The sequence below is a fragment of the Pseudomonas sp. H1_G08 genome (assembly GCF_054681355.1).
Map to the genome: position 1 here is coordinate 5,319,767 of NZ_CP162822.1, position 115,343 is coordinate 5,435,109.

The 115,343-nt window shown below is 60.4% G+C and carries 86 protein-coding genes, 2 tRNA genes and 1 riboswitch (1 of these 89 cut by a window edge); of the genes, 63 read left to right on the forward strand and 25 right to left on the reverse strand.

The genetic code is table 11. The features are described 5' to 3' along the window. Together aceF and aceE are read right to left on the reverse strand one after the other, a co-directional pair. Positions 1 to 1,117, reverse strand: partial view of a dihydrolipoyllysine-residue acetyltransferase gene (aceF, locus tag AB4N85_RS24130; protein ID WP_460066174.1) — the 5' portion only. It extends 842 nt beyond the left edge of the window; the window shows 1,117 of its 1,959 coding nt (coding positions 1–1,117); it begins with the start codon at positions 1,115 to 1,117; its stop codon lies beyond the left edge, outside the window. An 11-nt stretch (positions 1,118 to 1,128) separates the two neighbouring features. Continuing rightward, entirely contained in the window at positions 1,129 to 3,774 is a 2,646-nt protein-coding gene (aceE, locus tag AB4N85_RS24135; protein WP_024011316.1) for a pyruvate dehydrogenase (acetyl-transferring), homodimeric type, read from the reverse strand. Between the two features lie 262 nt (positions 3,775 to 4,036). Here aceE and AB4N85_RS24140 point away from each other — a divergent pair, with 262 nt between their 5' ends. The 17 genes from AB4N85_RS24140 to AB4N85_RS24220 all read left to right on the forward strand — a co-directional run bounded on the left by AB4N85_RS24140 (position 4,037) and on the right by AB4N85_RS24220 (position 23,245). Beyond that, positions 4,037 to 4,162 carry a hypothetical protein gene (locus AB4N85_RS24140; protein ID WP_256584330.1) on the forward strand — a complete coding sequence of 42 codons (126 nt, stop codon included), beginning with the start codon at positions 4,037 to 4,039 and terminating at the stop codon, positions 4,160 to 4,162. Then, complete coding sequence (glnE, locus tag AB4N85_RS24145) at positions 4,159 to 7,098, forward strand: bifunctional [glutamate--ammonia ligase]-adenylyl-L-tyrosine phosphorylase/[glutamate--ammonia-ligase] adenylyltransferase (RefSeq protein ID WP_095180994.1); 2,940 nt, start codon at positions 4,159 to 4,161, stop codon at positions 7,096 to 7,098. Before AB4N85_RS24140 ends, glnE begins: the two co-directional genes overlap by 4 nt. Positions 7,099 to 7,424: 326 nt before the next feature. After that, complete coding sequence (gene waaF / locus AB4N85_RS24150) at positions 7,425 to 8,459, forward strand: lipopolysaccharide heptosyltransferase II (RefSeq protein WP_095180992.1); 1,035 nt, start codon at positions 7,425 to 7,427, stop codon at positions 8,457 to 8,459. A gap of 1 nt (position 8,460) precedes the next feature. Continuing rightward, the gene (rfaC, locus tag AB4N85_RS24155) at positions 8,461 to 9,522 is read left to right on the forward strand and encodes a lipopolysaccharide heptosyltransferase RfaC (RefSeq protein WP_252868683.1); all 1,062 of its coding nucleotides are present in this window, start codon (positions 8,461 to 8,463) and stop codon (positions 9,520 to 9,522) included. After that, complete coding sequence (locus AB4N85_RS24160) at positions 9,522 to 10,643, forward strand: glycosyltransferase family 4 protein (RefSeq protein WP_041477621.1); 1,122 nt, start codon at positions 9,522 to 9,524, stop codon at positions 10,641 to 10,643. The genes rfaC and AB4N85_RS24160 overlap by 1 nt, the downstream gene beginning before the upstream one ends. Further along, entirely contained in the window at positions 10,643 to 11,449 is an 807-nt protein-coding gene (gene rfaP / locus AB4N85_RS24165; protein ID WP_056787471.1) for a lipopolysaccharide core heptose(I) kinase RfaP, read from the forward strand. The genes AB4N85_RS24160 and rfaP overlap by 1 nt, the downstream gene beginning before the upstream one ends. Next, entirely contained in the window at positions 11,449 to 12,183 is a 735-nt protein-coding gene (locus AB4N85_RS24170; RefSeq protein WP_041477623.1) for a lipopolysaccharide kinase InaA family protein, read from the forward strand. The genes rfaP and AB4N85_RS24170 overlap by 1 nt, the downstream gene beginning before the upstream one ends. Beyond that, positions 12,180 to 12,932 (forward strand): lipopolysaccharide kinase InaA family protein, encoded by a 753-nt coding sequence (locus tag AB4N85_RS24175; protein ID WP_150741687.1) that lies wholly within the window; start codon positions 12,180 to 12,182, stop codon positions 12,930 to 12,932. The genes AB4N85_RS24170 and AB4N85_RS24175 overlap by 4 nt, the downstream gene beginning before the upstream one ends. Further along, complete coding sequence (locus AB4N85_RS24180; protein ID WP_252868684.1) at positions 12,932 to 14,383, forward strand: lipopolysaccharide kinase InaA family protein; 1,452 nt, start codon at positions 12,932 to 12,934, stop codon at positions 14,381 to 14,383. The genes AB4N85_RS24175 and AB4N85_RS24180 overlap by 1 nt, the downstream gene beginning before the upstream one ends. A 180-nt stretch (positions 14,384 to 14,563) precedes the next feature. Continuing rightward, the gene (locus AB4N85_RS24185) at positions 14,564 to 14,893 is read left to right on the forward strand and encodes a YceK/YidQ family lipoprotein (protein WP_370695111.1); all 330 of its coding nucleotides are present in this window, start codon (positions 14,564 to 14,566) and stop codon (positions 14,891 to 14,893) included. Between the two features lie 172 nt (positions 14,894 to 15,065). Further along, positions 15,066 to 16,823 (forward strand): carbamoyltransferase family protein, encoded by a 1,758-nt coding sequence (locus AB4N85_RS24190; RefSeq protein WP_024011327.1) that lies wholly within the window; start codon positions 15,066 to 15,068, stop codon positions 16,821 to 16,823. After that, entirely contained in the window at positions 16,807 to 17,937 is a 1,131-nt protein-coding gene (locus AB4N85_RS24195) for a glycosyltransferase (protein ID WP_252868685.1), read from the forward strand. The genes AB4N85_RS24190 and AB4N85_RS24195 overlap by 17 nt, the downstream gene beginning before the upstream one ends. Further along, positions 17,937 to 18,833, forward strand: a complete 897-nt coding sequence (locus AB4N85_RS24200) for an antimicrobial resistance protein Mig-14 (protein ID WP_252868686.1) — start codon at positions 17,937 to 17,939, stop codon at positions 18,831 to 18,833. The genes AB4N85_RS24195 and AB4N85_RS24200 overlap by 1 nt, the downstream gene beginning before the upstream one ends. Before the next feature lie 8 nt (positions 18,834 to 18,841). Next, positions 18,842 to 20,242, forward strand: coding sequence for a PIG-L deacetylase family protein (locus tag AB4N85_RS24205; RefSeq protein WP_252869527.1), 1,401 nt, complete (start codon positions 18,842 to 18,844; stop codon positions 20,240 to 20,242). A gap of 81 nt (positions 20,243 to 20,323) precedes the next feature. Next, the gene (locus AB4N85_RS24210) at positions 20,324 to 21,280 is read left to right on the forward strand and encodes a glycosyltransferase (protein WP_110644878.1); all 957 of its coding nucleotides are present in this window, start codon (positions 20,324 to 20,326) and stop codon (positions 21,278 to 21,280) included. Between the two features lie 54 nt (positions 21,281 to 21,334). After that, the gene (locus AB4N85_RS24215; protein ID WP_056787489.1) at positions 21,335 to 22,096 is read left to right on the forward strand and encodes a hypothetical protein; all 762 of its coding nucleotides are present in this window, start codon (positions 21,335 to 21,337) and stop codon (positions 22,094 to 22,096) included. A gap of 54 nt (positions 22,097 to 22,150) precedes the next feature. Further along, on the forward strand, positions 22,151 to 23,245 hold the full coding sequence (locus AB4N85_RS24220) for a glycosyltransferase (protein ID WP_252868687.1): 1,095 nt from the start codon (positions 22,151 to 22,153) through the stop codon (positions 23,243 to 23,245). Here AB4N85_RS24220 and AB4N85_RS24225 read toward each other — a convergent pair. After that, positions 23,240 to 23,806, reverse strand: coding sequence for a lipopolysaccharide kinase InaA family protein (locus AB4N85_RS24225; protein ID WP_224787295.1), 567 nt, complete (start codon positions 23,804 to 23,806; stop codon positions 23,240 to 23,242). The two genes, AB4N85_RS24220 and AB4N85_RS24225, sit on opposite strands and share 6 nt — an antisense overlap. Before the next feature lie 150 nt (positions 23,807 to 23,956). Here AB4N85_RS24225 and AB4N85_RS24230 point away from each other — a divergent pair, with 150 nt between their 5' ends. From AB4N85_RS24230 to hldE, 3 genes are all read left to right on the forward strand, one after another. Then, positions 23,957 to 25,129, forward strand: coding sequence for an O-antigen ligase family protein (locus AB4N85_RS24230; protein ID WP_056787494.1), 1,173 nt, complete (start codon positions 23,957 to 23,959; stop codon positions 25,127 to 25,129). A 15-nt stretch (positions 25,130 to 25,144) separates the two neighbouring features. Continuing rightward, positions 25,145 to 26,950, forward strand: a complete 1,806-nt coding sequence (msbA, locus tag AB4N85_RS24235; protein WP_016771984.1) for a lipid A export permease/ATP-binding protein MsbA — start codon at positions 25,145 to 25,147, stop codon at positions 26,948 to 26,950. A gap of 99 nt (positions 26,951 to 27,049) precedes the next feature. Continuing rightward, on the forward strand, positions 27,050 to 28,471 hold the full coding sequence (gene hldE, locus AB4N85_RS24240) for a bifunctional D-glycero-beta-D-manno-heptose-7-phosphate kinase/D-glycero-beta-D-manno-heptose 1-phosphate adenylyltransferase HldE (protein WP_041477636.1): 1,422 nt from the start codon (positions 27,050 to 27,052) through the stop codon (positions 28,469 to 28,471). Between the two features lie 84 nt (positions 28,472 to 28,555). Here hldE and AB4N85_RS24245 read toward each other — a convergent pair whose 3' ends face one another. From AB4N85_RS24245 to AB4N85_RS24260, 4 genes are all read right to left on the reverse strand, one after another. Further along, positions 28,556 to 29,524 carry a hypothetical protein gene (locus tag AB4N85_RS24245; RefSeq protein WP_041477637.1) on the reverse strand — a complete coding sequence of 323 codons (969 nt, stop codon included), beginning with the start codon at positions 29,522 to 29,524 and terminating at the stop codon, positions 28,556 to 28,558. A 32-nt stretch (positions 29,525 to 29,556) separates the two neighbouring features. Continuing rightward, positions 29,557 to 30,369, reverse strand: a complete 813-nt coding sequence (locus tag AB4N85_RS24250; RefSeq protein WP_095180984.1) for an aldo/keto reductase — start codon at positions 30,367 to 30,369, stop codon at positions 29,557 to 29,559. Further along, positions 30,366 to 31,541, reverse strand: coding sequence for an NAD(P)/FAD-dependent oxidoreductase (locus AB4N85_RS24255; protein WP_056787503.1), 1,176 nt, complete (start codon positions 31,539 to 31,541; stop codon positions 30,366 to 30,368). The genes AB4N85_RS24250 and AB4N85_RS24255 overlap by 4 nt, the downstream gene beginning before the upstream one ends. Positions 31,542 to 31,743: 202 nt before the next feature. Next, complete coding sequence (locus tag AB4N85_RS24260; RefSeq protein WP_150638310.1) at positions 31,744 to 32,076, reverse strand: DMT family transporter; 333 nt, start codon at positions 32,074 to 32,076, stop codon at positions 31,744 to 31,746. A 108-nt stretch (positions 32,077 to 32,184) separates the two neighbouring features. Here AB4N85_RS24260 and AB4N85_RS24265 point away from each other — a divergent pair, with 108 nt between their 5' ends. Together AB4N85_RS24265 and waaA are read left to right on the forward strand one after the other, a co-directional pair. Next, complete coding sequence (locus tag AB4N85_RS24265; protein ID WP_150638308.1) at positions 32,185 to 33,081, forward strand: LysR family transcriptional regulator; 897 nt, start codon at positions 32,185 to 32,187, stop codon at positions 33,079 to 33,081. Positions 33,082 to 33,092: 11 nt separating this feature from the next. Next, positions 33,093 to 34,367 carry a lipid IV(A) 3-deoxy-D-manno-octulosonic acid transferase gene (waaA, locus tag AB4N85_RS24270; protein WP_252868690.1) on the forward strand — a complete coding sequence of 425 codons (1,275 nt, stop codon included), beginning with the start codon at positions 33,093 to 33,095 and terminating at the stop codon, positions 34,365 to 34,367. A gap of 91 nt (positions 34,368 to 34,458) precedes the next feature. Here waaA and AB4N85_RS24275 read toward each other — a convergent pair whose 3' ends face one another. Then, positions 34,459 to 35,892, reverse strand: a complete 1,434-nt coding sequence (locus AB4N85_RS24275) for a TolC family outer membrane protein (RefSeq protein ID WP_041477642.1) — start codon at positions 35,890 to 35,892, stop codon at positions 34,459 to 34,461. Between the two features lie 204 nt (positions 35,893 to 36,096). Beyond that, a riboswitch (TPP riboswitch) is annotated at positions 36,097 to 36,202 on the forward strand. Positions 36,203 to 36,347: 145 nt separating this feature from the next. Here AB4N85_RS24275 and thiC point away from each other — a divergent pair. Both thiC and cytX read left to right on the forward strand, forming a co-directional pair. After that, positions 36,348 to 38,237: a phosphomethylpyrimidine synthase ThiC gene (thiC, locus tag AB4N85_RS24280; RefSeq protein WP_252868691.1), complete on the forward strand. Its 1,890-nt coding sequence runs from the start codon at positions 36,348 to 36,350 to the stop codon at positions 38,235 to 38,237. Between the two features lie 69 nt (positions 38,238 to 38,306). Beyond that, positions 38,307 to 39,599 carry a putative hydroxymethylpyrimidine transporter CytX gene (gene cytX, locus AB4N85_RS24285; RefSeq protein WP_056787515.1) on the forward strand — a complete coding sequence of 431 codons (1,293 nt, stop codon included), beginning with the start codon at positions 38,307 to 38,309 and terminating at the stop codon, positions 39,597 to 39,599. Here the strand turns inward: cytX and AB4N85_RS24290 are convergent. Beyond that, positions 39,568 to 40,314 (reverse strand): RsiV family protein, encoded by a 747-nt coding sequence (locus AB4N85_RS24290; RefSeq protein ID WP_016771974.1) that lies wholly within the window; start codon positions 40,312 to 40,314, stop codon positions 39,568 to 39,570. The genes cytX and AB4N85_RS24290 overlap by 32 nt on opposite strands. Before the next feature lie 227 nt (positions 40,315 to 40,541). Here AB4N85_RS24290 and AB4N85_RS24295 point away from each other — a divergent pair, with 227 nt between their 5' ends. The 9 genes from AB4N85_RS24295 to AB4N85_RS24335 all read left to right on the forward strand — a co-directional run bounded on the left by AB4N85_RS24295 (position 40,542) and on the right by AB4N85_RS24335 (position 50,041). Next, entirely contained in the window at positions 40,542 to 41,159 is a 618-nt protein-coding gene (locus AB4N85_RS24295) for an NUDIX domain-containing protein (protein ID WP_024011344.1), read from the forward strand. Continuing rightward, positions 41,150 to 41,602 carry a DUF1249 domain-containing protein gene (locus AB4N85_RS24300; protein WP_016771972.1) on the forward strand — a complete coding sequence of 151 codons (453 nt, stop codon included), beginning with the start codon at positions 41,150 to 41,152 and terminating at the stop codon, positions 41,600 to 41,602. Before AB4N85_RS24295 ends, AB4N85_RS24300 begins: the two co-directional genes overlap by 10 nt. A gap of 97 nt (positions 41,603 to 41,699) precedes the next feature. After that, positions 41,700 to 42,515 carry a 3',5'-cyclic-AMP phosphodiesterase gene (gene cpdA / locus AB4N85_RS24305; protein WP_252868692.1) on the forward strand — a complete coding sequence of 272 codons (816 nt, stop codon included), beginning with the start codon at positions 41,700 to 41,702 and terminating at the stop codon, positions 42,513 to 42,515. A 290-nt stretch (positions 42,516 to 42,805) separates the two neighbouring features. Further along, complete coding sequence (locus tag AB4N85_RS24310; RefSeq protein ID WP_095180976.1) at positions 42,806 to 43,414, forward strand: YqiA/YcfP family alpha/beta fold hydrolase; 609 nt, start codon at positions 42,806 to 42,808, stop codon at positions 43,412 to 43,414. A 41-nt stretch (positions 43,415 to 43,455) separates the two neighbouring features. Then, positions 43,456 to 45,363 (forward strand): DNA topoisomerase IV subunit B, encoded by a 1,908-nt coding sequence (gene parE / locus AB4N85_RS24315; RefSeq protein ID WP_095180975.1) that lies wholly within the window; start codon positions 43,456 to 43,458, stop codon positions 45,361 to 45,363. Beyond that, positions 45,363 to 46,352 (forward strand): esterase-like activity of phytase family protein, encoded by a 990-nt coding sequence (locus tag AB4N85_RS24320; protein WP_252868693.1) that lies wholly within the window; start codon positions 45,363 to 45,365, stop codon positions 46,350 to 46,352. The genes parE and AB4N85_RS24320 overlap by 1 nt, the downstream gene beginning before the upstream one ends. Next, positions 46,349 to 46,873 (forward strand): retropepsin-like aspartic protease family protein, encoded by a 525-nt coding sequence (locus tag AB4N85_RS24325; RefSeq protein WP_041477648.1) that lies wholly within the window; start codon positions 46,349 to 46,351, stop codon positions 46,871 to 46,873. Before AB4N85_RS24320 ends, AB4N85_RS24325 begins: the two co-directional genes overlap by 4 nt. A gap of 7 nt (positions 46,874 to 46,880) precedes the next feature. Continuing rightward, positions 46,881 to 49,145, forward strand: coding sequence for a DNA topoisomerase IV subunit A (gene parC / locus AB4N85_RS24330; protein ID WP_024011349.1), 2,265 nt, complete (start codon positions 46,881 to 46,883; stop codon positions 49,143 to 49,145). 185 nt (positions 49,146 to 49,330) lie between these two features. Beyond that, the gene (locus tag AB4N85_RS24335) at positions 49,331 to 50,041 is read left to right on the forward strand and encodes a PqiC family protein (RefSeq protein WP_024011350.1); all 711 of its coding nucleotides are present in this window, start codon (positions 49,331 to 49,333) and stop codon (positions 50,039 to 50,041) included. Between the two features lie 231 nt (positions 50,042 to 50,272). On the opposite strand, the gene AB4N85_RS24340 is transcribed toward AB4N85_RS24335, so the two are convergent. Further along, positions 50,273 to 51,790 (reverse strand): AhpA/YtjB family protein, encoded by a 1,518-nt coding sequence (locus AB4N85_RS24340; RefSeq protein ID WP_252868694.1) that lies wholly within the window; start codon positions 51,788 to 51,790, stop codon positions 50,273 to 50,275. A gap of 134 nt (positions 51,791 to 51,924) precedes the next feature. On the opposite strand from AB4N85_RS24340, the gene serB reads away from it, so the two are divergent. Continuing rightward, complete coding sequence (gene serB, locus AB4N85_RS24345) at positions 51,925 to 53,139, forward strand: phosphoserine phosphatase SerB (protein WP_041477650.1); 1,215 nt, start codon at positions 51,925 to 51,927, stop codon at positions 53,137 to 53,139. Positions 53,140 to 53,242: 103 nt separating this feature from the next. On the opposite strand, the gene AB4N85_RS24350 is transcribed toward serB, so the two are convergent. The 4 genes from AB4N85_RS24350 to AB4N85_RS24365 form a co-directional block, all read right to left on the reverse strand. Beyond that, positions 53,243 to 54,991 carry a molecular chaperone gene (locus AB4N85_RS24350; protein ID WP_252868695.1) on the reverse strand — a complete coding sequence of 583 codons (1,749 nt, stop codon included), beginning with the start codon at positions 54,989 to 54,991 and terminating at the stop codon, positions 53,243 to 53,245. 66 nt (positions 54,992 to 55,057) lie between these two features. Next, positions 55,058 to 55,918, reverse strand: coding sequence for an archaetidylserine decarboxylase (gene asd / locus AB4N85_RS24355; protein WP_024011354.1), 861 nt, complete (start codon positions 55,916 to 55,918; stop codon positions 55,058 to 55,060). Between the two features lie 18 nt (positions 55,919 to 55,936). Then, positions 55,937 to 56,752, reverse strand: coding sequence for a thiosulfate sulfurtransferase (rhdA, locus tag AB4N85_RS24360; protein WP_076565369.1), 816 nt, complete (start codon positions 56,750 to 56,752; stop codon positions 55,937 to 55,939). Between the two features lie 42 nt (positions 56,753 to 56,794). Then, positions 56,795 to 58,333: an HDOD domain-containing protein gene (locus tag AB4N85_RS24365; RefSeq protein ID WP_252868696.1), complete on the reverse strand. Its 1,539-nt coding sequence runs from the start codon at positions 58,331 to 58,333 to the stop codon at positions 56,795 to 56,797. Between the two features lie 166 nt (positions 58,334 to 58,499). On the opposite strand from AB4N85_RS24365, the gene motA reads away from it, so the two are divergent. Then, positions 58,500 to 59,351: a flagellar motor stator protein MotA gene (motA, locus tag AB4N85_RS24370; RefSeq protein ID WP_024011357.1), complete on the forward strand. Its 852-nt coding sequence runs from the start codon at positions 58,500 to 58,502 to the stop codon at positions 59,349 to 59,351. 3 nt (positions 59,352 to 59,354) lie between these two features. Beyond that, the gene (motB, locus tag AB4N85_RS24375; RefSeq protein ID WP_041480740.1) at positions 59,355 to 60,401 is read left to right on the forward strand and encodes a flagellar motor protein MotB; all 1,047 of its coding nucleotides are present in this window, start codon (positions 59,355 to 59,357) and stop codon (positions 60,399 to 60,401) included. Between the two features lie 59 nt (positions 60,402 to 60,460). Here motB and AB4N85_RS24380 read toward each other — a convergent pair whose 3' ends face one another. The 3 genes from AB4N85_RS24380 to rsgA all read right to left on the reverse strand — a co-directional run bounded on the left by AB4N85_RS24380 (position 60,461) and on the right by rsgA (position 63,250). After that, positions 60,461 to 60,946, reverse strand: a complete 486-nt coding sequence (locus AB4N85_RS24380; protein WP_122748035.1) for a toll/interleukin-1 receptor domain-containing protein — start codon at positions 60,944 to 60,946, stop codon at positions 60,461 to 60,463. Further along, positions 60,946 to 61,905, reverse strand: coding sequence for a caspase family protein (locus tag AB4N85_RS24385; protein WP_252868697.1), 960 nt, complete (start codon positions 61,903 to 61,905; stop codon positions 60,946 to 60,948). Before AB4N85_RS24385 ends, AB4N85_RS24380 begins: the two co-directional genes overlap by 1 nt. 313 nt (positions 61,906 to 62,218) lie before the next feature. After that, entirely contained in the window at positions 62,219 to 63,250 is a 1,032-nt protein-coding gene (rsgA, locus tag AB4N85_RS24390; RefSeq protein ID WP_024011360.1) for a small ribosomal subunit biogenesis GTPase RsgA, read from the reverse strand. Positions 63,251 to 63,357: 107 nt separating this feature from the next. Here rsgA and orn point away from each other — a divergent pair, with 107 nt between their 5' ends. The 6 genes from orn (at position 63,358) to AB4N85_RS24420 (ending at position 74,725) form a co-directional block, all read left to right on the forward strand. Then, complete coding sequence (gene orn / locus AB4N85_RS24395; RefSeq protein WP_016771957.1) at positions 63,358 to 63,900, forward strand: oligoribonuclease; 543 nt, start codon at positions 63,358 to 63,360, stop codon at positions 63,898 to 63,900. Positions 63,901 to 64,051: 151 nt separating this feature from the next. Then, the gene (locus tag AB4N85_RS24400) at positions 64,052 to 64,666 is read left to right on the forward strand and encodes a trimeric intracellular cation channel family protein (protein WP_177342722.1); all 615 of its coding nucleotides are present in this window, start codon (positions 64,052 to 64,054) and stop codon (positions 64,664 to 64,666) included. A gap of 177 nt (positions 64,667 to 64,843) precedes the next feature. Further along, entirely contained in the window at positions 64,844 to 65,869 is a 1,026-nt protein-coding gene (locus AB4N85_RS24405; protein ID WP_056787539.1) for a hypothetical protein, read from the forward strand. A 184-nt stretch (positions 65,870 to 66,053) separates the two neighbouring features. Next, complete coding sequence (locus tag AB4N85_RS24410; RefSeq protein WP_460066203.1) at positions 66,054 to 68,573, forward strand: leucine-rich repeat domain-containing protein; 2,520 nt, start codon at positions 66,054 to 66,056, stop codon at positions 68,571 to 68,573. 341 nt (positions 68,574 to 68,914) lie between these two features. Then, entirely contained in the window at positions 68,915 to 69,901 is a 987-nt protein-coding gene (locus tag AB4N85_RS24415) for a hypothetical protein (protein ID WP_460066205.1), read from the forward strand. A gap of 81 nt (positions 69,902 to 69,982) precedes the next feature. After that, complete coding sequence (locus AB4N85_RS24420) at positions 69,983 to 74,725, forward strand: RHS repeat domain-containing protein (RefSeq protein ID WP_460066207.1); 4,743 nt, start codon at positions 69,983 to 69,985, stop codon at positions 74,723 to 74,725. A 55-nt stretch (positions 74,726 to 74,780) separates the two neighbouring features. On the opposite strand, the gene queG is transcribed toward AB4N85_RS24420, so the two are convergent. Then, positions 74,781 to 75,881, reverse strand: a complete 1,101-nt coding sequence (queG, locus tag AB4N85_RS24425; RefSeq protein ID WP_095180962.1) for a tRNA epoxyqueuosine(34) reductase QueG — start codon at positions 75,879 to 75,881, stop codon at positions 74,781 to 74,783. Positions 75,882 to 75,944: 63 nt separating this feature from the next. Between queG and AB4N85_RS24430 the strand changes: the two genes are divergently transcribed. The 9 genes from AB4N85_RS24430 (at position 75,945) to hflC (ending at position 86,016) form a co-directional block, all read left to right on the forward strand. Further along, entirely contained in the window at positions 75,945 to 77,444 is a 1,500-nt protein-coding gene (locus AB4N85_RS24430; protein WP_460066211.1) for an NAD(P)H-hydrate dehydratase, read from the forward strand. Next, positions 77,432 to 77,902: a tRNA (adenosine(37)-N6)-threonylcarbamoyltransferase complex ATPase subunit type 1 TsaE gene (gene tsaE / locus AB4N85_RS24435; protein ID WP_016771950.1), complete on the forward strand. Its 471-nt coding sequence runs from the start codon at positions 77,432 to 77,434 to the stop codon at positions 77,900 to 77,902. The genes AB4N85_RS24430 and tsaE overlap by 13 nt, the downstream gene beginning before the upstream one ends. Before the next feature lie 51 nt (positions 77,903 to 77,953). After that, positions 77,954 to 79,333 carry an N-acetylmuramoyl-L-alanine amidase gene (locus AB4N85_RS24440; RefSeq protein ID WP_370593506.1) on the forward strand — a complete coding sequence of 460 codons (1,380 nt, stop codon included), beginning with the start codon at positions 77,954 to 77,956 and terminating at the stop codon, positions 79,331 to 79,333. Then, entirely contained in the window at positions 79,330 to 81,237 is a 1,908-nt protein-coding gene (mutL, locus tag AB4N85_RS24445) for a DNA mismatch repair endonuclease MutL (protein ID WP_024011367.1), read from the forward strand. Before AB4N85_RS24440 ends, mutL begins: the two co-directional genes overlap by 4 nt. Further along, a complete protein-coding gene (gene miaA / locus AB4N85_RS24450) occupies positions 81,237 to 82,208 on the forward strand; it encodes a tRNA (adenosine(37)-N6)-dimethylallyltransferase MiaA (RefSeq protein ID WP_460066214.1) in 972 nt (323 codons plus the stop codon). Before mutL ends, miaA begins: the two co-directional genes overlap by 1 nt. A 95-nt stretch (positions 82,209 to 82,303) precedes the next feature. Beyond that, positions 82,304 to 82,570 (forward strand): RNA chaperone Hfq, encoded by a 267-nt coding sequence (hfq, locus tag AB4N85_RS24455; protein ID WP_016771947.1) that lies wholly within the window; start codon positions 82,304 to 82,306, stop codon positions 82,568 to 82,570. A 12-nt stretch (positions 82,571 to 82,582) separates the two neighbouring features. After that, positions 82,583 to 83,884 (forward strand): ribosome rescue GTPase HflX, encoded by a 1,302-nt coding sequence (gene hflX / locus AB4N85_RS24460; protein WP_041480728.1) that lies wholly within the window; start codon positions 82,583 to 82,585, stop codon positions 83,882 to 83,884. A 96-nt stretch (positions 83,885 to 83,980) separates the two neighbouring features. Then, on the forward strand, positions 83,981 to 85,147 hold the full coding sequence (gene hflK, locus AB4N85_RS24465; RefSeq protein ID WP_024011368.1) for an FtsH protease activity modulator HflK: 1,167 nt from the start codon (positions 83,981 to 83,983) through the stop codon (positions 85,145 to 85,147). Next, positions 85,147 to 86,016, forward strand: a complete 870-nt coding sequence (gene hflC / locus AB4N85_RS24470) for a protease modulator HflC (RefSeq protein ID WP_016771945.1) — start codon at positions 85,147 to 85,149, stop codon at positions 86,014 to 86,016. Before hflK ends, hflC begins: the two co-directional genes overlap by 1 nt. Positions 86,017 to 86,033: 17 nt before the next feature. On the opposite strand, the gene AB4N85_RS24475 is transcribed toward hflC, so the two are convergent. Further along, the gene (locus AB4N85_RS24475; protein WP_143497950.1) at positions 86,034 to 86,240 is read right to left on the reverse strand and encodes a hypothetical protein; all 207 of its coding nucleotides are present in this window, start codon (positions 86,238 to 86,240) and stop codon (positions 86,034 to 86,036) included. Between the two features lie 88 nt (positions 86,241 to 86,328). On the opposite strand from AB4N85_RS24475, the gene AB4N85_RS24480 reads away from it, so the two are divergent. The 3 genes from AB4N85_RS24480 to AB4N85_RS24490 all read left to right on the forward strand — a co-directional run bounded on the left by AB4N85_RS24480 (position 86,329) and on the right by AB4N85_RS24490 (position 90,934). Beyond that, complete coding sequence (locus tag AB4N85_RS24480) at positions 86,329 to 87,516, forward strand: ATP phosphoribosyltransferase regulatory subunit (RefSeq protein WP_041480727.1); 1,188 nt, start codon at positions 86,329 to 86,331, stop codon at positions 87,514 to 87,516. A gap of 54 nt (positions 87,517 to 87,570) precedes the next feature. Beyond that, positions 87,571 to 88,860, forward strand: a complete 1,290-nt coding sequence (locus AB4N85_RS24485; protein ID WP_016771943.1) for an adenylosuccinate synthase — start codon at positions 87,571 to 87,573, stop codon at positions 88,858 to 88,860. A 139-nt stretch (positions 88,861 to 88,999) separates the two neighbouring features. Continuing rightward, the gene (locus AB4N85_RS24490; RefSeq protein ID WP_041480726.1) at positions 89,000 to 90,934 is read left to right on the forward strand and encodes a methyl-accepting chemotaxis protein; all 1,935 of its coding nucleotides are present in this window, start codon (positions 89,000 to 89,002) and stop codon (positions 90,932 to 90,934) included. A gap of 90 nt (positions 90,935 to 91,024) precedes the next feature. Here AB4N85_RS24490 and AB4N85_RS24495 read toward each other — a convergent pair whose 3' ends face one another. From AB4N85_RS24495 to AB4N85_RS24510, 4 genes are all read right to left on the reverse strand, one after another. Then, positions 91,025 to 92,590: an ABC transporter permease gene (locus tag AB4N85_RS24495; protein ID WP_252868706.1), complete on the reverse strand. Its 1,566-nt coding sequence runs from the start codon at positions 92,588 to 92,590 to the stop codon at positions 91,025 to 91,027. Then, positions 92,590 to 93,600 carry an extracellular solute-binding protein gene (locus AB4N85_RS24500; protein WP_016771941.1) on the reverse strand — a complete coding sequence of 337 codons (1,011 nt, stop codon included), beginning with the start codon at positions 93,598 to 93,600 and terminating at the stop codon, positions 92,590 to 92,592. The genes AB4N85_RS24495 and AB4N85_RS24500 overlap by 1 nt, the downstream gene beginning before the upstream one ends. 185 nt (positions 93,601 to 93,785) lie before the next feature. Then, positions 93,786 to 93,872: transfer RNA gene (locus tag AB4N85_RS24505), tRNA-Leu, on the reverse strand. A 180-nt stretch (positions 93,873 to 94,052) separates the two neighbouring features. Continuing rightward, a tRNA-Leu gene (locus tag AB4N85_RS24510) sits at positions 94,053 to 94,139 on the reverse strand. A 225-nt stretch (positions 94,140 to 94,364) separates the two neighbouring features. Between AB4N85_RS24510 and rnr the strand changes: the two genes are divergently transcribed. The 7 genes from rnr to dnaB all read left to right on the forward strand — a co-directional run bounded on the left by rnr (position 94,365) and on the right by dnaB (position 101,650). Then, positions 94,365 to 96,995 carry a ribonuclease R gene (gene rnr, locus AB4N85_RS24515; RefSeq protein ID WP_460066221.1) on the forward strand — a complete coding sequence of 877 codons (2,631 nt, stop codon included), beginning with the start codon at positions 94,365 to 94,367 and terminating at the stop codon, positions 96,993 to 96,995. Further along, positions 96,992 to 97,759: a 23S rRNA (guanosine(2251)-2'-O)-methyltransferase RlmB gene (rlmB, locus tag AB4N85_RS24520; RefSeq protein WP_252868707.1), complete on the forward strand. Its 768-nt coding sequence runs from the start codon at positions 96,992 to 96,994 to the stop codon at positions 97,757 to 97,759. The genes rnr and rlmB overlap by 4 nt, the downstream gene beginning before the upstream one ends. Before the next feature lie 296 nt (positions 97,760 to 98,055). Beyond that, the gene (gene rpsF / locus AB4N85_RS24525) at positions 98,056 to 98,478 is read left to right on the forward strand and encodes a 30S ribosomal protein S6 (protein WP_016771938.1); all 423 of its coding nucleotides are present in this window, start codon (positions 98,056 to 98,058) and stop codon (positions 98,476 to 98,478) included. Between the two features lie 29 nt (positions 98,479 to 98,507). Next, positions 98,508 to 98,738 carry a 30S ribosomal protein S18 gene (gene rpsR, locus AB4N85_RS24530; protein ID WP_002551829.1) on the forward strand — a complete coding sequence of 77 codons (231 nt, stop codon included), beginning with the start codon at positions 98,508 to 98,510 and terminating at the stop codon, positions 98,736 to 98,738. A 36-nt stretch (positions 98,739 to 98,774) separates the two neighbouring features. Beyond that, entirely contained in the window at positions 98,775 to 99,668 is an 894-nt protein-coding gene (locus AB4N85_RS24535) for a hypothetical protein (RefSeq protein WP_252868708.1), read from the forward strand. 18 nt (positions 99,669 to 99,686) lie between these two features. After that, the gene (gene rplI / locus AB4N85_RS24540) at positions 99,687 to 100,133 is read left to right on the forward strand and encodes a 50S ribosomal protein L9 (protein ID WP_003221136.1); all 447 of its coding nucleotides are present in this window, start codon (positions 99,687 to 99,689) and stop codon (positions 100,131 to 100,133) included. 119 nt (positions 100,134 to 100,252) lie between these two features. After that, positions 100,253 to 101,650, forward strand: a complete 1,398-nt coding sequence (gene dnaB, locus AB4N85_RS24545; protein ID WP_016771936.1) for a replicative DNA helicase — start codon at positions 100,253 to 100,255, stop codon at positions 101,648 to 101,650. A gap of 39 nt (positions 101,651 to 101,689) precedes the next feature. On the opposite strand, the gene AB4N85_RS24550 is transcribed toward dnaB, so the two are convergent. After that, positions 101,690 to 106,330 (reverse strand): NEL-type E3 ubiquitin ligase domain-containing protein, encoded by a 4,641-nt coding sequence (locus AB4N85_RS24550; protein ID WP_252868709.1) that lies wholly within the window; start codon positions 106,328 to 106,330, stop codon positions 101,690 to 101,692. A 3-nt stretch (positions 106,331 to 106,333) separates the two neighbouring features. Beyond that, positions 106,334 to 109,039: a hypothetical protein gene (locus AB4N85_RS24555; protein WP_252868710.1), complete on the reverse strand. Its 2,706-nt coding sequence runs from the start codon at positions 109,037 to 109,039 to the stop codon at positions 106,334 to 106,336. A gap of 229 nt (positions 109,040 to 109,268) precedes the next feature. Here AB4N85_RS24555 and AB4N85_RS24560 point away from each other — a divergent pair, with 229 nt between their 5' ends. Next, on the forward strand, positions 109,269 to 111,572 hold the full coding sequence (locus AB4N85_RS24560; RefSeq protein ID WP_016771932.1) for a YgiQ family radical SAM protein: 2,304 nt from the start codon (positions 109,269 to 109,271) through the stop codon (positions 111,570 to 111,572). A 456-nt stretch (positions 111,573 to 112,028) separates the two neighbouring features. Beyond that, positions 112,029 to 115,304: a transglutaminase family protein gene (locus AB4N85_RS24565; RefSeq protein WP_252868711.1), complete on the forward strand. Its 3,276-nt coding sequence runs from the start codon at positions 112,029 to 112,031 to the stop codon at positions 115,302 to 115,304. Positions 115,305 to 115,343: the final 39 nt, after the last annotated feature.

Consider the following 115,343-nt stretch of genomic DNA (forward strand, 5'->3'; position numbering starts at 1 on the left):
CGCTGGCGCCAACAGCGCTCAGCTCGACGCCGAACTCACGGGCCAGTTGACGCACGGCAGGGCCGGCGTGAACTTTCGCGCCCGGCTTGGCCGGTGCGGCGGCTGGAGCGGCGGCAGCAGGTGCAGCGGCAGCCGGAGCAGCAGCGGCAGGTGCCGGAGCGCTCGGAGCTGCGGCAGCTGGAGCCGGGGCAGCAGCAGGGGCCGCGCCTTTGACTTTCAGCTTGAGGATCAGGTCGCCGGTACCGACTTCGTCATCCAGCTTGATGGAAACGCTTTCCACCACGCCAGCGGCAGGCGATGGGATTTCCATGCTTGCCTTGTCGGATTCCAGGGTGATCAGCGACTGGTCGGCTTCAACGGTATCGCCCGCCTTGACCAACACTTCGATGATCTTGGCTTTGCCAGCCGAGCCGATGTCCGGAACGTGGATGTCCTGAACGCTGTCGGCAACCGGTGCTGCTGGCGCGGCTGCCGAAGCAGGCGCAGCGGCAGCGGCCGGTGCAGCAGCCTGGGCCGGAGCGGCAGCCGCAGGGGCCGCAGCACCCGCCACTTCCAGATCCAGAATCAGGTCGCCAGTGCCGACTTCGTCGTTGAGCTTGACGCTGATGGCCTTGACCACGCCAGCGGCAGGCGACGGGATTTCCATGCTGGCCTTGTCGGATTCCAAGGTGATCAACGACTGATCAGCTTCGACGCTGTCGCCGACCTTGACCTGAATCTCGATGATCTGTGCCTTGCCCGACGAACCGATGTCCGGCACGTGCACTTGCTGTACCGAAGCGGCAGCAGGAGCAGCGGCAGGCGCGGCAGCAGCAGGTGTCGCAGCCGGTTTCTCTTCGGCTTTGGCAGGAGCAGCGGCAGGAGCAGGGGCCGCTTCAGCGGCGCCCTCGACTTCCAGCTCAAGCAGTTCGTCGCCTTCTTTCAGACGGTCGCCCAGCTTCACTTTCAGGCTCTTGATGACGCCGGCTTTCGGGGCCGGCACTTCCATGCTGGCCTTGTCCGATTCCAGGGTCAGGATGCTCTGGTCGGCTTCGATGCGGTCGCCGACCTTCACAAACAGTTCAATTACTTCACCTTCACCGCTGCCGATGTCAGGTACGCGAATGAGTTCGCTCACAAAATGTCTCCTCAGCAGTCCAGTGGGTTGCGTTTTTCCGGGTCGATGCCGAACTTGGCGATGGCTTCGGCCACAACCTTAGGTTCGATATCACCACGGTCAGCCAGTGCTTCCAGGGCTGCCAACACCACGAAATGACGGTCGACTTCGAAGAAATGACGCAGTTTCTTGCGGCTGTCGCTGCGGCCGAAACCGTCGGTGCCCAGGACTTTGAATTCCTTGGACGGTACCCACTGACGGATCTGCTCGGCGAACAGCTTCATGTAGTCGGTAGAAGCAATGACCGGACCTTTACGGCCGTTCAGGCACTCTTCGACGTAGCTCAGCTTAGGCTTCTGGCCAGGCTTGAGACGGTTGCTGCGCTCTACGGCGAGGCCGTCGCGACGCAGTTCGTTGAAGCTGGTAACGCTCCAGACGTCAGCGCCGATGTTGAACTCTTCACGCAAGATCTTCGCCGCTTCACGCACTTCACGCAGGATGGTGCCGGAGCCCATCAGCTGAACGTGGTGCGCCGCATCGCGAGTGTCTTCCTCGAGCAGGTACATGCCTTTCTTGATGCCTTCTTCGGCACCGGCCGGCATGGCTGGCTGCTGGTACGACTCGTTCATCACGGTGATGTAGTAGAAGATGTCCTGTTGCTCTTCGGTCATCTTCTTCATGCCGTCCTGAATGATCACCGCCAGCTCGTAGCCGTAGGTCGGATCGTAGGTGCGGCAGTTCGGGATGGTCGCGGCCAGCAGGTGGCTGTGACCGTCTTCGTGCTGCAGACCTTCACCGTTCAGGGTGGTACGCCCGGCGGTGCCGCCGATCAGGAAACCACGGGTACGGCTGTCGCCAGCGGCCCAGGCCAGGTCGCCGATACGCTGGAAGCCGAACATCGAGTAGAAGATGTAGAACGGCAGCATTGGCTGGTTGTGGCTGGAGTACGAAGTACCGGCAGCGATGAACGAGCTCATGGCGCCTGCTTCGTTGATGCCTTCTTCAAGGATCTGACCTTTCTGGTCTTCCTTGTAGAACATCACCTGGTCTTTATCGACTGGCTCGTAGAGCTGGCCGACGGAGGAGTAGATACCCAGCTGACGGAACATGCCTTCCATACCGAAGGTACGGGCTTCGTCCGGGATGATCGGGACGATGCGCGGGCCGATTTCCTTGTCCTTGACCAGTTGCGCGAGGATCCGCACGAAAGCCATGGTGGTGGAAATTTCACGGTCGCCCGAGCCATCGAGGATGGCTTTCAGAGTGTCCAGATCCGGAGTCGGTACGCTGAAGCTCTGCGCGCGGCGCTGTGGCACGAAACCGCCCAGTGCGGCACGGCGCTCGGCGAGGTAGCGGGCTTCGGCGCTGTTTGGCTCTGGTTTGAAGAACGGCAGGTTCTCCAGCTCCTCGTCCTTGACCGGGATGTCGAAGCGGTCGCGGAACAGCTTCAGGCTGTCGACGTCGACTTTCTTGGTGTTGTGCGCAGTGTTTTTCGCTTCGCCGGCACCGGTGCCATAACCCTTGATGGTCTTGGCGAGGATGACGGTCGGTTGTTCCTTGTGGTTGACCGCTTCGTGGTACGCCGCGTAGACCTTGTACGGGTCGTGGCCGCCACGGTTGAGTTTCCAGATCTCGTCGTCGGACAGATCGGCAACCATCGCCTTGAGTTCAGGCGTGTTGAAGAAATGCTCGCGAACGAACGCGCCGTCTTTGGCTTTGTAGTTCTGGTACTCGCCGTCGATGACTTCGTCCATGCGACGTTGCAGGATACCGTCGACGTCTTTGGCCAGCAGCGGGTCCCAGAAACGGCCCCAGATGACTTTGGTCACGTTCCACTGCGCACCACGGAACACGCCTTCGAGTTCCTGGATGATCTTGCCGTTGCCGCGAACCGGGCCGTCGAGGCGCTGCAGGTTGCAGTTGATGACGAAGATCAGGTTGTCCAGCTTCTCGCGGCCGGCCAGGGAGATCGCGCCCAGGGATTCCGGCTCGTCGCACTCGCCGTCGCCCAGGAAGCACCAGACTTTCTGTTTGCCCGGCTGGATGAAACCGCGGTGCTCCAGGTACTTCATGAAGCGCGCCTGGTAGATCGCCTGGATCGGACCCAGACCCATCGATACGGTCGGGAACTGCCAGAAGTCAGGCATCAGCCAAGGGTGCGGATAGGACGACAGGCCTTGACCATCGACTTCCTGACGGAAGTTGTTCATCTGGTCTTCGGTGATGCGGCCTTCCATGAATGCGCGGGCGTAAACGCCTGGCGAGGTGTGGCCCTGGAAGTAGATCAGGTCGCCGCCATGTTCGTCGGTCGGGGCCTGGAAGAAATAGTTGAAGCCGATGTCATACAGGGTCGCACTGGAAGCGAAGCTGGAGATGTGACCACCCAGGTCCGAATCTCGCAGGTTCGTGCGCATTACCATGGCCATCGCGTTCCAGCGTACCAGCGAGCGAATGCGGCGTTCCATGAACAGGTCGCCAGGCATGCGTGCTTCGTGGGTAACGGGGATCGTGTTGCGGTAAGGCGTGGTGATCGCGTAAGGGAGCTGCGAGCCGCTGCGGGTCGCGAGTTCGCCCATACGGGTCATCAGATAGTGAGCACGGTCTTCGCCTTCTTTGTCGAGAACCGATTCCAGGGCGTCCAGCCATTCCTGGGTTTCGACGGGATCGAGGTCTTGCATGGCTTGCTCCAGGGCGGAAAGGCTTCCAGAATCGGTTGCCTGAGTTTGCGACTGGCCTTGTGGGCAGACGATTTAAAATTCTTGGATTGCCGACAGGTTGTTCCGGCGGCGTGTAGTTTTACTACAAATCTTCCGGCATTTCAGCCTTTCGAATGTATAGACGAGTAGTAAAACTACAGATGAAAGGCTTGTGGCCTCCGACTGCGTTGTGAGAATAATCGTTAAGGCGGGTCGATTTCCATCCGAATAAGGTGAAAGTTTGATGCTGGATGCCAAAGAAGAAGAAATTTCAGCTATTTCTAACTTTTGTTCGACAGTCCTTCACGTAGCGGGTTTTCATCATTCACTACAAGCGGCCCTTATTACGCCGATCAAGGATAGACCATGACCCTGCCCGTGCTTGCCGAACTGCCCGCCATTCTCCTGCCGTTGGTCAGCCGATCCGAGCAGTCGTTCCGTACGTCCGTCGCCGCCCTTGAAGACGATCACGGCCTGTCGAACTGGACGTCGGAGCGCTGGGCGCAATTCGCCCGCGTCAGCGCCGCCAGCGAATTTGTCATTGAACAGAGCATTCGTGACCCTTTGATGTTGCTGTCGCTGGTGGCGTCCGGCGAACTTGATCGGGCGTTCGCGCCCGGCGAACTGTGCGCACAGATCGCCGCCGCCGTGAACTGCGCGCAGAGCGAAGACGAAGTCGGCCGCGCCTTGCGCCGTCAGCGTGCACGGCATCAGGTGCGGATCATCTGGCGCGACCTGACCCGTCAGGCCGATCTGGTGCAGACCTGCCGTGACCTCTCGGACATGGCCGACGCCACCATCGATCAGGCTTATCAATGGCTGTACAGCCGCCATTGCGAGCAATTCGGCACACCCACCGGCCGGCGCAGCGGTGAGCCGCAGCAGATGGTCATCCTCGGCATGGGCAAACTCGGCGCGGTCGAGCTGAATCTGTCTTCCGATATCGACCTGATCTTCGCCTACCCCGAAGGCGGCGAAACCGTCGGCGTGAAACGCTCGCTGGATAATCAGGAATTCTTCATCCGCCTCGGCCAGCGTCTGATCAAGGCCCTCGATCCGATGACCGTCGACGGCTTCGTGTTTCGCGTCGACATGCGCCTGCGCCCCTACGGATCGTCCGGCGCGCTGGTGCTCAGCTTCAATGCGCTGGAGCAGTATTACCAGGATCAGGGCCGCGACTGGGAACGCTACGCGATGATCAAGGCGCGGGTGGTGGCTGGCGATCAGGTTGCCGGCGCGCAGTTGCTCGACATGCTGCGGCCGTTCGTCTACCGCCGTTACCTGGATTTTTCGGCGATCGAAGCGCTGCGCACCATGAAGCAGCTGATCCAGCAGGAAGTGCGGCGCAAAGGCATGGCCGACAACATCAAGCTCGGCTCCGGCGGCATTCGTGAAGTCGAGTTCATCGCTCAGGCCTTTCAGTTGATCCACGGGGGCCGCGATCTGAGCCTGCAACAGCGTCCTCTATTAAAGGTGTTGAGCACGCTGGAAGGGCAGGGCTATCTGCCGCCGGCGGTGGTCAGTGAACTGCGCGAGGGTTACGAGTTTCTGCGTTACACCGAACATGCCATTCAAGCGATTGCCGACCGTCAGACGCAGATGCTGCCGGACAGCGCGCAGGATCAGGCGCGGATCGCCTTCATGCTGGGTTTCGCCGATTGGCCGGCGTTCCACCAACAGCTGATGTACTGGCGCGGGCGCGTAGCCTGGCATTTCGCCCAGGTGATCGCCGATCCCGACGAAGAAGAGGGCGGCGAAAGCGAAGTGGTGGTCGGTGGCGAATGGCTGCCGCTGTGGGAGGAAGAACAGGACGAAGAGGCCGCGTGCCGACAGTTGCAGGAGGGAGGTTTCGTCGATGCCGGCAAAGCCCTGAAAGCGCTGGCCGGTTTGCGTGGCAGTCCGCAATTGCGCGCGATGCAGCGGCTGGGGCGCGAGCGTCTCGATGCTTTTATTCCGCGACTGCTCGCGCAAGCGGTGGAGCATGAAAATCCCGATCTGGTACTCGAGCGCGTGCTGCCGCTGGTGGAGGCGGTGGCGCGGCGTTCGGCGTATCTGGTTTTGCTCACGGAAAACCCCGGCGCGCTGCGCCGCCTGCTGACTTTGTGTGCGGCGAGCCCGTGGATTGCCGAGCAGATCACGCGCTTCCCGCTGCTGCTCGACGAATTGCTCAACGAGGGTCGGCTGTTCAAGCCGCCGCTGGCGCCGGAACTGGCGGCCGAGTTGCGCGAACGCCTGACGCGAATTCCCGAGGACGACCTCGAGCAGCAAATGGAAGCCCTGCGCCATTTCAAACTGGCGCACCGCTTGCGCGTCGCCGCCTCGGAAATTGCAGGCAGCCTGCCGCTGATGAAAGTCAGCGATTACCTGACCTGGCTGGCCGAGGCGATTCTCGAACAGGTGCTGGCCCTGGCCTGGCGGCAGACCGTGGCCAAGTACGGCACGCCGCTGCGCACCGACGGCACGCTGTGCGATCCCGGCTTCATCATTGTCGGTTATGGCAAAGTCGGCGGTATTGAATTGGGGCATGGTTCCGATCTGGATCTGGTGTTCATCCATGACGGCGATCCGCAGGCGGAAACCGACGGGCCGAAATCCATCGACGGCGCGCAGTTCTTCACGCGCCTGGGGCAGCGGATCATTCATCTGCTCACGGCGCAGACCAACTCAGGTCAGCTGTATGAAGTGGATATGCGCCTGCGGCCGTCCGGTGCTTCCGGGCTGTTGGTGAGCTCACTCGGCGCATTCGCCCGCTATCAGGAAAACGAAGCCTGGACGTGGGAGCATCAGGCCTTGGTGCGCGCGCGGGTGCTGGTGGGCAGTCAGGATGTCGGCCAGGCCTTCGAGAAAGTCCGTGCGCAAGTATTGGGCAAACCACGGGATCTGGCCAAACTGCAACAGGAAGTCAGCGAGATGCGCGCCAAGATGCGCGACAACCTTGGTACCCGCAGCACCGCAGCCGGCACGGCGGCGAATGCGTTCGACGCGGGCGTGCCGTTTGACCTCAAGCAGGACGCCGGAGGTATCGTCGATATTGAATTTATGGTGCAATACGCGGCCCTGGCGTGGTCGCACAGCCATCCGCCGCTGCTGCGCTGGACCGATAACATCCGCATTCTGGAAGAGCTGGAACACGAAGGGCTGATGCCCGCAGAAGATGCCAGTCTGTTGCGCGAGGCCTACAAAGCCTACCGCTCCGCCGCCCACCGGCAGGCCTTGCAGAAGGACGCCGGGGTAATACCGGGCGACCAGTTTGCCGACGAACGCCGGCAGGTTTTGCGGATATGGAAAGAGATGGGGCTAAGCTGAAAGCGGTTTATGCAGCACCCAATACCCTGTGGGAGCGAGCTTGCTCGCGAAGGCGGAGTGTCAGACGACACCGATGTCGGATGTGATGGCCCCTTCGCGAGCAAGCTCGCTCCCACAGTGATCTGCGCTGAAATGCAGATGTTGAAACAGATGCAAAACCCTGTGGGAGCTGGCTTGCCAGCGATAGCGGAGTATCAGACGACAATAATGTTGAATGTGAAGACCCCATCGCGGGCAAGCCCGCTCCCACAGTAGATCTACAGTGTTTGTAGAATTCTCGAGGCGGGGAGGCGTAAATGCCTCCCCGGTTCGTTTTTGGAAACCACATGAATATTCTGATCGTTGGGCCCAGTTGGGTCGGTGACATGGTGATGGCGCAGACACTGTTTCAGTGTCTCAAGCAGCGCCACCCGCAATGCGCAATCGACGTGCTGGCGCCCGAATGGAGCCGGCCGATCCTTGAGCGCATGCCCGAAGTGCGCAAGGCCTTGAGCTTCCCGCTCGGCCACGGCGCGCTGGAACTGGCGACGCGCCGACGCATCGGCAAGTCCCTGCGCGGTCAGTACGATCAGGCGATCCTGCTGCCCAATTCGCTGAAATCGGCACTGGTACCATTTTTCGCCGGCATTCCGAAACGCACCGGTTGGCGCGGTGAATTCCGCTATGGCCTGCTCAACGACGTGCGTACCCTCGACAAAGAACGCTATCCGCTGATGATCGAGCGCTTCATGGCCTTGGCCTATGAAGCCAACGCCGAGCTGCCGAAGCCGTACCCGCGCCCGAGTCTGCAAATCGACCCGGTGACCCGCGAGGCGGCACTGGTCAAGTTCGGCCTGAGCCTTGATCGCCCGGTCCTGGCCCTGTGCCCCGGCGCCGAGTTTGGCGAATCCAAGCGCTGGCCGTCCGAGCATTACGCCAAGGTCGCCGAAGCGCGCATCCGCGAAGGCTGGCAGGTGTGGCTGTTCGGCTCGAAAAACGATCACGCGGTCGGCGAAGATATCCGCGCACGTTTGATCCCGGGCCTGCGCGAAGAATCGGTCAACCTCAGCGGCGGCACCTCGCTGGCCGAGGCCATTGACCTGCTGTCCTGCGCCGATTCCGTTGTGTCCAATGACTCCGGCCTGATGCACGTAGCTGCGGCATTGAATCGTCCGCTGGTCGCGGTATACGGCTCGACCTCGCCAGGTTTCACCCCGCCGCTGGCTGAGCAGGTCGAGATCGTGCGCCTGGGCATCGAATGCAGCCCGTGCTTTGATCGCACTTGCCGGTTCGGCCATTACAACTGCCTGCGTCAGCTGATGCCGGAAGCGGTCAACGATGCCTTGCAGAAGTTGCAGGGCTCCGTGGTCGAGGTTCATTAACTTGCGGGTATTGTTGATCAAGACCTCATCGCTGGGCGACGTGATTCACGCGTTGCCGGCGCTGACCGATGCTGCACGCGCGATCCCGGGGATCAAGTTCGACTGGGTGGTGGAAGAGGGCTTCGCCGAGATTCCGAGCTGGCACCCGGCGGTCGATAAAGTGATTCCGGTGGCGATCCGCCGCTGGCGCAAGAATCTTTGGAAAACCACCACCAGCGGCGAGTGGAAACGCTTCAAGCAAAGCGTGCGCGCCAATAAATACGATCTGGTGATCGATGCCCAAGGCCTGCTGAAAAGTGCCTGGCTGACCCGCTACGTCAAAGCCCCGGTGGCCGGCCTCGATAAAACCTCGGCCCGCGAGCCGATGGCTGCGCGCTTCTACGATCGCAAGCTCGCCGTCGCCCGTGGTCAGCACGCCGTCGAACGCGTGCGCCAGTTGTTCGCCATTGCCTTGGGTTACGACCTGCCCAAAGGCCTCGGCGATTACGGCCTCAACGTTGAACGACTGGTCGAGTTGCCGCGCAAGAACGCCTACGTGGTGTTCCTCCACGGCACCACTTGGGACACCAAGCACTGGCCGGAAATCTACTGGCGCGAGCTGACCGAGCGGGTCGGCTACCTCGGCGTTGGCGTGAAGCTGCCGTGGGGCAACCCGCAGGAAAAGGCCCGCGCCGAACGCATCGCTGCCGGCTTCAAACACGCCGAAGTGCTGCCGAAACTCAATCTGGCCGGCGTCGGCAAAGTCCTCGCCGGCGCGCAAGCCTGCGTGGCGGTGGACACCGGGCTCGGCCATCTGGCCGCTGCGCTGGATGTACCGACGATTTCGTTGTTCGGCCCGACCAACCCGGGCCTCACCGGCGCCTACGGCAAGCTGCAGATTCATCTGGCCAGCGACTTCCCGTGCGCGCCCTGCATGCAGAAAAAATGTACCTATCAACCGACCGCGCAGGATGCCCGTCAGTTTGACCTGAAACGCGAGCAGCCTTTGTGCTTCACGCGTGTGAACCCCGAGCGTGTCGCCAGCCGACTGAGCACGTTGTTAATGGCTGAGGAGCTGCGCTGATGCAATTGGCATTTGTCCTGTACAAATATTTCCCGTTCGGTGGCTTGCAGCGCGACTTCATGCGCATCGCTCTCGAATGCCAGAAACGCGGCCATCAGATTCGCGTCTACACGCTGATCTGGGAAGGCGACGTGCCGCCCGGTTTCGAAGTGCTGGTGGCGCCGGTCAAGGCATTCTTCAACCATCGTCGCAATGAAAAGCTCAGCGCGTGGATGGCAGCGGATCTGGCCAAGCGTCCGGTCGATCGCTTGATCGGCTTCAACAAGATGCCGGGCCTGGACGTCTACTACGCCGCCGACGGCTGCTTCGAAGACAAGGCGCAAAATCTGCGCAACTCGCTTTATCGCCGCTGGGGTCGCTATCGCCACTTCGCCGAGTACGAGCGCGCGGTGTTCGCCAAAGACGCGAAGACCGAAGTGCTGATGATTTCCGAAGTGCAGCAGCCGCTGTTCATCAAGTATTACGACACGCCGCTCGAGCGCTTCCACCTGCTGCCGCCGGGCATTGCCCAGGATCGTCGGCGGCCGGCGGATGCCGATGAGATTCGCGCCGGTTTCCGCGCTGAATTCAATCTCAAGGACGACGAGTTGCTGCTGGTGCAGATCGGCTCCGGCTTCAAGACCAAGGGGGTCGATCGCAGCCTCAAGGCGCTGGCCGCCCTGCCGGCCGAATTGCGCAAACGCACCCGGCTGTTTGTAATCGGCCAGGATGACCCCAAATTGTTCCAGATGCAGAGTGCGACGCTGGGCCTGGGCGACAATGTGACCTTCCTCAAAGGCCGCAGCGATATCCCGCGTTTCCTGCTCGGTGCCGACCTGTTGATTCACCCGGCCTACAACGAAAACACCGGCACCGTGCTGCTTGAAGCGCTGGTGGCCGGGTTGCCTGTACTGGTCAGTGCGGTCTGCGGTTACGCCCATTACATCGCCGAAGCCGATGCCGGGCGAGTGCTGGACGAGCCGTTCGAGCAGGCGCAACTGACCCGATACCTGACCGAGATGTTGAGCGACGACGCTGCACGGGCGGCCTGGAGCCGCAACGGTCTGGCCTTCGCCGAGACGGCCGACCTCTACAGCATGCCGCAGCACGCGGCGGATGTGATTCTGGCGGAGCACGCTTAATGAAGTTGATGCTGGCTGAACCGTTCAAAAGCCTTTGGGCCGGACGCGACCCGTTCGCCGAAGTCGAAGGCTTGCAGGGCGAGGTGTACCGCGAGCTGGAAGCGCGCCGGACATTGCGCACGGAAGTCGACGGCAACGGGTTTTTTGTGAAAATCCACCGTGGCATCGGCTGGGGCGAGATCTTCAAGAACCTGCTGACCGCCAAGCTGCCGGTGCTCGGCGCGGGTCAGGAGTGGAAAGCCATTCAGCGTCTGCAGGAAGCCGGCGTGCCGACCATGACTGCCGTCGCCTACGGCGAGAAGGGCAGCAACCCGGCGGATCAGCATTCGTTCATCGTCACCGAAGAACTCGCGCCGACCATCAGCCTCGAAGACTTCAGCATTGACTGGGTCAAGCAGCCGCCGGAGCCAACACTCAAGCGCGCGCTGATTGCCGAAGTCGCGCGGATGACCGGAATGATGCACCGCGCCGGGGTCAATCACCGTGACTGCTACATTTGCCATTTTCTGCTGCACACCGACAAACCGGTCACACCGCAGGATTTCAAACTCTCGGTGATTGACCTGCATCGAGCCCAGACCCGCGCAAAGATCACTCAGCGCTGGCGCAACAAGGATCTGGCGGCGCTGTACTTCTCGGCGCTGGACATCGGCCTGACCCGCCGCGACAAACTGCGTTTCCTCAAAGGCTATTTCCAGCAACCGCTGCGGCAGATTCTGGCAGAAGAAGCGCCATTGCTGAGCTGGCTGCAAGGCAAGGCCGACAAGCTCTACGAGCGTAAACAGCGTTACGGGGATGCGCTCTGATGGCGGGTTGGACACTTGAGCCGCAGTACGGCGAACTCGCCGAAGATTTCGGCAGCCTCGAAGCCGTATTTGCCTTGCAGGGCGAACGCCTGACCCGCGATCCGCTGTCGGAGGTGGTTCGGGTGCAGCGCGACGGCGTCAATTATTACGTCAAACGCTACGTCGGCGCCGGTAAGGGCCTGCGCCGTTACCTCGGCAAGCCGCGTGTAAAAATGGAATGGCAGAACCTCAAGCGCTTCGCCAAGTGGGGTATCCCCACGGCCGAGGTGGTGGCCTGGGGGCTGGAGCGGCGGGGCGCGGCCTATGATCGGGGTGCGATGATCACCCGTGAGCTGCCCAATACCGAAGACCTTTCGGCACTGGCCGAGCGCAAGGATCCCAGGCTCAAGGATCGCGCCTGGGTCGACGGTGTCAGCCAGCAATTGGCCGGTTACACCCGGACCATGCACGACCATCGGTTTACGCATAACGATTTGAAATGGCGCAATCTGCTGATCGACGATCAGGCGCGCATCTTCCTCATCGACTGCCCCAACGGCGAATTCTGGCGCGGCTTCTGGCTCAAGTACCGGATCACCAAGGACCTCGCCTGTCTCGACAAACTGGCCAAATATCACCTGTCCAACACCCAGCGTCTGCGCTTCTACAAGCAGTATCGCCAGTGTGATCGGCTCGATGTCGCCGACAAGAAGCGGATTCGCCACGTGGTGAGATTTTTTGAGGGGCGCGAATGACTGATTTTCTTGCCGAACAGGACCGCGCACTGCTGGAGCGCCACGGTCTCGGCAATTTCGATGCACTGTGGGCCAAACAGCTTGAAGCTGTGGATGAGCCCAACACTGCCGGTGGCGGCTGGAGCAGCGTGTTCCGTCTCGATCTTGAGGGCCAGGGCTATTACCTCAAGCGCCAGAGCAATTATCTGACCCGAACTTTGCAGGCGCCGTTTGGCGAGCCAAGCTTTGCCCGCGAATTTCGCAACATCAGCCGTTATCGCAAGCTGGGCATACCGGCGTTGCAGGCGGCGTTTTTCGGTGAGCGCAAGGTCGCTGGGGAAGTACGCGCCATTCTGCTTACGCGCGCCCTGGATGGCTGGAGCGACCTGGATTCGTTGCTGACGCGCTGGGCGCAGCTCAGTGCCGCTCAGCATTCGGCGATTCTCAAGGCTTGCGGGCTGCTGGCGCGGCGGCTGCACGGCGCGCGTCAGGTGCATGGCTGTTTCTATCCCAAACATATTTTCCTGCGCGCCACCGGCGACGGCTATGAGGCGCAGCTGATCGATCTGGAGAAAACCCGGCCGTTGCTGTTCGGCATGCGTGATCGGGTCAAGGATCTGGAACCGTTGCAACGGCGAGCGCCGCAATGGAGCGAGGCAGACTTGCGCCAGTTGCTCGCGGCTTATCTCGATCAGCCGACTGACAGCTCGCTGCTCGACAGCTGGCTGAGCCGACTGACAGCGCGGCGCAGCCACAAGGAGACCCGCTGATGCAATTGTCCGAGCTGGCCCGGGCCGGGCGTACCCCCTCACTGCCGCTGACCGTGACCCTGGCGGACGCCGCCGGTGTTGCGGATTTGCAGTTGCTGAGCCTGCTGCGGGTGTTGCCCGGGCAGCGCTATGTTGGCGCCGGCGTCTGGCGCGGTCGGCCGGTATTGGCCAAGTTGCTGGTCGGCAGCAAGGCCGCCCGGCATTTTCAGCGGGAGCTGGACGGTGTGCGCCTGCTCGCTGCGCAAGGTCTGACCACGCCGCTGCTGTTGGCCGATGGACTGAAAGACGGTGAGGGTGGCTGGCTGCTGTTCGAATTCCTCGAGGGCGCCGAGAGCCTCGGTGATGCCTGGGCCGAGGTCGAGTCTCTGCCGGCACTGGCCGATGAGCAGACCGCCGTTCTGGCCGAAGCGCTTGACGCTATCGGTCGGATGCATGGCAAAGGACTCTGGCAGGAGGATCTGCACCTGGACAATCTGCTGCGTCACGGCGGTCAGTTGTACCTGATCGATGGCGCCGGAGTTCGTGCGGAAGCTGCGGGCCAGCCACTGTCCCGACAAAAAGTGCTGGAAAATCTCGGGGTGTTTTTCGCTCAGCTTCCGAAGTCACTCGAGCCGTTCACCGAAGAGTTGCTGGTCTATTACCTGTTGAGCAACAGCGAACATGCTTTGCCGCTGGAGGCGTTGCAGAAACAGATCGACAAGGTGCGCAGTTGGCGGCTCAGGGATTATCTGAACAAGGTCGGCCGTGAATGCACGCTGTTCGCCGTGCAGCGCGGTGCATTTGTCCTGCGCGCCGTTCGCCGTGAAGAAGCAGCGGCCATGCTGCCGGTGCTTGATCAGGCCGACGCCTTGCTTGATCGGGGGCATCTGTACAAGACCGGCGGCGCGGCCAGCGTCGGCAGAGTCGAGGTGGCCGGGCGAGCTCTGGTTATCAAACGCTACAACATCAAGAATTTCGCCCATTGGCTCAAGCGCTTCTGGCGCCCGAGCCGGGCCTGGCATTCGTGGCGTGAAGGCAATCGCCTGGCGTTCCTGGGCATCGCCACGCCGAAACCGCTGGCGGTACTGGAAAAGCGTTTTTTGTGGCTGCGCCGCAGTGCCTATCTGGTCACCGAGTTCCTGCCCGGGCCGGACATCATCGAGCGCTTTGCGCCGTACGTGGAAAATGGCCAGGCACCGGAAGCCGAGTTGCTGGCGCTTGATCAATTGTTTGCCCGATTGATCGCCGAGCGCATCAGTCATGGCGACTTCAAAGGCCACAACCTATTCTGGCAGGCGGATCGCTGGGCGCTGATCGACCTCGACTCCATGTGTCAGCACTCATCGGTCGGCAGTTTTGCCCCAGCTTACGCCCGCGATCGCGCGCGGTTCATGCGCAACTGGCCTGAAAGCAGCGCGTTGTACCAGGTCATTGATCAGCGGTTGCCGAAAGAAGTCTCCAGCGCAGGGTGATTCCTTCTCACGAGCAGACTCGTTCTTGCAATGGACCTGGTCCACTGCGAAACGGAGTCTGTGGGCAGTAGCGGACAAAATACAGCGATCTGTCCTACAACTTCTCCAGAAGCCATGAACTGTGCCCTGCTCGGGCTCGATGCTAATTTGCCTGACGATCTCGGAGGGCGAATCTTGAGCATGAAAAAAATTCTGACGCTGGGCGTAATGTCTGCAGTTCTCTCAGGCTGTGGCAGTGTCTCGACCGTTTTGCAGGGCGACGCCGATGCTGCCCGTGACCTGCGCAAAAAGAAGACCTACTGCCAATCGATTCCGCGCATCTACAGTGGTCTGGCCTTCGATTTTTGCACGCTGAATGCGCCGCCTGATCCTACGGGCATGCTGGCGCCCTTTGTGTTGCTTGATCTTCCGCTGTCCGCCGTGTTCGATACGCTTTCGTTGCCTTACACGGTCTATCGGCAGATTACCGATTCAAATCTGAGTATTTACTGGCGCAGAGACGGCTATTGAGTCGTTGGACTCGTTGAATCGGATCAATCGCGCAGGTGGCAATTCGTACAAGGTAATTCCCGTCATGTTTACGCTATAATCCCGCCCTTTAGCTGCCACTCGCCCTGTGCGAGGGCACATCAATTTTCAAGGCGCATCGCGCCTGCATGCAGACTAAAGAGGCTAGACCCCTGTGGCATTGACGATTCTTGGCCTGTCCGGCGCCCTTAGCCATGATCCTTCCGCAGCCTTGTACATCGACGGCAAGCTGGTCGCGGCGGCTGAGGAAGAGCGCTTCGTACGCGATAAACATGCAAAGAACCGCATGCCCTACGAATCGGCGAAATTCTGCCTCGAGCAGGCCGGCATCAAACCTTCCGACGTTGACGTGGTGGCGATTCCATTCGCCCCGATCAGCCTGTTCGGCAAGGCCCGCTGGCACTACGCCAAGCGCTACTGGTATGCCCCTGATCGCGCACTCGATGCCATCCTGATGGGCAACCGTCGCTACAAGCGCTATCGCAACAAGATCGTCTGGTGCCTCGAGCAACTGGGCTTCGATCCGAAGAAAATCAAGATCGAGCCGGTCGAGCATCACCTGGCTCACGCCTCCAGTGCTTATCACTGCTCCGGTTTCAAGGAAAAAACCGCAATCCTCGGCATCGACGGTAAAGGCGAATACGCCACGACCTTCTTCGGTTACGGCGAAAACGGCAAGATCCACAAGATCAAGGAATTCTTCGACCCGGATTCCCTCGGTGGTTTGTACGGTGCGATCACCGAATTCCTCGGTTTCGAGATGCTCGACGGCGAGTTCAAGGTCATGGGCATGGCGCCATACGGCGATGCCAGCAAGTACGATTTCTCACGTCTGGCCTCGTTCGAAAATGGCGAGCTGGTGATCAACACCGACTACGCCAACGTGATCGGCCTGCGTCGCTATAAAGAGAAGGGCAAGGGTTTCTACTTCTCGCCGAAGCTGATCGAGTGGCTGGGTCCGAAGCGCGAAGGCGACATCGCCGACGAGCCGTACATCCACTACGCCGCGAGCATGCAAGCGCTGTTCGAGAAGCTCGCGTTGCAGATGATCGACCACTATCTGGGCGACGTGCTCAAGGAAACCGGCAAACTGGCTTTCGCTGGTGGCTGTGCGTTGAACGTCAAGCTGAACCAGAAAATCATCGCTCGCGACGACATCAAAGAGCTGTTCGTACAGCCTGCGTCCGGCGATGCCGGCACCGCAGTCGGCGCTGCCGCTTACGTGTCGCACGCCCGTGGCGTACCGGTCGAGAAGATGGAACACGTCTACCTCGGCCCGTCGTACAGCAACGAGGACGTGATTGCTGCGTGTGCCCGTCACGAGAACAAGCCGACCTGGCGCAAGCTCGACAACATGCCGGAGCAGATCGCCCAGATCATGGTCGATGGCAACCCGGTCGCCTGGTTCCAGGGCCGTATGGAATTCGGTCCGCGCGCGTTGGGTGGTCGTTCGATCATCGGTTGCCCGAGCGTGGCCGGTGTCGCCGACCGCATCAACCATCAGATCAAGTTCCGCGAGCGCTGGAGGCCTTTCTGCCCGTCGATGCTCGACACCGTCGCTCCACAGATGATCAAGATCGATCACCCGGCGCCGTTCATGACCTTCACCTTCGAAGTCGCCGAAGAATGGAAAACCCGCGTGCCGGAAGTCGTCCATGAGGACGGTACTTCCCGTGCCCAGGTACTCAAGCGCGAATACAACCCGCGCTACTACGACATGATGAAGGCGCTGGAAAACCTCACCGGTAACGGCGTGTCGCTGAACACTTCGCTCAACCGTCGTGGCGAACCGATGATCTGCTCGCCGACCGACGCGCTGAACATGTTTTTCGGCTCGGATCTGCAGTACCTGATCATGGAAGACATTCTGGTGGTCAAAGAGGGCGCCAACGCTTATGACTCGCTCGGCTGAACGCCATGTGCTGCAGTTCTGTCACGGCTATGACGGGCCGTTCCTGGACTGCGCGCGGCAGTACGCCAGCCTGTTTGCCGGCACCGGCTATCGGGTGACCACGGTGTTTCTGACCGGGGCCGCCGATAGCGAGGTGGCCGCAGCGTGTGCTTCCGATGAAGTGTTGTTCATGGAGTACAGCTCCAAGGCCATTCGTGGCCTGAAACTGGGGGCTATCGGCGATCTGCGCAAGATCGTCGCCTCACGCAATTTCAGTCTTTGCATCGCCCATCGCTTCAAGCCGATCTATATCGCCTTGCTCGGCACATCGCTGCCGGTCATTGGTGTGCACCACGCGTTCGGCGATTACCAGCGTGGGACGCGCAAGTTGTTCGCGCATATTTTCCGCCAGCGCCTGAGCCTTCTCGGCGTGTCGGATGCAGTGCGTGACGACATGCGGCGCTGCCTGCCGAAATGGCCGGCAAGCCGAATCCAGACGTTGTACAACCGCATCGATGTGCCTGCACTGCAAGCCCGTCAGGTACCTTCCGAAGAAGCGCGGCAGATCCTCGGGCTGTCGCCGGATGCCTGGATTGTCGGTAACGTCGGCCGCCTGCACCCGGACAAGGATCAGGCCACGTTGCTGCGCGGGTTTGCCCAGGCGCTGCCAGGCCTGCCGGACCACAGTCAGTTGGTCATTCTCGGCAGTGGTCGCCTGGAGCAGGATCTCAAGGGGCTGGCCCGTGAGCTGGGCATTGCCGACCGAGTGCTGTTTCTCGGTCAGGTGCCTGATGCGCGCAATTATTTCCGCGCCTTCGATGTGTTCGCCTTGAGCTCCGATCATGAACCGTTCGGCATGGTCTTGCTGGAGGCCATGGCCGCCGGCTTACCGTTGCTGGCCACCGCATGCGGCGGGGCGAAGGAAGTGGTCGAGGGGGTGGGCATTCTGTTTCCACTCGGCGATGCCGAACATCTGGCTCAAGGGCTGCAACACCTGGCCGCGATGGATGAGTCGCAGCGTCGTCAATGTGCACAGATGATGCTTGAGCGACTGCATGAGCGTTTCTCCGACCGTGCGGTGCGCGAGACCTTCTGGCGCCTGCCGCCAGTTACCGATCTGGCAACGAGGGGCTGATGCTCAACCGATTTCAAGGCTGGCGCGAACGTGGCTGGTCGCCCGTTGACGCCTCGACCTACGCCACTGCCTGGCAACGTTATGGCGGCAGTGTCGCGACACATCCGCTGGTCATCGAGCGCCTGGCCGACTTGGCCGGGATCCCGGTGCGTTATCTGGCCTGGCAGCAGCAGGGCGAGGTTGAAGCCGCCATCGCTACCTGGGGACGCGACCTGGCGTTGTCCAAGGACGTGCTCAAACGCAACGGCAAGAAAGGCCTGTTCGACCTCGGCAATGCCGAGCTGATCCTGCCAGCCGCCGTCGATGCCCAGGCATCGCTGCGACATCGGGCGCGCTATCTGTCGGCACTCAACGAAGGCCGTTTCAGTGGCCTGAAGTTGCAGGCTGAGCAACTGGCCATGGCCCGCACGCCGGAAGAGTTGTCGAAAAAGTTTCGCTATAACCAGCGTCGAGAGCTGCGTCTGCTGGAAGAAGCGGGCGGTGTGGTGCGAGCGGTCAGCGAGTTTTCCAGCGTTGAGCTGGCCGCGATGTACTGCGATCTGTTTCAGCGCCGCTGGGGCTTTCCGGCGACCGGCGCGGCGCGCATGGCCGAGGTCATCGAGTTGCTGCGCGAGTTGCTGATCGGCTCGGTCATTTTCCTCAACGATGCGCCGATTGCGATTCAATTGGTCTACCGCGTTGAGGCGGCAGAATGGATCAGTGTCGAATACGTGAATGGCGGCGTGGATCCCGAAACCCGCGAGTTCAGCCCCGGCAGCGTGCTGAGTTTTCTCAATACGCAAAGCGCCTGGGAACACGCACGGGCACTCGGCAAGCCGCTGCGTTTTTCATTCGGGCGCGCTGACCGTGAATACAAGGACCGCTGGTGCAACCCTGTGCCGGTGTTCACCGTATGAGCCAGACCATGAGCCGCAAACAGCAATTGCTCAAGCGCCATCGACGCAACAAGCGCGTGGCTATGTTGGTCGCGCTGGCCGCAATCATCGCGCTAAGCGTGCTGGTCGCCTGGTGGCTGGCGCCGGTGTTGCTGATCGGCGGCTGGATCGCCCATGAAGCGTGGTTTGCCGATCATCTGTTCTACGCGCCCGGCGACGATTACCAATACAGCTTCCCGCCCTATACGCCGCAGCCGAAGGTTCATCTGCACGGCGAGCAGTTGCGTCTGGATGAAGGTGTGATGCTGGCCGATGACGCTACGCTGATCCTGGCGGTGCGGGTCAAAAGCACCTGGCTGGGGCGCTTTCTCGATCCTTGTATCGCGTTGTCGGGCGGCGCCAATCCTGACGTGCAAACCTTTGAGCGCGGTGTCGGCGGCCTGCGCTATCTGAACCTCAGCGGTCAGGCGCAAGCATTGTCCGAAGGAGTATTGCGTCTGCGCGGCCGTTTCTGTCGAGTGTCGGGCGAGCCGGTGCTGTGGTCGCTGGAACACGCCGATTACCGTCGTCAGCGGGTCATGGTCATTGCCCCTCACGCGGATGATGCGGAACTGGCGGCGTTCGGCTTGTACAGTCAGGCCGATGAAGCCTGGATCGTTACCCTGACTGCTGGTGAAATCGAGGCCGAACACTATCAGCAGATGGGCATGAGCAAGGTCGACGCCGCGCGGCTGAAGGGACGTTTGCGCGCCTGGGACAGCCTCACCGTGCCGCAATGGGCCGGAGTCGCCCAGCAGCGCTGCTTGCAGTTGGGATATTTCTGCCTGCAACTGGCCGCGATGCGTGACAACCCGAATCAACCGGTGGGCTCGCGCGAAGCGGACTTGAGCGATACCCGCCTGTTCCGTCAATTCAATCCATTTGTGCTCCCGGGGGACGCCGATGGCGCGCCGACCTGGAACAATCTGCTGGCCGATCTGCGCGAAACGATGCTGCGCGCTCGTCCGGACGTCATCGTGCTGCCGCATCCGGCGCTCGACCCGCATCCTGACCACATCTGCGCGCAGCAGGCTGTGCTTGAAGTGTTGAAAGGTCTGGACTGGCAGCCGACGCTGCTCGGTTATGCCAACCACCTGCACGATAACGACCGGTGGCCGATGGGTAATAGTGGTGAAGGCGTGGCTCTGCCGCCAGCCTTTGATGCTGGCGTGCCGGTGCAGCCTGTATGCCTGGCGTTGTCCGCAGAGCAGCAGCGTGACAAAGCCATGGCCCTGGGCATGATGCATGACTTGCAGCCGCCTGCGCCGTTCAAGCGTCGCTTGCGTCGCAGCCTGCAGCGATTGCTGGCTGGGCGCTCCGGTTCGCTTTATGGCGAAAACGAATTTTTCCGCAAGGCGGTTCGGCGACATGAACTGTTCTGGCGTTTGTAGCGACACAGGCGCCCGCGCAAGACTTTCTTGCGGGCGGGCATGTTCAGGTTTGCTCGGGTTGCTGTTGCGGCAAGGAAGACAATGAAAGTTCTATTTCTGGTGCAGAAAGATCAACGGGCCATTCTCGATCGGTTGTACGAGGGTGTCGCCGCCCATTGTGAGTGCGATCTGCGCTGGTTGAGCGGTGACGAGCAGCGCAATCTGCGTCGATACTTTCGCCGCGAAGTCGACGTTTCCCGCTATGACCGCATCGTGTTTTTCCTGCGCTTCAAGCAGGAGATCCGTCAGGTCGGATTTATTCGCACCATCCCCAATCTGGTGATTCTGGAGCACGACGCCTATCAGAATTACATTCCCTGCAAGTACACCGGCAAGTTCAGTGCGCACTATCGGCGTTTGCCGTGGGCACGCGTGATCAGTTCCGGTTTCGTGGTGGCCGAGCGCCTGCGCTCGGAGGGCTTCGACGCCGTGTTCGTGCCCAAGGGCTACGATCAGACGCAATTGCAGGACCAGAGGCGCGAGAGGGATATCGAACTTGCCTTCGTCGGCAGTACCAACAGTGTGGCCTACAGCGGCCGCAAGGCACTGCTGGATGAATTGGGCCAGGTCGAGCCGCTGCTGGTGACGCGGACCAAGTCCGGGGCTGAATACCTGGAAACGCTCAACCGTATCCGCTTTTTTGTCAGCGCGGACGTGGGCATGGGCGAGTTCATGATCAAGAACTTCGAAGCCATGGCTTGCGGCTGCGTCCTGCTGGCCTATGATCAAGGCGCCGCCGAAGCTGCGGCGCTGGGTTTGCAGGACATGCACAACGTGGTGTTCTATCAGACGATCGCGCAGTTGCAGGAAAAGCTGGCCACGCTGCGCGAGGATCCGCAACTGGCGCAACGCATCGCTGACAACGGTCGCGAACTGGCGGTGGAGCAGTTCAGCTTCGCGCGGATCGGTCAGCGCATCGTTGAAGAACTTGAGCCGCCGTTGCGTGAGCGGGCGCCGCTGAGTCTGCTGGAAAAAATCCGCCTGAAAGTGGGCATTTGACAAGTGTCATATAGCCAGTGATATTGCTGGCGACTTCTGATTAACGAGATTTCGGTGCAATTTTCCAAAGAAAGCCAGATTACATTGGTGGTTACCAGCTGCGGTCGACTCGATCTGCTCAAGGCCACTCTCGATAGCTTCGACCGGTACAACACGGCACCCATTCGTGAAGTGTTCATCACCGAAGATGCCGGCGACGAAGGCGTTGCCGGGATTCTGCCTGCCCACTGGAAAGAGCATTGCACGGTTTTCGTCAATCGTCCGAAGCTGGGCCAGTTGGCTTCGATCGACCTGGCCTACGGACACGTCAGCACCCCCTACATTTTTCATTGCGAAGATGACTGGGAGTTCTATCGTCCGGGGTTCGTCGAAGACTCGATGACCATTCTGCAAGCGCGGCCGGAAATTCTGCAGATCTGGTTGCGCAGCTATAATCACGATCTGCGTGTTCACAGCCCATACATCCACTTGGGCGCGCGCGAGATTGTCGATGGCGTCGCCTGTTATCCGCTGATTTCCGACAAGCCGGAGTGGCAAGGGTTCTCGCTGAACCCGGGGTTGCGCCGACTCGAGGATTATCGGTTGTGCGCGCCTTTCGCCGGACACGGTGGCGAGAAGGCCTTGTCACAGCGCTACTCGCAACTGAACAGGGAGGCCTTGATACTCGAGGCAGACGCGGTCATGCACACCGGTTTTGGTCTGCATGTGCAAACGGATGTCGAGCGTGAACGCAAAGCGCGCCGCAATCGCCGCGAGCAGATTAAATTTGCCTTGTTTCTGTTGCTGGGAGTCTGCATTGGCTGGTTCATCAACTGAGTTCGAGTACCGCGCAGCTTGTCCCCGCAAATCCGTGCAACGGCTTTCTGCCCTATGAATATTCTCAATATCATGTGGGCCGGTGGCGCTCCGTTCGCATCAATCCATAAAGTGCATCAGCAGATACTCTCTCAGGCTGCGCCGTCGGCGGTGGTCAAAACCTGGCTGCTCCAGGGGCAGGGAGCCGAGTGCGGCGTGGATGTCGGTGAGGTCCGGGAGTGGCAGTTATCGTCAGCCCGCCTGAAGGGCCGGCATTTCTGGCGTTTGGCCAAACCCGTGATGCGGGCGAGGTTTCGCCAGGCGCTCGTGGACAGTGACGCTCGATTGCTGCTGCTGGACGGCATGGGTGTCGCACGCACGTTATTACCGGTCCTCAAGAAACTGCCGCATATCCGCGCGGTAGTGATTTTCCACGGTTCGGCGCGATTGAATGCCGGCGACCAGGCTCTATTCCAGGCAATCCCTGCGTCCCGGCTGAAACTGGTTGCCGTTTCCAGCACTCTCGCCGATTCACTGGCCCGCGATCTGCAGATGCCTGTCACCCCGTTGCGAAGTGCGTTCGATCCGGAAGCGTTTCGTGCTGACCTGTTCACCCGCGAGCAAGCCCGGACACGGTTGGGGTTGCCGCAAGGCGATACGCCGGTATTGGGCGCGGTAGGGCGGCTGGTCTCCGAGAAGGGGTTCGGTTATTTGCTGGATGCCTTTGCCGCAGCACTCGACAGCCGCCCGGACTTGCGCCTGGTCATTATCGGCGAAGGCTCCAAACGCGCGGCGCTGGAGCAGCGCATCGACGCGCTTGGCTTGCACGACAAGGTCTTGCTGACCGGGCATCTGAACGAAGCAGCGCAGCTTTATCGTGCGTTCGACTGGGTTGCGATCCCTTCGCTGGAAGAGGGCCTCGGTCTGGTCATGCAGGAAGCGGTGATGGCCGGCGTACCGGTGTTGTGCAGCGGTCTGGAGGTGTTCAGCGAACAACTGGGCAGCGCCGGCTGGTATGCCCCGGTCAATGACACAAAGGCCTGGTCCGAGACCATCGACCGCGCCTTCGGTGCCTCATCTCAAGCGATCAATGCCGAGCAGTACCGGATGCTTTCACCGGACGAGGCCTGGGCGAACTTCAGCCAGGCTGCCCGCGCATTGTTTTCATGACGACAAGACCGCGCGCTCAAGTGCCTGCATCGGAAAGCTGTCGTTCAGCTTTTCGCGCGCAATATAGCGTGCGAAGTGTTGCAGGTTGCGTTTGATCAAGCGCTTTGGCAACGGTCCGCGGGTGAAGCGCATGTCGGCGACATCGATCAGGCCCATGCGGTTGTCTGGTGTGACGACGATGTTGCCAAGATGCAGGGAGCGGAAATAGATGCCCGAGCGGTGCAGGCTGCGTATCAGCTCGGCCAGATCCGGCAATGCCTGAGTCCAGTTGAAACCTTGTTTTGCGGCGATCTGGCGCAGCGTTTGCCCTGGCAGAGGCTCATACAGCACGGCGGTCATGCCTGGTTTCTCAAGGCGAAAGAACTGGAGGATCTGCAGCGTCGGTACGCCGAGTTTGTGCAGCTCGACGGCGTTGTCGATGAATCGCTTCGAGTAGGGGCGAAACAAGGCGGATGAAAAAAACCTTTTGCGACGAAACAGTTTGAGAATTTTCCCATCCTGCAGCAGGTAGACTTTCGGCCCATAGCTGTCCGCTTCCAGAACTTTGGCGGCGTCGATCATTTGGTCTAGAGCGGCTTGTGAGAGCCGGGAGCATCGCATCGTAGGAAGCCTTGTCGAAAGTGCGGGGTGTAGTAGCGGGCAATGATGCCGAAAAGTTTCGATTTTAACCATGCCGCGTCGCATGGGCGAACCCTTGTCAGGAGCAGATTGATGCAGGAAACACGCTGGGCGCAACTATGGATGGCGATGGGGCTCTTGTGGTTTTTACTGGCTATTGCCGTAGCGCCCACCAACAAGGTCTACCAGCAGGGGCTGGTGGCTCTCGTCTGGTTGCCGGCGCTAGTGCTGGGCTGGGCTGCGCGGCACCGCGTCAGAGAAGTGCTCCATGAACAACGCTGGATCTACCTGCCATTGCTCGGATTGCTGGTCTGGTCGCTGATCAGTCTGGCATGGACAAACGCACCGGAAACGGGGCGCGAGGCCAAGCGTCTGTTGTATATCGTGGTGTTCCTGCTGTTTTTTCCGGTGTTCGCCAGCGGACGCCCCGAGCGGTTGATTCGCCTGATGCAGTGGGGCGGGCTGGGATTGGCAGTAACTGCGCTGGTGGCCATCGTCAGGTTTTACGTCATCGAAGGTAACGCCTGGTCTGCCCGGGTGGAAGGGCTGGGTGAGCTGGCGCATCCGATCCTCGGCGGCTATGTCATCGGCCTGGCGGCGGTGTGGCTGGCCCTGTGGGCGCCGCGTGGCGTGATGTGGCAAGGGGTCTGGACACTGGCGTTGGCGGTGCTGGGTATCTTTGTACTGATGAGTCAGAGTCGAGGCGCGGCGCTGGCGTTGTTTCTGACCATCCTGGCCATGCCGATCTGGTGCCGTGACCGCCACAGCCGAATCGTCGCAGCCGTGGCCCTGGTGGTGGCGATTGTGGCGCTGTGGCTGTTCGAACCGTTGGTGCTGGCGCGCGGAGTTTCCTTTCGTCCGCAGATTCTGATGGCCTCTCTGGATATGATTGCCCAACATCCCTGGGGTGGGTTGGGCCTGGGTGGGGACTACCGGGTTTTCTGGTCGGGCATGACTTTCGATCACGCCCACAATCTGTTCACCCATGTTGCGATCGTACTGGGTCTGCCGGGACTGCTGTTGTGGTCTGCCGTCTGGTTCGCCGTTATTTTCCAAGCGTGGAAAGTTCGAGAAACGCTGTATGCCCGGGGGATCATCGGTATCTGGCTGTTCTCGACACTGGCGATGCAATTCGACGCTGCCAGCCTCACCGGCACCCCGCGCGCCGAGTGGTTCATCAGCTGGCTGCCGTTGGGGCTTGCCAGCGTTTTGGTATGGGCGCGGGCCAATGGCGGCGCTTGTGATAAAATTTCGCGTTCTTCTTAACCAGTGAGCTCTACGATGACTGACGCACCGCCCAAAGCGGAACAGGAATCCAGCCTGAAAATCTACTTTCGGCTGTTGGGGTACGTAAAACCCTATATCGGTCTTTTCCTGCTGAGTATCGTGGGCTTCGTGATCTTTGCTTCCACGCAACCAATGCTGGCCGGGATTCTCAAGTATTTTGTCGATGGCCTGAGCAACCCGGAAGCGGTGCTCTTCCCCAACGTTCCCTATCTGCGAGACGTGCAATTGCTGATGGCTGTGCCGTTGCTGATCATCCTGATCGCAGCGTGGCAAGGCCTCGGCTCGTTTCTCGGCAACTATTACCTGGCGAGGGTTTCGTTGGGGCTGGTGCATGACCTGCGTATCGAACTGTTCAACAAGCTGTTGGTACTGCCCAATCGCTATTTCGATACCCACAACTCGGGTCATCTGATCTCGCGCATCACCTTCAACGTGACCATGGTCACCGGCGCCGCCACGGATGCCATCAAAGTGGTGATCCGCGAAGGCCTGACCGTGGTTTTCCTGTTCGCCTATCTGCTCTGGATGAACTGGAAACTGACTCTGGTGATGCTGGCGATCCTGCCTGTGATCGCGTTCATGGTCGGCAACACCAGCAAGAAATTCCGCAAGCAGAGCAAGAAGATCCAAGTGGCCATGGGCGACGTCACCCATGTGGCTTCCGAAACCATTCAAGGCTATCGCGTCGTGCGCAGTTTTGGTGGCGAAGCTTATGAGCAGCAGCGTTTTGCGGCGGCCAGCCAGAGCAACACCGACAAACAGTTGCGCATGACCAAGACTGGCGCGGTGTATACGCCGATGCTGCAGCTGGTGATCTACACCGCCATGGCCGTGCTGATGTTCCTCGTACTGTTCCTGCGCGGTGATGCAACGGCCGGTGATCTGGTTGCCTACATCACGGCTGCCGGTTTGCTGCCCAAACCGATCCGGCAATTGTCTGAAGTCAGCTCGACCATCCAGAAAGGCGTGGCCGGCGCCGAAAGCATTTTCGAGCAACTCGATGTTGAACCGGAAATCGACACAGGTACGATCGAGCGTGATCGGGTCAGTGGCCATCTGGCGGTGAACAACCTCAGCTTCACTTACCCGGGCACTGAACGGGAAGTGCTGAAAAACATCAGCTTCACCGCTTCGCCAGGTCAGATGATCGCCTTGGTTGGGCGTTCCGGCAGCGGCAAATCGACGCTGGCCAGTCTCATTCCGCGCTTCTATCACCACGAGACCGGCGAAATCCTGCTCGATGATGTCGAAATCGAGGACTATCGTCTGCGCAATCTGCGTCGCCATGTAGCGCAAGTGACCCAGCACGTGACGCTGTTCAACGACACCATCGCCAACAACATCGCTTACGGCGATCTGGCAGGCGCGCCTCGCGAAGATATCGAGAAAGCCGCCAGGGATGCATTTGCCATGGACTTCATCGCGCAGATGCCTCAAGGCCTGGATACCCAGGTCGGCGAGAACGGTGTGCTGTTGTCTGGCGGACAGCGTCAGCGCCTGGCGATTGCCCGGGCCTTGCTGAAAAACGCCCCGCTGCTGATCCTCGACGAAGCGACGTCGGCCCTTGATACCGAGTCCGAGCGGCACATTCAGGCGGCACTCGACCATGTCATGAAAGGCCGCACCACGCTGGTGATTGCCCACCGTTTGTCGACCATCGAGAAGGCCGATCTGATCCTCGTCATGGATCAGGGCGAGATCGTCGAACGCGGCACTCATGCCCAACTGCTTGCTCATAATGGCTACTACGCGCGTCTGCATGCGATGGGGCTGGATGCCCCGGCTGAAGACATTGCCTGATCTGCAGATGAGGGTGGGCCAGCCTCACCCTCGTGTATTCCCGGCGCGCGCGATCCTGTTAATATCGCGCCCCTGTTCATTTTGTATGTGGGTTGCTCCATGAAATTGTCGATGCCGCGATTCGATCAAGCCCCTGTCTTGGTGGTCGGCGATGTCATGCTCGACCGTTACTGGCATGGCGGAACCTCACGGATTTCTCCTGAAGCGCCGGTGCCGGTGGTCAAGGTCGAGCAGATCGAGGATCGCCCGGGCGGTGCCGCCAACGTTGCGCTCAACATTGCCGCGCTGGGTGCGCCGGCATCGCTGGTGGGCGTGACCGGCGATGACGAAGCCGCCGACAGCCTGAGCAACAGTCTCAAGGGCGCGGGCGTGCGCGCCTTGTTTCAGCGCATCGCGCACCAGCCGACTATCGTCAAGCTGAGGGTTATGAGCCGGCACCAGCAGTTGCTGCGTATCGATTTCGAAGAAGTGTTCGCCACCGATGCTCTGGCACTGGCCGCGCAGGTTGACGGGTTGCTTGAAGGCATCAAGGTGCTGGTGTTGTCGGATTACGGTAAAGGCGCGCTGAAAAATCACCAGGCCCTGATCCAGGCCGCCCGTGCCAAAGGTATACCGGTATTGGCTGATCCGAAGGGCAAGGACTTTTCGATCTACCGCGGTGCCAGCCTGATCACACCGAATCTCAGCGAGTTCGAAACCATCGTCGGTGGTTGCGCCGATGAGCACGAACTGGTGAGCAAGGGCGCCGTCCTGATGCAGGAGCTCGACCTCGGCGCGCTGCTGGTGACCCGTGGTGAACACGGCATGACCTTGCTGCGTCCGGATCATCCGGCGTTGCATCTGCCGGCCCGCGCCCGCGAAGTGTTCGACGTGACCGGTGCCGGCGATACGGTGATTTCGACCCTGGCCGCGGCCATTGCCGCAGGCGAAGAACTGCCGCACGCCGTGGCGCTGGCCAATCTGGCAGCAGGCATCGTCGTCGGCAAGTTGGGTACCGCAGCGATCAGCGCCCCGGAACTGCGCCGCGCCATTCAGCGCGAAGAAGGTTCGGAGCGAGGCGTGCTGGGTCTTGAGCAACTGCTGCTGGCGGTTGACGATGCCCGTGCGCACAACGAGCGGATTGTCTTCACCAATGGCTGCTTCGATATCCTGCATGCCGGCCACGTGACCTATCTGGAACAGGCCCGCGCTCAGGGCGACCGCCTGATCGTGGCGGTCAACGATGACGCCTCGGTCAGCCGCCTGAAAGGCCCGGGCCGGCCGATCAACAGTGTGGATCGCCGCATGGCGGTACTCGCCGGTCTTGGCGCGGTGGACTGGGTGATCAGCTTCTCTGAAGGCACACCGGAAAACCTGCTGCGCGAGGTCAAGCCGGACGTGCTGGTCAAGGGCGGCGATTACGGAATTGATCAGGTGGTCGGCGCGGATATCGTCACCGCCTACGGCGGCACCGTGAAAGTCCTGGGGCTGGTGGAAAACAGCTCGACGACAGCGATCGTGGAAAAGATCCGCGGCCAATAAGATCAAAAGATCGCAGCCTGCGGCAGCTCCTACAGGGGAATACATTCCAATGCAGGAGTCGTCGAAGGCTGCGATTTTTTGCTTTCAGGAATTCACTTTCTTGCGCGGTACGATTTTCTTCAGCAGCTGCCTGGCCTTGCCGCGCAGGCGTGCCAGTCCAGTAGCCTTCTCGGGTGGCGTCAGACCCTGTTGGCGCAACCAGTCCTTCCAGCGAATCCGCTCATCACGCACCAGCCAGCCATCCTGTCGCGCGAAGCTTTCGGCCAGATACAGACCGCGGGTACTCGCCGGATACAGTTGATCCTTTTTCAGGGTGTACAACTCGGGCAGCGGCTGGCCGTCGTGCAATGGCATTAAGTACAGGTCTGGCCGTTTGCGATCGAGTCGCGCCACCAGTTGATCGCCTTCCAGACGCTCGTCGACATGAAACAGGCTCAAGGACTTCGCCTCCTTGGGCACGTCCAGGCGCAAGTCATAGATCAATTGCAGGGACGCCGTCGGCAGATGCACGTACGCCCTTGGTCGCTCCAGCAATTGCAGGTTGGCGCAGCGCACCGGACGCGCCGAACCGGACAACGGCGTCAGGCGAAACGGCAACGCCTCACGGTAATGCAGCGCAGCGGAGTAGGGCGCCGGCAACCAAGTCTCGTTGAAGCGCCCGCCGAGCCAGCCTTCCGGGGTTTCCAGCAGACACTCTTCGGCAATCTCCTGAATCGCCGTGTGCAGCGGAATATTCAGCTCATGAGCAGGCACATAGCCGGAAATCAGTTTCAGCACCACGTCGCCGCGATCCTGCCGACGCTGGCGCACCAGCACCCAGTAATCGCGATTCTGCCAATGCAGGGTCAGGCGCACGGACACGCCGAGGTTGGCCAGTTCCAGGGCGAAGCGCTCGCTGTCGGCGACGCTGACCGGTTTACGCCGTTGCAGGGTCTGGGCGAAGTTCAGCGGCATGCCGACGCTCTGATAGCTCAGGCCTTCGGGTGTGGCTTCGACGAACAGCGGCAGTGTCTTGAAGTTGCTCGGGTTCTTGCGGATGAGCGTGCGCGGCATATCGGCTCCTGGCTTAAGGCCGCGGGGCGGCGTCAGTGACTACGCAGGACCTGGGCAACGGTCGCTACGTTATGGGCGAGGTGCAGCGGATTGATCGTGCCGACAATAGCACTGGCAACGCCGGGATGAGTGAACAGCAACTCGAAGCTGGCGCGCACCGGATCGACTCCCGGACTCAGACAGACATGACCGCTGGCCAGGGCTTTTTTCACCAGAATGGCTTTGCCGTGGGCAGCAGCATAGTCAATGACCGCCTTTTCGTTTTGTTCGTTCAGATTGTAGGTGACCATCGCGCAGTCGCCTTGCTCCAGCGCTTTCAAGCCGCCTTCGACGGTTTTGCCGGAAAACCCGAAGCCGCGAATCTTGCCCTCGGCCTTCAGCGCCGCGAGGGTGGCGTAGACCTCTTCGTGCTCAAGGATGGCCATGTCGTTGCCGTCCGAGTGCACGAGGACCAGATCGATAAAATCCGTTTCCAGACGTTGCAGGCTGCGCTCGACCGACATTCGCGTGTGCGCGGCGCTGAAATCGTGACGCGACAGGCCATCGGCAAACTCTTCACCGACCTTGCTGACGATCACCCAGTCCTGACGCTGACCGCGCAGCAGCGGGCCGAGGCGTTCTTCGCTGCGCCCATAGGCCGGTGCGGTGTCGATCAGGTTGATGCCCAGATCGCGCGCCTGGCGCAGCAGCATGCGCGCTTCGTCATCGCCGGGAATCTGAAAGCCGTTGGGGTATTTCACCCCTTGATCGCGGCCGAGTTTGACCGTGCCCAGGCCCAGCGGCGAAACCGTCAGGCCGGTGCTACCCAGTGGGCGATGAAGTTCGTGCAGAGTGGCGATGCTCATGGCAGCAGTTGCTCCCACGCGGGTACACCTAGCGGTGGTTTCGGCAGCGGCGGCAGCGGATCAGTCGCCTGCGGCTGGATGCCGTCGCGTTGCAGCGAGGCGATAACGCGGTCGGCGAAGTCCGGCGCCAGTGCCAGTTTGGTCGGCCAGCCGACGAGCAAGCGACCTTCCTCGGCGAGGAATGCGTTGTCCGGACGGGTCAGGCCGGTTTGCAGCGGCTCCGCGCGGTCGACGCGCAGGGTGGCCCATTGCGTGGTGCTGAGGTCGATCCACGGCAGCAATTGGGCGATTTCCTTTTGCGCGGTGGCGATCTGTTCGGCTGGTTCGCGGGCCACGCCTTCGCTTTCGGCGATGTCGCCGCCCATGTACCAGACCCACTGGCCATCAGCCGCCGGATGCGTGGTCACGGTGATGCGCGGCTTGGTGCCGCCGCCCAGGCAGTGCGCGTACAGCGGTTTCAAGCCGGGGCCTTTGGCGAGGATCATGTGCAGGGGGCGGCGCTGCATGGCCGGACGGCTCAGGCCCAGGGCTTCAAGCAGTTCGGCCGTGCCGGCGCCGGCGCTGAGGACGATGCGCTGGGCGCGGATCTCACGGCCGTCGACTTTCAGGCCGACCAGCACGCCGGCTTCCAGCAGCGGCTCGATGACCTGCCCGGCGAGCAGACCGTCACCGGCCAGCTCGGCGAGGCGCTGGATCAGGCTCGGGACATCCACTACCAGTTCGGCGAGGCGATAGACCTTGCCCTTGAAACGCTTGTCTTGCAGGGCCAGCGGCAGTTCATCGCCCTTGACCTGATCGACCCGGCCACGCACGGCTTTGCTGGCGAAGAAACTGGTCAGATTGCCGGCCAAAGTGCCTGGCGACCACAGGTAATGGGCTTCGGACAGCAGGCGCACGCCGGACAGATCCAGCTCACCATTGCCGGCCAGCGCCTCGCGCCAGCGGCGCGGCATGTCGGCGATGGCTTCCGAGGCCCCGGTCAGCGCGCCGTGCAGCGCGTACTTGGCACCGCCGTGGATGATGCCCTGGGACTTCACGCTCTGCCCGCCACCGAGGCTGGCGCTTTCCACCAGCACGGTCGAAAAACCCTGACCGCGCAGGCGCGCATTCAGCCAGAGGCCGGCGACACCAGCGCCGACAATCAGAACGTCGGTGGAAATAACGGATGGCATGCAGCGACCTCAGTGCTCAAGACGAGGGCGCAGTATACAGACTCGGGAAAGGGGCGGATTTGTCGATGATCAACATGCCGAACATATGGGCCAATGTGGGAGCGAGCCTGCTCGCGAAGAGGGAATGCCAGTCGACATATGTGTTGACTGATGTACCGCATTCGCGAGCAGGCTCGCTCCCACAGGGGATTGTGTCTGGCAGTTAATGGCCGGCGGTTTTCGAGAACAATTGAATCACCACCACGCCCAGCACGATCAACGCCATCCCCAGCATCGCCGGGATATCCAGCTTCTGCCCATAGATAAACAGTGCCGCCACGCTGACCATCACAATGCCCATACCGGCCCAGACCGCGTAGGCCACGCCGACCGGAACGGTGCGCACTACCAGCGTCAGCATCCAGAATGCAATCCCGTAGCCGACAATCACCAGAATCAGCGGTAGAGGAGTGCTGAAGCCCTTGACCGCTTTCATCGAAACGGTGGCGATCACTTCGGCGCAGATGGCGATGGCCAGATAGACGTAGGCGTTCATGGTTTCGATCCTCAAATAAATCTTTGCTTGCTGAGGCGACATTTTAGGGATTGCTCAGATGGGGTAAAGTCATTACCTATCTGTTCTATAGATGGGTTGGTAGCAAGCATGCAATGGAATCTCGAGCAGCTGCGGGTATTTGTCGACGTCGCCGAACAGCGATCGTTCTCCGCCGTGGCACGTCGACAACGCAAGGCGCAATCGGCGATCAGCAGTGCTGTCGCGATGCTCGAAGAGGATTTGCGCGTGAGCCTGTTCGAGCGCAGCAGTGGCCGTCAGCCCAGTCTCACCGAGGCGGGCGAGGCATTGCTGGAAGAGGCGCGGGAAGTGTTGCGCCAGTGCGAGCGCCTCAACGGCCGCGCGATGGCCATGCTGCGCGGCCAGGAGGCGCAGTTGCGGGTGGCTCAGGACGAGGCGATGCCCTATCAGGCGCTGGTGGAAAGTTTCGGCGAACTGGCCGAGCAGTTTCCCAGCCTGGAAGTGCAACTGACCAGCGCCGCCCAAGGCGAAGTCGCGCGCAAACTGGTCGAACGCCGGGCCGATCTTGGCTTGTTGTTCTATCACGATGAAATCCCCGAAGCCCTTGAGCGCCGCGTGCTGGGTCGAGTGGAAATGGTCACGGTCTGTGGCGTCAATCATCCGCTGGCGCAGCATTCCTATGTGACCTGCCAGCAACTGGCGCAGCACCGGCAATTGCTGATGTCGACGCAGACCAGCGTCTATCCCGGCAACGAGCCGGCCAGCCCACAGGTGTGGCGCGCCGACAGCTTTTACGTAATGTCCGAATGGCTGGTGCGCGATCTCGGCTGGGCTTGGTTGCCGCGCCACGTTGTGCAGTACTCGGCGTATCAAGGCCAGATGATTGAGCTCGACAGCGAATGGACGCCGCCAGCGCTGGTGGTGGAACTGGTCTGGCGCCGCGACGAACCGCTCGGCCCGGCCGCGCGCTGGCTGGCGGAACGTTTTGCCGTGCACTTGCGGGCGATCGGCGACAAAAGCCGATAAACTCCGCCGCCATGAATAGAACTCTCTACACCGCGCTGTTTTACCTGGGGCTGCCATTGGTGGCGATTCGGCTGTGGCTGCGTGCGCGCAAGGCGCCGGCGTATGCCAAACGGATTGGCGAACGTTTCACTTATAGCATGCCCACCCTGCAGCCCGGTGGCATCTGGGTACATGCGGTGTCGGTCGGCGAAAGCATTGCCGCCGCGCCGATGATCCGCGCGCTGCTGGAACGCTATCCGACGCTGCCGATCACCGTGACCTGCATGACCCCGACCGGTTCGGAGCGGATTCAGGCACTGTTTTCCAACGAGCCGCACATTCAACACTGCTATCTGCCGTATGACTTGCCTTGTGCGGCGGCGCGTTTTCTTGATCGCGTACAGCCCAGGCTTGCAGTGATCATGGAGACCGAGCTGTGGCCTAACCATATTCATCAATGTGCCAAGCGCGGGATTCCGGTGGCGTTGGCCAATGGGCGGTTGTCGCAGCGTTCCGCCAAAGGCTATGGCCGCTTCAGCAAACTCACTGCGCCGATGCTCGCCGAGATGAGTTTGCTGGCCGTGCAGACCGCAGCCGAGGCCCAGCGCTTCCGCGATCTTGGCGCACGTCCGGAAACTGTCGAGGTCACCGGTTCGATCAAGTTCGACCTGACCATCGACCCGCAACTGTTGCGGCGTGCAGCCGAACTGCGCAGCCGGTGGCAGGCGCAGGATCGCCCGGTATGGATCGCTGCGAGCACCCACGAAGGCGAAGACGAAGTGGTGCTCGACGCCCATCGTCGTTTGCTGGGCAGTCATCCCGATGCGTTGCTGATTCTGGTGCCGCGTCATCCCGAGCGTTTCAATTCGGTGTTCGACTTGTGCCAGCGCGAAGGTTTCGCCACGGTACGTCGCTCGACCGGGGCCAATGTCGATGCGCAGACGCGCGTGCTGCTCGGCGACACCATGGGTGAGTTGCTGTTTCTCTATGCCCTGGCCGACAGCGCTTTTGTCGGCGGCAGTCTGGTGCCGAATGGCGGGCACAACCTGCTCGAACCCGCCGCGCTGGCGAAACCGGTACTCAGCGGCCCGCACCTGTTCAACTTCCTCGACATCGCCGCGCAACTGCGCGAAGCCGGGGCGTTGGCCGAAGTGGATGATGCCGAAGGGCTCGCAGTCGAGGTGCAGCGCTTGTTCGAACTGCCGCGTGATGCGCAGCGCATGGCCGAGGCTGGGCTGGCGGTGATGCGCCGTAATCAGGGCGCGTTGCAGCGGCTGCTGGATAGCTTGGGCAGATTGATCAAGTAAGCAAAAAGATCGCAGCCTTCGGCAGCTCCTAGAGTTGGAATGCATTTCCCTGTAGGAGCTGCCGAAGGCTGCGATCTTTTGTTTTTAACGCTTAAGGCCGGGCCTTGAGCTGCGCTTCCGCCGCCGACGCCAGATCCGGCGGCAGGAAGTCCTTGTCCGGGTTGTAATCGGCTTTCAGATAGCGCCGCAGATCTTCCAGATCACCCGGGTTCAGCGTCCCCGCCGCCTGCTTCAGGCGCAGGTTGTCGAGGATGTAGTCGTAGCGGGTGTTGTTGTAGTTGCGCACCGAGGTGTACAGCTGGCGCTGCGCGTCGAGCACGTCGACGATGTTGCGCGTGCCGACCTGATAACCGATTTCCGTGGCTTCCACCGCACTCTGGTTGGAGATGATCGACTGGCGGCGCGCCTGCACCTGCTCGACGTCGGTGTTCACCGCGCGGTGCAGATTGCGGGTGTTTTCAACTACTTGCCGGCGCAGCGATTCGCGCTGCTGTTCGCTCTGATCCAGTTGCGCATAGGACTGACGCACTTGCGAACTGGTCAGCCCGCCGCTGTAGATCGGGATGTTCAGTTGCAGGCCCAGCGTGCTCTGCTCGACGTTGCCGCCATAAGGTGCGCCGAACGAGTTGGGGTTGGCGAAGCCGAGGGCGTCGTTGTCGCCTTTCTCGTATTTGGCCACGGCGTCGAGGGTCGGCAAGTGGCCGGCCTTGCGCTGCCTGAGCGTCTGCTCGGCGGAGCTGACCGCGTAGTTGCTGGCGAGCAGATTGAGGTTCTGCCGCGCCGCCGTGTCGACCCAGGATTTCGCATCGTTGGGCGAAGGCGGCAGAATCGGCAGCGTGTGGACGATGCCCTGAATCGAGTTGTACTGACGGTTGGTCAGGGTGATCAGCGCCTGGAACGCATCATCGACCTGACGCTGGGCGACGATGCGGTTGGCTCGCGCGGTGTCGTAACTGGCTTGCGATTGCAGCACGTCGGTCTTGTCCGAAAGGCCGACATCGAAGCGCTCGTTGGACTGATCGAGCTGACGTTTGAACGCCGCTTCTTCAGCCTTGGTCGAGGCCAGATTGTCCTGGCTGCGCAGCACGTTGAAGTAGCTTTCGGCGCTCTGCAGGATCAGGTTCTGCTCGGTGGCCGAGAGCTGCAGCGCGGCCTGTTCGTTGACGTCTTTGGCTGCTTGATACTGGAACCAGCGATCGGCGCGGAACAGCGGCTGCGCGAGTGTCGCCTGATAGGAATGCGCGCTGCGGTTGGCGATGGCCGAAGGCTGGTCGATCGAGGTGCGCACGTCGGCGACTTCGGCGCCACCGGACAGGTTTGGCAGCAGACCGGCGCGGGCCTGCGGCACCACTTCTTTCTGCGCGCCATACTGGGCGCGGGCCGCCGCGAGGTCGGCGTTATTGTCGACCGCTTCCTGATAGACGCTGACCAGATCGGTTTTGGTCGACAAGGGTGCTTCCGCTGCCCAGGCCATTGTGTTGGACGCACAGGACACGGCAACAGCCAATGAAAGTTTGCGCAGCATTAGGCGATCCCTAGCATGAATATTATGGAAGTAATCCGGGCGCCAAAGGTAAGGCGCAGCCCGCACAGCGTCAAGGCTGGGCAAGCCAAGCGAGTGTAGTTGCGCATTGCTCCGGCAACAATCGGCCAGCCTGGGTATTTACGCCATTCATCATGGCGTTCGCTGCGGTGTTGGCGTTCCTTGATGGTTGTGTCTAGACTGGCCGGGTTCTTGTCGGGGTGCCTTGCTATGAGGCTGAGATCGAATAATTTCGGATCCCGTTGAACCTGATCAGGTTAGCGCCTGCGTAGGGAACAAGATTTCTCGTCACCCGGCGAGTCCTCTTGTGCTTCGTCCGGGATATTGTTCGACAATCGAACGCTCGTGACGAATGCACAGCACCGGTCCTGGTGCGTCCGTGCCTTTCAGGTTCTGCTCCGACAATCCACTGCTGGATGCTGTCTGGAGAGCCCGTGATGACAACAAAAGAAAAAAACGCGATCAACCTGAGTGACTCGGCCAAGGTCGACGAGCAATCGGTCAAGCCGTTCACCCGTTCGCAAAAAATCTACGTTCAGGGCTCGCGCCCGGACATCCGCGTGCCGATGCGCGAAATCAGCCTCGATGTAACCCCGACCGATTTCGGCGGCGAGATCAATGCGCCGGTCACGGTCTACGACACCTCCGGCCCGTACACCGATCCGAACGTGGTCATCGATGTGCGCAAAGGTCTGGCCGATGTGCGTTCAGCGTGGATCGATGACCGTGGCGATACCGAGCGCCTGCCGGGCCTGAGCTCGAACTTCGGCCAGCAGCGTCTGGCCGATGCCGAACTGACCAAACTGCGCTTCGCCCACGTCAACAACCCGCGCCGCGCCAAGGCCGGGGCCAACGTCAGCCAGATGCACTACGCGCGCAAAGGCATCATCACCGCCGAGATGGAATACGTCGCCATCCGCGAAAACATGAAGCTGCAAGAGGCCCGCGCAGCCGGTTTGCTCAAACAGCAACATGCCGGCCACAGCTTCGGCGCAAGCATTCCGCAAGAAATCACCCCTGAATTCGTCCGCGAAGAAATCGCTCGCGGTCGCGCGATCATTCCCGCCAACATCAACCACGTCGAACTGGAACCGATGATCATCGGCCGTAACTTCCTGGTGAAGATCAACGGCAACATCGGCAACAGTGCCCTGGGTTCTTCGATCGAAGAAGAAGTGGCGAAGCTCACCTGGGGCATTCGCTGGGGCTCGGACACGGTGATGGACCTGTCCACCGGCAAACACATTCACGAAACCCGCGAGTGGATCATCCGCAACTCGCCGGTGCCGATCGGTACCGTGCCGATCTATCAGGCGCTGGAGAAGGTCAAGGGCGTCGCTGAAGACCTGACCTGGGAGTTGTTCCGCGACACCCTGATCGAACAGGCCGAGCAGGGCGTCGACTACTTCACCATTCACGCCGGCGTGCTCCTGCGTTACGTGCCGCTGACCGCCAAACGCGTCACCGGCATCGTCTCCCGTGGTGGTTCGATCATGGCCAAGTGGTGCCTGGCGCACCACAAAGAGAACTTCCTCTACACCCACTTCGACGAAATCTGCGAAATCATGAAGGCCTACGACGTCAGCTTCTCGCTGGGCGATGGCCTGCGTCCGGGCTCGATTGCCGACGCCAACGACGAAGCGCAATTCGGCGAACTGGAAACCCTCGGCGAGCTGACCAAAATCGCCTGGAAACATGACGTGCAATGCATGATCGAAGGCCCGGGCCACGTGCCTATGCAGTTGATCAAAGAGAACATGGACAAGCAGCTCGAATGCTGCGACGAGGCGCCGTTCTACACCCTCGGCCCGCTGACTACCGACATTGCGCCGGGCTACGACCACATCACTTCCGGTATCGGCGCGGCGATGATCGGCTGGTTCGGTTGCGCGATGCTCTGCTACGTGACGCCGAAGGAGCACTTGGGCCTGCCGAACAAGGATGACGTGAAGACCGGGATCATCACTTACAAGATCGCCGCACACGCAGCGGACCTGGCCAAGGGACACCCGGGCGCGCAGATCCGTGATAACGCACTGAGCAAGGCGCGTTTCGAATTCCGCTGGGAAGACCAGTTCAACCTCGGCCTGGACCCGGACACCGCACGTTCCTATCACGACGAAACCCTGCCGAAGGACTCGGCCAAGGTCGCGCATTTCTGCTCGATGTGCGGGCCGAAATTCTGCTCGATGAAGATCACCCAGGAAGTCCGTGAATACGCGGCCAACCAACGCATCGACGCGGTCGACGTGGACGTCGCCAAAGGCCTCGCGGAACAGGCCGAGCGGTTCAAGAAGGAAGGCAGTCAGCTGTACAAGAAAGTTTGACCCCGTACTGATCGTTCCCGCGCTCCGCGTGGGAACGATCACAACAAATGTCCCTTTGAGATAACACCCTTGAGCATTCAACCCGGCACCTATTCCCCCGACCTCGCCGTCCCCGCTGCAAAGCGTGTGTTCGGCGGGCGCGATCTGTTTTCCCTGTGGTTCTCCCTCGGCATCGGCCTGATGGTTTTGCAGACCGGCGCATTGCTCGCGCCGGGTCTGGGTCTGTCCGGTTCTTTGCTGGCCATCTTCCTCGGCACGCTGGTCGGCGTGCTGTTGCTGGCTGCTGTCGGCGTGATCGGCAGCGACACCGGCCTGTCATCGATGGCGGCGCTGAAGCTCAGCCTCGGCAGCAAAGGCGCGAGCCTGCCGGCGCTGCTCAATCTGCTGCAACTGATCGGCTGGGGCTCGTTCGAAATCATCGTCATGCGCGACGCCGCCAGTCTGCTCGGCAGCCGCGCCTTCAGCGAAGGTTCGCTGTGGGCCAATCCGATTCTGTGGACGCTGTTCTTCGGTGCGCTGGCGACCTTGCTCGCGGTGAGCGGGCCGTTGACGTTCGTGCGGCAGATTCTGCGCAAGTGGGGCATCTGGCTGTTGCTCGCCGCGTGCCTGTGGCTGACCTGGAACCTGTTCGCCAAAGCCGACCTCGCGGCGCTGTGGGCGCGCGCCGGTGACGGTTCGATGCCGTTTGCCGTGGGCTTCGACATTGCCATCGCCATGCCGCTGTCATGGCTGCCGCTGATTGCCGACTACTCGCGTTTCGGCAAGCGTGCGAAGAATGTTTTCGGTGGCACGGCTGTGGGTTTTTTCATCGGTAACTTCTGGCTGATGAGCCTTGGTGTGGCCTACACCCTGGCGTTCGCGCCGAGCGGTGAAGTCAATGCGTTGCTGCTGGCCTTGGCTGGCGCCGGCCTGGGCATTCCGCTGTTGCTGATTCTGCTCGACGAGTCGGAAAACGCTTTTGCCGACATTCACTCGGCGGCGGTATCGAGCGGGATTCTGTTGCGTCTGAAAGTCGAGCATCTGGCCTTGGCCATCGGCGTGATCTGCACGCTGATCGCACTGCTGGCGCCATTGGCGCAGTACCAGAATTTCCTGCTGTTGATCGGCTCGGTGTTCGCGCCGCTGTTCGGCGTGGTGCTGGTGGATCACTTCATTCTGCGCAAACGCAGTGCTCAGGTCGCGTCAGCCGCATTGCGCTGGCCGGCGTTGCTGGCGTGGCTGGGTGGTGTGAGCACCTACCACTTGCTGGCGAATCTGTATCCGGATGTCGGCGCAACCCTGCCGGCGCTGGTGCTGGCAGGGCTGTTGCAGTTAGTGCTGGGCCGGGCCTTCAGTTACGGCCGGGAAACAGCTCAGGCTTGAGAATGCCGTTCAGGCGCGGGTAAGGAATCTTCAGTTCGACGTGGCCCAGCGCATAAGGCGCGATGGTAGTCACGTCGTACTTGAGGATCACGCCACCATAGGTCAGCGCCACGTGCGGGGTTTTCACGAACGGCCAGTTCGCGACGAATTCCGCCTCCTGATCGAGCTTGGTACTGATCAGCCAACTGTTGTGCGCCACTTGCGCGGCTTTCCAGAACGCCTCTTCCTGCCCCGGCAGCAACATGTCGGACAGGTTCAGCACCTTGTGCTGCTGGCGCGAATAGTTGATGAAACCGCGACCCGGCGTGCCGTGGGCGCCGCCGGTGTCGAGGTAGCTCGACAGCTCGATGATCACCAGTCCGTCATGCTGCTCGCGTACTTTCGCTTGCAGATAGCTGCTGTTGCGCGGGCCGGCGCTGGCGAGGAACTGCTCGCGGTAGGCGGCCAGGGTTGGCGCTACCGGTGCGTTCTTCTCGGTGCGGGTCATTTGCAGCAGACGTTTTTCGATGATGCCGTCCAGTGCCGGCTCGTCCGGGAAGCGCAGGGTGTCGATGTTCACCAGCGGGCAATCGGGATTGGAACAGCCGGGTTTGAGTTGTTCCGAGGCGTCGCGGGTGGTTTCCAGCGGCGTGCGATAGTTGGGCTGGAACAGGCTGGCACAGGCGCCCAGAGTCAGGGCAATAGCGGCCACGGAGGCAATTTTGAAAAGCGACATGGGCGTCCTTTCGAAAGCAGGGGAAGGCAAAAAGATACCGCTTCGACTCTCAACGGAGCAGTCAGTTCGCCACTAAGCTGATTAGAGTGTGTTTCAGCTTCACCGTCCATCCCGCTGACGGTAAAGGGGCTGCATCAAACGGTGCGGGCGCGTTAGGATGGCGCGAAGTCGAGGTTGCCGGTTGTACACAGCAACCTCGTAATGGATGTGCAGTAAAGAGGAAGATTATGACTGACTTTGCCAACGCCATTCCGACCGCCGTGGATATCGTGCGGCGCGAAAAATGCTACGAGGGCTTTTACAAGCTTGACCGTGTGCACCTGCGCCATGAGCTGTTCGCCGGTGGCATGAGCCGCGAGATCAATCGTGAAATCTTCGTGCGCCACGATGCCGTGTGCGTCCTGCCTTACGATCCGCAGCGCGATGAAGTGGTGTTGATCGAGCAGTTTCGTGTCGGCGCCATGGGCAAGGCCGACAACCCATGGCTGGTCGAACTGGTCGCCGGTCTGATCGACAAGGATGAGCAACCGGAAGAAGTTGCTCACCGCGAGGCGCAGGAGGAAGCTGGGCTGGACATCAAGGCGCTGTGGCCGATGACCAAGTATTTCCCCTCGCCGGGTGGCAGCAACGAGTTCGTGCATTTGTATCTGGGACGTTGCAGCACCGACGGTGTCGGCGGTCTGCACGGGCTGGAAGAAGAGGCCGAAGACATTCGCGTAACGGTCTGGGCATTTGAAGATGCCTTGCAGGCCGTGCGTGACGGACGTATTGCCAACGCGGCGAGCATCATCGCCTTGCAGTGGCTGGCGCTCAACCGCGCCGAAGTGAGGGGGCTATGGTCGTAAACAAGCTGCGCGATCGTTATCGGGTTGACCTCGTAGGGCTGCAAGCCGCCTGCGAGGCCAACTACGCGCGCCTGATGCGACTGCTGCCGGACATGCGCAACGAACCCGAGGCGCGGCGTATCGCTGTGACCCAGGGCGAGCAGATGCTTGGCGTGCTCGCTCTCGAGGTGTTGCAGACCTGCCCGTACACCACGACCTTGCAGGTGCGCCAGGAGCACAGTCTGCCGTGGTTGCCGGTGCCGCAACTGGAAGTGCAGGTCTACCACGACGCGCGCATGGCCGAAGTGGTCAGCGCCGAGCATGCACGACGCTTTCGCGGCATCTATCCTTATCCGAACGCCGCCATGCACCAGCCCGATGAAAAGGCCCAGCTCAATGTGTTTCTGGGCGAATGGCTGAGTCATTGCCTGGCGTTGGGGCACGAGTACGAAGTCGTTCGCTAGTTGTGAACTGCGTCCGCTTCGGCGGTTTCCCCTTTTTGTCATCCCCCAGCATAATTGCCGCACCCATCCATTGCGTGCTTAGCCCCGGGAGAGCGCCTTGCCCAGCGTATCGACATTGACCAGCGCCGACCCGGCGCTGCTGGTGCAGTTGTCCGACAGCCACTTGTTCGCCGAGGCGGACGGCACGCTGCTGGGCATGAAGACCCGCGAGAGCCTGCAAAGGGTCATCGACCTGGTGTTGGCGCAACAGGCGCAGATCGACCTGGTGCTGGCCACCGGCGATATTTCCCAGGACGGCACGCTGCAGTCGTATCAGGCATTCCGCCAACTGAGCGCGCAGATCAGTGCACCCGCGCGCTGGATTCCCGGCAATCACGACGAGCCGATGGTCATGGCCGAGGCGGCGGTGCAAAGCACGCTGCTGGAGCCGGTGGTCGATATTGGCAATTGGCGGGTGACGATGCTGGATTCGGCGGTGCCGGGTTCGGTGCCGGGCTATCTGCAGGATGATCAATTGCAACTGCTCGCCCGCGCGCTGAGCGAGGCGCCTGAGCGCCATCATCTGGTGTGCCTGCATCATCATCCGGTGTCGATCGGCTGCGCGTGGATGGAGCCGATCGGCTTGCGCAACCCGGAAGCGTTCTTTGAAGTGCTGGATCGCTTTCCACAGGTTCGCGCGGTGCTGTGGGGGCATGTGCATCAGGAAATCGATCGCGACCGCAATGGCGTGCGCTTGATGGCCTCGCCCTCGACGTGTATCCAGTTCGAGCCGGGGAGTGCGGATTTCAAAGTGGGCGAGCAGGCGCCGGGGTATCGCTGGTTGCGATTGTTGCCGGACGGGAAATTGGAAACGGGCGTCGAAAGAGTCAGCGACTTCGAGTTCACAGTCGATTACGGCTCCAACGGTTACTGAACTGACAATCAAAGACCCTCACCCCAGCCCTCTCCCAGAGGGAGAGGGGGCCGACCGCGGTGTCTTTGGCTGTGCATCGACCTGAAACAGCGATATCGATTATGGATTCGCAGCAAAACGCTCAGGTCGGTGTAGCTCTCGAATATCCCCCAGTCGGTTCCCTCTCCCTCCGGGAGAGGGTTAGGGTGAGGGCAGCTTGTGCTGTCACACCAATTTATTGAACCCACCCCCAATCCCGGTCCTTCTCCCTGTAAACTCCGCTATCTTTCGCCGACAGCCAGGGAGCTCAAATGTCCGGTTCGATCCTCTATATCCACGGTTTCAACAGCGCGCCGGCCTCGAAGAAGGCCTGTCAGCTGGTCGCGGTCATGGAGCAGCTGGGTTTGAGCGGGCAATTGCGCGTGCCGGCGCTGCATCACCATCCGCGTGAAGCCATCGGTCAGCTCGAGCAGGCAATCGCCGAGCTGGGCCGGCCGTTGCTGGTGGGAAGTTCGCTCGGCGGCTACTATGCGACTCACCTGGCCGAGCGCCATGGCCTGAAAGCCCTGCTGGTCAACCCGGCGGTCAGCCCGCACCGGATGTTCGATGGTTATCTGGGCACGCAGCAGAACCTCTACACCGATGAAACCTGGGAACTGACCCACGACCACGTCACGGCGCTGGCCGAACTGGAAGTGCCACCACCGCAGGATCCGCAGCGTTATCAGGTCTGGTTGCAAACCGGCGACGAAACGCTGGATTATCGCCTCGCCCAACAGTATTACCGCGCCTGTGCCTTGCGCATCCAGGCCGGCGGCGACCACAGTTTCCAGGGCTTTGCCGGGCAATTGCCGGCGTTGCTGAGTTTTGCCGGCATGGCTGCCGATATGTATCAGGCAATCGATTTCACCACGCTGTGAAGTCTTGCCCCTCTTTCATGAATGACTGACGACGAGACCTTATGGCCACTCCCAGCGCTAGTTCTTATAACGCCGACGCCATCGAAGTCCTCTCGGGCCTCGACCCGGTGCGCAAACGCCCCGGCATGTACACCGACACCAGTCGGCCGAACCACCTCGCCCAGGAAGTCATCGACAACAGCGTCGACGAAGCCCTGGCCGGCCACGCCAAATCGGTGCAGGTCATCCTGCACGCCGACCATTCGCTGGAAGTCAGCGACGACGGCCGTGGCATGCCGGTCGACATTCACCCGGAAGAGGGTGTGTCCGGCGTCGAACTGATCCTCACCAAGCTGCATGCGGGCGGCAAGTTCTCCAACAAGAACTACCAGTTCTCCGGCGGCTTGCACGGTGTGGGTATTTCCGTGGTCAACGCGCTGTCGACCGAAGTGCGCGTACGGGTCAAACGTGACGGCAACGAATACCAGATGACCTTCAAGGACGGCTTCAAGGCCTCCGAGCTGGAAATCGTCGGCACCGTCGGCAAGCGCAACACCGGCACCAGCGTGTACTTCGCGCCGGACCCGAAATACTTCGATTCTCCCAAATTCTCCATCAGCCGCCTCAAGCATGTGCTCAAGGCCAAGGCTGTGTTGTGCCCGGGCTTGCTGGTCAGCTTCGAAGACAAAGGCACCGGCGAGAAAGTCGAGTGGCATTACGAAGATGGCCTGCGCTCCTACCTGGTCGATGCGGTCAGCGAATTCGAACGTCTGCCCAACGAGCCGTTCTGCGGCGCTTTCGCCGGTAATAAGGAAGCGGTCGACTGGGCACTGTTGTGGCTGCCGGAAGGTGGCGACGCGGTGCAGGAAAGCTACGTCAACCTGATCCCGACCGCCCAAGGCGGTACGCACGTCAACGGCCTGCGTCAGGGTCTGCTCGACGCGATGCGCGAGTTCTGCGAGTTCCGCAGCCTGCTGCCACGCGGCGTGAAACTCGCGCCGGAAGACGTCTGGGAGCGCATCGCTTTCGTCCTGTCGATGAAAATGCAGGAGCCGCAATTCTCCGGCCAGACCAAAGAGCGTCTGTCTTCCCGTGAGGCAGCGGCGTTCGTCTCCGGTGTGGTTAAAGACGCTTTCAGCCTGTGGCTCAACGCCAACCCGGAAACCGGTCTGGCCCTGGCCGAATTGGCGATCAACAACGCCGGCCGCCGTCTCAAGGCGAGCAAGAAAGTCGAGCGCAAACGCGTCACCCAAGGTCCGGCGCTGCCAGGCAAACTGGCTGACTGCGCCGGGCAGGACCCGATGCGTTCCGAGCTGTTTCTGGTCGAGGGTGATTCCGCCGGCGGTTCGGCCAAGCAGGCGCGGGACAAGGAATTCCAGGCGATCCTGCCGTTGCGCGGCAAGATCCTCAACACCTGGGAAGTCGACGGCAGCGAAGTACTCGCCAGCCAGGAAGTGCACAACATCGCCGTGGCCATCGGCGTCGATCCGGGCGCGGCGGACATGAGCCAGCTGCGCTACGGCAAGATCTGCATCCTCGCCGACGCCGACTCCGACGGTCTGCACATTGCGACCTTGCTGTGCGCGCTGTTCGTCCAGCATTTCCGCCCGTTGGTGGATGCCGGTCACGTCTACGTGGCGATGCCGCCGCTGTACCGCATCGACCTCGGCAAAGAGATCTACTACGCCCTCGACGAAGCCGAGCGCGACGGCATTCTCGATCGCCTGGTGGCCGAAAAGAAACGCGGCAAACCCCAGGTCACCCGATTCAAAGGTCTGGGTGAAATGAACCCGCCGCAACTGCGTGAAACCACCATGGACCCGAACACCCGGCGTCTGGTGCAGTTGACGCTGGGCGAAGACTTCGCCGAAACCTCGGAAATGATGGATATGCTGCTGGCGAAGAAACGCGCCGGTGACCGCAAGACCTGGCTCGAATCCAAAGGCAACCTCGCCGAGGTGCTGGCCTGATGCAGTTTGGCTGGGCCTTGGCGGGTGCGTTGCTGCTGAGTGCGCTGAGCGTGTCGGCCGAGCCGCTGCAACAATTGCGGCTGCTTTCCGAACACCCGGTCGAAGGCATGCGCGGCGGTAACCTGTCAGGTCTGGCCATGTGCGGCAACGAGCTGTGGACCGTTTCCGATCGCGATGACGAGCAGATCTATCGGCTCGATACCCGCGATCCGGTCTGGCAGGCGCAAACCGTGCACATCGACGTGCCGCCCGTGCCCGAGAGCGGCTTGCCGTGGGGGTTGAGCTCGCGCACTTGGGCGGCGTCGTTCATTCGCGGGGGCGAACTGGATTTCGAAGGCATCAGTTGCGACAGCGCTGGCAATCGCTACATCGTCAGCGAAGCCCATGCGGCGGTGTTGCAGGTGCCGGTCAGTGGCCCGGCGAACTGGCTGAAAATCTCGCCGCTGCTGGTTCGCGAAGCGCGGGCGAGCGGCCTGTTGCTCAAGTTCAATTCGATCTTCGAAGGCCTGGCGATCAACCCGGCCGGTGATCAGATATGGCTGGCCGCCGAACGGCAAAAGCGCGGCCTGCTGCTGATCAAGCGCCAGCAGACGGTGTGGGATTGTGACGGTCGCTGCGTGCTGCTCAGTGAGGGCGGCAAGGAGATGCAGCCGCCACAGTTTCCCAAGGCGAAAGCGGTTCATCGCGACTTTTCCGACATTTCCTTGTTCAACGGCAAGCTGTTTACCCTTGAGCGCAACGCTTTCGAGATCTGCCGTCGCGATGCACAGACGGCCAAGGTCGAACAATGCTGGTCGTACGCCGGCGAACTGTTGCGGGAAAATCGCCGCTACTCGCAGAACTACGGACTGGAAGAAGCGCTGATCATTGATGCCGGAGGTGCGTGGATCGGCGTCGACAACAATTTTGGCCCACGTGCTGATGGCGAAGTCCGCCCGGTGGTCTGGCGCTTCGCCGCGCCGGACGGTGGCTGGAGTGCCAGGCCATGAGCCAGCAACCGCCGGGCAAGCGTGCCGGTCGGGTGCTAATGGTCCTCGCCTGGTGCGCGGCACTGTTTCTCGCGACGAAATTTTTTGGGCAGTGGGAGCAGCGCCAGCAGAATCCGAACATCGTGGTCACGTCGGAGCAGGGCGAAGGATTTATCGAAGTGAAACTGGCGAGCAATGCCCAAGGGCATTTTGTCGCCAGCGGCCAGATCAACGGCGAGCCGGTGGAGTTCATGCTCGACACCGGCGCGACCGATGTCGCGATCCCGGCGGATCTGGCCAAGCGTTTGAAGCTGCAAGAAGGTTTCGGCGTGACCCTGAGCACGGCCAATGGCCTGAGCCAGGGCTATCGAACGAAGATTGCCCGCCTGCAATTGGGCGACATCGTGCTGCGGGATGTCCGTGCACTGGTGGCGCCGGGGCTGCATGGCGACCAGGTGCTGCTCGGCATGAGCGCCCTGAACAGACTTGAATTTACCCAGCGCGGTGGCACCATGCTGCTGCGCCAGACAACGAACCGATGAGGCCCGCATGAGCGACTCCCTTGATCTCAGCCTGGACGGTGTAGAACGCCGCTCGCTGGCTGACTTCACCGAAAATGCCTACCTCAACTACTCCATGTACGTGATCATGGACCGCGCCTTGCCGCATATCGGCGACGGCCTGAAGCCGGTACAGCGGCGTATCGTCTACGCCATGAGCGAATTGGGGCTGGACGCCGATTCCAAGCACAAGAAATCGGCGCGTACCGTCGGTGACGTGCTCGGCAAGTTCCACCCCCACGGCGATTCGGCGTGCTACGAAGCGATGGTGCTGATGGCGCAGCCGTTCAGCTATCGCTACACGCTGGTCGACGGCCAGGGCAACTGGGGTGCGCCGGACGATCCGAAGTCCTTCGCGGCCATGCGTTACACCGAAGCGCGGCTGTCGCGCTATTCCGAAGTGCTGCTCAGCGAACTGGGCCAGGGCACCGCTGACTGGGGGCCGAACTTCGACGGCACCCTGCAGGAGCCGCTGGTGTTACCGGCGCGCCTGCCGAACATTCTGCTCAACGGCACCACCGGTATCGCCGTGGGCATGGCCACCGATGTGCCGCCGCACAACCTGCGTGAAGTCGCCACCGCCTGCGTGCGCTTGCTGGATGAGCCGAAAGCCACGGTCGAACAGCTCTGCGAACACATTCAGGGTCCGGATTATCCGACCGAAGCGGAAATCATCACGCCGCGCGCCGACCTGCTGAAGATGTACGAAACCGGCAAGGGCTCGGTGCGTATGCGCGCCGTGTACCACGTCGAGGATGGCGACATCATCGTCACCGCGCTGCCGCATCAGGTCTCCGGCGCCAAGGTGCTGGAGCAGATTGCCGCGCTGATGCAGGCCAAACCGTCGAAAGCGCCGCAGATCGCCGATCTGCGTGACGAATCCGACCACGAAAACCCGTGCCGCATCGTGATCATCCCGGTCAACAGCCGCGTCGATCACGAAGCGCTGATGCAGCACCTGTTCGCCAGCACCGAGCTGGAGTCGACCTACCGGGTCAACGTCAACATCATCGGTCTGGACGGCAAGCCGCAGCTGAAAAACCTCCGTGCGCTGCTGGTCGAATGGCTGGAATTCCGCGTGCTGACCGTGCGTCGCCGCCTGCAATTCCGCCTCGACAAGGTCGAGCGTCGCCTGCACCTGTTGGACGGTTTGCTGATCGCCTACCTCAACCTGGATGAAGTGATCCACATCATCCGCACCGAGGAACACCCGAAAGCCAAGCTCATCGAGCGTTTCGCCCTCAGCGAGATCCAGGCCGACTACATTCTCGACACCCGTCTGCGTCAGTTGGCGCGACTGGAAGAAATGAAGCTGCGCGACGAGCAGGACGAACTGCTCAAGGAACAAGCCAAGCTGCAAGCCCTGCTGGGCAGCGAAGCGAAGCTGAAGAAACTGGTGCGCACCGAGCTGCTCAAAGACGCCGAAACCTACGGCGACGACCGCCGTTCGCCAATCGTCGAGCGCGCCGAAGCCAAGGCGCTGAGCGAACACGATCTGCTGCCGAACGAGAAAGTCACTGTCGTGCTGTCGGAAAAAGGCTGGGTGCGTTCGGCCAAGGGCCATGACATCGACGCCACCGGTCTGTCGTACAAGGCTGGCGATGGCTTCAAGACCTCGGCGGCGGGGCGCTCCAACCAGTTTGCCGTGTTCATCGATTCCACCGGTCGCAGCTACTCGGTCGCCGCGCATACCTTGCCGTCGGCCCGTGGCCAGGGCGAACCCTTGACCGGCCGTCTGACGCCGCCACCGGGCGCTTCGTTCGAATGCGTGCTGATGCCCGAAGACGATGCGCTGTACGTGATTGCGTCCGATGCCGGTTACGGCTTCGTGGTCAAAGGCGAAGACCTGCAAGCGAAGAACAAGGCCGGCAAGGCCCTGTTGAGCCTGCCGAACAACGCCAAGGTCATCGCGCCGCGCCCTGTGGCCGATCGTGAGCAGAACTGGCTGGCCTCGGTCACGACCGAAGGTCGCCTGCTGATCTTCAAAATCAGCGATCTGCCACAATTAGGTAAGGGCAAAGGCAACAAGATCATCGGTATATCCGGTGAACGCGTGGCCAGTCGCGAAGAATATGTCACGGACATCGCCGTCCTGCCGGAAGGCGCCACCCTGGTATTGCAGGCTGGCAAACGGACCCTGTCGCTGAAAGCCGACGACCTCGAGCACTACAAAGGTGAGCGGGGACGGCGCGGAAACAAACTTCCGCGGGGCTTCCAGAGGGTGGATGCGCTGCTCGTCGAAAACCTCAATTAGGCGAGAACGCCTTCCTAGAGCGTTCGATCTGCGATTAAACGCGTAGATCGACGCTTTGGCGCTGGAGTCGGAACGCATATTCACGGATGATATGGCCTTTCAAGCGCCGGCGTGGCCGAGCGTTCTTCATATTTATTGAGTATTTTCACTGTGGTCAGCCTTGTGGCGGCCACCTGGACGGGATGATGACTGCTCTACGCCCCCTTATTTTGTTGCTCGCCGGCGTTCTTGGCCTGGCGGGTTGCAGCGTTCACCAGCCGGTGTCGCTGTACCAACTGGACAGCGGAAGTCCGGTTCAGCCTGCGCAAAGCGCAGGCATGGCGGTTTTGCTGGGGCCGGTAGTTGTTGCCGATTACCTGCAACGCGAAACCCTGCTGCAACGTCAACCCGACGGCAGCCTGCAAGCGGCGACCGACGGTCGTTGGGCTGGCAGCCTTTCGTCGGATATCGATCAACTGCTGATGCGTCAGGTGGCTGGTCACCTGGACAGTCAGCGTGTGGTGCTGGCGCCTGCTACTGCCGGATTCACGCCGGATGTGCAGGTTCTGCTGACCATCACCCGTCTGGATTCCGGGGCGAAACAACCGGCGATTCTCGATGCGCAATGGCGTTTGATCGATCGTCGCGGCAAGGTGCGCGATAACCGCATCATTCACCTGCAGGAAACGCACGCCGGCAGCACCGCGTCCCAGGTGCAGGCACAAGGGGTTCTGTTGCAGCGTCTGGCCGAGCAACTGTCGGTGGCGCTCAAGCCACTGGCCAACCAGCCGCCCGTGGCCGAGGCACCGCGTAAAGCCGCGCCGAAACCCGCAGCGCCGGCTGCGGATGCCGAGAAGCAGCCGAAGATCCCGATGGCCTCGCCGATTCGTACCGATATGGAAGTGTTTCGCTTCTGAGGCTGGAACGCGTCAGAACAGAGCCCGCCTTGTGCGGGCTTTGTTGTATCTGGGGGGCAGAGATTATTCGTCTTCAACGCTGGCCACTTCGCGAGCAGGCTCGCTCCCACATTTGATCGGCGGCGAGCAGACCTGGTGGGAGCGAGCCTGCTCGCGAAGGGGCCAGCGCAGGCAACAAAAAGCCCGCAGACAATCACTCATCTGCGGGCTTTTGCGTATCTGGCCTAAGCCTTACGCCCGGCGCTCATGCATCCGCGCCAGTTGCCGTTCGAGCATCGACGGATACGGCTCCATCAACCGCTCCACACAGCAAGCGCCTTCAGGGCTGGCGATCGGCCGGATCCGCGCACGCTGGCGGATCAACGTGTCATCGCTGATCTTGCGCTCGACCAGCAGCAGATTGCGGCTGTGTTGCGACAAGGCCAGTGCATCCTGGGCCGAATCGGTCAGCAGCAGATCAATCTGGCTTAGACCGAACAACTCGTCGCCCAAGGTCAGGCCCAGCTGCAATTGCAGGGTGATGCCGCTGTCTGCGACCTCGATCTGCAATTGGTGGCCGAGTGCACGCAGCAGTTCGCCGCAGCAGATGGCATTGGTCAGGTAATCGTCGCCGCAGTCTTCGGTGTGGAACAGCAACAGCGTGCTGCCATCGTTGAGGGTTTCGATTTCGCCCTGATACAGCGACGCGGCCTGCTCGAGGCAGTCGCGATAGCGATCCTGCAATTCTTCCAGACGTGCGCGAGGCAAACGACGCAATTGTTCCTGCGATCCCAATTGCACGGCCAGTACGGCGGTGTGCTGTGGCACGTCAGGGCTCGGTTTGCGCGTCAGCGGTTGGGCGGCGCCGTTGAGCGATTCGTCGCGCAGGTCGGCGAAAGCGTCATCGTCATCATCGTCTTCGACGGTGCTGATCAAGTGACGCGGCGCCGGTTTTTTCGCGGCCAGCGGGCGGCTTTCGTCGAAGCTCGGATCGCGCAGGTTACGCACCTCGAATTCAGGCTCGTCTTCTTCCTCGGCGAATTCCGGCTCGGGCTCGGGTTCGGGCTCAGGCTCCGGTTCCGGGGCGTAGCTGGCATGCAGCTGGCGCGCCAGATCGCCGATTTCATCCTGGCGATCGATGCCCGGGGTGTGCGCGTCGATGCGGCGCAGCCACACGCGCAATTGCAGCAACGGCGTCGACAGATAGCGGCCCATGCGCAGACTCAGAGCCAATGACAGCGCCAGCAGAATTGCGCTCAGAATGCCCATGCTTTGCAGGCTGATGGTCATCGGCTGCTGGAACTGATCCATGTCCAGGCTGATGCGCAGTTGCCCGGCAGTCACGTCCTGGAAAGTGATCTTGCTCTCGTACATGCCCTCGGCTTCGCCCAGCAGGCTGTGCTTGGGACGCTGACCGGACTCGGCGAGGATGCGGTTGTCCACACTGTAGATTGCCGCGTGGGCGACCAGTTTGTTCTTGGTCAGGTTGTTGAGCAGCACGTTGAGGCTGAGGATGTCGTTGGACACCAGCAGCTCGGTGGCGGAGGTGGCGGTCTGCGTGGTCAGGCTTTCGCCCAGCGCATCGGCCTGCTCGTGCATGGCCTGCTTGAACTGCAGCCCCATCACCCCGGCATAGATCACCAGGGCCAGAGCGACCAGGATCACGTTGTGGCTGGCAATGCGCAATGCAATCGGTACACGGCGATGGCGCAGTGCACGGAAGATCAGCAGGAAGAAGTTATCGGTTTTGACTGGCGTGGGCCGGTTCACTTGAGCTCGGCTCTTTGTCCGTGAAGTTGACGCGCAGTATAGCGACAGGCCCCAGACCGGCAAAGCGCTCGCGGTGCCCGATGGTCACTGAAAGTGGGTAGAATGCGGTTTTTTTCCAGTTGCGGGGGTGCGCGTTGCGCGAAATCGTCCTGATTAACATCACGGGAGTCGACCGTCCCGGTCTGACAGCGGCCATCACCGGTGTTCTGGCACAAGGTGGTGTGAACATTCTCGACATCGGTCAGGCGGTGATCCACGACACCCTGTCGTTCGGCATCCTGGTTGAAATTCCCGATTCCGAACAAGGCAAATCGGTGCTCAAGGACATCCTGTTCAAAGGCTACGAACTGGATCAGCAAGTGCGTTTCACCCCGGTGTCCGAAGAGGATTACCAGCAGTGGGTGGGCAATCAGGGCAAGAAACGCCATATCGTCACCCTGCTGACGCGCAAGGTCACTGCCGGCCAGTTGCAGGCGGTCAGCGCGATCACCGCCAAATATGGCCTGAACATCGACCATATCGACCGTCTGTCGGGGCGCATGCCGCTGGACACACCGGCCGACAAGGGCAAGGGTTGCATCGAGTTTTCCGTGCGCGGTGAAGCGGCCGATCCGCAGGCCTTGCGCGCCGAATTCCTCAGCGTTGCCCAGGAATTGAACGTCGACATCGCCTTCCAGGAAGACTCGCTGTTTCGCCGCAACCGGCGTCTGGCGGTGTTCGACATGGACTCGACGCTGATCGAAGCGGAAGTCATCGATGAGCTGGCCAAAGCGGCCGGCGTGGGTGACCGGGTTTCGGAAATCACCGAGCGCGCCATGGCCGGTGAACTGGATTTCCGCGCCAGCTTCAAGGAGCGTCTGGCGCTGCTCAAGGGCCTCGACGTCAGCGTGCTCGACTCGATCGGCGCCTCGCTGCGCCTGACCGAAGGCGCCGAAACCCTGTTCGCCGAACTCAAACGCCTCGGCTACAAAACCGCCATCCTGTCCGGCGGCTTCACTTATTTCGCCAAGCAGCTGCAAGCCAGGCTGGGCATCGACTACGTGTTCGCCAACGAGCTGGAAGTGGTCGACGGCAAGTGCACCGGCGTGGCGATCGAGCCGATTGTCGATGCGCAGCGCAAGGCTGATCTGCTCAAGGAGCTGGCGCACAAGGAAGGGCTGCGTCTGGAGCAGACCATTGCTGTCGGCGACGGCGCCAACGACTTGCCGATGCTGGCGATTGCCGGGCTGGGCGTGGCGTTCCGCGCCAAACCGTTGGTCAAGCAGTCGGCGAAGCAGGCGATTTCAACGCTGGGGCTGGATGGTGTGTTGTATCTGCTGGGTTTCCGCGATCGCGACGGGCAGCTCTGAGATCTCGATAAGCTGATCTGGCCTCTTCGCGAGCAGGCTCGCTCCCACGGGAAACCTCATTCCAGTGTGGGAGCGAGCCTGCTCGCGAAGGCCGCGCCTCGGTCTAAAGCGAATTCCACAACGAATCAAAATCCTCCTCACCTCCGCCATTTTGCGCAGGATCCAGCGAGCGATAGGCGAACTGATTGAAACTGTGCGTACTCGCCACCCGCCGATCCAGCCCGGCGCGGTGTTCTTCGCCCTGGGTATTGATCAATACCTTGTTGCCTTCCTGAAACGGCAGGCGCGGCGCAAGCACGGTGGCCGGCACATCGATCGCACTGATCTCCGGCAACAGCAAACCGCGCAGATAATGGCTGTGATCGTCCTTGGAACGAACCAGTTGCAGCCCGCACGGCTGCGCGTGTGGCGCGACCAGTTCAATGCCCATCTGCGTGCCGCTGCCGCGCACCTGGCGAATCCAGCGAATCACCGCAATGCTCCAGCCTTTGCTCTCGCTGTCCTGAATGCCGAGCATTTCCCCGGCCTGCAATTCCGCCGGCACCTCGCTCGGCCAGGCCAGGCAATAGCCGCCGGGGCTGTGGTTGATCACCGGCAAGGCGTAAGTCGGATAATTCGGCGCGTTGCCGGGGCCTTCATCCTCGCTCAGCTGGTCGTACTGGATTTCCTCGTACGGCAACAGCTCATCGTTACTTTGCGGGGCAGCGTCGAACGCCTGACTCCAGCTGTCCTTTTCGCCGTTGGCCACGACGCTGCTGAAATTTGCCGTGCGGGCACCGGGATGTTTGAGCAACTCGCTGAAGGTGCGCTCGCCGCCGAGGTAGAAGTGCAGGGCGCTCATGCCGACGCACACGGTCAATGTGCCCTGGCCGGCGCTGCGCTGAAAACTGCGTTCGGCAGCCTGGCCCCAGGTCGCGTGCAGATGTTGCAGGGTATCGATGCTGAGACCTGCGGAAACAGGCAGGGGGGGCGAAGTCGGCTGCTGCAGCAGGTGCGTTTCGAGCTGTTTGACCAGCGGTTGCGGATCGAAGCCCAGCAGTCCGCTCTGTTGTTCGCTGCGAAACATTTTGCGGTAGCGCGGGCCGACATCGAGTTCCGGACTGACCGCAAACAAGCCGTCGTCGGCGCTGTCGGGATGCAGCTTGAGCAGGGCGCTCCACGGCTCGATCACCTCGGCCAGCCGGGCAATCTGGCTTTGACGCAATTGATTGCAACGGGCGCTGCCCAATAGCAGTGCGGCGATGTAGGTCTGTTCGACGCTCAGTTCGCTGGTCAAAAACGCCAGATCATCGCGCAGCCGCCGTTGTTGCAGCTGTAATTGCGCAGCGCTGCGATACAGCAGATGCAATTCCAACCACACGTGTTCCGGCGGTGAACTGTACAGCTGCGTGGCGCGCACCAGTTGCGCCTTGAGGGCATGCGCGGCGCGTTGCAAGGCGGTGCCGACCAATGTCGCGCGATCCTTGCTGTATTTGGGCAGGATGCGCAGAACAATCTGTTTATAGCCGATGGCCAACTGAGCTTGCAGCGCCTGACACAGGTTGCTGACTTTTCGCGAACGCTCGTCGAGCATGATCGCCTGATGCAGAAAATGCCGTTCCAGATGCTGGCAGACGAAATACACCTCGGGCCGCAGCAGCTCAAGCAATTGCAGGCGATTGTCGCTGGGGGTGAGCAACAGGTTCAGTTCGCCGAGGCCTTGATACAGCAAGCGGGCGGTTTCGCCGATGTTGGCCTTGGGCAGGCCGGCGATCCAGCGCTTGAGGTCGCGCGGGCTGGCCTCGCAGAACGACAGGCGCGTTTGCGTGGGAGTCGGAGCGCGCAGCTTGGGAGAAAAGTTGGTCTGGCTCATGAGCAAAACCATAGCAGCAAATGCCGCGGTTTGCGGAAGCAGCCTCGGCTGCTTCCGCGAACAGGGTCACGCTTTTGGCAGTGCCAGGCCTTGGCCCATCTGCACGGGTGAACCGGCCACCAGCTCTTCGGCCCACTTCACCTGATCCGGGCCAAACAGCACGATCGCCGTCGAACCGAGCTTGAAGCGCCCAAGTTCCGCGCCTTTTTCCAGATGAATCGGTGCGCGTGCGGCTTCGTCGTAGCGGAAGGTTTTCAGCTCGCGCTTCGGTGGCGTGACCAGACCGGCCCACACGGTTTCGATCGAAGCGACAATCATCGCACCGACCAGCACCACGGCCATCGGCCCGCGTTCTGTATCGAAAATGCACGCCACGCGCTCGTTGCGGGCGAACAGCTCCGGGACGTTTTCGGCAGTGGTCTGGTTCACCGAAAAAATGCGGCCCGGGATGTAGACCATTTCGCGCAGGGTGCCGGCCAGCGGCATGTGCACGCGGTGGTAGTCCTTAGGCGACAGGTAAATGGTAGCGAAGTCGCCGCCCATGAACGGCGCTGCGTTGGCCGCATCCCCGCCGAGCAACTCCAGCACGCTGAAGCTGTGGCCCTTGGCCTGGAACACACGACCGTGCTCGATCGGGCCGAGCTGGCTGACCGCACCGTCGGCCGGGCTGAGGATCGCGCCCGGGGTTTCGTCCAGTGGGCGTGCGCCATCTTTCAGGGCGCGCGTGAAGAAGGCGTTGAAGTGCTCGTAAGCGGTCAGGTCTTCGACCAGCGCTTGCGACATGTCCACTTGATAACGCTTGGCAAACCATTGGGTGAAGGCATTCTTGAACCAGCGCACGCGGCATTCGGCGATGCAGCCGGCCAGGCGCGACAGCAGGTGATGCGGCAGCAGGTACTGGCTGAGGATAAACAGACGCTCTTTCATTAGTTGTCCTTAAAAACCTTAAATCTCGACTGGCGTGTCAGGGTGGTTGCCCCATTCGCCCCAGGAACCGGCGTAGCCCTTGACCCGCGGATAACCGAGGGCTTTGGCCACCAGATAAGTGAAGCCCGACCGGTGATGGGTCTGGCAGTGGGTAATGATTTCCTTGTCCTTGGTGATCCCGAGGTTTTCGAGGATCTGCGGCATGTCGCTGCGGATACGCAACTGACGCGTCTGGTCCATGCCGGCAGTCCATTCGAAATTGACCGCACCGGGGATGTGGCCACCCTTGGCGGCGAGGACTTTCTCGCCGGAATATTCCAGCGGCCCACGCGCGTCCCAGATCGCCAGATCGGCGGCGCCGAGACGGCTTTGCAGGTATTCGCGGGTGGCGGTCGGTTCATCGTGCAGGGTCAGCGAGACCGGGCCACCGACGGCGGCCGGCACCTGAATCGACATCGGCATACCGTCCGCCAGCCAGGCCGGCAGACCACCGTCTATATAGTGGTACTTGTCGTGGCCAATGACATCGAGCAGCCAGATGAAGCGCCCGGCCCAGCCGCCGCCCTCATCGTCATACACCACGTAGACCGCGTCTTTGCGATGACCGAGCTCACCAAACAACGCTTCCAGATCGGCCTTCGCCGGCATCAGCCCGGGGGCCGGTGGCTGGCCGAGCTGGGTGCGTTTCGGGTCGACAAAACGTGCGCCGGGCAAGTGACCTTCGGCATACCGGGCAGGGCTGGTCAGGTCCACCAGAATCAGTTCCGGGGACTCCAGACGCGGCAGCAGGTCGCTCGGCTCGATGACAAGCGGCAAGCCAGAGAAGTCAGACATGTGAGGTCTCCAGAGCACAAAGGGGAGGATTGTAGCGCAGGCTCATTGGCCACGGCTGCTAAAGCTGTGCAGGGCTTTTTCGATGCACTGCGCGGTTTTGCCGAAGGCCTGCACAGTGATGTCGGCGAAGGGGCCGCCGCCCTGATCGGCAACGACGATCATGATCACCCGACCATTGTTGACCAATGAACGCAGAAACAGATGTTCGCCACGAAACAGCGTGCGCAGGCTCGCCGGTAACAAGGCCGAGAATTGTGCGTTGTTCTCCGGCGTAATCCGCACCTGCGCCTGCTGAGCGAGCAGGCGTTGCAGGACTTTGCTCTGGCTGACGACAAAACTCAGCGCCGCCGCATCCTTCGGCAAACCGGCGGTCTGGTGTACGCGCAGGGTCGAGTGCGTGCGGTCGGCCATCAGAATCATCACCCGGCGCATGCCGCTGGCCACCAGTGCCTCGCGGGCGGCGACGGTCAGGCTCATGGCATTGGTGAAGCGGCTGGGCTCGGCGAGCAGTTCGGCGCATTGCCGACGCCATTGGCCCAGATCATCCGCATTCGGCGCTGCGGCCGGGAGCATGCCGGCCGGCAAGCGACGAGTGCCCCACGGCCAGATCAGCGAAACCGCCGGGTGCCATAAATCAGGCATCGCATGCTGACGCGCGCTGTTCGCCGCTTGCTGGTGCAACTGTTGCTGCACTTCGTCCATGGAAATCTGCAGATAGAGGCTGGTCAGGTACTGCCAGCGCTTGCTGTGCGGACTGTCCCAGGCCTGTTGCGCCGACAGCGCCAGACCATTGGCCAGCAGCACGGTATTCGCCGGCTGGTTGAGCCAGCGGCGCAATGTCGGGTCATCGTCGAGGCGATTCTGCTGGCGCAGCGGGTGTTCGCTGTCACGGGCGATGCGCAGCACTTTGACCAGTTCGCGTTGTTCGCTGAGCAGTAATTTGTAGCCTTGCTCGACCCAGATCGGCAGATGCCAGGCCTGGACCAGTGCCTCGGCGATCTTCAACAGGCGCACGCCGAACAATTGCTTTTCGACCACACGTGCCGACTCGCCCTTGTGGATCACGCGCAGTTCCCACTCCTCGAGCAACTGCGGATACGTCAGTGCCAAGGGCCACAGCGGCGACAAAAACAGCAAGCTGCCCCAATGAATGTCCTGCCACAGCCGCGCGAGGCGACTGGCAAAAAAACCGTTGGCCTGTTGTGTCGCGTGTTGGCTGATCAGTTGCAATTGGCGCAAAGCCTTGGGGATTTGCCGGTGCGGTTCGGCGGGCAGGCGCGCGAGCAATTCTTCGGTGCGGGCAAGGCCCAGGCGATTGATTGCCACCTCAAGATTTTCCGCCGGCGCGGCCATGGTGCCGTGGGTGTGACGATTCGCCTCACGGATGACGCTCAAGGCCAGCGCCGGGCTGTCCTGCATCAGATCGGCGATGTCGCGCAGCGAGCTGCGATTGTCGCGGATCGCCCGGCAGACTTTGTCGTGAGCCTCTTGTGGTACGGGCAGGCGGACGCTGTCGAGCAGCTTGACCCAAGCCTGGAGCGTGGTCGGTATTACCGATGGAATGTTCGTTTCATTAGCCATGTCTGGACGAGATCTTCACTGACTGTAGACGCGCCCGGCATGGGCTAAATTGGCTTTTCGCCTGAACTGGCTATAGTCTGGCGCAGTTTTGCCGATAAGTAGAAGAAGAGATTTTTTAACTTCCGAATATGACCTTGAACCCGACTTAAACAAGTACCTTCTACCTATGGCTAAAATTATCGGCATCATCGTCGTATTCGCGAGCGTGCTCGGCGGATACGTGCTCTCCCACGGCAAGATTGCCGCTCTGATCCAGCCCTTCGAGGTGATGATCATCGGCGGTGCGGCCCTCGGCGCATTTCTCCAGGCCAACCCCGGTTACATGACGATGCACGTGCTCAAGAAATCCCTGAGCATGTTCGGTTCGCGCTTCACCCACACCTTCTACCTTGAAGTGCTCGGGCTGATCTACGAAATCCTCAACAAGAGCCGCCGTGAAGGCATGATGGCGATCGAAGGCGACATCGAAGATGCCGCCGCGAGCCCGATCTTCGCCAAGTACCCGGCGGTGCTCAAGGATGAACGCATGACCGCGTTCGTCTGCGATTACCTGCGCATCATGTCCTCCGGCAACATGGCTCCGCACGAACTGGAAGGCCTGTTCGACATGGAACTGTACAGCCTCAAGGAAGACCTCGAGCACCCATCGCACGCAGTCAACGGCATCGCCGACGGCATGCCCGGTTTCGGTATCGTTGCGGCGGTACTCGGTATCGTGGTGACCATGGCCTCGCTGGGCGAGGGCGACCAGGCGTCGATCGGTCTGCACGTGGGTGCGGCACTGGTCGGTACCTTCTTCGGTATTCTCGCGGCATACGGTTTCTTCGGTCCGCTGGCGCATTCCCTGGCCCACGATGCCAAGGAAGAGCTCAACGTCTACGAAGCCATCAAGGCCTCGCTGGTGGCTTCGGCGTCCGGCATGCCGCCGTCGCTGGCGGTCGAGTTCGGGCGCAAGGTTCTGTACCCGGCGCACCGTCCAAGCTTCGCCGAGCTGGAACAAGCGGTTCGCGGTCGCTAAGTCATGGAAAATAATCAGCCGATCATCGTCAAGCGCGTCAAGCGCATTGCCGCCGGGCACCACGGCGGGGCGTGGAAAATCGCCTTCGCCGACTTTGCCACGGCGATGATGGCGTTCTTCCTCGTGCTGTGGCTGCTGTCCACCGCTACGCCGGAACAGAAGATCGCCATCGCCGGTTATTTCAAGGACCCGGTCGGCTTCTCCGAAAGCGGCACGCCGTACATCATCGACCTCGGCGGTACACCGACCCTGGCGCCGGAAAACACCCTCAACCCGGAAGTGAAGTCGCAGCCGCAACCGGACAAGGTTACGGTCGATACCGATCAGGTTGAAGGCATGGCCGAGCAGGTCGAGAAGGAGCGTCTCGAACTGCTGCTGCAAGAACTGCAGAACAAGGTCGACGAGAACCCGCAACTGCAGAAGTTCAAGGATCAGATCCTCTTCGAAATCACCCCGAACGGCTTGCGCATCCAGATCATGGACGCCGAGAACCGGCCGATGTTCGACTCCGGGTCCGCACGCCTGAAGCCGTACTTTGAAGACATCCTGCTGGCCATGGCCGACACCATCAAAGCGGTGCCGAACAAGATCAGCATCAGCGGCCACACCGACGCCAAGCCGTACATTGGCACTGGCGACTACGGCAACTGGGAGCTCTCGGCCAACCGCGCCAACGCGGCTCGCCGTGCCCTGGTCGCGGGCAGCTATCCGGATGCGCAGGTGGCGCGGGTGGTCGGTTATGCCTCGTCGGCGTTGTTCGACCGGGAAAATCCGTTCAACCCGGTCAACCGCCGGATCGACATTGTCGTGCTGACCAAAAAGGCCCAGGCCGCCATTGAAGGTGCGCAGGGTCCCGAGGCGGCGAAACCGGCGGATCAGGGTCAGAACGGTGCTGCTCCGGCAGCCCCGGTTGATCCCAATGCCTTGCCGGCGGACAAACAGCCAGTGCCGGCTCACGAGTTGCGCGAGCGGTTGAATCTGTTTGACGATGCGGCGCCGAAACCGGCTGAGCCGGGTGGGGCGGCGCCTGCGCCTGCGCCGAAGCAGTAAGTGAAAAAAAGCCGACAGTGATGTCGGCTTTTTTGTGGCTATCACAGGCCGGCACAGTCTCAGAATCCCCGACGAATCCGGTTCTTCAGCTGTTCATGAAACATCTCTGCATCGCGCTTGTACGCCCCTTTCACCGAGTCGCTGAACGAGTCCAGGGTTATCGAGCGCTGGTTCGACACCTCATCCCGATACGCATCGATGAAGAAATCCAGATCGCTGGCCGTGCTCAGCTTCGGCCATTTGTCCAGATAGATCGGCAATTGCGCCGGCCCGGTCTTGAACGTACAGATCCGCCGATTGCTGATCGTCGCCTCGCCAATTTCGAAAGGCACCCACCACGACAGTGCTGTTGTCTCCGACACCACCGCCAGCAGATGCGTGCACTCGGTGATGTTGCGGGTAATGACCCCGGTGATGTCATCGGTGGTCTGCGATTCCGGATCCAGCACGTCGAGGTAAGTCCTGATCTTCGCCTGGGTCAGACGGGTATTGATGGCAATCGCATGAGCGCGATCCATATGGCGGTAGCTGATAAAGACTGGCATCAGAAATGTCCTTTGAGGGCGAGTTCGCGGTAATAGGCGCCGAGTGCCGTCAGGCGGCAGCCGGTGGAGTTGAGGGCGGCGTAGTACATGTGCTCGGCGTCGACCGGCTCGATCAGGCTGTGGCGGTTGCACTTCTGCAACTGGGCAAAGATCTCGCCATGTTCAGGCACGAACGCCTTTTCGGTGGGCTCATAGCTGGGGTCGAGCGGGTAGACCGATTCGGCTTCGGCAAACCAGTCGGGCAATTTGCGCAGGATCTCCTTGGGGATCAGCGGCGAGACTTCGCGCAGGGAAATGAACTGCGACACATTGGTCTTGAACACCGGACGCTGTTCCCAGGCGCCGAGGGCGTTGTCGACAAAGGAATACAGACTGCCGGGGGTGATTTTGCCGAGGATATTCGCCGCGCCGCCGTGCAGCGCTTGCAGGAGCAGGCCGGTGAACACGCCGTGCTGCGCGCCCTCCATTGCCGGCTCGGCTTTTTTGCAGGCGGTGAGGATCGTCATACCCTCGCTGACCATGCTGCTCTCGCTGCGCAAGGCGCGCACTTCGCCGGCCGAACCGCTTTCGCAGCCGTCGAGGATAATCACTTTGTTTTTGATCCGCGTGGCCTTGTCCGCCCAGTTAAGGATGTCGCTGATGCGGATGCCGTCCTTGGCGTTGCGGTAGTCCTGGGGTATCAGCATGCCTTCGTCAGTGTCGGCGTCGAAACCGCCATGGCCGGCGAAATACAGCAGGGCGACGTTGCAGTCACCGGAAAACAACTCGCGGATCTGATCTTCGAGTTTTTGCCGGCTCAAATAATCCTCGGCGGACGTCAACACGACATTCTTGAAGTTGGGGTCGCCGTTGGCATTGGTTTTCAGCACCGAAGCCATGGCCATGGCGTCGTTGCAACAGCCGCTCAGGCCGCCGATATGCGTGTAATCGTTGATGCCGATGAACAGTGCCTTGCGCATGCTCATACCACCGTGTGCAGGCGGATCGCGCCGACGATGCTGTGGGCACTGCACGCGTGGATGTAGCGAGACGAATGGCGGATGAATAAAACACAGGTTGGCATGGCTTTCCTCGAAGGTCGCTGTGAGCGAAGGAGGAAAGGAATGTAGGCCGCTGGCTCAGGCCTACAAGGTCTGCGCGGCAAAACAGAAAGGTCCTGCAAGCAGCCGCGCAAAAGCCTACAGCAGAGGCTTATGTTTAAGTGGGGGAGAACTGATTCAGATGCGGTCCGACAACCGGCAGCCCGTGGTGCGGGGCTGCCGGCGCGACGGTTTAATAACCGTTTTCGGGCAGGCTGGCGATGATCGAGCGATAGCTGTTCATCCGTTGCTGCTGGATGCGGCCATCTTCCAGCGCCTTGAGCAGCGCGCAACCCGGTTCGCGGTCGTGCTTGCAGTCGCGGAAACGGCAAGTGCCGAGCAGGTCATCGAACTCGATGAAACCGGCTTCGACATCGGCGCGGCTGACGTGGCCCAGACCGAATTCACGGATGCCCGGGGAGTCGATCAGTTCGCCGCCGCCAGGGAAGTGGAACAGGCGCGCGGTGGTGGTGGTGTGCGTGCCCTGACCGGACAATTCCGACAACGGCCCGACGCGGGTTTCGACTTCCGGCAGCAGGCTGTTGACCAGCGACGACTTGCCGACGCCGGACTGACCTACGAACACGCTGATGCGCCCGTCGAGCTGCTTTTGCAGCTGCTCCATGCCATCGCCGTGGTGAGCCGAGACTTCCAGCACCGGATAACCCAGCGTGCGGTACACCGCCAGCAACGCGTTCAGCGCCGGGGCGTTCTGCTCGTCGATCAGGTCGAATTTGTTCAGCAGCAGAAGCGGGCGGATGCCGGCATGTTCGGCGGCGACCAGATAGCGGTCGATCAGGTTGGCGTGAGGCTCGGGCAGCGGCGCGAAAACGATGACGATCATGTCGACGTTGGCGGCAACCGGCTTGAGCTGGCCACGACTGTCGGGGCGGCACAGTTCGGTGCTGCGCGGCAGTTGCGCGACGATCACGCCAATGCCTTGGTTGCCGGCGCGCCAGACCACTTTGTCGCCAGTGACCAGCGCTGGCAGGTTGGCGCGCAAGTGGCAGCGGAACACTTGACCGGCGAGTTCGCCGTCGACGGCTTCGACTTCGACCTGCACGCCGAAGTGGGCGATCACCAGGCCGTGTTGCTCTGGGCCAAGGTCGCCGCCCTCGAGGGCTTCGACCGCCGAGGACTCGCGTTTGGCGGCGCGTGCGGCGCGCTCGCCCTGGATCTTTTCGATGCGCCAGTTTTGACGACGATTGAGTTGGCGTTTGGCCATGGGTGTTCCGTCTGAAGAATGCAGCGATTAGGTAAAACGGCCGCGAGTTTAGCACGCCCGGCCACCGGCCTAGGCTAAACTGCGCAGCATTGCCTAGGAGCCCGAATATGCAAAATCCGCAGAACCTGATCTGGATCGACCTGGAAATGACCGGTCTGGACCCGGACAACGATGTCATCATCGAAATGGCCACTATCGTTACCGACAGTGAGCTGAACACATTGGCTGAAGGTCCGGTGATTGCCATCCACCATAGCGACGAAGTGCTCGCGCGCATGGACGAGTGGAATACCCGCACCCATGGCAACTCCGGTCTGACCCAGCGTGTGCGCGACAGCCGCATCAGCATGGCTGAGGCAGAAGCTGAGACCATCGCCTTTCTGGAAAAGTGGGTGCCGAAGGGCAAGTCGCCGATCTGCGGCAATAGCATCTGCCAGGATCGTCGCTTCCTTTATACCCACATGAAGGCGCTGGAAAGCTACTTCCACTATCGCAACCTCGACGTCTCCACGCTCAAGGAACTGGCCGCGCGCTGGGCGCCGGACGTACGCGACAGCTTCAAGAAGGGCAGCACCCACCTGGCGCTGGATGACATCCGCGAATCGATCGCCGAGCTGCAGCACTACCGCAAGCATTTCATCAAATTCTGATGCGGCGGCATCAGCCCTGACGCTTTCGCGAGCAGGCTCGCTCCCACATGGAATGCGGCTTATGTGGACGCGAGCCGGCTCGCGAGAGGCGCGCCCTCTTCTGGTGCGGCGCCGAAATGGCTAGACTGCGCGCCTTCCTGCCTGGACTGCCATCATGTTGCTGATGCTCTATCTGATCGCCATCACTGCCGAAGCCATGACCGGCGCGCTGTCTGCCGGACGACGCGGCATGGACTGGTTCGGCGTGGTGCTGATCGCCTGCATCACCGCGCTCGGTGGCGGTTCAGTGCGCGATGTGTTGCTCGGGCACTACCCGCTGACCTGGGTCAAACACCCGGAATATCTGGTGCTGACCTCGGTGGCGGCGATGTTTACGGTGTTTGCCGCACGCTGGATGCGTCACCTGCGCTCGCTGTTTCTGGTGCTCGACGCGGTGGGGCTGGTGGCATTTACCTTGATCGGTTGCATGACAGCGCTGGAAATGGGCCACGGCATGCTGGTGGCCTCGGTCAGCGGCGTCATCACCGGTGTGTTCGGCGGCATCCTGCGCGACATTTTCTGCAATGACATTCCGCTGATATTTCGCCGCGAACTTTATGCCAGTGTTTCATTCGCTGCGGCATGGTGCTACATGTTTTGTCTTTATATAAATGTGCCGGGCGAACAAGCCATCCTGATCACTTTGTTTGGCGGGTTCCTGTTACGTCTGCTGGCCATCCGTTTCCATTGGGAAATGCCGAAGTTCGTCTATAACGACGAACATTGATCATTCTTGCGTTGGTGTATTGGAGGCTGGTTTAAAGGCATATGAGTTGCCGGCGGCTGGTGCACGCATATTTCTTACACTTTTCACTTTGATATTTTCTTGGTGGGTATGTAACTTTTTTTGCTGACATGTTTTCGATGTCACTATCAAGTTATATTCTCACAGAGGAGCTGTATTATGAGTGAAAGCATGGATGCTACAGGTAATCAACAAAACACTTCGCCCGTTCTTGTGGGGTTGTCCAGTCTGAAGGTCAAGTTTGACGCCAGTGATAACACTCAAAGCAGGGCACTTTTCGCTAATGGCCGGATGCAAGTCAAAGTTCAGGTGCTGGTTGCCGGAGTAGACGCCGACGGCAACGCTGTGCATGTACCGGAAGATGTAATGGAAAGCATCCAGCTTATTCATTACGCGACCGGCAAGACCTTGCGCGATGGTTGGGTCGCGAGCGCGGTCCAAGGGCGGTTTACGCGTGAGGCACGGCCTGCACCGGATGCCTTGGACAGGCACGATGATGATCTTGAGAATGACAGCGTTCATCCACAGGTGCGTACGTTCTGGGTTTCCTCGTCGAGCGCCGGAACGACTGAGGTCGGTGCGCGCCTATCTCTCAACGGGGAGAGGATTTTGAGCAACGGAACCACCCCTGTCAGTGTTCATTACAGCAGCGTGACTCTGGAGGCTGAAAAGCCCGCGACATATGGAGTCTTTCAGTTGTATCAGAACAGGATTGGTAATGAGTCGCCTGGTAATCGTATCTGGAAGTACCATCTGGGGCTGTACCCGGACGGGAAGCAAATCCGCCTGGTCGATTGGATGGTCGAGGGGGCTGAAGAGGGCGAAAACCTCGATTTTGCGGGCGGGAACAGGCTTAACGAAATCAAAACAAATTATATGAAGTGCATTTTCGTCCGTCCCGAAAAAACCAGTGTGACCGTCACCTTGCCTGATAGGGGTGATCCGTTTGTATATGCTTTCACCGGCGATGCGCAAACATGGAATCACAAGCATTACAAAGTAAATACGCAAAGCGACGGAGAACTCACTATTGTGCAGGCGTTATCCGAATACTCGGAAAATACCGGTGCGCAAAAATATGGAAGTGTCCTCTACTTTATCGCTATCGATGAATATGGTACCGGGCATAAGTTGGCGATTCGCGTGAGTTTTTATGAGCGCAATTTGTCTCTTCAGCGAGGCTGAGTTTCATCATCCATTGATGCAATGTCCTGGGATGTAGTAGCTGTATATGCGTTTGGCATCGCGGCTGCAGATAAGCTGCCATGTTCGATAATCAGGCATATGCACGAAAGTGCTTTATCTGATGCCTTGCGCTGGCCCGCAGCGATGTGTGGCCAGCGTCACCACTCCTCAAGGATGAGCATTCATGACTGGCAAACCGCCGAAAATCAAACCTGTATCTGCCCCAACCAGACCCATCGAGTCCAGCGGGGATGGCCTGCCCCGGGCTCTGAACCCGTCTTCGACAATGCCGCATTCGACTGTTGCACATCATCAGGGACCCTTGCCTTCGCCATCTTCTTCAGATTCGCTTGCAGTGATGCCTGTCATCAGTGTGAGCACGAGGCCGAAATATTCCACGATCGACGAGTTCGCAAGTGTGTCCGCAAGGAATTCGCTGGAGAACTACTGGATACCCACGCAAGAGCGTCTCGACGAGACCGATGCATGGGGCATCGCAATCATGAAGCAGCGTCAGTATGTTGCCGTCGCTGACAATCACATCGTACAAGTGGTCCGAGACCCCGAGAGCGGCCTGTTTCGCGCCACACATGCCAGAGAACTGCATCCTTCCGGTCCGCTGTTGAGGCCTGACAGCGAGGGCCGTTTGTGGCATCCGCTGGATGATCCTGAGTCGGCCAATCCAGTTGCAACTGTCTTTACCGGACGAAATCGCACGACAGAGCTTCCCGGCACGGAGTATTCAATAAAGGATTTCCCTCCACTGATGACCCAACGCATATTTGCCGTGAGCGGCGTCGACGTGATGATGGCGCACAGGTCCGACATTCATCCCGCTTCGCTGGCATTGCTGCAGGACACAGCGAGACGCTTCGCCCTCGATCAAAAGATCCGCCAGTTCATCACCCAAGTGCAACATTCCGATCCGACCGTGCGTGCGCAGGCCGATTCACAACTGCAGGCTTTGTTAACGCTACAGGCAACTGATCTGAGCGAGCGCGTTATCGAACAGTCCCGCGCTTTGCTCTTTGAGCAGAGCGAGCGGGCGTTCGAACTCGATTGCGATGACAACACATTGCAGATGCGACGGATTTTTCCTCATCTGCCCAAGACGATTGCTCAGGCGTTGTGGCGAGAGGCCAGTGCCGCCGACCATAGGCATTTGCGCCTGCGGCCGGGAATGCCGCGGCACATGGCAGAAAAAACGCTGGTGGCGCTACGCGAGGTGCGTCTCGCCAGGGCGTGCGAAGGAATCTATCTGGATGCGGTAGCTAGCCTGGACAGTGACCAACTGGCTTTGCAGATGCTCGGGCAGCTTGATCAGTGGCCGCGACAGATTCGTATCGAGATTCGTCTGCAAGCGTCAGAGGGTGAGTCATTGAGTGCTATTGGCGATGCTCGATCGCCAGTGCGGCACATATTGATTCGTCAGCATGAAGGCTACGTTATCCAACGCAGCGGCATCGCATCCCCTCAGGATCGGATGGATCTGTATGCCGCCGTCTGGCGCCTTTTACTGCCCGGGCAGCGCCAGTTGCTCGGTGTAGCGCAGGGCGGTGGTGCGGCTCTGCGGCAACTGGTACGCGCACAGCCATTGCCGTCGCGCCAACGCGTGAGCGAATTGTTGGGACTGGCACCGGTGCAGGTAACGGCTGTTCCGGCCAGCGCCCAATACGCGCAAGCGGGGCTGCGAGGCGGCGGCGATGTCAACCCGATGTTGACAGGATCCGTTGTGGAACGTGTCCGTAGCCTCTATCCGCAACTTGATGACAAGGAGTTGGCCGCGTTCGTTTCCGAGCGCCTGGGATCTGAGCCGTCCACAGTTTTAGCGCGCCTGGAGACAGACCTCGCAATATTGCGCAATGAATTGGCGATCTGGAGTGCGGAAGGATTATCGACCCAAGCGGACTCTTCGCAGGACGCAATGCAGATCGCAGAACAGCGCCCGGCTCGCGAGCAATTTAGCGCAAAACTGCAAGATATCTGGCGACGCAAGTCGGTTTCGAGATGGGGTTACGGTGACTATCATTTTTCCCATCATGTCGATTTTACTGGTGAGTTACCAAGATTATCCGCCAGGTTCGACTATGTAACAGAGTTGGTATTGACTGTAGAAACACCAGGCGCACGCATCGGCGCTTTTTTTGACAGTTTTCCCAATGTTCAATATTTGATGGTCACTGGCATAAAAATGGAGGACTTCCCGTCAGGGATATTCCAAATGCGCCAGTTGCGTCAACTGGTACTGGACGATTGTTCGCTTGAATTATCTGAAGCGACGGCTGAAGGTGTGTCCAGGATCGAGACGCTCACTTTGTTGAATCTGGCCAACAACCCTCTGACAGTTGCTCCGCATGTAGGCTTCATGACAGGTTTAACCGAGTTGATGCTATATAACGCCAATCTCTCCAGCCTACCCTCCGGCATAGACAGGCTTGGAGATCTTCGGGTCATGGCGTTACAGGATAATAATATCTCAGACGTAGGGGGCGATTTGTTCGATATTCCGGATACTCAAGATCTATATGTTGGTTTATTGAACAATCCGCTGAGTGACGAGTCGATGCGGCGGATTAATCAATACCTTGAAAATTCCAGTATGGACCGGAAAGTGGAAATCCAAACGGAAGAAGCAGTTTCAGATTTTGATTCCGATAGTGAGTCATCGGAGAGCGGATTTTCGACAGGTCCAGATAGCGACTGAGTGTTGTCGAAAGTAACGGATCGATCACGCTGCCAACATGATTTGGCAAACATAAGCTACTCGCTGACTCCCCTTCCGGTTCGGGTTGATTGAATTCGGAAGGGGTAACAGGCCATCGTGGGCCAGAATCAAAGGGGCGAAGGGCTTAGTGTTGAATCTCGTAACATGCAGATCGCATTTTTTGAAGTTATTAGCATCTGTGTGAATTATTAAAGATAATGTTGAAAGTTTGCTTTTTCACAAAATGTCAAATGTCGCGGCTGTTTATATTTAAATTCGACGTTAATACTTTGCCGAGCCCTTGAGGGGCGAAATATATTAATCGGCTGAGGTGTTATCAAATGTTTGATGAGGAAGTTGGTATTTCCCGTATCGAGGTAAAACTCGACGCCACAAATCATGGTCAGCACAAAGTGCTTTATGCCAACGGTCGCATGCAGGTGCGTGTATTGGTGCTTCTGCACGGCATCGATAACAATGGCGACGGCGCATCGCTGCATGGACATCCTGCATTGCCGTCATTGCGGCTGATTGCCTACAACGGTGCTCGGCCTCTGGAGGGAGACTGGAGTGTTTCGATTCAGGAAAATCGTTACGCTCACGAAATGTCGGGTGGGGCAACGCGCCTGACAGAAGTCCCGCGGGTCAGTGACAACCAGGTAAGCAACGCCGCAGATCCGGTACAGATTTTCCAGTTCTGGGTCTCGGCTTCCCGACCTGGAATTATGGAAGTGGCTGCCGAGATCTCCTTGAATGGCGTGGTATTGCGAAGTAATGGGGTTGGTTTCGACAGCAGTGTCACGCTGGAGGCGATTCCTCCGAAAAAATACAATCAGAACAGTTTCTCTCTTTATAAGTACGGTACTTTCAGCGAAAGAGTGTACGAGGAGCGCATTCAGTATTTTCATCTCGGGCTTCACGCTGACGGTCGCCAGATCAACATTCTTGACTGGTATAGCACCGATATAAGACTTAATCCGTATGATGCTGAAGACGCGGTAATGGTGTACTCGTCAGGCACGATAAACCACTACAGTGGTGGCGGCAGGAGTTTTTATGGCTATCTGGCGCCGATCTATGGGCGATCGGCTTCGGTCAATACGCCTCTGGGTTTTATTACTTTCCCGATTAACGATGTGCCTGGTGTATTGACGCTGGTACAGCGCACGACTCTACAGACGGAGGAGAAGCCGGCGACGAGAGGTGCGTTCGAATTCGCCGTGATTGATGAGTTCGGTACGGAGCACTGGCTTGCTATCAAAGGTGATACAGAACAGCGAACTTTTATTCTGGATGAGTCGAAACGGTCAACAAAACAATTTGCCTGATTTCATTTGCGTGATTCAGCGAATTTTCGTTGGCCAGCTTGACCTGTTTAAATTTGCACCTGGAATAAAGGATATTTTGCTATGGAAAGTAACTCATCTTCCGCTGTTCACTCCAACGCTTTCAACTTTGGTGAATTTGTTTCAGGAGGCGTTGATCCCCGCACGGGCATGTACACCTGCGCATTTTCGCTTGGCAAGTTGCACTCGGCGGATCTCAATGGTCCGGAGCTTGCGCTTTCAGTGGGCTTTAATCCGCTCAATCAGGCGGATAGTGGTTTCGGCGTTGGCTGGTCTTTGACACTGACCAATTATGACTTGCGCAGCAAAGTGATGACCTTGTCCAACGGTGAGCGCTACAAGGCTGTCGAGACGCCTACCGGCCTTAAGTTCAAGGAAATGAAACTGCAAACGGCGAAAGTGTCAGTCGCTGGAGCAGGGCGCTATGAAGTTCGATACAAGGATGGCCGGCGTGAACTGCTCAAAGTCCTGGCCGGCACTCAGGTCGCCGTCGCGGAAAAAATAATAGCGGCGAACGGTGTGAGCATTACGCTGAAGCATGAGTTGTTCAACCAGTTTCCCCGATTGGCCGAAGTCCGTGATGCCAAGCGCTGCCTGTTGAAAATCACCCGCGCGGCAGGTCAGGTGACGCTGTCCCGGCATCCCGACACTACTTCCAGTTCCAACTACAAGCTGATCTTGAAAAACTCTCGAGTGACGGCCATCGAGCTGCCGGTTGGTAAGGGTTGGGACCTTGAGTATGAAGTCATCGCTGGAGCCAGCTATGTTCATCGCATCGTCAATCCGCTGCGCGGGGTCGAAATCATTCGCTACAAGCGGCACGGCCACCGCTTCATCAGCGGTGTGGAACGGACACTGCCGTTTGTGATTGCTCACGATGTCTACCCAGGGCGCGGCCAGCCCCGACTTTGCAAGACCTACACGTACTCCGACCATAACTTCCTTGGGCAGGGCCTCCTTCCTGCCAAGGATAGTGATCTGGATCCTCTCTATCTGGCGCCCGGCCACTACGTCTACACCTCGGACGAGCACTTGCTGGTCAGCGGCAAAGTACATACCCGCATCAAACGCACCTACAACAAATTCCATCTGTTGGTGGCTGAGGTTACAACCTGTGGTGACGCTCAGATCGCCACCACCACGGAGTATCACTGTTCCATTACCAAGCCATTCAGTGAGCAGGTGGCTCAGTTCCGCATGCCTAAAGTCCACACGGTGACGTACCTCGATCGGCGCACCCAACAGCAGCGTGTGGAAACCACCGTCACCGAGTTCGATGACGAAGGTAACTTGCTCAAGCAGGTCGAGCCCACTGGGGTGACGACGACCACGGAATTTTATCCGGCCAGTGGTGGAGATAACTGCCCAGAGGATCCGCTGGGCTTTTCCAGATTCCCGAAAAAAAGGACGGTGACTGCTGCCGCATCCGATGGTGCTTCGACAGTCACCTACTACGACTACGCGCTGCATCCGGCGCTGGACGGTGCGGAACTGGCATCCGTGTTACCGGTCGAGGAGCGTTTTTGTGAAGTGTTGGAAGGCGTTGAGGTATTGCGTTCGAAAACCGCACGCAGTTATTTGAATACGCCCGGGGATCCACTCAAGCATGGAGCCACGAAAGAGCAGAGTGTCATCCTGAATGATAAAAAAACCGCTATCGAGTTTTCCTATGAACTTGAGGGTGACAGGTTGCGAGTCAGGTCCAGCACGCGCGGATTTGACGGCACGCTGCAGACCAGTGAGAAAGTGCTGTCGACGCTGACCGGATTACAGGTCTCTGAAGTCGCTGTCGATGGCGAGCACATCGAGCATGAGTACGACGCAATCGGTCGGGCAGTGGGCAAAACGGTTGCTGGCGGCACCCCATATGCGGCCGTTACCCGGTGGACCTATCTGGCTGCCAGCAAACAGCATCCGGCGACAATGGTGACCACGGATCCTGCTGGCGGCGAGCAAAAAGTGACTTATGACGGGATGGAACGGGTGATCACCGTTCATGAAAAGGACTGCGACCATCCCGACAAGGACGGTCTGATTCAGACACGCACGCTTTATTCTGCGCTGCATGATTCGGTCGGCCACAAGGTGAAAGTGACGCTGACTGATTGGCGTGATGGCAAGCCTTATCCGGTCAGCACCGGCTACGAATTCGATTCCTGGGGCCAGGTCAGCAAGACGCTGCACGATGATGGACGTATCGAACACAGCGAGGCGGACCCGGTTCTTCGCCGGCAGACCCATTGGCTCCAGGGGATGGGCAAGACGATCACCCTCGTCAATGATTTCGGTAAACCGCTGAGTGTCGAGAGCTTCAATCTGAAGAACAAGAGTCTCGGCAAAACCGTTTACACCTATGACGGTTACGGGCGCACAACCAGTCAGACAGACCCTGTCGGCAATACCAGCCGATATGAGTACGACGTTTTTGACCGGATAACCCGCAGTGTCCTGCCCGACGCCACTGCGGTCGTGACCGACTACGCCGGGCACAGTGATGAAGGTCTGCCGATCAACATCAAGGTCGCTGACAAAGTGTTGGGGCAGCAAACTTATGACGGTCTGGGTCGCTTGATCCGAAGTACCGTTGGCGGACGTAAGTCCGAGGCAGGTTATGAAGCGGGCTTCACCCAGCCGCAGTGGTACAGGAGTGCTGATGGCAAAAAAACCGAATTCACTTATTTGCGGGAACTGGGCGGCCTGCTGACTGAGCGCAAGGCAGGGGATCTGGTCACGACCATGACGTATGACCCCCTCAGTGGCAATCCCTTGACCTGTACCGAAAACGGCAGAGAGCGCAGCTTTACCTATCACCCCTCCGGGCGTGTGAAAACCGAAACGACGACCCTCGGCGCGATCACCAAAGCAACCTCCAGTATCTGGTCCCTGCAGGGGCGACCGATCAACCATGTCAATGTGCTCGGAGTCGAAAGCACATCCGAATACGATAAGCACGGCCGCCTGCTATCCACCTCCCAGGGCTCGCTTAAAACCGAATTCCACTACAACGCGCAGACGGGGATGCTGGACTGGACGAAAACCGAAGAAACGTCAATCAAGCGTCAAATGCTCACCCGGTTTGCCTATGACGATATCGGGCGTGAAACCCGCCGAACATTCGAGATTCAGGGGCAGCCAGACCAGACCCTTGAATCGACTTACACGCTGGCTGGCAAACTGGCGCAGAAAGTGTCCAGACGTGGCACTCAAGTGTTACGTGATGAACAGTTCACCTACGATGTGCGCGGGCGCTTGATCCAGTACGACTGTGCCGGCACGCAAAAGCCGCGCGATCCGTATGGCAAGGAAATTATCCGCCAGACATTCACCTTCGATGCATTGGATAACATCCTCACCGTGCAGACGAAGTTCCCGCTGGGGGTGAATCTGACCACCTTCAGTTACGACAATCCTGATCCTGCACAGCTCAGCGCCGTCAAACATTCCCACGTCGACTATCCCTCGGCAGTGACGCTGGAATACGACGCCAACGGCAGGATGATCAAGGACGACCAGGCGCGAACGCTGGCCTATGACGCGTTCGGACGTCTCGAGCAGTTGTCCAGCGCAGGGGGATCAGTGATTCGTGGCTACCATTACGACGGTTTCGACGATCTGGTGGAGCTGTCGCAAGCCGAAAAAGCAATTGTGCAGCGTTACTACTACGCAGGCCGGGTTGCCAACGAGGTGAGTGGTGAAAGTTCAACCAGTGTTGTGCGTCACGGTGGAGCGCTCGTGGGGCAACAGCAATCGGGGTTGAACCCCGACGCGCAGCTATACGGCACCGATCAGCAGCAAAGTGTGCTGGCAACGCTGGGCAAGGAGCAGCTCACCGATTGCGCCTACAGCCCTTATGGGCATCGTCCCGCCGAAGGTGGATTGTTCAGCGTGGCAGGGTTCAACGGCGAACAGCTGGATCCGGTTACCGGGCTGTATCTGCTGGGCAACGGTTACAGGGCTTATAGTCCGACACTGATGCGCTTTCTCGCCCCCGACAGCATGAGTCCATTTGGCGCGGGCGGATTGAATGCCTACAGTTATTGCCTGGGCGACCCTGTCAATCGTGTCGACCCTACCGGGCATATCTCCTGGCAATCGATCCTGGGCATCGGCCTCAGTGTTCTCGGAATTGTTGCCAGCGTGGTGACGATGGGCGCGGCGACGCCATGGGCAGTGGCGGCATTGGGGCTGGCGGTTGCTTCAGGCCTGGCGGGTATTGCCAGCGAGGTGGTCAATGAACTCGCACCGGGTTCTCAAGCGGGCGAGATATTGGGCTGGATCAGTTTTGGTCTTGGGCTGGCTTCGGTGGGGGCAGGGCTGGCAGCTGGTGCCAAAGCGGGCATCAATGCTGGCAGGAAACTGGCTGGCGCCTTCAAGCAGGGCCTGAGTAGTAAAGGCTCCAAAGCAGCGGGTCAAGAGATGGCCCGAGGCATGATCAAGGGTAAGGGAAACAAGGCGGCGGCCAAGGCGAAGGCGAAGGCCAGCGCGGCCGTTCAGGAAGAGGCCGAGAAACCATGGTCACTCGTCAGGGTCGACCCCAAAAAGAACATCCTTGAGAAAGAGGGCCTTACCGGCTTGCTTGAAAAGGCCGAAACTTTCATGCAGCACATTGAGGCGGGTAACTCCCCGACGTCTTCTGCAGCGCTGATTCATGCCAAATACACGCCCATGCATGGTCCATCCGGCTCAGCATCAAAGCCGATGCATCTTTATCTGTCGCAAGGAGACCGAATATATATGACCGAAAACGCCAAGGAGCGGATCGCGGTCATCAACCAGCTGGGTGGTCATTTAAAGGAAAAAAAGTAAGTCGGAGCACGCAACGAAACGATACAAGGCGAAAGCAGGAACACTCAAGGTCCGGCTACGATTTGAACAGTGCGCTTGCCGGTTTTGCGAGCGCGCGGTGGGCGTGCTGTTCCAGTGCCCACTCGACATGTTCCCTGACCAACTCTGACGGATAATCACGTCGCGCCTTCAACGCTTCCAGCACAGGAATCGTTGAAGGCGCATTCCCCAGCCCCACCGCCAGATTGCGTAACCAGCGCTCGTACCCGGCACGCCGCAACGGTGAACCTTCGGTGCTGCTCAAGAACTTTTCTTCATCCCACATGAACAGTTCAGCCAGCTCGGCATTATCGAGATTGTGCCGTGGCTTGAAATCGCTTTCTCCAGTCGGCCGGGCGAAGCGGTTCCATGGGCAGACGATCTGGCAGTCATCGCAGCCAAACACCCGATTGCCTATCAATGGCCGCAATTCTTCGGGAATCGCGGTTTTCAGCTCAATGGTCAAATAGGAAATGCAGCGCCGGGCGTCCAGCACGTACGGGCCGACAAAGGCGTTGGTCGGGCAGATATCCAGGCATGCGGTGCAACGCCCGCAATGTTCGCTGCTGTGCGGTTCGTCCACCGGTAGCGGCAGGTCGACGAACAGTTCGCTCAGGAAGAAATAACTGCCGGCCTTGCGGTTCAACACCAAGGTATTTTTACCGATCCAGCCCAGTCCAGCCTGTTCGGCGATGGCTTTTTCCAGCACCGGTGCGCTGTCGACAAACGCACGAAAGCCGAACGGGCCGATCTCCGCCTGGATCTTGTCGGCCAATTGTTGAACACGTTTACGGATCAATTTGTGGTAATCGCGGCCCAAGGCATAACGCGACACGTAAGCCTTCTCCGGCTCAGCCAGGCGTTTGGCCATTTCGGTATCGCCTGGCAAGTAGTCCATGCGCAGGGAAACCACGCGCAACGTGCCCGGCACCAGCTCTTCGGGATGCGAGCGTTTGCTGCCATGGGCGCCCATGTAGTCCATGTCGCCGTGGTAGCCGGCCTCGAGCCAGCGCTGCAGATGCTGCTCGTGTTCGGCCAGGTCCAGACCGCTGATGCCGACTTGCTGGAAGCCCAGCTCGCGGCCCCAATCCTTGATCGATTGGGCGAGGGCGGGCAGGTCTGTGGTGATGGCGGACATGAGGCGAGAGAAACCGGAGCTGAGGTGCGTATAATTCTGCCAGACATCGGAGCCCGAAGACGCATGCCGCAGACGAAAGATGAATTACCCGACGCGCTGTACCGCGCCGCGCAGGTGCGCGAACTCGACGCGCGGCTGATCGCCGCCGGCACGCCGGGCTTCGAATTGATGCAACGCGCCGCCCGCGCGACGTGGCGCGCACTGGTGCGCAAATGGCCGGGCGCGAACGAGCTGACCGTGCTCGCCGGCCATGGCAACAATGCCGGTGACGGTTATCTGGTGGCCGGGTTGGCGCTGCGGGCCGGCTGGACCGTGCGCGTTCTCGCCGTCGGCGATCCGCAACGTTTGCAGGGCGATGCCGCACTGGCCCATGCCGAATCGGTGGCTGCTGGTGTTGTGGTGCAAGGCTGGCAGGCGCAAAGCGAGCTGTGCGGTGTCGTCCTCGATGCCTTGCTCGGCACTGGCCTGAGCGGCGAAGTGCGTGAGCCCTATGCCTCGGCGATCAAGGCGATCAACGCCTGCGGTTTGCCGGTAGCAGCGGTCGATATTCCTTCCGGGCTGTGTGCCGATACCGGGTGTGAACTGGGTGTCGCGGTATGCGCCGATCTAACGGTGACCTTCATTGGTATGAAGGTCGGACTGTTGACCGGTGATGCTGCGGATCATATCGGTGAGCTGGTCTTCAGTGACCTGCAAGCCCCCGACGAAATTTTCAGTGACATTCCTGTCTGCGCTCAGCGCCTGAGCGCCCCTAATCTTCCAGCACTTGCGCCGCGCGCGCCGACCTCGCACAAGGGCCGCTTTGGCCACGTGTTGCTGATCGGCGGCGATCACGGTTTCGGCGGAGCGATTCTGCTCAGCACGGAAATGGCCTTGCGCGGCGGCGCGGGCATGGTCTCGCTGGCGACTCGCCCAGAGCATGTGCCGGCGGCGCTGACCCGGGTCCCGGAGGCGATGGCGCTCGGCACCTCGTCAGCCAATCAACTGATGGGGCTGCTGGAAAAGGTTTCGGTGCTGGTGGTCGGACCGGGTCTCGGTCAGGCCAGTTGGGGCCGTGCCCTGTTGTCGGCGGCCGCCAATGCTGCGTTGCCGCAAGTGTGGGACGCTGACGCGTTGAACCTGCTGGCCAGCGATTTTGTCCAGTTGCCCAAGGATTGCGTGATCACCCCGCATCCGGGTGAAGCGGCGCGCTTGCTTGGCATCAGTACCGCCGAAGTGCAGGCCGATCGCCCGGCCGCTGCTCTGGCGTTGAGCAAAAAGTATTCAGCGGTAGTGGTTCTGAAAGGGGCCGGCAGTCTGATCGCCCATCCAGACGGGCGTCTGGCCCTGTGTCATCAGGGCCATCCGGCGATGGCCACGGGCGGTTTGGGGGATGTGCTGGCCGGTCTCACCGGCGCATTGCTGGCCCAGGACATGGACGCGTTCGATGGGGCATGCCTGGCCGTCTGGCTGCACGCCAACGCGGGTATGCAACAAGGCAAATTCGGCCGTGGGCTGGCGGCCAGTGATCTGATTCCAGCCATTCGTCAGTTGTTGGAGGAGCAAGCACCGTGTCTGAAGTAACCCTGTACCTGGCCGATGAACAGGCAATGAGCGACTTTGGCGCACGGATCGCCCGCGTCACCCAGGGCCATGGCCTGATTTTTCTTGAAGGTAATCTGGGTATGGGCAAAACCACCCTGTCACGGGGCATCATTCGCGGTTTGGGCCATGTTGGCGCGGTAAAAAGTCCCACCTTCACTCTGGTCGAGCCCTACGAGATCGGTGACATACGTGCCTTCCACTTCGACCTCTATCGCCTGGTCGATCCCGAGGAGCTGGAGTTTCTCGGCATCCGTGACTACTTCGAAGACGATGCCCTGTGCCTGATCGAGTGGCCCGATAAAGGTGCAGGCTTTTTGCCAAAGCCCGACCTGACCATTACCATTAGCCCGCAAGACAGCGGGCGTTCGCTGAAAATTTTAGCCCAGGGCTCGCGTGGCGAGGCCTGGTGTGCCGCTTTGGCATTGGAATCCAATTAAATGATGGGGTTTGGTATGCGCTTTCGCGCGTTGGTGGCTGCCGCTGGACTGATGTTGATGGCAGTAACCGTCAACGCTGTGGCCGATTCAAAGGTCAACAGCGTGCGCCTGTGGCGGGCGCCGGACAACACGCGACTGGTCTTTGACCTCAGCGGCCCGGTGCAGCACAGCGTTTTCACCCTGACAGCCCCGGACCGGCTGGTGATCGACATCAACGGCGCCACCCTCGGCGCGCCGTTGAACGTGCAGACCGCGAACACGCCTATCACCGCGATGCGCTCAGCCCAGCGCACGCCGACCGACCTGCGCGTGGTCATCGACCTGAAAAAAGCCGTCACCCCGAAAAGCTTCTCGCTGGCGCCGAACGCGCAGTACGGCAACCGTCTGGTGGTCGATCTGTTCGACAACCCGGCCGATGCCGCGCCGCCGCCAGCCCCGACGCCATCGGTAGCGACCGTGCCGGCGGTGCCGGTGACTCCGACCGAACCGGCGATCAAGCTGCCGCCAGCCCCGGCTGGCAAGCGCGACATTATCGTCGTGATCGATGCCGGCCACGGAGGGGAAGATCCGGGCGCGTCCGGCTCGCGCGGCCAGCGTGAGAAAGACGTGGTGCTGCAGATCGCCCGCGAATTGCAGCGTCAGGTCAACGGCATGAAAGGCTTCCGCGCCGAGCTGACCCGTACCGGCGACTACTTCATTCCTTTGCGCGGGCGTACCGAAATCGCCCGCAAGAAGGGCGCCGACCTGTTCGTCTCGATCCACGCCGACGCTGCGCCGTCCGCGGCCGCTTTCGGTGCTTCGGTGTTCGCCCTGTCCGATCGTGGCGCTACCTCCGAGACCGCCCGCTGGCTGGCCGACAGTGAAAACCGATCCGACCTGATCGGTGGTGCCGGCAACGTCAGCCTCGACGACAAGGACCGCATGCTCGCCGGCGTGTTGCTCGACCTGTCGATGACTGCGTCGCTGACTTCCAGCCTCAACGTCGGCCAGAAGGTGCTGACCAATATCGGTCGCGTTACGCCGCTGCACAAACAGCGTGTGGAACAAGCCGGGTTCATGGTGCTGAAGTCGCCGGACATCCCGTCGATCCTGGTCGAAACCGGCTTTATCTCCAACGCCAACGAAGCGAACAAGCTGTCCGCATCGAGCCATCAGCAAGCGCTGGCCCGTTCGATCAGCAGCGGCGTGCGCCAGTTCTTCCAGCAGAATCCGCCGCCGGGCACCTACATCGCCTGGCTGCGTGATTCCGGCAAGATTGCCCAAGGCCCGCGCGACCACCGTGTCGGCCCGGGGGAAACCCTGGCGATGATCGGCGTGCGCTATCAGGTCTCGCCGGCCACCTTGCGCGCCGCCAACAATCTGAAAAGCGATGAGCTGAAAGTCGGTCAGCACCTGACCATTCCAGGCACCGAACTGGCGTCGAAAGAATGAACCAGGTAATGAACACGGCGCGCATCGAGCTGCTCAGCCCCCGGCTGGCGAACCAGATTGCCGCCGGTGAGGTGGTCGAGCGCCCGGCTTCGGTGATCAAGGAGTTGCTGGAAAACAGCCTCGACTCTGGCGCCAAGCGTATTGACGTCGATGTCGAGCAGGGCGGCGTCAAGTTGCTGCGCGTGCGCGATGACGGCAGCGGTATTTCCGCCGATGACCTGCCGCTGGCCCTGGCCCGTCACGCCACCAGCAAGATTCGCAATCTTGAGGATCTCGAACAGGTGATGAGCCTGGGTTTCCGTGGCGAGGCGCTGGCGTCGATCAGCTCCGTGGCGCGTCTGACCCTGACCTCGCGCACCCGCGATGCCGATCAGGCCTGGCAGGTCGAAACCGAAGGCCGGGACATGGCGCCGCGCGTGCAGCCGGCGGCGCATCCGGTCGGCACTTCGGTGGAAGTCCGCGACCTGTTCTTCAACACCCCGGCCCGGCGCAAATTTCTCAAGACCGAAAAAACCGAATTCGATCACCTGCAGGAAGTGATCAAGCGTCTGGCGCTGGCGCGCTTCGACGTGGCTTTTCATCTGCGCCACAACGGCAAGACGATCCTCAGCCTGCACGAGGCCCACGATGATGCGGCCCGCGCACGGCGTGTGGCGGCGATCTGCGGTTCGGGGTTCCTTGAGCAGGCGTTGCCGATCGAGATCGAACGCAATGGCTTGCACCTGTGGGGATGGGTCGGTTTGCCGACCTTCAACCGTAGCCAGGCTGACTTGCAGTATTTCTTTGTGAACGGGCGGGCGGTGCGCGACAAACTGGTGGCCCACGCGGTACGCCAGGCTTATCGCGACGTACTGTTCAACGGTCGGCACCCGACCTTCGCGCTGTTTTTCGAGGTCGATCCTGCAGCGGTAGATGTCAACGTGCACCCGACCAAGCACGAAGTGCGCTTCCGTGACGGGCGCATGGTCCACGATTTTCTGTATGGCACGCTGCACCGCGCGTTGGGCGATGTGCGTCCGGAAGATCAACTGGCCGGCTCGGTCACCACGGCGATCGTTCGGCCGAGCGGGATCGAGGCGGGCGAATTCGGCCCACAGGGCGAGATGCGTCTGGCCGCCAATGCGCTGCTGGAGCAGCCGCAGGCGCAACCGGCGTTCAACACGTCATCCGGGGCCAGCGCTGGCGGCGCTTATCAGTATCAATACACGCCGCGTCCGCAATCGGCGCTGCCCGCTGCCGAGGCTCAAGCCGCTTACAAAGAGTTTTTCGCGCCGCTGCCTGAAGCCAATGCCAGCGCGCTGCCGACCGGTCAGGAAGATATCCCGCCGCTCGGCTATGCACTGGCGCAGCTAAAAGGCATCTATATCTTGTCCGAAAACGCCCATGGCCTGGTGCTGGTGGACATGCATGCCGCCCACGAGCGAATCATGTACGAGCGCCTGAAAATCGCCATGGCCAGCGAAGGTCTCAGTGGCCAGCCGTTGCTGGTGCCGGAATCGCTGGCGGTCAGTCAGCGCGAGGCCGATTGCGCTGAAGAACACGCCGCTTGGTTTCAGCGTCTTGGTTTTGAATTGCAGCGACTGGGGCCGGAAACCCTGGCGATCCGGCAGATCCCGGCGTTGCTCAAGCAGGCCGAAGCCAATCGACTGGTCGGCGACGTGCTCTCTGACCTGATGGAATACGGCACCAGTGACCGTATCCAGGCGCACCTCAACGAACTGCTCGGCACCATGGCCTGCCACGGCGCGATCCGCGCCAACCGGCGTCTGGCCCTGCCGGAAATGAACGGTCTGCTGCGCGATATGGAAAACACCGAGCGCAGTGGTCAATGCAACCATGGCCGACCGACCTGGACCCAATTGGGCCTGGACGATCTGGACAAACTGTTCCTGCGCGGTCGCTGATGAGCCAGCTGCCTCCAGCGATTTTCCTGATGGGCCCGACCGCTGCGGGCAAGACCGATCTGGCCATCGAGCTGACCAAGGTGTTGCCGTGCGAGTTGATCAGTGTCGATTCGGCGCTTGTCTACCGCGGCATGGACATCGGCACGGCCAAGCCTTCGCAAGAACTGCTCGCCGAATACCCACACCGGCTGATCGACATTCTCGACCCCGCTGAAGCGTATTCCGCTGCCGATTTCCGTCGCGACGCGTTGCAGGCCATGGCCGAAATCACTGGGCGAGGAAAGATCCCGCTGCTGGTCGGCGGCACCATGCTCTATTACAAGGCTCTGGTCGAAGGTCTGGCGGACATGCCGGCAGCCGATCCCGAGGTCCGCGCGCAGATCGAGGAAGAAGCTGCACGCCTCGGCTGGCAAGCCCTGCACGAACTGTTGGCGCAGATCGATCCGGTGTCGGCGGCGCGCATCCATCCCAATGATCCGCAACGCTTGAGTCGGGCACTGGAAGTGTATCGAGTCAGCGGGCAGAGCATGACCGCTCTGCGCGAGCAACAATCTGTGCAAAGTACTGAAGCAGCCGCTTCGGGACGGCAACAATTGCCCTATACTGTCGCGAACCTGGCCATTGCTCCGGCGAATCGTCAGGTTCTGCACCAGCGAATTGAACAAAGATTCACAAATATGTTGGAACAGGGATTCATCGACGAGGTCGTAGCCCTGCGTAAAAGAAGTGACCTGCATTCGGGGTTGCCGTCTATACGTGCGGTAGGCTACCGCCAAGTCTGGGATTACCTGGACGGCAAGCTGACATTGGCCCAGATGCAGGAGCGGGGCATCATCGCCACGCGCCAATTGGCCAAACGCCAGTTTACCTGGCTGCGCAGCTGGGACGATTTGCATTGGCTGGACAGTCTTGATTGCGACAATCTGCCACGCGCCTTGAAATACCTTGGGACCATCTCCATATTGAGCTGAGTCCTTGCAATTGCCGTCTATCCTTGGGGGTGTGACGGCCGAAGCCATCTGAATTTCCCTGTTTTTATTATTGAATCCTTAAAGGAGTGCGGCACATGTCAAAAGGGCATTCGCTACAAGACCCTTACCTGAACACTTTACGTAAAGAGAAAGTCGGGGTTTCCATCTATCTGGTCAACGGTATCAAGCTGCAAGGGACGATCGAGTCGTTCGACCAGTTCGTGATCCTGCTGAAAAACACCGTAAGCCAGATGGTCTACAAACACGCTATCTCGACCGTCGTGCCGGTTCGTCCAATTCGTCTGCCTAGCGCAACCGAAAACGAACAGGGCGATGCCGATGCAGCGCCGGGTAACGCCTGATAGGAGTCTCCTTTGTTCTTTGAGCGCCACGGTGGTGGTGAACGAGTCATCCTCGTTCACTTGGATGGACAGGACCCTGAGGCGCGCGAAGATCCGCAGGAGTTTCAGGAGTTGGCAAATTCAGCTGGCGCCGAGACCGTCGCGTTTTTTAACGTGCCGCGTCATCGGCCAACCGCCAAATATCTGATCGGCAGCGGCAAGGTCGAGGAGCTGCGCGACCTGGTCAAGGCTGAAGAAGCCGATCTGGTGATTTTCAATCACATCCTCACGCCCAGTCAGGAACGCAACCTTGAACGTGTCTTCGAGTGTCGCGTGATCGACCGCACCGGGCTGATTCTCGATATTTTCGCCCAACGCGCACGCACCCATGAGGGCAAGCTGCAGGTCGAACTGGCCCAGCTTGACCACATGAGCACGCGGCTGGTTCGCGGCTGGACTCACCTTGAGCGTCAGGGTGGCGGTATCGGTATGCGCGGTCCGGGTGAAACCCAGCTGGAAACCGACCGCCGTCTGCTGCGGGTTCGCCTGCGCCAGATCAAGGGGCGGCTGGAGAAGGTGCGCAGTCAGCGCGAGCAGTCGCGCCGTGGCCGATCCCGTGCGGACATCCCTACCGTTTCGCTGGTGGGATACACCAACGCCGGCAAATCGACACTCTTCAACAACGTGACGAAGTCCGAGGTGTACGCGGCCGATCAGTTGTTCGCCACGCTCGACCCGACCCTGCGCCGGCTGGAGCTTGACGACCTCGGTCCCATCGTCCTCGCCGACACCGTGGGGTTCATTCGTCACCTGCCACACAAGCTGGTCGAGGCATTTCGGTCTACGCTCGAAGAGTCGAGCAATTCCGACCTGCTATTGCACGTGATCGATGCGGCCGAACCGGATCGCATGTTGCAGATCGAGCAGGTGATGGTGGTGCTGGGCGAGATTGGTGCCCAGGACTTGCCGATCCTCGAGGTCTATAACAAACTCGATTTGCTTGAAGGCGTCGAGCCGCAGATCCAGCGCGATGCCGATGGCAAGCCGCAACGGGTCTGGCTCTCGGCGCGTGATGGCAGCGGTCTGGAATTGCTTGAACAGGCTATCGCCGAGTTGCTCGGCAGTGATCTGTTCGTCGGTACCTTGCGCTTGCCGCAACGATTCGCTCGGCTGCGTGCGCAGTTTTTCGAACTCGGGGCGGTGCAGAAAGAAGAATACGATGATGAAGGTGTCAGCCTGCTGGCCGTTCGTTTGCCCCGGATCGAGTTAAATCGATTGGTAAGCCGCGAAGGATTGCAGCCGATGGAATTCATCGAGCAACACACTTTGCAATAAAAGCCTGACAAAGCGGTTGTGCCGCAACGGCAGGCATTCTGTAGCATTGGTCGGCGCGCCGTGGGTGCGTCTTTGCTTTATCAGATGGAGAGCGCTATGGCTTGGAATGAGCCGGGTGGCAACTCGAATAATCAGGATCCCTGGGGTGGCAAGCGCCGCAATAACGGCGACCGCAAGGGACCACCGGATCTCGACGAGGCCTTCCGAAAGCTGCAGGAAAGCCTGAACGGGTTGTTCGGTGGTGGTAAGAAACGCGGTGATGACGGCGGCGGGTCGGGGCGCAGCAGTGGCGGCTTCGGCGGTCTGCTCGGCATCGGCCTGGTCGTGCTGGCGGCTGTGTGGCTGTACAGCGCGGTCTACGTGGTGGACGAGCAGGAGCAAGCCGTGGTGCTGCGCTTCGGCAAGTACTACGAGACTGTCGGCCCGGGCCTGAACATCTACTTCCCGCCGATCGACAAGAAGTACATGGAGAACGTGACGCGTGAGCGTGCGTACACCAAGCAGGGCCAGATGCTGACTGAAGACGAGAACATCGTCGAAGTGCCGCTGACCGTGCAGTACAAGATCAGCAACCTGCAGGACTTCGTGCTGAACGTCGATCAGCCGGAAATCAGTCTGCAGCACGCGACCGAAAGTGCACTGCGTCACGTGGTCGGTTCTACCGCCATGGACCAGGTGCTGACCGAAGGTCGTGAATTGATGGCCAGCGAAATCAAGGAGCGTCTGCAACGTTTCCTCGATACCTATCGCACCGGTATCACCGTCACCCAGGTCAACGTACAGAGCGCAGCAGCACCGCGTGAAGTGCAGGAAGCTTTCGATGACGTGATCCGCGCCCGTGAAGACGAGCAGCGTTCGCGCAACCAGGCTGAAACCTACGCCAACGGCGTTGTGCCGGAAGCCCGTGGTCAGGCCCAGCGCATCATCGAAGATGCCAACGGTTATCGCGACGAGACCATCTCGCGCGCCAAGGGTGAGGCCGATCGCTTCACCAAACTGGTCGCCGAGTATCGCAAGGCACCTGAAGTCACCCGCGAGCGTCTGTACCTGGACACCATGCAGGAAGTCTTCAGCAACACCAGCAAGGTGCTCGTGACCGGCAACAAGAACGGCCAGAGCAATCTGCTTTACCTGCCGTTGGACAAAATGATCCAGAACAGCTCGGGCAACGCACCGGTGACCGGTTCGGCCGCCAGCAACAACACGGACGTCACGCCGCATGTCACTGACGTGCCGCAGACGCGTACAAGGGAGACCCGCTGATGAGCAATAAATCGCTGATCGCCCTGATCGTTGGCGTCGTTGTGGTACTGGTGGGCTGGAATTGCTTCTACATCGTCGCTCAGACCGAGCGCGCGGTGCTGCTGCAATTCGGTCGTGTGGTTCAGGCGGATGTCCAGCCAGGTCTGCATGTGAAAGTGCCTTACGTCAACCAGGTGCGCAAATTCGATGCGCGTCTGCTGACGCTGGATGCGCCGACGCAGCGCTTCCTGACCCTGGAAAAGAAAGCCGTGATGGTCGATGCCTACGCCAAGTGGCGGGTGAAAGATGCCGAGCGCTTCTACACCGCGACTTCGGGTCTGAAGCAGATCGCCGACGAACGTCTGTCCCGTCGTCTGGAGTCCGGTCTGCGTGACCAGTTCGGCAAGCGCACCCTGCACGAAGTGGTGTCGGGTGAGCGTGATGCGCTGATGGCTGACATCACTGCATCGCTGAACAAGATGGCGGAAAAAGAGCTGGGTATCGAAGTGGTTGATGTCCGGGTCAAGGCCATTGATCTGCCGAAGGAAGTGAACCGCAGTGTGTTCGAGCGTATGAGCACCGAGCGTGAGCGTGAAGCTCGCGAGCACCGCGCCAAGGGTAACGAGCTGGCCGAAGGCATCCGTGCCGACGCCGATCGTCAACGCCGCGTGCTGCTGGCCGAAGCCTATCGTGAATCCGAAGAGGTTCGCGGTGACGGTGACGCCCAGGCAGCTGCGATCTACTCCAAGGCCTACGGTCAGGATCAGGAGTTCTACGGTTTCTACCGTAGCCTGCGTGCCTACCGTGAAAGCTTCGCGAACAAATCCGACGTCCTGGTCCTCGACCCAAGCAGCGACTTCTTCCGTTACCTGGAAAAAGCCAAACCTTGATACGACGTTGACCTGAATCATTCCGCCCGGCGGCTAAAACCTCGGGCGGGGTGATCCTTTCGGAAAACGTGTGTATGATGCGGCAGCCGGGAAATTCCCGGCTTTTTTGCGTCTGCACGTTTGATTGCTGTTTTTGTTGCAGGCATCGGGTTTGAATAGCCCGAGCGTTTTTCGAGGAAAGTGATGGGCGAAGCCGCCAGCCGGCCTTTCGCTGCGTCGTTCATGCGCGTGCGTTTTGAACGCTCCGGTCATTTTCTGCTTCACTCAAGGCTCGCCTAGTGCTGGCCGCCCGGATCAAAGGGGAATGGCGTAATGGCAACGGTAGACCGCTGGCTGCTGCCAGATGGCATCGAAGAAGTACTGCCACCGGAGGCGGCGCGCATTGAAGTCGCGCGTCGTCAGGTGTTGGATCTGTTCCAGAGCTGGGGTTACGAGTTTGTCGTGACTCCCCATATCGAGTACCTGGAATCCCTGCTGACCGGCGCGGGCCAGGACCTGGATCTGCGTACCTTCAAGGTCATCGACCCGCAATCGGGCCGGCAGATGGGTTTCCGCGCCGACATCACGCCGCAAGTGGCGCGTATCGATGCGCACACCCTGCGCCGCGAAGGCCCGAGCCGTCTGTGCTACGCAGGCAGTGTCCTGCACGCCCAGCCGCGTGCATTGTCGTCCTCGCGCAGCCCGATCCAGCTGGGCGCCGAGCTGTACGGCGACGCCAGCCCGAGCAGCGACGTCGAAGTCATCAGCCTGATGCTGGCCATGCTGCAACTGGCCGATGTGCCGGACGTGCACATGGACCTCGGCCATGTCGGCATCTATCGTGGTCTGGCTCGCGCCGCCGGTCTATCCGGTGAAGTCGAGCAGCAGTTGTTCGATGCCCTGCAGCGCAAGGCCATCGATGAAGTGATTACCCTGACCGAAGGCCTGCCGACGGATCTGTCGGGCATGCTGCGCGCACTGGTTGATCTGTGCGGCGGCCGTGAAGTTTTGAGCGCTGCCCGCGAGCGTCTGGCCAATGCGCCGGCGCCAGTGCTGGCGGCGCTGGAAGACCTGCTGGCGATCGCCGAACGTCTTTCCGTGCGCTTCCCGCAGCTGCCGCTGTATTTCGACCTCGGCGAGTTGCGCGGCTACCACTACCACACCGGTGTGGTGTTCGCGGTGTTCGTGCCGGGCGTTGGCCAGTCCATCGCTCAGGGCGGTCGTTACGATGACATCGGCGCTGACTTCGGCCGCGCGCGTCCGGCGACCGGTTTCTCTACCGATTTGAAAACCCTGGTGACCCTGGGGCGTGCTGAGATCGAGCTACCGTCTGGCGGTATCTGGATGCCTGACAGTACGGATGCGGCACTCTGGCAGCAGGTTTGCCAGTTGCGCAGTGAGGGTCAGCGTGTCGTTCAGGCCTTGCCTGGACAACCTTTGGCCGCCGCCCGTGATGCGGACTGCGACCGGCAATTGATTCAGCAGAACGGGCTTTGGCAAGTATCGCCACTGGCTTCTTGAGTTTTCCTGCCGGCCATCGCCGGCACCAAGTTTGCGCGAATGAGGACAAGTGTTATGGGTAAGAATGTCGTAGTCCTGGGCACCCAGTGGGGTGATGAGGGCAAAGGCAAGATCGTTGATCTGCTGACCGAACATGCTGCCGCCGTAGTGCGCTACCAGGGTGGCCACAACGCGGGTCACACGCTGGTGATCGACGGCGAGAAAACCGTCTTGCACCTGATTCCGTCGGGCGTGCTGCGCGAAGGCGTGCAATGCCTGATCGGCAACGGCGTGGTGGTTGCACCTGACGCCCTGCTGCGCGAGATCACCAAGCTGGAAGAGAAAGGCGTACCGGTGCGCGAGCGCTTGCGTATCAGCCCGTCCTGCCCGCTGATCCTGTCCTTCCACGTCGCGCTGGACCAGGCCCGTGAAAAGGCCCGTGGCGAGCTGAAGATCGGTACTACCGGTCGCGGCATCGGCCCGGCGTACGAAGATAAAGTTGCCCGTCGTGGCCTGCGTGTCGGCGACTTGCTGAACATGCCACGCTTCGAAGACAAGCTGCGTGAACTGGTGGATTACCACAACTTCATGCTGGTCGGTTACTACAAAGAGCCAGCCATCGAATTCGAAAAGACCCTGGCCGAGTGCAAGGAATACGCTGAGCTGCTCAAGCCGCTGATGCTCGACGTGACTGCCGAGCTGCACGACCTGCGTCGTGCCGGCAAGGACATCATGTTCGAAGGCGCGCAAGGTTCGTTGCTCGACATCGACCACGGCACCTACCCGTACGTGACCAGCTCCAACACCACTGCGGGTGGCGTGGCGACCGGTTCGGGCGTTGGTCCGATGTTCCTCGACTACATCCTGGGCATCACCAAGGCTTACACCACTCGCGTCGGTTCCGGTCCGTTCCCGACCGAGCTGTTTGACGAAGTCGGTGCACACCTGGCCAAGCAGGGTCACGAGTTCGGCGCTACCACCGGCCGTGCCCGTCGCTGCGGCTGGTTTGACGCCGTCATCCTGCGTCGCGCTATCGATGTGAACAGCATCTCGGGCATCTGCCTGACCAAGCTGGACGTACTCGACGGTCTGGAAACCATCAACATCTGCGTCGGCTACAAAGACGCGCAAGGCAATGCTGTTGCCCCGACCGATGCTGACAGCTACGTAGGCCTGCAGCCTGTGTACGAAGAAGTGCCAGGCTGGAGCGAATCGACCGTGGGTGCAAAAACCCTGGAAGAGCTGCCGGCCAATGCTCGTGCCTACATCAAACGCGTTGAAGAGTTGATCGGCGCGCCGATCGACATTATTTCGACGGGCCCGGACCGCAACGAAACCATCGTTCTGCGTCATCCGTTTGCTTGATAAGTCGTTGATGTAAAAAACAAAGGCCCCTTAATCGGGGCCTTTGTCGTTTATGCCTGTTGGACGGCATGACCTTTGCTGTGAATCTGTCTACAAGAGTGCCATCAAATTAATGGCGTCAGAAGTAGAGGGATTTAAAGTGTCAGCCGTTCTCTCACTGTTACAAAGCCGTTTGTTGCGGCCAGTGTTCGTTACCCTTGGTATCGCCCTTTTGGTGCAGGTGTTGGTGGCGGTTGCCCTGACGCGGAGCACGGTGACCGCGCTGGAAGCCGATCTGGCTGTGCGCCTGGGTGCCGACAGCCAGAAACTCTCCGGTGAACTGGAGCAGGCCGGGCGTGAAGTCACTTCAAGTCTTGATGCGTTATCGGCCAGCACTCGTCAGCGCCTGACGGTCGGCCTGTCCGCGCGTCTGAAAGAAGAGCAGGCGCAGCTGCGAGCGACGCTGGAAAAGGATCTGAAGGATTCGGCCAACGACATGGCGCAGTTGCTTGCATCCGTAGCGCCGCGTGCCATGTGGGACAGCGACGTGCCGACGCTCTCGGAGTTCGCCCGCCGCGCCCAGCGCAATCCCAACGTGCTGTTCGTGGTGTATGACGACGCCACCGGCCAGCATCTGACCCGTTATCTCAACCGTGAAAACCCGATCAACAAGGCCTTGCTGGAAAAAGGTCAGGGCGAGCGCGCGCTGGATAAAGTGCTGGATGCGGCGAAGAATGATCCTTCGGTCTACTACCTCGAGGCCTCGATCAATCCCAACGGCGTGGAAATCGGCAAAGTGCTGATGGGTGTGTCCACAGCCTCGGTGGAAACCGATCTGGCCGAGCTCGACAAGCGCTTCCTGGCGCTGATTGCCAGCAGCGATCAACTGGTCGGCGACAGCCTTAAAGGCGCAGCGGCGGACAGCGCCAAAGCGATGCAGGCGCGCCTGCAATCGGCGCAAGCCACCGCTGGTGAAATGAAAGCCAACACCGCACAAACCGTTCAGGAAGCTGCCGCCACTCTTCGCTGGCGCATTGGCCTTGGCCTGGCACTGGTCGGTTGCGGCGTGCTGCTGTTGCTGGCCGTGGTGCTCGGTCATCGGGTGGTCAATCGTCTGAAAATGCTCAATGCAGCGATGGACGATCTGGCAGCAGGCGAGGGTGATCTGACCAAGCGTGTGCAGATCAACAGCAAGGATGAAATCGGCGACATGGCCTCAGCGGTCAATCGCTTCGTGGATAAATTGCAGCCGATCGTACGCGAGGCGGGTGATGTCGCTCAGCGCACTGGCGTGGAAATCGGCGCGATGACTTTGCGCAACGCTGGCGCCGATGCGGCTGCCGGAATGCAGCGCGATGAAGTTGCAGAAAGCCTGCGCGCGCTGTCGCAAATGGCAGACGAGGCGCAGTCGGAAAGTCAGGCGATGCAGGCGGCGCTCAAGCAGGTTGTCGATATTCGTCAGGCCACCGATGAGAACACCCGGACTTCGGCGAAGGTTGGTAGCCTGATCGAAGCGCTGGCCGGGCAGGTCGATACCGGGGCGAAGGTTATCGAGCGACTGGCGCAGCAGAGCGAGCAGATTGAGGTGGTGCTGACGGTGATTCACGGCATCGCCGAACAGACCAACCTGCTGGCATTGAACGCTGCGATCGAGGCGGCGCGGGCCGGTGAGACCGGGCGTGGTTTCGCCGTGGTCGCCGATGAAGTTCGTGCGCTGGCGAGCAAGACGCAAAGCTCCACGGGTGATATTCAAGCGCACATCGTCGCTCTGCAACAGGGCGCACGTGAGGCAGTCGAGGCGATTGGCCAGGCCGGACGGCAGGCCAGCGAAGGTTTGCTGGTCTTGCGCGACAGTGCGCGCTTGCAGCAATCGGTGCAGGCTTCGGTCGAGCAGGTGCATGCGGCGATCGGTCTGGCGACGCAAGCAGCAGCGCATCAGGCGCAGGGTGCACAGGCAGTGCGTGGGCGCGTCGAAACGATTCACGCCCAAGCCGAGAAAGCGGCGCAGGCAGTGGTGGAAACCACGGCCAGTGGCAAGGTGCTGGATGGTCTGGCGGCGCAGTTGAAGGCTAGCCTGGGGCAGTTTCGCGCTTGATGTTATCCGGGCTGGCATCTTCGCGAGCAGGCTCGCTCCCACAGGGAAACTCAATCCATTGTGGGAGCGAGCCTGCTCGCGAAAGCGGTATCAGCGGCTCAGATACATCCGCGTCGTCAGCAGATAAACCGGCAGCCCCGAGACCACAATCAACAACGCCGCATAAGGCGCCGCCGCCGCAAACTCGACATTCGCCGTATGCGCCCAGACCTCGGTCGCCAATGTATTGAGTCCGGTTGGGCTGAGCAGCAACGTTGCCGTCAGTTCCTTCATCGCATCGAGAAACACCAGCGCAAACGCCGCGCCCAGTGCCGGGAAAATGATCGGCAAGGTCACCCGGCAAAACGCCGTGAACGACGATGCGCCCAAGGTCCGCGCCGCTTCTTCCAGCTGTGGCGCAGCCTTGTTCAGTGCCGTACGAATCGGCGCCTGCGCCAGTGGCAGAAACAGCAGCGCATAGGCGATCAGCAGCAAGCCCGACGTCTGATACAGCACCGGCACGTAATGCAGGGCGAAATACACCAGCGTCAACGCAATCACCAGGCCCGGCAGCGCGTGCAGCAGATAAGGCAGGCGTTCGGCCCAGATTGCCAATTGGCCTTTGTAGCGCACCACCAGCAGCCCGACCGGCACTGCCAGCGCCAGGCACAACGCCGCGCCGCCCAACGACAATGCCAGCGATGACAGCAGCGCCTCAGTGATCGCTGCTACCGGGAATGCCGCCGACGAACCGACCGCCAGCCAGTAGGCCAACATGCCCAGCGGAACGCCGCTGCCGATAATCGCCAGCAACAGGCAATACAACTGACCTGCCGCAGCCCATGGCCCAAGCTTTACTTGCTCAGCCTGTCGCGCTGCACCTTGGCCGGTGCGCACATGCCGGCCCTTGCCGCGCACCCGCAGTTCCAGCCACAACAGCAGCAGGCACAGCGCCAGCAACACCGCCGAAAGCATCGCTGCGTTGGCGTTACTGAATTCCAGTTCGAATTGCTGGTAGATCGCCGTGGTAAAGGTCTGCAAACCGATGATCGACAGCGCGCCGAATTCCACCAGCATGTGCAGGGCAATCAGCAGCGAACCGGCCAGCAGCGATGGCCACAACAGCGGCAGGGTGACGCGGAAAAACACGCCCCAGCGATTCTGTCCCAGCGTGCGGGCGGATTCTTCGAGAGAGGGATCGAGATTGCGCAGGGTCGCCGCGACTGGCAGGAAGATCAGCGGATACTTCGAAAGGCTCATCACCAGAATCGCTCCGCCGAGGCCTTCGAACTGCGCACTCAGCGACACCCAGGTGAAGCTGCTGACAAACGCCGGCACCGCAAACGGCAGGCACAGGATCACGCCCCACAGGCGTCGCCCCGGCAGATTGCTGCGCTCCAGCAGCCATGCCAGCGACAGACCGATCACGGCGCAGGTGATCGTCACGCCGACCATCAGTGCCAAGGTGTTGCGCAACAGGCCAAACACGTACGGGCGCCACAGCAAATGCAGCGCCTCGGCCCAGCCGGCTTGCCAGGCTTTCACCCCGACGTAGGCCAGTGGCAGCAGGCTTAGTACCACCAGTAGCAATACCGGCAGCACCAGCCAGATCGACGGCCGTTTGCGTCTTGGTACGTAATCCCCGCGCGCGGCGGGGGCCGATAACGGTGCTGCCATCAGTTCAGGCCAACTTCGCGTTCCAGTTCCAGCGCTTCTTCAGCGTTGCCCAGGTCCGCCGGGGTAACGTTCGGCGCTTCCAGTTCGCTGAACGGCTTGAGGCCGCGATCCGATTCCATGCCTTTGTGCAGCGGGTATTCAGCGGTGGTCTGAGTGATCACGCGCTGACCTTCTTCGCTGGCCATGAAGGCGAGGAATTGCTGGGCTTCTTTTGGATGTTTGCTGGATTTCAGCACGGCAGCGCTGGACACGGTGATCAAGCCGCCAGCGTCGCCGCCGGTGAAGTAATGCAATTTGGAATCGAGCTTGCCTTTCTCGCGTTGCAGGGCGAACCAGTAGTAGTTGTTCACCAGTACGGTGGCGACTTCACCGTTTTCCACCGCTTTGAGCGCGACCATGTTGTTACTGTAGGTCTTGCCGAATGCGCGCAGGCCGGTCAGCCATTCTTCGGCGGCGTCACGACCGTGCAGCTTGATGATCGCTACGGCCTGCTCCTGGAAGGCGCCACTGGTCGGAACGAAGCCGACCTTGCCCTGCCACTGCGGCTCGGAAAATTCCATCACCGATTTCGGCAGGTCTTTTTCATCGATCAGTTTCGGATTGAACGCGACCACGCGTACGCGGGCGGTAACGCCGATCCAGGTGCCATTGGCGGCGACGTATTTTTCCGGCAGAACTGCCAGCGTGGCGTCATCGGCCTTGGCCAGCAGACCCTGTTCGCCGAGGTTATTCAGCGGCGGCGACTCTTCGGTGTAGATCACATCGGCGGGGGAGCGGTCGCCTTCTTCGATGATCTGGCTGGCGAGCTGGTTGCTGCTGCCTTTGCGCACGTTGACGTGGATGCCGGTCTTGGCTTCGAAAGCCTTGGCAATCGCGTCGCCGACTTCCTTGTGCTGGCCGTTGTAGAGAGTCAGGGAAACCGCATCGGCAGCCTGGGTGAGGGGAGTGGCGAGTGCCAGGCCGAGGAGGGTGAAGGTCAGGCCTCGGCGCAGGGTATTTCGAAACGTCATTCGCAGGGTTCCTCACTGTCGCATTGCAAAAACTTGCAACAATGATAAACGATATTGTTTCTCATGTGCGCCTTGTGGGGCGACTGGCAGTCTTGTAGGGATGGCGAAATTCAGGAAGCCAGAAACGCAAAAACCCGCTTTCGCGGGTTTTTGTGAAATCCAAGGCGTGAACCTTGAATTTGAATTGGTGCCCAGAAGAAGACTCGAACTTCCACGACCGTAAGGTCACCAGCACCTGAAGCTGGCGTGTCTACCAATTTCACCATCTGGGCAATCATCGCAAGCGTTGCCGCTGTTGATGTGGCGCACTATACGGAGGCCTTTTTGATCTGTAAACCCCTGATTTGGTTTTAATAAATCAGTGTGAACAAAAGCTTTCCCGCAAATGCAAAAAACCCGCTTTCGCGGGTTTTGTGTGAGTCTTGAAACTGATCTAGTCTCAAACTCGAAATTGGTGCCCAGGAGAAGACTCGAACTTCCACGACCGTAAGGTCACCAGCACCTGAAGCTGGCGTGTCTACCAATTTCACCACCTGGGCATCATCGAAAGCGCTTGTGCGTCGTCGATGGCGCGCACTATACGGAGCGCCTTTTTAACTGTAAACCCCTACTGCAGAAAAAACTGAATTTTTTTACCAGCGGCGTTCAAAACCCTATCAGAGCGTCGATACAGGGCCATGCAAAGCCTTATAGAAGCGGAAATTTCCCGTTTCCCGGCGCCTATGCCAAACTAACCCGCATATAGACAAGGTGAAAACTCTCTAATGGCCGATTGGCAGTCCCTCGATCCCGAGGCCGCTCGTGAAGCGGAAAAATACGAAAACCCTATTCCCAGCCGCGAACTGATCCTGGCGCACCTCGCCGATCGGGGTTCGCCTGCTGCCCGCGAGCAACTGGTCGAAGAGTTTGGTCTGACCACCGAAGACCAGATCGAGGCCCTGCGCCGCCGCTTGCGCGCCATGGAGCGCGACGCTCAACTGATCTACACCCGCCGTGGCACTTACGCGCCGGTGGACAAGCTCGACCTGATCCTCGGCCGCATCAGCGGTCACCGTGACGGTTTCGGCTTCCTGGTGCCGGACGACGGCAGCGACGACCTGTTCATGAGCCCGGCGCAAATGCGTCTGGTGTTCGACGGTGACCGCGCGCTGGCCCGGGTTTCCGGGCTCGACCGTCGTGGTCGCCGTGAAGGCGTGATCGTCGAAGTAGTTTCCCGCGCTCACGAAACCATCGTCGGCCGCTACTTCGAAGAAGGCGGTATCGGCTTCGTCGTTGCCGACAATCCGAAGATTCAGCAAGAAGTGCTGGTCACCCCGGGCCGCAACGCCAATGCGCAGATCGGTCAATTCGTCGAGGTGAAAATCACCCACTGGCCAACGCCGCGTTTCCAGCCGCAAGGCGATGTGGTCGAAGTGGTCGGCAACTATATGGCGCCGGGCATGGAAATCGACGTTGCTCTGCGCACGTACGATATCCCGCACGTCTGGCCTGAGGCAGTTGTAAAAGAAGCCGCCAAGCTCAAGCCGGAAGTCGAAGAAAAAGACAAAGAGAAGCGCATCGACCTGCGTCATCTGCCGTTCGTCACCATCGACGGCGAAGATGCCCGCGACTTCGACGATGCGGTCTACTGCGAAGCCAAACCGGGCAAGCTGCGTCTGTTCTCCGGTGGCTGGAAGTTGTACGTGGCGATTGCCGACGTTTCCAGTTACGTGAAGATCGGCTCGGCGCTGGACAACGAAGCTCAGGTTCGCGGCAACTCGGTGTACTTCCCCGAGCGCGTGATTCCGATGCTGCCGGAGCAACTGTCCAACGGCCTGTGCTCGCTGAACCCGCAAGTCGATCGTCTGGCCATGGTTTGCGAGATGACCATCTCCAAGTCCGGCGAAATGACCGACTACTGCTTCTATGAAGCGGTGATCCATTCCCACGCCCGTCTGACCTACAACAAGGTCAGCGCGATGCTGGAAACGCCGAAGGCTACCGAAGCGCGCAAATTGCGTGGCGAGTACACCGACGTCGTCCCGCACCTCAAGCAGCTCTACGCGTTGTACAAGGTATTGCTGGCCGCCCGTCACGTGCGTGGCGCGATCGATTTCGAAACCCAGGAAACACGGATCATCTTCGGCTCCGAGCGCAAGATCGCGGAAATCCGTCCGACCGTGCGCAACGATGCGCACAAGCTGATCGAGGAGTGCATGCTGGCCGCCAACGTGGCCACTGCCGAATTCCTCAAGAAGCACGAAATCCCTGCGCTGTATCGCGTTCACGCCGGTCCGCCGCCAGAGCGTCTGGATAAGCTGCGCGCATTCCTTGGTGAGCTCGGCCTTTCCCTGCACAAGGGCAAGGACGGTCCGTCGCCGAAGGATTATCAGGCTTTGCTCGCGAGCATCAAGGATCGTCCGGATTTCCATCTGATCCAGACCGTCATGCTGCGTTCGTTGAGTCAGGCGGTGTACAGCGCTGAAAACGACGGCCACTTCGGCCTGAATTACGAAGCCTATACCCACTTCACCTCGCCGATCCGTCGTTATCCGGACCTGCTCACGCACCGCGCGATCCGCAGCGTGATCCATTCGAAACAGGACACCCCGCACGTTCGTCGTGCCGGTGCGATGACCATTCCGAAAGCGCGCATCTATCCCTACGACGAAGCGGCGCTGGAGCAGCTTGGCGAGCAGTGCTCGATGAGCGAGCGCCGTGCCGACGAGGCGACCCGTGACGTGGTGAACTGGCTCAAGTGCGAGTTCATGAAGGATCGCGTGGGCGAATCGTTCCCGGGCGTAATCACCGCTGTTACCGGTTTTGGTCTGTTCGTCGAGCTGACCGATATCTACGTCGAAGGCCTGGTGCATGTCACCGCGCTGCCGGGCGATTACTACCACTTCGATCCTGTGCATCACCGCTTGGCGGGCGAGCGCACCGGTCGCAGTTTCCGTCTTGGCGACACCGTTGAAGTACGCGTCATGCGCGTCGACCTTGATGAGCGCAAGATTGACTTCGAGATGGCCGAGAAAACCATCAGCGCGCCGATCGGTCGCAAGAAACGTGGCGCCGAAACCGCTGCGCCTGCTGCCAAGGCTGCGGAAGAAAAGGCTCCAGCGAAAACCGCCAGCCGTCGTCCGGCCAAGGAAAAGGTTGCCGAAGCCTATCGTCCGAGCGATGCCGTGGCGAAAAACGCCGAGCTGCGCAAAAGCCGTGAATTGAAGAAGGCCTTGCTGGCCGATGCGAAAAACGGTGGTAAAGCGGCGTCCGGGGGAAAGACCGGACGGTCGGCGCCTGACAGGGCGACCGACGGCAAGCCAGCCAAACCGAGCAAACACCGTAAGGGCCCGCCAAAAGCGGGTTCCGCTCCAGCCAAAAGTGGCGGGGCGCGTAAACCGAAGGCGAAGTCATGAGTCAGTTGGAAAAAATCTACGGCGTTCACGCGGTAGAAGCGTTGCTGCGTCACCACCCCAAGCGCGTCAAGCAGATCTGGCTGGCGGAAAGCCGCAACGATCCGCGCGTGCAGACGCTGGTCGAGCTGGCCAACGAAAACCGTGTTCAGGTCGGCCAGGCCGAGCGTCGCGAAATGGACGCCTGGGTTGAAGGCGTGCATCAGGGCGTTGTCGCTGAAGTCAGCCCGAGTCAGGTCTGGGGCGAGGCGATGCTCGACGAGTTGCTCGATCGCACCGAAGGCGCGCCGCTGTTACTGGTGCTCGACGGCGTGACCGATCCGCACAACCTCGGCGCCTGCCTGCGTTCGGCCGATGCGGCCGGTGCGCTGGCGGTGATCGTGCCGAAAGACAAGTCGGCCACGCTGACCCCGGTGGTGCGTAAAGTTGCCTGCGGCGCGGCGGAAGTGATCCCGCTGGTGGCCGTGACCAACCTGGCGCGCACGTTGGAAAAACTCCAGCAGCGCGGTTTGTGGGTAGTCGGCACCGCTGGTGAAGCCGAGGTCAGCATTTATGAGCAGGACCTGACCGGTCCGACCATCCTGATCATGGGCGCCGAAGGCAAAGGCATGCGTCGCCTGACCCGCGAGCACTGCGACTATCTAGTGAACCTGCCGATGGCCGGCAGCGTCAGCAGCCTCAACGTCTCGGTCGCCACCGGCGTGTGCCTGTTCGAAGCCCAGCGCCAGCGCGGTGCAAAAGCCAAGGCTACTGCGAAGAAGTCCTGACCTGCTGCAAATCCCCTGTAGGAGCTGTCGAGTGAAACGAGGCTGCGATCTTTTGATCTTGCTTTGAAAAAGTCAAAGTCAAAAGATCGCAGTCTTCGGCAGCTCCTACACGGGTCGCCCGGTGATTGTTCAAATAATCACCAATTGCCTTGCGCGCCCGCAGTCCCTTCTCTACAATTGCGCCCCTTGCTGTGACGGCAGGCACGCATGTGCCCCGCGCCAGCAAGTCCATAAGTGTCATTCACTCCTTGTCTGACCGTTTTTGAGCGGCAGGCTACAACCCGTAAGGAGCATTCATGCGTCATTACGAAATCATCTTTCTGGTCCACCCGGATCAGAGCGAGCAAGTCGGCGGCATGGTTGAGCGTTACACCAAGCTGATCGAAGAAGACGGCGGCAAAATCCACCGTCTGGAAGACTGGGGCCGTCGTCAACTGGCCTACGCAATCAACAATGTTCACAAGGCTCACTACGTGATGCTGAACGTTGAGTGCACTGGCAAGGCCCTGGCCGAGCTGGAAGACAACTTCCGCTACAACGATGCAGTGATCCGTAACCTGGTCATCCGTCGCGACGAAGCCGTTACCGGCCAGTCCGAGATGCTCAAGGCTGAAGAAAACCGCAGTGAGCGCCGTGAGCGTCGCGACCGTCCTGAGCACGAAGGCGCCGAAGGCACCGACAGTGATGACAGCGACAACAGCGATAACGCTGACGAGTAATCCACGGACCTTATTAAGGAGCCTATCAAATGGCACGTTTCTTCCGTCGTCGTAAATTCTGCCGCTTCACCGCTGAAGACGTGAAAGAGATCGACTACAAAGATCTCAACACTCTGAAAGCTTACGTATCCGAGACCGGCAAAATCGTTCCAAGCCGCATCACCGGTACCAAAGCTCGTTATCAGCGTCAGCTGGCCACCGCTATCAAGCGCGCCCGCTTCCTGGCCCTGCTGGCCTACACCGACAGCCACGGCCGCTGAGACCGGGCAGTCGACAAGTAGCAAAGGATTGAATGCATGCGCGCCTTAGCTGAGTTCATCATGCGAGGCCGAATGCAGGCCACTCTCGTGGTGGCCGGATGTGCAACATTGCCGTTGTTGTATTGGTTGGGTGCTGCCGCCGGGAGCCTTGTGCTGCTGCGGCGCGGATTGGCGGACGCCCTTGGCGTTCTGTCGCTGGGACTGCTGCCGGCCTTGATCTGGTGGCTGTATGCCGACGACCCACGGGCACTTCTGGTGCTGCTGGGGTCTTCGGGGCTTGCGTTGGTTTTGCGCGCAAGCGAATCCTGGGTCCGCACGCTGCTGGTCAGCGTAGTGATCGGAGTGGTGTTTTCAGTGGTGCTCGGGGTCGCGTTTGCGGCTCAGATCGAGATGCTTGCACAGGCCCTTATAAAGGTCATGCCGGCACTTCTCGGTGAGACCTACAAGCAATTGTCGGTCGATGAGCAAGCGCGTTTCGCGTCCCTGATTGCACCGGTCCTGACCGGACTGATTGCGGCCTTGTTGCAGATCGTCAGCGTGCTGAGCCTGATTGTCGGGCGGCATTGGCAGGCGTTGTTGTACAACCCGGGTGGTTTCGGTCGCGAGTTTCGCGCCATCCGCATCCCGCTGGGGCCGGCGATGTTACTGCTGGCGTTGATGCTTCTGGGCCCGAATCTCGGTGCACAGATGGCCATGTTGACGCCGTTGTGCAGTGTACCGCTGGTGTTCGCCGGGCTGGCCCTGATTCACGGGCTGGTCGGGCAGAAGCGACTGGCCGGTTTCTGGCTGGTGGGGTTGTACGTCACGCTGCTGTTGTTCATGCAGCTGATCTATCCGTTGCTCGTGGTTCTGGCCATTGTCGACAGCCTGATTGATTTTCGCGGTCGTCACGTGTCGAAAGACACCGACAGCGCGAACGGTGAAGGTTAAAAGTTAGAGGATTTTCACATGCAACTGATCCTTCTGGAAAAAATCGCCAACCTGGGCAACCTGGGCGACAAAGTAAACGTTAAGGCCGGTTACGGCCGTAACTACCTGCTGCCTTTCGGCAAGGCTACCGCTGCGACCGCTGCCAACCTGGCTGCGTTCGAAGAGCGTCGCGCCGAGCTGGAAAAAGCCGCCGCAGACCGTAAGGCATCGGCTGAAAGCCGTGCTGCCCAACTGGCTGAGCTGGAAGTGACCATCACTGCCACCGCTGGCGACGAAGGCAAGCTGTTCGGTTCGATCGGTACTCACGACATCGCTGACGCACTGACCGCCTCCGGCGTTGAAGTGCAGAAGAGCGAAGTTCGTCTGCCGAACGGCACCATCCGCAACGTGGGTGAATTCGACGTGGCCGTGCACCTGCACGCCGAAGTTGAAGCCACCGTACGCGTTGTCGTGGTAGCAGCTTAAGCAACATCGATCGGCTGGCGGCTTGTCCGTCAGACGGTTAACATCGGGCACGATCCTGTTTACAGGTCGTGCCCTTTGTCTTTCTGAATTCCCTGCTTTTCACTAATACTCAAGTGGCCATGAACGATATCTCCGCTCCCGAGCAATACGATCTGCAAACCGCTGCCCTGAAGGTGCCGCCGCATTCCATCGAGGCCGAACAGGCCGTACTCGGTGGTCTGATGCTGGACAACAACGCCTGGGAACGCGTGCTCGATCAAGTCTCCGATGGCGATTTCTATCGACATGACCACCGTCTGATCTTCCGAGCGATCGCCAAACTGGCTGATCAGAACTCGCCGATCGACGTCGTGACCCTTGCCGAACAGCTGGACAAGGAAGGTCAGACGTCGCAAGTCGGCGGCCTCGGCTATCTTGGCGAACTGGCGAAAAACACCCCGTCCGTCGCCAACATCAAGGCCTATGCGCAGATCGTCCGCCAGCGTGCGACGTTGCGCCAACTGATCGGCATCAGTACCGAGATTGCCGACAGCGCCTTCAACCCCGAAGGCCGCACCGCCGAAGAGATCCTCGATGAAGCCGAACGGCAGATCTTCCAGATCGCCGAAGCGCGGCCCAAGACCGGCGGCCCGGTCGGCGTCAATGAGTTGCTGACCAAGGCTATCGACCGGATCGATACCCTGTTCAACACCGCCGACGCCATCACCGGTCTGTCTACGGGTTACACCGACCTCGATGAAAAGACCAGCGGCTTGCAGCCGTCCGACCTGATTATCGTCGCCGGCCGTCCGTCGATGGGTAAAACCACCTTCGCGATGAACCTGGTGGAAAACGCCGTGTTGCGCAGCGAGAAGGCTGTCCTGGTTTACTCCCTCGAGATGCCAGGCGAATCGCTGATCATGCGTATGCTGTCTTCGCTCGGCCGAATCGACCAGACCAAGGTGCGTTCCGGCCAGCTCGAAGATGACGACTGGCCGCGCCTGACGTCAGCGGTCAACCTGCTCAATGATCGCAAACTGTTCATCGATGACACCGCCGGTATCAGCCCTTCGGAAATGCGCGCGCGGACCCGGCGTCTGGTGCGTGAGCACGGCGATGTCGGCTTGATCATGATCGACTACCTGCAACTGATGCAGATCCCCGGTTCCAGCGGTGACAACCGCACCAACGAGATTTCCGAGATCTCGCGATCGCTGAAAGCGCTGGCCAAGGAATTCAACTGCCCGGTAGTCGCCCTGTCGCAGCTCAATCGTTCCCTCGAACAGCGCCCGAACAAACGCCCGGTCAACTCCGACTTGCGCGAATCCGGAGCGATCGAGCAGGACGCCGACGTGATCATGTTCGTTTATCGCGACGAGGTGTATCACCCGGAAACCGAGCACAAGGGCATTGCCGAAATCATCATCGGCAAACAGCGTAACGGCCCGATCGGGTTTATTCGGCTGGCGTTCATCGGCAAGTACACGCGCTTCGAAAACCTCGCGCCGGGCAGTTACAACTTCGACGACGACGAGTAACAGCAGACCGGATCATCCGGCCTGCTGTCGTGGTCGGTTTCAATCGGCCGAAGCTGCCGTCTCGCTGCTTGCAGTTGTTTCGACTCCGTCACCGGGGCGAATTTCCTCGCGGGTCAGTGCCTGGATCAGCGTCGCTTCGCTGATGGCCAGCTGTGCTGTGACGTCATTGGTTTGCGCCTGATATTCGGTTTCGGTCAGGGCATTTGTCGCAGACTGCGCGTCCAGTGCGGCCTGTTTCTGTTGATAGGGCTGACGTGCGGCGTCGAACCGGGACGAGTATTTGTGCGTGATGAAGTCCTGCCAGAAATCCATCGATACCAGAGCCTGAAACTCATCGGGGGAGTCGTTCAAGGCGATGACCTTTCGGTAGGCCACTTCCAGCATCGGCGATGTGACGCCGGCCATGCCGATAAAGGACAGTGTCTGCGGCTGAAACGGTAACTGCAGCCGATCCTTGAGCCCAAAGCGGTAGGCCATCGTCATCTCGTGCGGGTCGCGCAAGCGCAGCTGATGGATATTGCGCTCCCTCGCTGAAGTTTGCGGATCGTCGACGATTGCCCTGCTCGCAGCGATTTCGGCTGCGGCCAGATCATCGACCTGTCTGAGTCTGAACAGGCTTCTGGACAGGTCCACCAATCGAGCACCATCGCCGTCTTGCCTCGCCTGCATTCGCGCCTTGTGCGTCATGGTCAGTACTTGCATGTCTGTAAACGTGGCAGCGGCAAGGTCAGTGCAGCCAGCCTCGCAGGCGCGATCAAAAACGTCTCTGCGCAGCGCACGTGTCTGCACGCTGTTCTCGCTGATCGCATCGACCACGTCCCAGATCTGTCGGCGGAAATCGGCATGGTGGGCGAGCTTGGAAATGATGTTGAAAAAGCCATCTGAGCCCACCTGTGCTTTGAGCCTGTTCAATTGCTCGGCGCGAATCATCGCCTCGTCTGCCGTCATGCCGACGGTCAACTGCGGATAGACCGAAACAGAGTTCGTTGCCACTGCTTGCGGGTGGGCTGCCGAAAGAGAAGTCGTCAGCAGGTTCAATGGATTGTAGAGCGATGCTGCGGAGCGGTTCAGCCATTCACCGTAGCCGGCCAGGCGTTCTCGTGTGTATGCGCTCAGGGGATTACCGCTTATCTGAGTGCCACTGTTGACCTGAATCGAATGCGTCAGGCGATCCGCTGCCGGTGCGACGACAAAGTCGGGCAGACTCGTGATCCGGTTGTCGTTCAGATGGACCTTGCCCAGCAGGGGCTGATCGAACAGTCCGGTTGGCCAGCTTTCGATGCCCGTATTGGACATGTCGACCTCGCGCATGTCAGTGATCGCACTGAAATCCGGGCTCACGCTCAAGTGCGGGTTGTCGTGAATCCACAAGGCCCTCAGAGTGGTTCTCCCGGCCAGTATCTGCGCGGTCTCGGCGGTGAGTTCCAGTTGATTACCCTGCAGGAACAACCGCGTCATCCCGTGCATCTCGCCGATGGCCGGAGGGAGATCCCTGAGTCGATTGTTCGCCATGTTCAGCCAGCGCAAATGCCGGAAGCGGGTCAGGAAACCTTCCGGGGATTCGGTGAGATTCATGTTGTTGAGTTTGAGTGAGCCGACATGGCTGAAGTCGCTGCTCAGATCCGGCAGGGTTGGCAGTGTCAAACCGCTCAAATCCAGTTCAAGACCTATCGGCGTGCCGTCGAAGGCGTGTTGCTCGGGCGTTTCACGTCGCCAGCAACTGATGATCCGGTCACGTGCCTCGATGCGCTCATTGCGGGTTTGAGTGTTGGCGTGCAATTGATTGACGCGGATATAGCGCAGACGATTGCTGCCTCCGGAAAAAACCCAGTCATCCAACTGGTTTTTCAGCACGGCGAAATCCTGCTCGAGCGCCAACAGCCTGGTCGCGACAGTGCCCTTGTCTTGGCTCCAGATAAAATCCCGGCAGGCCTTGATGCTTTTGCCCGGAAACAGTCTTCGGTAGCGTTGCGCTCGCGAGTTCTCAGTATCGAATACGGCGGGGTGGGCTGGAGTCATCAACTCGGGATGCAGTTCATTGAGTCTTCGCCAGTAGCCATCGAACTTTCTCCAGTAAGGCGAAGGGAAGTCGTTGCCCTCAATCAGCGTGCGGTTGTTGATCCGCGCGACCACAGCCAATTGATCGGCAGGCGGGTTGATATGCGCGTCGGGGACGTTGCGCAGTTTATTGTTGCTGAGGTCGACGCCGGTCAAGGTGGTCTTGTCAGCCAGCCCGAGGGGCCACTCGCTGATTCCGGTGTTCCTCAGCTCCAGTGTCTGCAGTCTGGACATCGCGCTGAAATCGGGCGGTATCTGCAGTGGGTTGTCAGAGAGCTTGACGGTAACCAGCTGATGCAATGCACTCAATGCACCAGCGCTGTGCTCATCGAGTTTTATCTGGTTTTCAGTCAGATTGAGGTGGGCGAGCCGGCTCATCCCGCTGATGGCTGCGGGCAATTTTTTCAGGCCGGAGCGGGTGATCGTCAGAATGTCCAGATCAGGCAACCGCGACAGGAACGTGTCGGCAGTGTCGGACCAGACGACGTTATTGAGGATGAGCATTTTCAACCGACTGAAGTCGGCAGTCAGTGACGGTAGCGGTCCGTTCACTGCTGGCAGCATGAGCGACGTCGATTCCTGGAGCCAGCAGTCCTTGATAGTCCGGGCAATGTATTCTGCCCGAAGCTTTTCCTGGCCGGCGGCGCTGGATGCTGCCGACGTGCTGTCGGCGACGTAAGCCTGCAGCTGTGCGTCGAGCACCTTGAACTCCTCGAAACGCCGGCTGATCGTGGCTTCTGCATCATCCCCCAGACCGATCAGGTATTCCCGGGCAGTTTGCGGGGTTCTCTCTGGATGCATCCGCAGCAGCATGGCGACTTCTGGAATGTCGCCATCAATCCGGAATGCAGCCGTGCGTGCGCTGGTAATCAGTGCCGGGTATTGCGCCGTAACCCGCTGCCAATAGACTTCCAGCCGCCGCCAATAACCGCTGGCGAAGGGATTGCCTTCGATCAGGGTGACGCGGTTGATGTTGGCGATGTCGAGCAACTGATCACTCGCCGGATTGATGATCGCCTGCGGAATTTCGCGCAATCGGTTGTTGCGCAGATCGATTGACTCTATCGCTAGCTGATCTCGCAGCCCGGTTGGCCATTCATCCAGCCCGGTGTTGCGCAGACTCACGGTCTTGAGCTGGAGCATGCCGCTGAAGTCCAGGGTCTTGCCCAGCGGGTTGTCCGACAGATCAAGGCTTTCCAGTTGGCTGAGCGAAGCCAGCTCGCCGGCGGTTTGCTCGCTCAGTTCAATGCGGTTCGCTCGCAGGTCCAGTTCCTTCAGGCCGGGCATCTGCGTGAGGTTCGCCGGCGGTGTATCGAGCGCCGAAGCGTTGATTTTCAAGCGCTCAAGGGCTGTGAACCGCTTGAGAAAAGTTTCGGAGCCCGCCGACCATGCCACCGCCTGCAAGTGCAGCGTGCGTACATGGCTGAAATCTGCCGAGAGCGCAGCGATGCCGGCGCCGCCAAGATCCAGCTGCAGCGTTGTTCCCGTCTGCCGTTTCCAGCAACGCTTGATCTCTTGCGCGGCGCGCTCCACCGAGGGATGGGTCGCCCCGCCGGCCAGCGCACTGGTCTTCAGCCACGTCGCGAGTTCCAGCTTCAAGGTCTTGTATTCAGTCTCGACGCGGGTCAAGAAGCCTTGTACATCGTCGCCGTGGGGGCTCAGCAGCGTGCGGATCTGCTCGCTGTCCAGAGAGGGATAAAGTTTTCGCAGTCGCGATTGTGGCGTGCGCAGTCGGTTGAACGCGGTGTTGAGCCGTTCCCGCAGCCCCGGTGAAGCCGGTTGGTCGGGACTGCCACGCTGCATTCCGCCGGCTCCGCCGACTACGATGCCTTGCCAGCCCTGACGGGCATCGAACACCACAGGCTCGGATCTGCCCGGGCGCGTAGCGCTGTAGATGTTGTCGATGTCGGCGGCGACAGGATCTTGCGGGCGAACGATGCGCATCACTTCGGCCAGAGGCGTCGACGCATCGGGATCGTGCAAGACCTGATAGCCGTGATTATCGATCACTGCATAGAGCTTGCCGTCATGGCGGTGCAGCCCGTCGCTGTCGGGTGAGCTGGTGCTGAAGTCGAGCGGCGTGCGAAACGCCTGCAGACGCGCCCCCGATAAAGCGAAGGTGCTTGGTTGCGAAAATTCCAGCGCATGCCATCGACCACTCTCGGGGTCGTGCAGCATCAGCGGTCCGGAGGGGATCGATTCACTGGCCAGCCTGGCGCGCCAGAGGCCGCTCTGCGCATCCTTGCCCACCTGCACGAAGCCACCATCGGTCATTTCCACGTAATGGCGGCCCTTGAATGTTCTCAGGCCTTCAGCGTCGGCATCGGGCAAGCCGATCGTTGCACTGAGCCGGTAATGCTCAGGCGGGTGGCCCACATGAGCGAAGGCGTCATGCATTGAAGCAATCGCCTGCACTGTGACGTTGGGAGCAGGAACGATTGCATCAGGATCGATACCGTCTGTGGGCCTGTTCGCGCGGATTGACGGGCCGCTCAACGTGGTCGGATCCAGGCCGGGGCGCGGGGTCAGGTTGAGGCGTGGCGGGGGCGTATCCATGGATGTGTCCGGTCGAATATGTGAATGACCGGGAAGCGTCACTTTCGACGGCGGTTTGCTTGGCATGTCTTACATTCCTTGTAGTCGTTGCACGGTAGCTTCTTCAGCGGAAGCTGCCGGCCTGTTCGGCGTCATTGCCTGAGGCTGTGTCATCGGGTGAGCGGAGGCGGCGGCGAGGTCGAAGATTTTCTGCGCTGTGCGTCCATCGAGATATTCGCGCCAGACAGGTTGATGCGGCCGCTGCGCCAGTTCTTCCCTGCGCTGCGATTGAATACCCCTGCTGCTTTGTTCAAGGGTTTTCAAATGCGCGCCGCGCACGTTGAAATTCAAGTCCGGGGAATCCTGTCTCGCATAATGGAAATGTGCGTGCCAGAGGGGATCGTGGGTATGTGCATCGGTGACTAGATAGATGTCGAGATATTGCCGGTCCGAACCCTTGCCACGTTTCAATCGGCTCTCGATTTTCCGGGCGTTCACGTGGCCCTTGTCGATCAGGTACAGCAGTCGGTCGACGTTCAGAACATGCTTGTCCTTATAGATTCGCAGGCGGATGTTTTCGCCCTCATTGCGCAGACGTTCACTGGCGTCCTGCAGGCGTCGAATCAGCGCGGCGGTCTCATCATGGGCCGGTTCCGCCCGCTGCAACTGCAATACGGTGTCATCCATTGCCCCGGCGCTGCTTTCGAGCATCTCGACAATGTTGTCCGGATGGTTTCTTTGCCGTTCTTCGTGGAGGGCAGCGCGGACATGCGCGTCGACACGGTCAAGGTGCCGAGTGGCTTCGGCAACCAATGACGGCAAGCTCCTCTGCGGCGTTGTCCGCGGCGAACGCCATTCACCGCGTCCTCGGTCATAGGTCTGTGACGGCTGCCTGGGATTGTGGAGGTTGCGGACCTCAATCACCTCTTCGTTTTGCGCGGTGCGTCGAGACTCGCCGACATTGAGCTTGTAGACGCCGTTTTTCTTTGCCCGAAAGATGAGCTTGGGCGGCGGTTGGAGACCGCTTCTGTCCTGGGCCGGAATGAACTCGAAATCAATGTTCTGCTGGTCGAACGTCAGCACCGGACGGTCAGCCTGATGGAGAAACTGGTTCAAGCGGCCTACCAGCGTCTGCTCGAATATTTCGATTTCCGCAGTGATCTCCCTGCGTGAAGTGGCGTGCTGCTCCCCCGGTGCCAGATCAAGGCGTTCGAACCAGTGGCGGATGGCTGTGCATTCCTGGAACAGGTTATTCAATACGGCAGGGTGGGAAACCTCGGGAACTGCGCCAAGCGCTCCGTAAACAAAGGTCACCTGACCAAAGCGGGTGGCCAGTTCCGATGCCAGAGGGGCGTTGCCGGCCGATTGTGGGGTATCCAGCATCAGACTTTTGGTCAGGACCCAAGAGGCAACAACGTTATGGGTGTCCATTGGTGAAAGAACATCCGCGCTGAACTCGTCTGGAGAGACCCGCCATTTGTTCACCAGATTGTCGGCGATTTGCTGGCGCTCTTTCAGATGACTCAGCATCCTGCCCAGAACGTTGACTGTTCGCGGAAGCCGCTCCGGGTCGAGGTCGATCATCGGACCCTCCAGGGCGTGGCGCGTCAAGCCGCATTCGATCAGTTGCTGATAGGCGAGCATCTGTTTTTTTTGCAGCCTGATTATGTTGTTCAGGTAAGCGTCCTGCTTCATGAAGCGCTTGATCGAGGATTTATGCTCCTCGTAGTATTTCAGCGCCTTTCCAAGGTGTTTCAGTTCTTTGTGGCAGTGAACCTCGCGATCAAGCAGCGCCATTGTTTCGCGTCGAACGGTTTGCGCATGCTCTCCCTGCGCGTTACTCGCCTCCAGCCAGGCGTTTATCAGCTGTTCACGTTTATCCTGATCCTGCTTGATCCGCTTGTTGATACCCTCGAGTGCGACTGTCACCTCCAGATGCAGCCATAAGTCTGAGGGTCGCGCCGCTGCGCCTCTCGGCATTCCGGCTACACCTGTCAAGGAGGTTCCGCGCCAGCCGGATTGAGCATTGAAAGTAATCGCTTCCGACCTGCCGGGACGTGATGCGACGTAAACGTTTGTCGCATCGGCGGCGATCGGATCTTCAGGGCGAACGATGCGCATCACCGCTCTGTGCGGTGTCGAGGCGTCGAGATCATGCAGAACCTGATAGGCGTAGCTCTCGATCTGCACATAGAGTTTGCCGTTGAAGCGCAACAGGCCATCGCCGTCCGGCTCGACCGTGCTGAAATCCAGATCGGTGCGAAACGCCTCCAGCCGGGTAGTGGACAAGGGGTAGGTGGAGGGCGCCGAGGTGTCGATGGGCTGCCAGAGACGGCTGTCGGTATCGAAGCGCAATAGCGGTCCCGACGCGTGCAATTCGCTGGGCAATTTTGCCCGGTAGAAACCGCTGGCCGAGTCCAGACTCACCTGTACGGTGCCACCCTCCGGTACCTGGACATACTGGCGTCCATTGAGCGTCGACATGCCTTCGGCATCGGCCGCCGGCAGCACAACCAGCGAAGTGATCCAGTAATCCTTCAAAGGGCGGTCGTGCACAAAGGCAACAGATTGCGCTACCGCTGCCGTTCTGACCGCCGCCCGCGCAGGCATGGGGATAATGTGGTTGAGCACGTGATCGATCGCTGTTGCGATCGTTGTCGTCGGGCGCGTGGGAATCCTGAGCCCCGACGTGCCATCGAAGGACAGGGGGAAACCAGGCCGGGTTAGCGAATAATCGGGTCGCGGATTATGGACCGAGACGGTTGTAATACCTCTGATTGGCGGTTTGGGTGACATTGCCTGTCTTCCTTTACGTTGAATGCCCCGTTACTCCCGGGGGAGTGCTGCGGGCGGGCGGCTTCCTTGCCGTTTTGGTGCGTCGTACGCTCAGCGAAAACTCGTGATGTGTCGCGGGCTGGCTGCGCGAGACCAGCTCGCAGAGAAACCGACCACCGTCGTCGGAATTGGTCAAAATTTGTGCTATATTCCGCGCCCGCGATTTTTCACTTCAACACCGGTCGTCGACATGCAAGCAGCCAAGCCGTTATTTGACTATCCAAAATATTGGGCCGAATGTTTCGGGCCAGCGCCATTCCTGCCGATGAGCAGGGAGGAGATGGATCAGCTCGGCTGGGATTCGTGCGACATCATCATTGTTACCGGTGATGCCTACGTCGATCATCCGTCGTTCGGCATGGCGATCATCGGCCGGCTGCTGGAGTCGCAAGGCTTCCGCGTCGGGATCATCGCGCAGCCGAACTGGCAGTCCAAAGACGACTTCATGAAGCTCGGCGAGCCGAACCTGTTCTTCGGCGTCGCGGCGGGCAACATGGACTCGATGATCAATCGTTACACCGCGGACAAGAAAATCCGTTCCGATGACGCGTACACGCCCGGCGGCATGGCCGGCAAGCGTCCGGATCGCGCCAGTCTGGTCTACAGCCAGCGCTGCAAGGAAGCCTACAAGCATGTGCCGATCGTGCTCGGCGGCATTGAAGCCTCGCTGCGCCGCATCGCCCACTACGACTATTGGCAGGATCGCGTGCGCAACTCGATCCTGATCGACGCCAGCGCCGACATTCTGCTGTACGGCAACGCCGAGCGGGCCATTGTCGAAGTTGCCCAGCGCCTGTCGTGGGGCCACAAGATCGAAGACATCACCGATGTGCGCGGCACCGCGTTCATCCGTCGCGACACGCCACAGGGCTGGTACGAAGTCGACTCCACGCGCATCGACCGTCCGGGCAAGGTCGACAAGATCATCAACCCGTACGTGAATACCCAGGACACCCAGGCCTGCGCCATCGAGCAGGAAAAAGGCCCGGTCGAAGATCCGCAGGAAGCCAAGGTCGTGCAGATCCTGGCCAGCCCGCGCATGACCCGTGACAAGACCGTGATTCGTCTGCCGTCGATGGAGAAGGTGCGCAACGACCCGGTTCTTTACGCCCACGCCAACCGCGTGTTGCACCTGGAAACCAACCCGGGCAACGCCCGTGCGCTGGTGCAGAAGCATGGCGAGCTCGATGTCTGGTTCAACCCGCCGCCGATTCCGATGACCACCGAAGAAATGGACTACGTGTTCGGCATGCCTTACGCCCGTGTGCCGCACCCGGCGTACGGCAAGGAGAAGATCCCGGCCTACGACATGATCCGTTTCTCGGTGAACATCATGCGTGGCTGCTTTGGTGGCTGCACCTTCTGCTCGATCACCGAGCACGAAGGCCGCATCATCCAGAACCGTTCCGAAGAGTCGATCATTCGCGAAATCGAAGAGATCCGCGACAAGGTGCCGGGTTTCACCGGGGTCATTTCCGACCTCGGCGGCCCGACTGCGAACATGTACCGCATCGCCTGCAAGAGCCCGGAAATCGAATCCGCCTGCCGCAAGCCTTCGTGCGTGTTCCCCGGTATCTGCCCGAACCTGAACACCGACCATTCGTCGCTGATTCAGCTGTATCGCAGCGCCCGTGCCCTGCCGGGTGTGAAGAAGATCCTGATCGCCTCCGGTTTGCGTTACGACCTCGCCGTCGAGTCGCCGGAATACGTCAAGGAGCTGGTGACTCACCACGTCGGCGGTTATCTGAAGATCGCCCCGGAGCACACCGAGGAAGGTCCGCTCAACCAGATGATGAAGCCGGGCATCGGCAGCTATGACAAGTTCAAGCGCATGTTCGAGAAGTACACCAAGGAAGCGGGCAAGGAGCAGTACCTGATTCCGTACTTCATCGCTGCCCACCCGGGCACCACCGACGAAGACATGATGAACCTTGCTCTGTGGCTCAAGGGCAATGGCTTCCGCGCCGATCAGGTGCAGGCGTTCTACCCGTCGCCGATGGCCACCGCCACGGCGATGTACCACTCGGGCAAGAACCCGCTGCGCAAGGTGACGTACAAGAGCGACGGCGTGACCATCGTCAAGAGCGAAGATCAGCGTCGTCTGCACAAGGCGTTCTTGCGTTATCACGACCCGAAAGGCTGGCCGATGCTGCGTGAAGCGCTGATCCGCATGGGCCGCGCCGATCTGATCGGCCCGGGCAAGGATCAACTGATCCCGGCGCATCAGCCGGCCACCGACAGCTACCAGAGCGCCCGTCGCAAGAACTCGACGCCGGCCGGCAGCCACAAGGTCGCCAAAGAGAAGACCACCAAGATTCTCACCCAGCACACCGGTCTGCCGCCGCGTGCCAGTGATGGCGGTAATCCGTGGGACAAGCGTGAACAGGCCAAGGCTGCGGCATTCGCCCGCAACCAGCAGGCGGCCAAGGAGCGCAAGGATGCGGCCAAAGGCAAAGGGCCGAAGCCGACACGCAAGCCGGTCGTGCCGCGCTAAACACTGCTTGAGCTGAACAGAACGCCAACCTTCGGGTTGGCGTTTTGCTGATCGTTCCCACGCTCCGCGTGGGAATGCCTCTCGGGACGCTCCGCGTTCCAGCCGTTACTCGCAGTATTGTCGAACATGGTTGTGACGCGGAGCGTCACGGGCTGCATTCCCACGCAGAGCGTGGGAATGATCAAGTTGTTGCCGCTGGCCTCTTCGCGAGCAGGCTCGCTCCCACAGGGGAACGCATTCCAAATGTGGGAGCGAGCCTGCTCGCGAAAGCGTCCGATCAAACACCGCAAGAATCAGCGTCCGCAACATTTGCGTGCAACTGAGTCCAAGCATTTCCTCGCATCGCCCGGTTTTGGTGCTGTACTGCCTTGAGCATTTCGCGAAAGCGCGCAAGCCTGTGCATGGCATAAGTCTTGCGCGCTTTCCCATACGCCCAAGGCTCGCAGGAGGCACGCCGTGTCGATTCATGTCGCATTGCATCACGTCACGCATTATCGCTACGACCGCGCTGTCGAACTCGGCCCGCAGATCGTCCGCCTGCGCCCGGCGCCCCACAGCCGCACGCGAATTCTTTCCTATGCGCTGAAAGTCTCGCCCGAGCAGCATTTCATCAACTGGCAGCAGGACCCCCAGGGCAATTACCTGGCACGTCTGGTGTTCCCCGAAAAAACCGCAGAGCTGCGCATCGAAGTCGATCTGGTCGCGGAAATGGCGGTGTTCAATCCGTTCGACTTCTTCCTCGAACCGTACGCCGAGAGAATTCCGTTCAGCTACGCCGCCGATGAACGCAAGGAGCTGGCGCCGTACCTCGAAACCCTGCCGCTGACGCCAACGTTCAAGGCTTACCTGGACAGCATCGACCGCACGCCACTGCCGGCGGTGGATTTTCTGGTGGCGCTCAATCAGCGCCTCAGTGAAGACATCGGCTACCTGATCCGCATGGAGCCCGGCGTGCAGACTCCGGAGCACACACTGCAACACGCCTCCGGTTCCTGCCGTGATTCGGCATGGTTGCTGGTGCAGCTGTTGCGCAATCTCGGTCTGGCGGCGCGGTTTGTTTCCGGCTACCTGATTCAACTGACCGCCGACGTGAAAAGCCTCGACGGCCCGTCCGGCACCGACGTCGACTTCACCGACCTGCACGCCTGGTGCGAGGTGTATTTGCCGGGTGCCGGCTGGATCGGCCTCGATGCCACGTCCGGGTTGTTCGCTGGGGAAGGGCATATTCCGTTGGCCTGTAGTCCCGATCCGTCCTCGGCGGCACCGATCAGTGGTCTGGTCGAACCTTGCGAGACGCAGTTCAGCCATGAAATGTCGGTCGAGCGAATCTGGGAAGCGCCACGCGTCACCAAGCCCTACACCGATGAACAGTGGCGGGCGATCCAGGCACTGGGCCGGCAGATCGATGCCGACCTGCTCGAAGGCGATGTGCGCCTGACCATGGGCGGCGAGCCGACCTTCGTCTCCATCGACGATCCGGACGGCGCCGAATGGAACACCGCCGCGCTGGGGCCGGACAAGCGCCGGCTGTCCGCCGAACTGTTTCAGCGCCTGCGCAAGCAATACGCACCACAGGGGCTGGTGCATTTCGGCCAGGGCAAGTGGTATCCCGGCGAGCAGTTGCCGCGCTGGTCGCTCAATTGTTACTGGCGCCGCGACGGTCAGCCGATCTGGCACAACGACGCATTGATCGCCGACGAACAGCAGGACTATGGCGCCGACGGCGCACTGGCCGGACGCTTTCTCGCCAGCGTCGCCGAGCGTCTGAAGTTGCCTGCGCGCTTCGTCTTCCCGGCTTACGAGGATCATCTCTATTACCTCTGGCGCGAGGGCGCGTTGCCCGGCAACGTCAGCGCCGAAGATTCGCGTCTGGAAGAGCCATTGGAGCGCGCGCGATTGCGCAAGGTCTTCAGTCAGGGCCTGAACAAGGTGATCGGCCAAGTGCTGCCGCTGGCGCGCACGGCCAAGGGCGATCAATGGCAGAGCGGGCGCTGGTATCTGCGCGATGAGCACTGTCGCTTGGTGCCGGGGGATTCGCCGCTGGGTTACCGCTTGCCGCTGGCCTCGCAGCCGTGGGTGAAAGCGGCGGAATATCCGTTCATCTATCCCAACGATCCGAATCAGGACTTCGCTGAACTGCCGGATCCGGCGCAGCTCGGTGTGCACGGCGAACCTGCTGCGCTGGATGAGCGGGTGCCGAAAATCGATGAGTCCGCCGACTGGCTGACCCGTACCGCATTCTGCGCCGAGGCCCGCGAAGGCCGGCTGTATCTGTTCATGCCGCCGCTGGAGCGGGTCGAGGATTATCTGGAACTGGTCTCGGCCATTGAGGCCACTGCCGAAGAATTGCATTGCCCGGTGCTGCTGGAAGGCTATGAACCACCAAGTGATCCGCGCCTCAGCAATTTCCGTGTCACTCCGGACCCGGGCGTGATCGAGGTCAACGTGCAGCCATCGGCAAGCTGGGACGAGTTGGTCGAGCGCACCGAGTTTCTCTATGAACAGGCACGGCAAACCCGCCTGACCACCGAAAAGTTCATGATCGACGGGCGCCACACCGGTACCGGCGGCGGCAATCATTTCGTCCTCGGCGGCGCGACACCAGCGGACTCACCGTTTCTGCGGCGGCCGGATCTGCTGCGCAGCCTGATCAGTTACTGGCACAACCATCCTTCGCTGTCGTACCTGTTTTCCGGGCTGTTCATTGGTCCGACGTCCCAGGCTCCACGGGTTGATGAGGCGCGCAATGACGCCTTGTACGAACTGGAAATCGCCTTTGCGCAAATGCCGGAACCGGGCGAGGAATGTGCACCGTGGCTGGTCGATCGACTGCTGCGCAATTTGCTGATCGACGTCACCGGCAATACCCATCGCGCCGAATTCTGCATCGACAAACTGTATTCACCGGACGGCGCCACCGGGCGTCTTGGCTTGCTGGAACTGCGCGCTTTTGAAATGCCGCCCCATGCGCGCATGAGTCTGGCTCAGCAGTTGTTGCTGCGGGCGCTGGTCGCGCGGTTCTGGCGCGAGCCTTACGCGCCGGCGAAACTGGCGCGCTGGGGCACCGAGCTGCACGACCGCTTTCTGCTGCCGCACTTTATCGAAGAGGATTTCGCCGACGTTATCGTCGAACTCAACAACGCTGGCTACCCGTTGCGCGCCGAGTGGTTCGCGGCGCATCTGGAATTTCGTTTTCCCAAGGTCGGCGACTACGCCGTCAATGGCATCGAGCTGGAGCTGCGTCAGGCGCTTGAACCCTGGCATGTGCTGGGCGAGGAGGGCTCGGCGGGCGGCACGGTGCGCTACGTCGATTCATCGCTGGAGCGCTTGCAGGTCAAGCTCAACGGCCTGCCGCCACAGCGCTATCTGCTGACCTGTAATGGCGTCGCGGTGCCGTTGCACCCGACCGGACGAGTAGGCGAGTTTGTCGCCGGGGTGCGCTTTCGGGCCTGGCAACCAGCCAACTGTCTGCATCCGACCATAGCGGTGCACGCACCATTGGTATTCGACCTGCTCGATACCTGGATGGGGCGTTCGCTGGGCGGTTGCCAGTATCACGTGGCCCATCCCGGCGGGCGCAATTACGAAACCTTGCCGGTCAACGCCAATGAAGCGGAGAGCCGGCGCATGGCGCGGTTTTTCCGCCTCGGACACACGCCGGGGAAACTTCCCGTACCCAAAGTAGAAATCAATGACGAGCTACCGATGACCATCGATCTGCGCCGTTTCTAGAGCCTGCGCAACACGCGGATTTTTCGTATATCCGCGTGT

What these genes read in the sequence shown, in the direction of transcription:
- AB4N85_RS24350 (WP_252868695.1), bottom strand. Translation starts at nt 54,991, where the DNA reads ATGAGCCAGACCAACTTTTCTCCCAAGCTGCGCGCTCCGACTCCCACG.
- AB4N85_RS24365 (WP_252868696.1), bottom strand. Translation starts at nt 58,333, where the DNA reads ATGGCTAATGAAACGAACATTCCATCGGTAATACCGACCACGCTCCAG.
- AB4N85_RS24385 (WP_252868697.1), bottom strand. Translation starts at nt 61,905, where the DNA reads ATGCGCAAGGCACTGTTCATCGGCATCAACGATTACACGCATATCGGC.
- msbA (WP_016771984.1), top strand. Translation starts at nt 25,145, where the DNA reads ATGACTGACGCACCGCCCAAAGCGGAACAGGAATCCAGCCTGAAAATC.
- AB4N85_RS24245 (WP_041477637.1), bottom strand. Translation starts at nt 29,524, where the DNA reads ATGCCGCGCACGCTCATCCGCAAGAACCCGAGCAACTTCAAGACACTG.
- AB4N85_RS24220 (WP_252868687.1), top strand. Translation starts at nt 22,151, where the DNA reads ATGAATATTCTCAATATCATGTGGGCCGGTGGCGCTCCGTTCGCATCA.
- mutL (WP_024011367.1), top strand. Translation starts at nt 79,330, where the DNA reads ATGAACCAGGTAATGAACACGGCGCGCATCGAGCTGCTCAGCCCCCGG.
- AB4N85_RS24555 (WP_252868710.1), bottom strand. Translation starts at nt 109,039, where the DNA reads ATGTCACCCAAACCGCCAATCAGAGGTATTACAACCGTCTCGGTCCAT.
- AB4N85_RS24230 (WP_056787494.1), top strand. Translation starts at nt 23,957, where the DNA reads ATGCAGGAAACACGCTGGGCGCAACTATGGATGGCGATGGGGCTCTTG.
- AB4N85_RS24300 (WP_016771972.1), top strand. Translation starts at nt 41,150, where the DNA reads ATGGTCGTAAACAAGCTGCGCGATCGTTATCGGGTTGACCTCGTAGGG.
- AB4N85_RS24140 (WP_256584330.1), top strand. Translation starts at nt 4,037, where the DNA reads ATGCTGGATGCCAAAGAAGAAGAAATTTCAGCTATTTCTAACTTTTGT.
- AB4N85_RS24205 (WP_252869527.1), top strand. Translation starts at nt 18,842, where the DNA reads ATGAGCCGCAAACAGCAATTGCTCAAGCGCCATCGACGCAACAAGCGC.
- AB4N85_RS24415 (WP_460066205.1), top strand. Translation starts at nt 68,915, where the DNA reads ATGTTTGATGAGGAAGTTGGTATTTCCCGTATCGAGGTAAAACTCGAC.
- AB4N85_RS24265 (WP_150638308.1), top strand. Translation starts at nt 32,185, where the DNA reads ATGCAATGGAATCTCGAGCAGCTGCGGGTATTTGTCGACGTCGCCGAA.
- AB4N85_RS24535 (WP_252868708.1), top strand. Translation starts at nt 98,775, where the DNA reads ATGCGCGCCTTAGCTGAGTTCATCATGCGAGGCCGAATGCAGGCCACT.
- rlmB (WP_252868707.1), top strand. Translation starts at nt 96,992, where the DNA reads ATGAGTCAGTTGGAAAAAATCTACGGCGTTCACGCGGTAGAAGCGTTG.
- motB (WP_041480740.1), top strand. Translation starts at nt 59,355, where the DNA reads ATGGAAAATAATCAGCCGATCATCGTCAAGCGCGTCAAGCGCATTGCC.
- motA (WP_024011357.1), top strand. Translation starts at nt 58,500, where the DNA reads ATGGCTAAAATTATCGGCATCATCGTCGTATTCGCGAGCGTGCTCGGC.
- AB4N85_RS24185 (WP_370695111.1), top strand. Translation starts at nt 14,564, where the DNA reads ATGAAAAAAATTCTGACGCTGGGCGTAATGTCTGCAGTTCTCTCAGGC.
- AB4N85_RS24480 (WP_041480727.1), top strand. Translation starts at nt 86,329, where the DNA reads ATGGCAACGGTAGACCGCTGGCTGCTGCCAGATGGCATCGAAGAAGTA.
- hfq (WP_016771947.1), top strand. Translation starts at nt 82,304, where the DNA reads ATGTCAAAAGGGCATTCGCTACAAGACCCTTACCTGAACACTTTACGT.
- rnr (WP_460066221.1), top strand. Translation starts at nt 94,365, where the DNA reads ATGGCCGATTGGCAGTCCCTCGATCCCGAGGCCGCTCGTGAAGCGGAA.
- rpsF (WP_016771938.1), top strand. Translation starts at nt 98,056, where the DNA reads ATGCGTCATTACGAAATCATCTTTCTGGTCCACCCGGATCAGAGCGAG.
- AB4N85_RS24485 (WP_016771943.1), top strand. Translation starts at nt 87,571, where the DNA reads ATGGGTAAGAATGTCGTAGTCCTGGGCACCCAGTGGGGTGATGAGGGC.
- AB4N85_RS24405 (WP_056787539.1), top strand. Translation starts at nt 64,844, where the DNA reads ATGAGTGAAAGCATGGATGCTACAGGTAATCAACAAAACACTTCGCCC.
- AB4N85_RS24560 (WP_016771932.1), top strand. Translation starts at nt 109,269, where the DNA reads ATGCAAGCAGCCAAGCCGTTATTTGACTATCCAAAATATTGGGCCGAA.
- AB4N85_RS24160 (WP_041477621.1), top strand. Translation starts at nt 9,522, where the DNA reads ATGCAATTGGCATTTGTCCTGTACAAATATTTCCCGTTCGGTGGCTTG.
- AB4N85_RS24310 (WP_095180976.1), top strand. Translation starts at nt 42,806, where the DNA reads ATGTCCGGTTCGATCCTCTATATCCACGGTTTCAACAGCGCGCCGGCC.
- AB4N85_RS24195 (WP_252868685.1), top strand. Translation starts at nt 16,807, where the DNA reads ATGACTCGCTCGGCTGAACGCCATGTGCTGCAGTTCTGTCACGGCTAT.
- AB4N85_RS24440 (WP_370593506.1), top strand. Translation starts at nt 77,954, where the DNA reads ATGTTGATGGCAGTAACCGTCAACGCTGTGGCCGATTCAAAGGTCAAC.
- AB4N85_RS24410 (WP_460066203.1), top strand. Translation starts at nt 66,054, where the DNA reads ATGACTGGCAAACCGCCGAAAATCAAACCTGTATCTGCCCCAACCAGA.
- queG (WP_095180962.1), bottom strand. Translation starts at nt 75,881, where the DNA reads ATGTCCGCCATCACCACAGACCTGCCCGCCCTCGCCCAATCGATCAAG.
- AB4N85_RS24225 (WP_224787295.1), bottom strand. Translation starts at nt 23,806, where the DNA reads ATGATCGACGCCGCCAAAGTTCTGGAAGCGGACAGCTATGGGCCGAAA.
- hflK (WP_024011368.1), top strand. Translation starts at nt 83,981, where the DNA reads ATGGCTTGGAATGAGCCGGGTGGCAACTCGAATAATCAGGATCCCTGG.
- waaF (WP_095180992.1), top strand. Translation starts at nt 7,425, where the DNA reads ATGAATATTCTGATCGTTGGGCCCAGTTGGGTCGGTGACATGGTGATG.
- AB4N85_RS24380 (WP_122748035.1), bottom strand. Translation starts at nt 60,946, where the DNA reads ATGCCAGTCTTTATCAGCTACCGCCATATGGATCGCGCTCATGCGATT.
- hldE (WP_041477636.1), top strand. Translation starts at nt 27,050, where the DNA reads ATGAAATTGTCGATGCCGCGATTCGATCAAGCCCCTGTCTTGGTGGTC.
- AB4N85_RS24335 (WP_024011350.1), top strand. Translation starts at nt 49,331, where the DNA reads ATGACTGCTCTACGCCCCCTTATTTTGTTGCTCGCCGGCGTTCTTGGC.
- AB4N85_RS24320 (WP_252868693.1), top strand. Translation starts at nt 45,363, where the DNA reads ATGCAGTTTGGCTGGGCCTTGGCGGGTGCGTTGCTGCTGAGTGCGCTG.
- waaA (WP_252868690.1), top strand. Translation starts at nt 33,093, where the DNA reads ATGAATAGAACTCTCTACACCGCGCTGTTTTACCTGGGGCTGCCATTG.
- hflC (WP_016771945.1), top strand. Translation starts at nt 85,147, where the DNA reads ATGAGCAATAAATCGCTGATCGCCCTGATCGTTGGCGTCGTTGTGGTA.
- AB4N85_RS24295 (WP_024011344.1), top strand. Translation starts at nt 40,542, where the DNA reads ATGACTGACTTTGCCAACGCCATTCCGACCGCCGTGGATATCGTGCGG.
- AB4N85_RS24420 (WP_460066207.1), top strand. Translation starts at nt 69,983, where the DNA reads ATGGAAAGTAACTCATCTTCCGCTGTTCACTCCAACGCTTTCAACTTT.
- AB4N85_RS24325 (WP_041477648.1), top strand. Translation starts at nt 46,349, where the DNA reads ATGAGCCAGCAACCGCCGGGCAAGCGTGCCGGTCGGGTGCTAATGGTC.
- asd (WP_024011354.1), bottom strand. Translation starts at nt 55,918, where the DNA reads ATGAAAGAGCGTCTGTTTATCCTCAGCCAGTACCTGCTGCCGCATCAC.
- glnE (WP_095180994.1), top strand. Translation starts at nt 4,159, where the DNA reads ATGACCCTGCCCGTGCTTGCCGAACTGCCCGCCATTCTCCTGCCGTTG.
- AB4N85_RS24550 (WP_252868709.1), bottom strand. Translation starts at nt 106,330, where the DNA reads ATGCCAAGCAAACCGCCGTCGAAAGTGACGCTTCCCGGTCATTCACAT.
- AB4N85_RS24170 (WP_041477623.1), top strand. Translation starts at nt 11,449, where the DNA reads ATGGCGGGTTGGACACTTGAGCCGCAGTACGGCGAACTCGCCGAAGAT.
- rsgA (WP_024011360.1), bottom strand. Translation starts at nt 63,250, where the DNA reads ATGGCCAAACGCCAACTCAATCGTCGTCAAAACTGGCGCATCGAAAAG.
- rfaP (WP_056787471.1), top strand. Translation starts at nt 10,643, where the DNA reads ATGAAGTTGATGCTGGCTGAACCGTTCAAAAGCCTTTGGGCCGGACGC.
- AB4N85_RS24180 (WP_252868684.1), top strand. Translation starts at nt 12,932, where the DNA reads ATGCAATTGTCCGAGCTGGCCCGGGCCGGGCGTACCCCCTCACTGCCG.
- AB4N85_RS24200 (WP_252868686.1), top strand. Translation starts at nt 17,937, where the DNA reads ATGCTCAACCGATTTCAAGGCTGGCGCGAACGTGGCTGGTCGCCCGTT.
- AB4N85_RS24175 (WP_150741687.1), top strand. Translation starts at nt 12,180, where the DNA reads ATGACTGATTTTCTTGCCGAACAGGACCGCGCACTGCTGGAGCGCCAC.
- orn (WP_016771957.1), top strand. Translation starts at nt 63,358, where the DNA reads ATGCAAAATCCGCAGAACCTGATCTGGATCGACCTGGAAATGACCGGT.
- rpsR (WP_002551829.1), top strand. Translation starts at nt 98,508, where the DNA reads ATGGCACGTTTCTTCCGTCGTCGTAAATTCTGCCGCTTCACCGCTGAA.
- rplI (WP_003221136.1), top strand. Translation starts at nt 99,687, where the DNA reads ATGCAACTGATCCTTCTGGAAAAAATCGCCAACCTGGGCAACCTGGGC.
- miaA (WP_460066214.1), top strand. Translation starts at nt 81,237, where the DNA reads ATGAGCCAGCTGCCTCCAGCGATTTTCCTGATGGGCCCGACCGCTGCG.
- dnaB (WP_016771936.1), top strand. Translation starts at nt 100,253, where the DNA reads ATGAACGATATCTCCGCTCCCGAGCAATACGATCTGCAAACCGCTGCC.
- AB4N85_RS24260 (WP_150638310.1), bottom strand. Translation starts at nt 32,076, where the DNA reads ATGAACGCCTACGTCTATCTGGCCATCGCCATCTGCGCCGAAGTGATC.
- AB4N85_RS24475 (WP_143497950.1), bottom strand. Translation starts at nt 86,240, where the DNA reads ATGAACGACGCAGCGAAAGGCCGGCTGGCGGCTTCGCCCATCACTTTC.
- parC (WP_024011349.1), top strand. Translation starts at nt 46,881, where the DNA reads ATGAGCGACTCCCTTGATCTCAGCCTGGACGGTGTAGAACGCCGCTCG.
- parE (WP_095180975.1), top strand. Translation starts at nt 43,456, where the DNA reads ATGGCCACTCCCAGCGCTAGTTCTTATAACGCCGACGCCATCGAAGTC.
- AB4N85_RS24250 (WP_095180984.1), bottom strand. Translation starts at nt 30,369, where the DNA reads ATGAGCATCGCCACTCTGCACGAACTTCATCGCCCACTGGGTAGCACC.
- aceE (WP_024011316.1), bottom strand. Translation starts at nt 3,774, where the DNA reads ATGCAAGACCTCGATCCCGTCGAAACCCAGGAATGGCTGGACGCCCTG.
- AB4N85_RS24495 (WP_252868706.1), bottom strand. Translation starts at nt 92,590, where the DNA reads ATGGCAGCACCGTTATCGGCCCCCGCCGCGCGCGGGGATTACGTACCA.
- AB4N85_RS24210 (WP_110644878.1), top strand. Translation starts at nt 20,324, where the DNA reads ATGAAAGTTCTATTTCTGGTGCAGAAAGATCAACGGGCCATTCTCGAT.
- rhdA (WP_076565369.1), bottom strand. Translation starts at nt 56,752, where the DNA reads ATGTCTGACTTCTCTGGCTTGCCGCTTGTCATCGAGCCGAGCGACCTG.
- AB4N85_RS24255 (WP_056787503.1), bottom strand. Translation starts at nt 31,541, where the DNA reads ATGCCATCCGTTATTTCCACCGACGTTCTGATTGTCGGCGCTGGTGTC.
- AB4N85_RS24430 (WP_460066211.1), top strand. Translation starts at nt 75,945, where the DNA reads ATGCCGCAGACGAAAGATGAATTACCCGACGCGCTGTACCGCGCCGCG.
- AB4N85_RS24275 (WP_041477642.1), bottom strand. Translation starts at nt 35,892, where the DNA reads ATGCTGCGCAAACTTTCATTGGCTGTTGCCGTGTCCTGTGCGTCCAAC.
- AB4N85_RS24290 (WP_016771974.1), bottom strand. Translation starts at nt 40,314, where the DNA reads ATGTCGCTTTTCAAAATTGCCTCCGTGGCCGCTATTGCCCTGACTCTG.
- thiC (WP_252868691.1), top strand. Translation starts at nt 36,348, where the DNA reads ATGACAACAAAAGAAAAAAACGCGATCAACCTGAGTGACTCGGCCAAG.
- AB4N85_RS24500 (WP_016771941.1), bottom strand. Translation starts at nt 93,600, where the DNA reads ATGACGTTTCGAAATACCCTGCGCCGAGGCCTGACCTTCACCCTCCTC.